We start from the raw sequence: 112,915 nt of genomic DNA on the forward strand, positions 1-112,915 counted from the left end.
TGGTCGCCGCGCCGGGGGCCTTTCTCCGGACCTTTCCCCGGCGGCGGGTGGTTCTCAGTGCCTCGTCCAGATCCAGGCCGTACCGTTCTCGTCGAACGCGGGTTCGCCGCCGACTCCGATCACCCGGTCGGTGCCCGGAACCAGCGCGAGGTCGAAGACGGAGGGGGCGTTCTGGGTGTCGGGCACCGTCTCGTACGTCCAGCTCCGGCCGTCGTAGTGAAGCAGGATCCGCTTGTCCGACTGATCCCCGTAGTCCGCGGCGACCCAGGCTCCGCCGTGCCCGTCGGAGGTCACCGCGGAGAAGTGGACGAATCTCGCCGGGCCGTCGATCACGTTCCATCGCCGTCCGTCCCAGCGGATCACGACCGCCGCCCTGCCGCCCCCCGCCGCCCCCACCGCCCACGCCTCACGCGCCGAGACCGCCGCGATGTCGTTCAGGCCGGTCTTTTCGCCCTGCGGGGACGGTGGCATCGGCACGGTTTTCCAGCGGTCACCGTCCCAGCGCATGATCACCTCGCTGTCGTCCGGTCCTCGTCCCAGCGCCCACACGTCGCGCGGTCCCACAGCGCCGAACGCGTGGATTCCGACACCGGACGGCAGGGGGAACTCCGACCAGCCGGTCCCCGACCACCGCCTGAGGAAGGGACGCCAGGACTCGGGGGTCGTGGAGCCGTCCTCGCCGGTCGTCCCGGCGATCCAGACGTCGCGGGGCCCGGCGACGACGGCCGCCTCCAGCCGATGCGGGCCGGGACCGCTCATCCCGCCCCGCTTCGACCACCCGCCACCGTTCCGGCGCCACGCGCCGGTGTCGCCGAAGACCCAGACGTCGTCTCCGGACGAGGCGGACACCGCCCTCGCGGGGTACAGCCCGTCGGGAGGGGTGACGGGGCGCCAGGCGCGGCCGTTCCAGTGCACGAGGTGCGTGATCAGGTCACCTTCGCCGACGTTGCCCACCGCCCAGGCGTCATCGGGTGAGATCGCGACCACGCTGTTCATCTCGGCGCCCAGTCCGGGCAGTGTGGTCTCCGTCCACGTGGCCATGGCCGGGGCGGGGGTCGGATCGTTCACCCCGGGCAGCCACGGTGACGGGCGCGTGCCGGAAGGTGTCGCCGCCGTGGCGGACGGGCGGGCGGACGTACCTGCCGGATCACACGCCGTCACGGAGAGCACCAGCAACACCGGCGCCAGCAATCGCCTCATGGCAAGAAGATCTCACGGCTGACGACCCTTCCCGGGCGGTCCGGCCGGTGGATCGCGGTCGCCGACGTGCGCGACCCGAGGTCCGTGATCTCCCGGTTCCAGATCACGTCGGCAGGACGGTGGGTTCCGTTCTTCCGAAGAGGGACGGCAGGTCCACGAGGAGAACGTCACCACGACGGCGTGCGATCGCCACGAGGTCGGGGTGGAAGCCCTCCAGGGAGAAGAGCGCCAGCCGGGTTGAGGTGACGTCGTGTCCCTGGGTGCGAAGGATCTCCTTCAGCCGGTCGAGCCGTTCCAGGTCGGCGGGGCCTCGCCGTACGAGAGTGGCCTTCGCCTCCCCGATGAGCCCCACCGTGGCGCGGCCGGACCTCCGGTCCAGGGCGATGACGTCGATCTCGTGTTTGGCCCGTCCCCCCTGGTCGTTGATCACTGTCGAGGCGATCGTGCTCGTTCCCGCGCGGAGGGAGGGGTCGGTGTGGCGGCGGAGCCAGTCGCGCGAGCACTCCTCGAAATGGGGACCCAGGATGCGGGAGACGAAGGTGGGCTGAGATTCGCGCCACGCCTGAGTGGAGCCACCCGTCTCGATCAGGTCCCGTTTCGGAACGGTGATCAGGTTGTGGAAGCGGATGATGGGATCCGCGACGGTGATCACCGGGCGGCGCTCCCAGAGGGGGTCGGCCGAGTGGTCGAGGTAGCCCGAACTCGTCAGCGTCTCAAGGGGACGGGTCAGGGATGTGCGATCGCGTTCGACCAGACCGCCGATCTTCGTCGGACTGGTGGCGCCGGTGGCGACCGCGTTGATGATCGCGTAATGGAGCGAACTTCCGGTGAACCGCGGGTCCTCCCGCAGGAGGTACTCCGCCTCGCTACGAGAGAAGAGCGCCTGGCCGGGATTGAGAACCGTCGCCGGGATCCAGGTGTCGAACTCCCGCGGGGTCCGCGGCGAAGGTGACGAGGTCAGGTTGCGGTATCCGGGAGATCCGCCGAGCGTGGCGTGCAGTCGCAGGGCGGTCGCCGGGTCGTCGACGCCCCAGTGTCGCGCGGTGGTGCTCAGATCGAACGGCTGCAGGCGCATGTCGACGGCCGCCCGCCCGCGCAGTGCCTTCGTGCCGGACAGGAGGTCGTTCATCACGGACATGGCCGATCCGCAGACGATCACTCGTCCGCCCTCGTGGCCGTGCCCTGTCTGTGAACGGTCGTAGAGCAGCTGGAGCAGGCCGGGCAGCTCCGGAGAGTGCGTCATCCAGTAGGGCAACTCGTCGATGACCAGCAGTCCGGAAGCACCGCGTCGCCGGGTGGTCAGGCTGATCGCCGAATCGAGGAGAGACTCCCAACCGGCGTCGTCGCGGAAGAGGCCGGAGCTGACTCCCGCGTATCGCGCGAGGTCGTCGGCGAATCGGCGCCGCGCGGCCACCGTGCCCTCCTCGGCGACGGCGGAGACGTAGAGGCCGTCCATCGCGTCGGCCAGCGCGCGAAGGAGATAGCTCTTGCCGACACGCCGCCGTCCCGACAGGACTCCCAGCCGTAGATGAGGATCGGGATGCGTGACGAACTCGGTGAGCATGGCCCACTCGGAGTCGCGAGCAAGCAGCCGGGACGGTTTGGGCACGAATGTCTCCTAAACTGTAGGCTTTCAAGCATACAGTTCAGGTGGCGGTCGCGCCTGGATTCGCTGAGTCGGTCTTGGTCGTGAGCGCCGTTCCGTTCGGTGTCGGTTTTGTCGCGCATGCCCTGATCAAGGGCGGGGCCTGGACGGCCGTGGGCTGTTCGTCGGCTCGATCGAGCCGACGAACAGCCGCCGTGACGGCCGGGTTCGTGCTCAGTGCCCCCTGGGGCCGCCGGGGATCAGTCCGGCGCGGTACGCCTTGAGGACGGCGTCCGATTCGGCCTGGGTGAGCGTGCCGTCGGTGACGGCCGTCTTCAGCCGTTCGGCCAGGGCCGTCTCGGCCTCGGCACCGCGTTGCTGGCGGAGTGTCTCCAGCGCGGCGGTGACCTTGTCCGCGGTGACGCCGAGCTTGGCGGCCAGGGCCTCGGCCTGTTCCTGGAGGGCGGCCTTCCTGGCCTCGTCCGTCGGGGCGGCCGGACCGTCGGGGCCCTTGAGCCGGGCGGGTCCGCCCTGCCCTCTGAGCTCCTCCAGGGCCGCGGTGACCTTGGCCTCGTCGAGACCGAGGATCTCGGCGAGCTTGGCGGCCATCTCCCCGTGGTCGCCGCGACCGCCGTGGCCACCGCGCGGGCCGCGCTCCGGGCCGTCGAAGGCGGTGCCGGGGGTCGTCGCCGAGGACGACGGCGTGGGGGTGGGGTTGGTCGCCCAGGCCGCCACGGGGACGGCCAGCCCACCGGCCAGAGCGGCACCGACCCCGGCGATGATGATCATGCGCTTGGTGCGGTTCATGTAACTCCTTGTCCGATGTGGAGCACTTACCGGACCGATGCTCGGTGGACCACATGAGACCGCCCTCATCTCAACCTGAGAATCCCGTGAGATCCGGCCGGTGCCCGCCACGCGAAGACCCGCGCGGTCCCACGCTCTCCGGCGCCGTTTCTGTCGGCCCCTGTCCCTACGGTTCTCTACGGGCGATCACGTGACGAGAGCGGACCCGCGTCCCCCACGGGGGGCGCGAGACCACGAGGGAGATAAAATGGCCGACAGGGAACCGGTGACGGAGCTGGACGCTCGGTTCAGTTCCGAAGGAGCGACCCCCACGACGTGGGAAGAGGGGCGCGAGCGGCTGGAGAGCGCCGAGGTCTACTGGTTGACGACCGTGCGTCCCGACGGGCGCCCGCACGTCACTCCGGTGATCTCGGTCTGGCTGGACGGCTCGCCGCACTTCTGCACCGGCCCGGCGGAGCGCAAGGCCAAGAACCTCGCGGGCAACCCGCGCTGCGTCCTCACCACCGGGCGCGACGTCCTCGGCGAGGGGCTCGACGTCGTGCTGGAGGGCGACGCCGTGAGGGTGACCGACGACGCCGTGCTCCGGAGCCTCGCCGACGCGTACGAGGCGAAGTACGGCCCCGACTGGCGTTTCGAGGTGCGCGACGGCGGCTTCGAGGGCGACGGCGGCGAGGCCCTGGTGTACGAGGTCGTCCCCTCGAAGGCTTTCGGCTTTCGCAAGGGGGAGTACAGCCAGACCCGCTGGCGCTTCTAGCGGGCTCCTCCTCGCCCCGGGTTTCCGGGCCGGTCGAGGTCACCGGGCCCGGAAACCCGGGGTTGGCGTTCCCCTGTCCGTCTGGCACGCTGTACGGCCCGCGCCGAGAAGGAAACCCGCTGGAGGGAATCACGTGTATTCGTATATAGTTAGCAAAGGTAATGACCTACGCTAATGAATCACCCCAGGAAGGACCCCGTCGCGAGCCTGCGAAGCGACGCCGGTCTGGCTTCGGCTCTGCGCGTGTCACTGGCACGACTGAACAGACGCCTGCGCAGGCAGGCCGCGGTGCACTCGCTGACGCCCACCCAGCTCGCGACCCTCGCCGCAGTAGAACGGCATTCCGGGATAACCCCCGGCGAATTGGCCGAGCTGGAGAAGGTGCAACCGCCCTCGATGACACGCGTGATCGCCGTGCTGGCCGAGCGGGAGCTGGTGTCACGTACACCGCACCCGACCGATCGGCGCCAGGTGACCGTGGGCGTGACCGAGCAGGGCTCAACGCTGCTGAGGGAGGAGCGGCGCCTCAAGGAGGCGTGGCTGACGCAGCGGCTGAAGGAGCTGACACCCGAGGAGAGGGCGACGCTCCGGCAGGCGGCTCCAATACTGGAGAAGCTCAGCCGGATCTAGCCGACCCCGAGGAACCCGGGGCCCCGGCGGCCCCGTACGACGCCGGGGCATCCGCCGCGCCGGACGGAGAGCCGGACGCGCGGGGCCAAGAGGAGACAGACGGAGAGCCGGGCGCGCGGTCGCGGGAGGAGTCGGACGGTGAGCCGGGCGGGAGCCCGAGCCGGAAGTCCGGCGGGACGACCGGGAGAACCGGAAAGACCGGGAAGACCGGGCTGAGGGCGAGGGTCCGTCGGCGGCGGGCCGCGAGGGCCGCCGCCACCGCGCGCGAGCTCCAGGCCACCGAGAGCGGGACCGCCCAGCCCGTGCCCGAGACGCGGGGCGGGATGTTCCGGTCCCTGCGCGTCTACAACTACCGGCTGTTCGCGGCCGGAGGCGTGGTCTCCAACGTCGGCTCGTGGATGCAGCGCACCGCGCAGGACCTGCTGGTGCTCGACCTGACGAACGGCAGCGCCTTCGCGCTGGGCGTGACCGTCATGCTGCAGTTCCTGCCGTTGCTGCTCTTCGGCCTCTGGGGCGGCATGCTCGCCGACCGCTATCCCAAGCGGCTGCTGCTGATCGTCGCCCAGTCGCTCATGGGCCTGCTGGCGCTCACCATGGGCGTGCTCGTCGTGACCGGCTCGGCCCAGGTCTGGCAGGTGTTCGTGATGGCGTTCATGCTCGGCCTCATCGCCTGTGTCGAGGTGCCGACCCGGCAGTCGTTCGTCGTGGAGATGGTCGGCCGCAAGGACCTGTCCAACGCGATCGCGCTGAACGCGTCGAGCTTCAACCTGGCCCGCGTGGTCGGCCCGGCCGTCGCGGGTGTCCTGATCTACGCGCTCGGCGGCACCGGCCCGATCTTCCTGATCAACGCGCTCTCCTTCGCGGGCGTGCTCGCCGGTCTGATACTCATGCGTACGTCCGAGCTGACCACCCCCGAACCGGTGCCGAGGGCCAAGGGGCAGCTCCGCGAGGGCCTGCGCTACGTGATGGTGCGGCCCGAGCTGCTCATGCCGATACTGCTGATCGCCTTCGTCTCGCTGTTCTCGCAGTCGTTCTCGATGTCGATCGCGCTCATGGCGCGCCAGGTCTTCGGGGCGGGCGCGGCCTCGTTCGGGCTGGCCTCCAGCATGTTCGCGGTCGGCGCCCTGACGGGCGCGCTCATGGCGGCCCGGAGGGTGCGGCCCAGCCGGAGGCTGCTGGTCGGTGGCGCGGTCGCGTTCGGCGTGTTCCAGATCGTCAGCGGCCTGGCCCCGTGGTACCCCCTCTACCTGGTCTCTCTCGTGCCCGTGGGCATCGCGTTGATCTCGGTGAGCACCGCCGCCAACGCCAGCGTGCAGCTCGCCACCTCGCCGGAGATGCGCGGCCGGGTGATGGGGATCTACGTGCTCGTGTTCACCGGGGGAGCCCCCCTCGGCGCGCCGCTGCTCGGCTGGATCTCCGAGGTGGGCGGACCACGCGCGGGGGTCATGGTGGGCGGGGTGCTCACCCTGGTCGGCTCCGGGGTGGCCATAATGCTGACAAAGGTGATCGGCAGGAGGTCGCGTGCGGCTGTTCGTGGGATTGCTGCCGCCGCCACCGGTGCGCGATGAGCTCGTCCTCGCCCTCGAAGCCCACCGGCCGCGATGGCCGGGGCTTCGGTGGCTGGACCCGGCGACCTGGCATGTGACGCTGGCGTTCCTCGGGGAGGTGCCCGACCGGGTGCTGCCCGAGCTGCGGACGCGGCTCGCCGACCTCGCCGGGCGCCACGCGCCGATGACGCTGTCGCTCACCGGTGCCGGGGCGTTTCCCTCGGCCGGTGCGGCGCGGGTCTTCCTGACCGGCCTGGGGGGTGACCGTCCAGGGCTCGCCTGTCTGGCCGACCGGGTGGGCGCCGAGGCGCTGGCGGCCGGAGCCGGGCGGACGGACCGCCGGGAGTTCACGCCGCACCTGAGCCTGGCCAGGTGCCGCGCCGACACGGACGTGAGCCCTCTGGTCGAGACGTTCGGGGCGTTCTCCGGCACCGCGTGGGAGGCGAGGACGGTGCACCTGATGCGGAGTGACTTCGGGAGCGATTCCAGGGGTGACCTCGGGAGCGGGTCCCGTGGCGGGGCCGGGGTCCGCTACGAGACGGTCGGGGAATGGCACCTGACGGCGCGGGCACCCCGTGGGCAGAGCTAGGCTCCTGGGCGTGGATCGTCCCCGTCGCTGGCTGCTGCCCACGGTGCTCGCACTGCTCGTGCTCCTCGTGGTGATCGGCGCCCTGGTGTCCTAGCCGCCCGGCGGCCGTGTCCCGGCCGCCCCGCGTCGGCGTTCCCGAATCCCGTGGCGACGTTCCCGGGTTCGGCGGAGAGTCACCGGCTCACCGGCTACCAGGCGTAGTGCTCGGGTGCCGTCTTGAATCCGGGGAAGATCTCGTCCAGGCGGCCCAGGGCCTTCTCGTCCAGAACGATCTCCAGTGCCCTGGTGGTGCCGTCGAGCTGGTCGAGCGTGCGCGGCCCGATGATCGGCGCGGTGACGACCTTCTGGTGGAGCAGCCACGCCAGGCCGACGTTCGCCGGGTCCTCGCCCAGCTCGTCGCAGAACTCCTCGTAGCGCTCGATCTTGTCGCGGTGCTTCTCCAGCTGGGCGGTGATCTGCTCCGAGGCCGAACGCCCCTTGTCGATCTTCCGCAGGATGCCGCCGAGCAGGCCGCCCGCGAGCGGGCTCCACGGGATGAGGCCCACGCCGTAGTCCTCGGCCGCCGGGATCACCTCAAGCTCCGGCGCGCGGACGACCAGGTTGTAGTGGGACTGCTCGGAGACCAAACCGAGGCTGTTGCGCCGCCGCGCGCTCTCCTGGGCCTTGGCGATGTGCCAGCCCGCGAAGTTGGACGACCCCACGTACAGGATCTTGCCCTGCTGCTTGAGGATGTCCATGGCCTCCCAGAACTCGTCGAACGGGGTGTTCCGGTCGACGTGGTGCGCCTGGTAGAGGTCGATGTGATCGGTCTGCATCCGCTTCAGCGACGCGTCGGCGGCACGGCGGATGTTGAGCGCGGACAGCTGGCCCTCGTTGGGCCAGTCTCCCATCGAGCCGTAGAGCTTCGTGGCGACGACCGTCTTCTCGCGGCGCCCGCCTCCCTTGGCGAACCAACGGCCGATGATCTGCTCGGTGACGCCCTCACCCTTCTTCCAGCCGTAGACATTGGCCGTGTCGAAGAAGTTGATCCCCAGCTCGTGGGCGTGGTCCATGATCGCGAAGGAGTCTTCCTCCGTGGTCACGGGGCCGAAGTTCATCGTGCCCAGGCAGAGGCGGCTGACCTTCAGGCCGGTACGGCCAAGCTGCGTATAGTCCATACGCCCACACTAGGTACCTGGAGTGCACTCCAGGCGAGCTGGTTCACCGGGAAATCCGCGACGGCCGGACCCGCCGCGTCTGTGACGCCCGCGCGCGCCGCCGGGGCATGATGGCTGAATGCTGAGTAAGCCGGGGGAAGTCTTGGTTCGCGCGTTCGCGGTGGTCGGCCTGACCGCGACCGCGGTCCTCGCGGGCCAGGGCGCGTGGGCGGGTGAGGGGCACGGCGTCCGGGGAGACGCGGGGCACGGCGTACGGGCGGGCACGGCGCGTGAGGTGGAGCGCGGTGTGCGGGCGGATGCCGGTCGCGAGGCGGAGCGTGGCGTACGGGGAGGTGCCGGGCGTGAGGCGGAGCGCGGCGTACGGACGGGCGGCGTGCCGGAAGGTGCCGGTCGGGAGGCGGGGGACGGCGTACGAGTGGGCGGGGCGCGGGAGACGGGGGCGGACGGCGAGGGGCGGATCCTCTTCCGCTTCAAGGACAGCCGGATCACCGAGTCGAGCGGGCTGGCGGTCTCACCGACCGGCAAGGACGTCTACTACACCCACAACGACAGCTCCGCGGGACCGGTGTTCTTCGCGGTCGGCCCCGACGGGCGGACCCGCGCGACCTTCACCCTGCGCGGGGCGGCGTCCCGTGACTGGGAGGGCATGGCGGCTTCCACCGACCCGGCGACCGGCCGGGGGGTGCTCTGGTTCGCCGACATCGGCGACAACCTGGAAGGGGCATGGCCTGATATTTCCGTATACAAGGTGGCGGAGCCCACCACGCTGAGCGACGCCGTCGTCCCCGCCGTGCGCTACCGGTTCCGCTACGAGGACGGCGGGCACAACGCCGAGGGCATCATGGTGCACCCCCGCACCGGCCGCCTCTACATCGTGACCAAGCAGTTCGCCGGTTCCGTCTACCAGGCCCCGAAGCGGTTGCGCACCGACAGGGTGAACGTGCTCCGCAAAGTCGGCTCCGCGCCCATCATGGCCACCGACGCCGCCTACGCCCCCGACGGGTCGAGCTTCGTGATCCGCACCTACTTCTCCGCCACGGTCTACCGCGCCCCGGGAGAGCAGATCGCCAGGGTGACGATGCCGGAGCTGCAGCAGGCCGAGTCGATCACCTACACGCGCGACGGCAGATACCTGCTGACCGGCAGCGAGGGCAGCCGCAGCCCGGTCTACCGGGTGCCGTTGCCCGAGGAGGTCCTCGGCGCGGCGGCTCCCGAACCCACCTCCGCCCGGCGCCAGGCGGCCCCCACACCGACGTCCGGGGCGCCCACGCCGGTCGCCGCGGTGAGGGCCGATGAGGACGGTGGCGGTACGGACGCGGGGATGCCGATCACGGCCGTGCTCCTCTGGGTGGCCATCGCCGCGGGCGCCACCGGCGTCATCGTCCTGATCGCCCGCAACACCCGCTGAGAGAACTCCATCCGAGTCCCCGAAGACGCCGACGGTTCAGGAGGTTGCCCGGGGTTCAGCCGGGGGAGGTGTCGCGGCGGGCGGCGTGGTCGAGGGAGGTCGCCACGTCGGGGTCGACGGGAAACCAGGTGTAGAGACCGGTCATCTGCAGGAGGCGCCTGAGCACGTCCGACATCCCGGCGAGGCGTAGCCACCCGCCCGCCGCCGAGGTCATCCGCGCGCCACTCAGGAGTATCCGCAGCCCGGTGGAGTCGCAGAAGGTGATGCCCTCGGCGTCGATGACGATCCGCGGGCGGTAGTCGGAGACCAGTTGCTCGATGGTCTCCCTGAGCGACTCGCTGGAATTGCGGTCGATGTCACCCGCGACAGTGATCACCGTGCAGTCCGCGTGTCCGTGGTGGGCGACGCCGATGGAGAGTTCTCTGCTCATCGCCTCGTATCTCCACCCGGTGACGCGGTCGGTTTCGGCCGCCATCCGGCCTGATCAAGGTATACCCCTCCGCGCCACCAGGGTGGGCGACGGACGGGAGACATGTGCGTAACGGCTGTGCAGACCCACCGGCCGCTCCCGCCCCCGGAGCCGGTGCGAGGCGGGGTCTCATACCGAAAATGAATGACCGCATCGCGCTTTATTGCCCCGACATATTCGCGTATTCCTCGACCGGCCTGGACGTGTTTCCCGCATTGGCAATGACGGTTAAGAACCAGGCCGGTTATCCCTTCTCTTGCGGTGAGGATTGCCGCTAACTTTCGAGCATGCGCGTTTTGGTAACCGGAGCATCAGGTTTCGTTGGCTCGCATGCGGTCGCCGCGCTCCTCGCCGACGGGCACGAGCCGCTCCTTCTCATCCGCGATCCAGAGAAAACGCGCGAGGTGCTGGCCGCCGTCGGGGTGACGGAGGAGGTTCCCCTGCACCGGGCCGATATCCGTGACGCGGCGGCCGTGCGGGATGGGCTCGAACGGTGTGACGCGGTCATTCACGCCGCCGCGGAAATCGGGGTCATCGGCCGGGCCGGAGACCTGGACGGCACGAATGTGACCGGGGCGAAGAACGTCCTCGGGCAGGCCGTCGAACTCGGTCTCGACCCGATCGTGCATATTTCCACCGTTAGTGTCTTCGTGCCCCCAGCCGGGCCGGTGATCACTACGGAGAGCCCGCTCTCCACGCCGAGGAACGAGTACGGCAGGACCAAGATCTCCGCAGAACGCTACGCCAGGAGCCTCCAGGACCAGGGAATGCCGATCACGATCGTCTACCCGGCCGGGGTCACCGGGCCGTGCCAGCCCTCGCTGGACGCGATGGTGGAGGGCCTGCGCGCCGGGCTGGAACAGGGCTGGCCGATCACCGCGGGCGGTGCCAACATCGTCGACGTACGGGATCTGGCCGTCGTGCTCGCCCGCTGCCTCGAACCTGGGCGGGGGCCGCGCCGGTTCATGCTGGGCGGGCACTACCTCACCTGGGCGCAGCTCGCCGACGTCTGCGACGAGGTGACGGGAAACCGCTGCCGGAGGTTCAGGATCCACCGTTCGGTGCTGCGCGGCGCGGCGGCCGTGGGCGACGCGATGAAGCTGGTCAAGGAGATCGACTACCCGCTGACCAGGGACGCCGTCGAGATGATGGTCACGATGGTCCGCACGTACGACACCCCCACCCTGGAGGCGCTCGGCGTGGGGCTGCGGCCGGTCCAGGAGACCGTCGCCGACGCGCTGCGCTGGCTGGCACAGGAAGGACATCTCACGGCCGACAGGGTCGGGAGGCTGGCGGGTAGTGTCACGCGGTGACACGCCTTCCACCTTGACGGTGGCGACCATCTCAGATCACAGGGAACCACAGGGAACACAGGGAGGAGCCCGGCGATGAGGGTCGGGATCGTCGGCGCGGGAATCGTCGGGCTGGCCGTGGCCAGGGAGACGGCGCTGACCTACGGGGCCACCGTGACCGTCCTCGACAAGGAGGACCACGTCGGAGCCCACCAGACCGGGCACAACAGCGGCGTCGTCCACGCCGGGATCTACTACCGCCCCGGCTCGCTCAAGGCCAGGCTCTGCAGGGAGGGCGTGGCCCTGCTCAGGCAGTACTGCGCCGAGCACCGCATCCCGTACGACGAGGTCGGCAAGCTCGTCGTCGCCTCCACCGGGCCCGAGCGGCCCGAACTGCGGAGGATCGCCGAGCGGGCCCGCGCGAACGGGGTCCCCGGCATCGCCGAGCTCGACGCGCTGGCCCTGCGCGAGATCGAGCCCCACGCCGTCGGCGTGGGCGCCGTGCACTCCCCGCACACCGCGATCGCCGACTTCCCCGCCGTCGCCCGGCGCCTGGCCCTGGACGTGGAGGAGAACGGCGGCTCGGTGCTGCTCTCCCACCCGGTGCGCTCCGTACGGGAGACCGCGAACGGGGTGACCGTCCGGGCGGGGGAGCGGACGCTGGAGTTCGATCGGGTGATCGTCTGCGCCGGGCTGGGCACCGACACCGTCGCGCGGATGGCCGGGATCCCCGGCGACGTGCGGATCGTCCCCTTCCGTGGCGAATACTACGCGCTGGCCGGGGAGGCGAAGAGCCTGGTCCGCGGGCTGATCTACCCGGTTCCCGACCCGCGCTACCCGTTCCTGGGCGTGCACCTGACCCGCAGGATCGACGGCGAGGTGCTGGTCGGTCCGAACGCGGTCATGGCGCTGGCGCTGGAGGGCTACTCCTGGCGGGACGTCGACCTCGCCGACCTGGGCCGGATCCTGGCCTGGCGGGGCACCCGGCGGCTCGCGGCCAGACACTGGCGGACCGGGATCAGGGAGGTGGCCGGTTCGATGGGTAAAGGATCGTTCCTGCGGGCCGCGCGCCGCTACGTCCCGGCCCTGACCGGCGCCGACCTGGTCAGGACCACCGGGGGCGTCCGCGCCCAGGCTGTGGACGGGCAGGGCGGCATGCTGGACGACTTCGCGATCGACGTGCACGGCCGCGTCGCCCTCGTACGCAACGCCCCCTCACCGGCCGCCACATCGAGTTTGGCCATTGCCAGGCATATTGTGGGGTTAGCCTCTGTGTTGACCAGTTAACTGCTTTCTCATGTGGGCCGGTGAAAATAGACCAGTGACCGACTCACCCGAAGCCCGTCTGCTGATCGTCGAGGACGAGCCCAACATTCTCGAACTTCTGGCCGCGAGCCTGAGGTTCGCCGGGTTCGGCGTCAACACGGCGGGCAACGGCACGGACGCCGTCGCCGCCGTCCAACGGCACCGGCCCGACCTCATCGTGCTCGACGTGATGCTGCCCGACATGGATGGCTTCGACGTCGTACGGCGTCTGCGCGGCGGCGGCAGCGACACGCCGGTGGTCTTCCTCACCGCGCGTGACGCCACCGAGGACAAGATCCGGGGGCTGACCGCGGGCGGGGACGACTACGTGACCAAGCCGTTCAGCCTGGAGGAGGTCGTGGCCCGCATCCGGGCCGTGCTGCGCCGTACCGGCTCCGGCGACCTCGTCCCCAGGCCGCCCCGGCTGACCTTCGCCGACGTCGAGCTCGACGAGGAGAGCCACGAGGTGTGGCGCAGGGGCAAGGCGGTGTCGCTGTCGCCGACGGAGTTCAAGCTGCTGCGCTACTTCATGGCGAACGCGGGACGGGTGCTGTCCAAGGCCCAGATCCTCGACCACGTGTGGGACTACGACTTCAGGGGCGACGTCGGGATCGTGGAGTCCTACGTCTCCGTGCTCCGCCGCAAGATCGACAATGTCGAGCCGAGGCTGATCCAGACCCTGCGCGGTGTCGGGTACGTGCTGCGCTTACCACCGGCCTCGTGATGCTCAGCGCGACCCCCCTGCGGGTGAAGCTGATCGGCGTCATCCTGGTCCTGTTGACGATCGCGCTCGCCCTCATCGGCATCGGCAGCGTCTCGATCATGCGCGGTTACCTGATCGACCGCGTCGACAGCCAGATCGACCTGACCGTCGACTCCGCGCTGCGCCGCATGAACAACCGGGGCTCCGTCGCGCTGATGGGCAAGTCGATGCCGTCCGACGCCAGGCTGGAACTCCGTGGCAGGAACGGCAAGACCCTCGTCCTGCTCAGCGGCATCGACGTGGAGGGCAAGCCGGGGCCGAACGTGTCCTCCGGCCAGGTCGGCCACTCGTTCGAGAGCGGCGACTGGCGGGCCCGGGTGACCTCGCTGGACACCGGTGGAAGCCTCATCGTGGCCGTGGACATGGGCGAGGTACGGCAGATCGTCGGCCAGCTCGCGCTGGTGGAGCTGCTCGGCGGGAGCGGCCTGGTGCTGATGCTCGCCGGGGCCGGTGTGGTGATCATCCGCAGGAGCCTGCGCCCGCTGGAGGAGATCGAGCGCACCGCCGAGGCCATCGCCGCCGGAGACCTGGGCCGTCGTGTCCCCGACGCCGACCCGCGCACCGAGGTGGGCCGCCTCGGCCGGTCGCTGAACGGCATGCTCACCCAGATCGAGACGGCCTTCCGGGCCCGTTCCGAGTCGGAGTCCTCGGCCCGCAGCTCGGAGGAGCGCATGCGCAGGTTCGTCGCGGACGCCTCGCACGAGCTGCGCACGCCGCTCACCTCCATCCGGGGCTTCGCCGAGTTCTACCGGCAGGCGCCCGGCATCGACGCCGCGCCGCTGATGCGCCGGGTCGAGTCCGAGGCGGTCAGGATGGGCCTGCTCGTCGACGACCTGCTGATGCTGGCCAGGCTCGACCAGCAGCGGCCGATGGTCATGCGCCCGGTCGACCTGCTCGCCATCGCCGCCGACGCCGTCCACGACGCCCGCATCCTCGCCCCCGACCGCGATGTCAAGCTCTCGGTGGACGGCTCCGCGCTCATCGTCTCCGGCGACGAGGTACGGCTCCGCCAGGTCGTGGGCAACCTCATGACCAACGCGCTCACCCACACCCCGGAGGGCACTCCCGTACGGGTGGCCCTCTCCGGCGAGGACGGCATGGCCGTCATCGAGGTCGCCGACGAGGGGCCCGGCCTCACCCCCGAGCAGCGCGAACGCGTCTTCGAGCGGTTCTACCGCGCCGACTCCGCCCGGGGGCGGCGCGCTCCCGAGGACGGCGGGAGCGGGCTCGGCCTGGCCATCGTGGCCGCGATGGTCGAGGCCCACGGGGGTCGCGTCGACGTGGAGTCGGATCCGGGCAAGGGGGCGACGTTCCGGGTGATCCTTCCCCTCGCTCCTGAATCCGACTGAATCCCGTCTCTTTCACCCGACGGTCTCGCCTCTGAGCCCGACCTGATCTCATCTTGGATCGCCCGGTTTGCGCCTTCCGTTCCTGCTGTCCCCGCTTTCGGATCTTCTGGATCCCGTCTCCTCCACCTGGCGGTTTCGCCTCCGAGTGCGACCCGATCTTGTTTGGGATCCGCCCGGGGTACGCCTTCCGGTCCCGCTGTCCCGCCTCCTGAGCCGACTGTCTCGCCCTGGATTCGACTGCCTTGCCACCGGATCCCCCAGGATCCGGTGGTCCGGCCGGTCGCCGACGGGTTCAGGGGGTTCCGGTCCCGGGGTCAGGCCAGCTGCTGTCGGGGAACTCCCCCTCGGCCGCGCCGGGCAGTACCACCCGGTCGTTCTCGGACAGCCCGGAGGTGATCTCGACGTACCGGTCGCCGCGGACCCCCGTCTCCACGACCCGCTCGGCGCCGCCCCGCACGGTGACCTTGGAGACCCCACCCCCGGTCCGTACGGCCTGCGCCGGGACGTAGAGCGTCTCCGCGGACTCGGCGACGGTCACGGTGACCGAGGCGGTCTGGCCCACCAGGAGGTCCGCCGGGGGCTCGTCGAACGCGATCGTGACGCCGTACCTCACCAGCCGGTCGCTCGTGGTCGCGGTGGGCGCGATCCCCGTCACGGTGCCCGTGTACTTCTTCCCCTCCCGCGTGGCGAGGGTGATCGCCGCCTGCTGGCCCGGCTTCAGGCTGCCGACGTCCGACTCGGTGAACAGCGCCTCCACCTGGAGTTCGTCCAGGTCCCCGAGGGTGAGGAAGGTGCCGGTGCCCGCGCTGTCGCCGACCGCTCCGGCCACGGACATGACGGTGCCGTCGGCGGGGGCGACGATCCGCACGCCCGCGAGCTCCTCCGTGGCGTCGGTCAGTTCCGCCCGCGCCTGCTTCACGCGGGCCTCGGCCTGTTCCACGGTGAGCGTCCCCCGCCCGGCCCCGCCGTTCTGCTGGGGACCCTGCTGAGGACTCTGCGGGGTGTTCTGTCCGGTGTTCCTGTTCGGGGACGTGCCTCGGTCCGTTCCCGTTCCTGTTCCCGTGCTCGCGCTCGGCTTCGGGGTGGGGCAGCCGGTGGCGGTGGGCCTGGGGGTGGCGGTCGGTACGGCCGTGCCGGTGGGACGGGTGGGGCTCGCCGTCGGCCCGGGGTGCTCGCCGGGGCCGGTCGACGGGCCGGTGGTCGCGGGCGGCGGCCCGTTCCCGTCCGGCCTCGCGGTCACGGTGACCGTGGCGATGGCCGTCACGGTCACCGTCGGGGCGGCCGTCACGGTGACGGTGACCGTCGGCGCGGGCCGGGGAGAGCCCCCGCCCGGCCGCGCCGTCGCGGTCGGCGCCGGTGTCGCGGCCGGTGTGGCCGTGGGCGCCGAGGTCGGGGTCCTGGCGGACGCGGAAGAGGAATCCCGTACGGGAACGGAGGCGGGGTCCCGTACGGGAACGGGAGTGGGGGTGAGGGAAGGCGCCGTTGTGGGGTGGTACCCGGCGGGGACGATCCCGCCCGCGGGGACGACCCGCACCGCCCGCGCCGACCCGGTCGGCGTGGATGCCGGGGGCGGCGAGAGCGTGCGCGCGGGTGCCGAGGGGGGTGAGAGGAGCGTGCGCGCGGGTCCCGGCGTCCCGGTGGGGGCACCCGTTCCGGTCGGAGAGGTCGGAGAGGCCGGGGAGGGCGTGGAGGTGGCGCCCGCGCCCGGAGGCCGCGTCGCCGTGGGCTCGCAGCCCGTCTGCCGGGCGGGACCCGACCGGTCGGCCCCCGTCGGATCTCCTGTCCGCTCGGACCCCGTCTGGCCCCCCGTCTGGTCCGCCGTCTGATTCCCGCCCTGGTCCCCGGTCTGCCGCTTGGCCCCGGTCGTGCCCGTACTCTCCGGCGTGGTTCCCGCCGTGTCCAGCTCCTCCTCGGCCGCCGCGAGCTGTGCCTTCGCCGCGTCGTAGCGCTCGCGGGCGGGGGCGGAGCCGATCCTGGCGAGCACGTCCCCCCTGTCGACCCTGTCCCCGGCCTTGACGTAGACCTTGGTGACCGTCCCCGATCCGCCGAAGGCCAGGTCGCGGGTGCCGTCGTCCACGGTGCTGCCCGCGGCGGACACCGCGGCGGTCACCGTCCCGCGCCTGGCGGACGCCAGCTGCACCTGGGGTGCCTGGTCGGAGCCGCCGTCGAGCGCGACGATCGCCCCCGCGCCCACCAGGACGAGGGCGGCCAGGGCGAGCCCTCCCGTGCGCAGGTTCTTCGGGAGATGGGTCGGTCTCATGGCGGATATCCTGGACCGCCTGATTCACAGCATGCTCACAGGTCCCTGAAGGTTTGCTGTGCATCGTGGGCGGTACGACACGGTCTGCAGGAAACCTTCAGCCTTCGCCGGGGTGGGCCCAAGCCTGGTGCGCAAGGGTCAGGCGCTGTGAAGCTGTCGACCAAGCGCGGAGCGCTGATCGTGAACGGGACCCTGGGGGTCCTGTTGCTGGGCGGAGTGGTGATCGCCTACTCCTCCCTCGGCGGCGAGGCCTCGTCCGCCAACGCCGCGGTGCGGACCGTGCCGGTGACCCGGGCCACGGTCTCCGCCTCCGTCTCCGCCTCGGGGACCGTGGCCAGCGCCCGCGCGCGGGCGCTGGCCTTCGGATCGAACGGCACCGTCGAGAAGATCTACGTCAAGGTCGGGGAGAAGGTCACCGCGGGGCAGATCCTCGCCCGGCTGGACGACGACTCGGCGCAGGAGAGCCTGGACGCGGCCGCCGCCGCCCTCGACACCGCGGACGACGACACCTCGACCGCCGCGACCTACGCCCAGTACGTCACGGCGAGGAACACCTACCGGGCCGCGAGGCGCGCGGTGGACGGCACCGTCATCAAGGCGCCGTTCGCCGGTACGGTCACCGCCGTCAACGGCACGGTCGGCGGCTCCTCGGGCACCGCCTCCAAGGCCGCGACGAACGCGAACAACTCGGCCGGGGCCAACGCCAACGGCGCCAACGCCAACGCGAACGCCTCGGGCGGGTTCATCGACCTCGCCGACACCCGCAAACTCGAACTCGTCGGCTCCTTCACCGAGACCGACGTCACCAGGCTCAAGGTCGGCCAGGCGGCCTCCGTCGGATTCGACGCGCTCACCGGCGTCACCGCCTCCGGGAAGGTCACCCAGATCCAGCCGACCGCCACCACCAGCAACAACGTGGTCCAGTACCCGGTGACGATCTCCTTCACCAAGGTGCCGAAGGAGGTCAGGCTCGGCCAGACGGCCACGGTCGGGGTCGTCGTCCAGCGCGCGGAGGACGTGCTCGCCGTCTCCTCCACGGTGATCTCCACGGCGGGCGGGCGGAGCACGGTGACCGTACTGCGGGACGGCCGCCAGACGCCAGTCCAGGTGGAGACCGGGATCAAGGGCGACGCGCTCACCGAGATCAGGTCCGGGCTCGCCGAGGGCGACCAGGTGGTCCGCCCGGTGGTCACCGAGACCCCCCAGCAGGGCGGCTTCCCCGGCCTCGGCGGCGGTGGCGGTGGCGGTGGCGGCGGTCGCAACGGCGGGGGCGGCATGCGTCCCGTCGGGGGAGGGAACGGCCGATGACCGTCCCCGTCCTGTCCCTCACGGACATCACCAAGGTGTACGGCAGGGGAGACGCCGAGGTCCGGGCGCTGCGCGGGGTGTCCCTCAGCGTCGACCGGGGCGACTACGTCGCGATCATGGGCGCCTCGGGCTCCGGCAAGTCCACGCTCATGAACATCCTGGGCTGCCTGGACGTGCCCACCTCCGGTGACTACCGCATCGACGGCACCGACGTCGGCTCGCTGGACGAGCGCAGGCTCGCCGTACTCCGCAACCGGAAGATCGGGTTCGTCTTCCAGTCGTTCAACCTCATCCCCCGGATGAGCGCGCTCGCCAACGTCGAGCTGCCCATGGCGTACGGCGGGGTCGGCGCCGCCGACCGGCGGGCCCGCGCCCTGGCGGCCCTGGAGCAGGTCGGCCTGTCCGACCGGGTCCGCCACGAGCCGAACGAGCTCTCCGGCGGCCAGCAGCAGCGGGTGGCCGTGGCCAGGGCCCTGGTCACCGCGCCCGCCCTCCTGCTCGCCGACGAGCCGACCGGCAACCTCGACACCGCCTCCACCGGGGACGTGCTGGGCATCCTCGACGGGCTGAGCGTCGCGGGCAGGACGATCGTGATCATCACCCACGAGGACGACGTGGCCGCCCATGCCAAGCGGGTCATCCGCCTGGTGGACGGCCGGATTGTCGAGGACCGCCGCCAGGCCCCCGTCGACGGCCTCCCGCCGCGCATGCGGGAGACCCCGGTGCCCCGTACACCTGAGGCCCCGGCCGATGGTCTCCCGCCGCGCACGGACGCCCCGGTCGACGGCTTTTCGCCCCGTACGCCGGAGGTCACCGCGTGAGCCGCCTCGAAATCCTGAGGTTCGCGCTGCGCGGGCTGGCCGCCAACAAGCTGCGCAGCTTCCTGACCACCCTCGGCATCCTCATCGGGGTGGCGGCCGTGATCCTGCTGGTCGCCTTCGGCGAGGGGGCCTCGCAGAGCATCCAGCAGTCCATCCAGCGGCTCGGCGCCAACACCCTCACCGTCTCGGCGTCCTTCGCCGGAGGCGGAGGCGGTGGTGGCGGCGGTTTCGGAGGAGGCGGCGGTGGCGGCGGCAGGGCGGCCGGGGGCCAGAACGAGGGTCCGCGTACCCAGGCCAGGCAGCTCACCCTGGAGGACGCCAGGGCGCTGACCGACCGCGAACAGGTCCCCTCGGTGCGGAGCGTGTCGCCCGTGGTGACCGCGAACGCGGCCACCGCCGTCCACGAGGGCGCCAGCCACACGATCGCGCAGCTCGTGGGCACCTACCCCAGTTACTTCGAGGCCACGAACAAGCCCGTCGGGAGCGGCACCTACTTCGTCAACGACGACGTGCTCGCCGCCAGGAAGGTCATGGTCGTCGGACAGACCGTGGCCGACGAGCTGTTCGGCACGGCCGATCCGGTCGGCGGGCAGGTCAGCGTCTCCGGGGTGCCGTTCACGGTGATCGGGGTGCTCAAGGAGTCGGGCTCGGCGGGCATGCAGGACGCCGACGACGTGGCCATCGTGCCGCTGCCCGCCGTGCAGCAGAGCCTGACCGGGTTCGGCGCGCTCGGCTCGATCATCGTGCAGGCGACCGGCGCCGACACGACCGACTCCGCGCAGGCCGAGGTGACCGCCGTACTCAACCAGCGGCACGGCATCACCCCGACGGGCGTCGCGGACTACCGGATCCTGAACCAGGCCACCCTTCAGGAGACCGTCAGCTCGACCGTCGGGATCTTCACCGCCCTGCTCGGCGCGGTCGCCGCGATCTCCCTGCTGGTCGGCGGCATCGGCATCACCAACATCATGCTCGTCACCGTCACCGAACGGACCAGGGAGATCGGCATCAGGAAGGCCATCGGCGCCCCCAGGAGCGCGATCCTCGGCCAGTTCCTGCTGGAGGCGACGGTGCTGAGCCTGGTGGGCGGCCTGTCGGGCGTCGCGATCGCGTTCGCCGGTACCCGCTTCACGATCGCCGGGATCTCACCGGTGCTCGTACCGTCCTCGATCGCGCTCGCCCTCGGTGTCTCCGTAGGCATCGGGCTGTTCTTCGGCGGCTACCCGGCCAACCGGGCGGCCAGGCTCCGGCCCATCGAGGCCCTGCGTCACGAGTGACCCGTACGGCATACGCGGCATATGCGGCTTAGGTAAGGAGAGAAACATGGGCGGCAACGCCGACGAGACGGTCCCGGCGGGGAGGTCCCTGGAGGGTTCCCCGTTCCGGGGGGACCTGGACAGCGAGCTGGCGGCCCGGCCGCCGCGCCGCCTGTCGAAGCTCACCCTCGTGCTGGGCGCCGGGGTGATGCTCGTGGCGGGGGTGATCGTGGGCATCCAGGCGCAGAAGGCGATGGGCGGCCCGTCCGGCGTCCCCGCGGGCGTGATGCGCCAGGCCGGGACGGGCCCCGGCGGGTTCGGCGGCGGCCAGGGCGGCCAGGGCCGTCAGGGAGGTCAGGGAGGTCAAGGGGGCCAGGGAGCGGGTCAGGGCGGTGGCGGCCGGGGTGGGATGACCGTCGGCACGGTGCAGCGGGTCGAGGACGGCAAGGTCTACGTCCAGACGGTGGACGGCTCGGTCGTGACCGTGAACACCACGGACGAGACGTCCGTACGCGTCACGAAGGAGGGCAAGGTCGGCGATCTCAAGCCCGGAGGCGCGGTCGTCGTGCGCGGCGCCACGGCCGACGACGGCTCGGTGACCGCGACCGCCATCAACGAGGGCGCCGGGCGCCGCTGAACCGGTACGCGGCGGCCGGTGCGGGCCCGTCCCCGGAAGGATCCCCGCGAGCGGTCAGCAGATCGTGCCCGGCCCGGCCGCCGTGGCCCGCAGCAGATCCCGGAGGAGCACGAAGTCGATCTTCTCCGGCCCGCGGAAGCGCAGGCAGCCCTTGCCCATGTCCTGGCCCGCCAGCCGTTCCGCGAAGGCTTCGCGGACGTCGCCGCGCAGCAGATAGAAGGAGATGTACTGCTTCTGGCTCGCGAAGCCGATCTCCCCGACGTCGTCCCGCTCGTAGGTGGGCATCCCGTACGCCATCACCTCGGTGAATCCCCGCAGCTCCGTACGGCACAGCTCACGCAGCCGGACCAGAGCCTCCTGGCGTTCCGCGGGCACCTCGGCGAGGTAGCCGTCCACATCTTTCGCCTGGCTTCGCACCATGGCCCGAGCGTACGGGAGATGTCCCGGGCACGTCCTGAGAGGGTTCTCAGGAAACGTTCAGCCCTGGCTGAGCTGCGTTCCAGCGAGGTGAGCGAGCCTCGGGGTGTGCTGGACAGAGTGGAAGCCCGATTGCTGGTCGTGGACGACGAACCGAATATCAGGGAGTTGCTCTCGGCCAGCCTGCGCCTGTCCGGGTTCGAGGTGGTGACCGCGGTGGACGGCCGGGAGGCCGTGCACTTCGCCGAACGCATCCGTCCCGACCTGGTCGTGCTGGACGTGATGCTGCCCGACATGGATGGTTTCGCCGTGGCGGGACGGCTGCGGGAGATGAGCGGGCAGATGCCCGTGCTCTTCCTGACCGCGCGGGACGGCACCGACGACAAGGTGGCCGGGCTGCGGCTGGCCGACGACTACGTGACCAAGCCGTTCAGCCTGGAGGAGGTCCTCGCCCGCATCCGGGCCGTGCTCCGCCGTACCAGGGGAGACCTCGACCTGCCCGTACGCCTCCAGGTCGGTGACCTGGAGCTGGACGAGGAGGCGCACCAGGTATGGCGGTCCGGCGTCCCGGTGCGGCTGTCGCCGACCGAGTTCAAGCTCCTGCACTACTTCATGGTCAACACCGGCAGGGTGCTGTCCAAGGCGCAGATCCTCGACCACGTCTGGAACTACGATTTCGGCGGCGACGCCGGGGTCGTCGAGTCCTACGTCTCCTACCTGCGCCGGAAGGTCGACACGGCCGAGCCCCGGCTCATCCACACCCTTCGCGGGGTGGGTTACGTTCTGCGACCGCCCCACAGTGATTGAACTTTCAGCCGATATTCAGCTTCAGCTGACCCGTTTTTGAGCTTTGTGTGTTCAAATAGACAATGCACGACCCCCGATCACCTCGGAAGCATCCGATGGGCTCGGGCTCGCCTCCAGCTGCGGGGGAGACGAGCCTGACGTAGCCCGCGGATGAGGTCCGAGGGCTGGGCCCCACCGCTTTACCGAGTTCGCCCCCGTAACCCGGTCGAGCGGTGGGGCCAAACGCGTCTAGAGGGGCTCTCGCAGGGCAGGATCGACCGTATGGGTGACAACGACGGTCTTCTGGAGACGCTGCGGGAGCTGCGGCGGCACCTCGACCGCGAGCTGTTCCCCCTCACGATCGGCGACGTGGCGGCCGACCGCCGGGCGCTGCGCGAGCTGACCGGCCAGCTCGACGACTACCTGATCCCACGGCTGAGCGCGATCGACGCCCCGCTGCTCGCCGTCGTCGGCGGCTCCACCGGGGCCGGGAAGTCCACGCTGGTGAACTCCCTGGTCGCCGAGGACGTCTCCGAGCCGGGCGTGCTGCGGCCCACGACGATGGCGCCCACCCTGGTCACCAGTCCCGTCGACCGCGAGTGGTTCACCGCCCAGAACGTCCTGCCCGGCCTGCCGCGCGTCACCGGGAGCGGCAGGGGTGAGCCAGGCACGCTCCGGATCGTCACCGCCGCGGCCGTCCCGCCGGGCCTGGCCCTGCTCGACGCGCCCGACATCGACTCGATCGTCGCCGCCAACCGCGAGCTGGCCGCCCAGTTGCTCGCCGCCGCCGACCTGTGGCTGTTCACCACCACCGCCGCCCGGTACGCCGACGAGGTCCCCTGGGGCTTCCTGCGCTCGGCCAGGGAGCGGAGCACGGCCCTGGCCGTCGTCCTGTCCCGGGTCCCTCCCGAGGCCATGGGCGTGGTGCGCAAGGACCTGAACCGGCTGCTGGAGGCGAACGGCCTGGGCGGGACGCACCTTTTCGAAGTGCCCGAGCTGGTGCTGCCCGACGAGAACGCCCGCCTGCCGCGCCAGGCGGTCCAGCCGATCGCCGACTGGCTCATCGCCATCGCCGCCGACTCCCGTTCCCGCGCCGAGGTGGTGCGGCAGACCCTGTCCGGCGCGCTGGAAAGTCTCTCCACCCGCGTGCCCGCGCTCGCCTCGGCGGTCGACCGCCAGCACACCGGGGCCGAGGAGCTCCGCTCGATGGCGGACGCCGCCTACGCCGTGGGCCTCGCCTCCTTCGACGAGGGCATGCGGGACGGGTCGCTGCTGCGCGGCGAGGTTTTGGCCCGCTGGCAGGACTTCATCGGGACCGGCGACCTGATGCGCTCCCTGGAGAGCCGGGTCGGCAGGTTCAGGGACCGGGTCGTGGCCTTCGTCACCGGGCGGCCCGCGCCCGAGAACGAGCTGCGGACCGCGCTGGAGAGCGGGGTGGAGGCGCTGATCAGGGCCTCGGCCGACGGCGCCGCCGAACGCCTCCTGGAGTCGTGGTCGTCGCACCCCTCGGGACGTGCCCTGCTGGAGCGCGAGGGCGTCGCCGTCGCCGGACGTCTCGGCCGGGCCTCCACCGACCTGCCCGTCAGGGCGGAGGAGGCCGTCAGGGGCTGGCAGTCGTACGTGCTCGACCTGGTCCGCGAGGAGGGGGCGGACCGGCGCACCACCGCCCGCGTCACCTCGTTCGGCCTCAACGGGGCCGGGCTGCTGCTGATGATCGCGGTGTTCGCCTCGACCGGCGGCCTGACCGGCATCGAGGTCGGTATCGCCGGAGGCACCAGCGTGCTCAGCCAGAAGGTCCTGGAGGCCGTCTTCGGCGACCAGGCCGTCCGCGACCTCACCGTCAAGGCCCGTTCCGACCTGCGCGCCCGCGTGGCGATCCTCCTCGGCCAGGACGCCGACCGCTTCACCGACCTGCTGGACGCCGTCCAGCCCCCCGAGGGCACCGCCCCCGCCCTCCGCGCCACCGCCGACGCCGTACGCGAGCACCTGCGCGAGCTCCCCGTCGCGGACCGCCGGGCCGCCCTCCCCGCGGGTTCCGTCCCGATGGCCGTGGGAGAGTCCCGGAGACCACCCGACGGCCTTCCGCGCATGACCGGCACGGGTACGGGAGAGGCGGGCCAGGCGTGAAGCTGCTGCGACGAGAGAAGACGGTCTCGCTGGACGACCGGCTGACGGCGCTGGCACGCGCCGCCGACCTGGCCGACGGGCGGCTGGACGCCGAGGCGGTCGCCGCCGCACGCTCGGTGATCTCCCGCGCCGGGGTACGGGCGAGCCTGTCGGTCGACCACACCGCGGTCGCGCTGGCGGGAGCCACGGGCAGCGGCAAGTCCTCGCTGTTCAACCTCCTGTCGGGCACCTCGCTCGCCACGGTCGGCGTCACCCGCCCGACCACCTCGGCCGCCCAGGCCGCCCTCTGGGAGGGCGCCGGTGCGGGGCCGCTGCTCGACTGGCTGGAGATCCCCCGCCGCCACGAGCTTCTCGACCCCTCCGGCCAGTCCGCCCGGAGCCCATGGCACGAAAACGGCGAGACGCCCCGGCCCGGCATCGGGCGACCGGCTGGAACGGATGTCTCCGAACGGATACCCGGCATGGATGGGCAGGCGCCGGGCATGGACGGGGAGGCCGCAGGGCTGATCCTGCTCGACCTGCCCGACCACGACTCGATCGAGCCGTCGCACCGGCTGGAGGTCGACAGGCTCGTCGAGCTGGTCGACCTGCTGGTGTGGGTGCTCGACCCGCAGAAGTACGCCGACGCGGCCGTCCACGACCGCTACCTCAGGCCGCTGGCCCGGCACCGGGACGTCATGGTCGTCGTTCTCAACCAGATCGACCGGCTCTCCCCGGCCGCCGCCGAGCGGTGCCTGAAGGACCTCCGGCGGCTCCTCGACGAGGACGGCCTGACCGGCGTTCCGGTGGTCGGGGTGTCCACCCGCACCGGCGCGGGCGTCCCCGAGCTGCGCTCGCTGCTCACCTCCCGGGTCGCCGACCGGCGCTCCTGGTCCGCCCGTCTCGCCGCCGACGCGGGCATGGCCGCCGACGCGCTCCGCCAGGCGTCCGGCGTCTCCTCAGGGGAGGACCTTCCCGGCGTCGCGAAGAGGCCGGACGGCCTGGCGAGGTCGCTGAGGGACGCGCTGTCGCAGGCCGCGGGGGTGCCGGTCGTCGTCGAGGCCGTGGCCAAGTCCCACCGGCACCGCTCGGTCGCCGCCACCGGGTGGCCGCCCACCCGGTGGATCCGCCGTTTCAGGCCCGACCCGCTCCGCCGTCTCCGCCTGGACGCCACGAGCCGGTCCGCCGGAGAACCGGTGATACCGGGGAAGCCGGGAGAGCCGGGGAACGTCGTCGGAAGGACGTCCATCCCCGTCGCGACCGTCGTCCAGCGTTCCCGGATGGACACCGCCATCCGCGAGACCGCAGGGGCCGCCGCCGAGGGGCTTCCCGCGCCGTGGGCCACCGCCGTACGGCAGGCGGCGAGGTCACGCGGGGACGAGCTGGAGGACGGCCTGGACCGGGCGGTGGCCACCACCTCGCTCGGGGTCTCCCGGCGGCCCCTGTGGTGGCGGGTGGCCGGGCTGGCGCAGTGGCTGGTGCTCGCGACGATGCTCGCCGGGGGGATCTGGCTGCTCGCCCTGGTCGCCCTCGACTATCTCCGGCTTCCGCAGCTCTACATGCCGACCGTGGGAGAGCTGCCCTGGCCCACCACACTGCTGGCCGGGGGCGTCCTGCTCGGCCTGCTGATCGCGTTGCTCTCGCGCGTGGCCGCCTGGCTCGGCGGACGGCGCCGGGCCCGCAAGGCGGCGAAGGCGCTGCGGGCGAGCGTCGACAGCGTCGGCCGCGAGCTGGTGCTGGATCCCGTGGGGGAGGAGCTGACCCGGTACCAGCACTTCACCGAGGCGGTCACGGTGGCCGGAGACGGGGCTCGCGGGTAGTCGGACGGCACAGCCGTGTGGCCGTGCGTACCAGCCCGGCGAGGGCGAGGGAGCGGCTGTGCGCGGGCCAGGCGATGTGGGTGACGACGGGAGGCGCGTCGGTCAGGGGGACGGCGGTGTGCTCGGCCCACAGCCAGGCGCAGGCGGAGTCGGGGAAGATGGCCACGGTGCGTCCGAGGGCGATCAGCTGGGCCAGCTGCGTCTGGTCGCGGATCTCGGGGCCGGGGCCGGGCGGGTATATGCCGTGGCGGGGCCAGCGGGCGAGCGGAAGGCCGGGGACGTCGCCGATGTCGGCCAGGGACAGGCTCTCGCGGGCGGCGAGGGGGTGCGCGGCGGGCAGGACGGCGACCTGCCCCTCGCTCAGCAGTACCTCGCTGTCGAACCCGGCGAGGGAGTTGAACGGCGCGTGCATGAGCGCCACGTCGGCGCGGCCGTCGCGCAACAGCTCCTCCTGCTCGCAGATGCCGCACGGCAGCACCTCGATCTCGGCGGCGTCGGGCTCGGCCGCGTAGGCGTCGAGAAGCCTCTGCAGCAGCTCGTGAGAACCGGCGGCCTTCACCGCCAGCACCAGGTGACCGCGGGGGCCGCCAGGATCGTCGGCGCCACCGGCGCGACGGGTGCGGCGGGCGGCGGCGGTGGTCGCGTCGAGGGCCGCGCGGCCCTCGTGCAGCAGCACCTCTCCGGCGCCGGTCAGGGAGACACCTCGGCGGTCGCGTTCCAGCAGGGAGACGCCGAGGCGCCGTTCGAGCTGCTGGATCGCCCGGGACAGCGGTGGCTGGGCCATACCGAGGCGCTCGGCGGCGCGGCCGAAGTGCAGCTCCTCGGCGACGGCCACGAAGTATCTCAACTCGCGGGTCTCCAGGGTGTCCACGGCCACAGCGTAATCCAGTGATACCTGCCGGGTATCACAGGGCACCGGATCGGTGTTGGATGCGCCACTCGTCCGAGGGCGACCATCGACGGCATGAGCGAAACGAGGATCGCGCTGGTGACCGGCGCGAACAAGGGAATCGGGTACGAGATCGCGGCCGGGCTGGGCGCTCTCGGGTACCGCGTGGGCGTGGGGGCCCGCGACGAGGCCCGGCGCGAGTCCGCCGTCGGGAAGCTGCGCGCCGCCGGGGTGGACGCGTTCGGGGTGCCGCTGGACGTGACCGGCGACCGGAGCGTCACCGACGCCGCGGAACTCGTCGAACGGCGGGCCGGGCGGCTGGACGTCCTGGTCAACAACGCCGGGATCTCCGGAGAGATGGGGCCGGGGTGGGTGCAGGACCCGACCGCGCTCAACCTCGACGTGGTACGCGCGGTCGTGGAGACCAACGTCATCGGTGTCATCCGGGTGACCAACGCGATGCTGCCGCTGCTGCGGCGCTCGACGTCGCCACGCGTCGTCAACGTCTCCAGTGCCGTCGCCTCCCTGACCCGGCAGGCGGACCCGGACATCGAGGTCGGCCCCGTCATGGCGGCCTACTCGCCGTCGAAGTCGTTCCTCAACGCCGTCACCGTGCAGTACGCCCGGTGGTTCGCCGACACGAACATCCTGGTCAACGCCGCCTGTCCGGGCCTGGTCGCGACCGACTTCACCGGCTTCTTCGGACCCCGTACTCCCGAACAGGGCGCGGCCACGGCGATCCGGCTCGCCACGCTGCCCGACGGCGGCCCGTCCGGTTCGTTCTTCGAGGACGACGGCGTCATTCCCTGGTGACCCCGGACCTGTCGTGACCATGCTGTGAGGCCGCCCTCGCGTCAGGGCAAGTCAGGGCAAGTCACAGGCAGGCCAGTTTGATTTTCCGTGCCTGCCGCCAAACCCCCTTGAAGGGGGCGCTAGGGGGTGAACAAGGGCTGACGGGGTCAAGGGGCGCACGCCACAGTTGCGGTGACGGGGGGCTGGGGGGCGCCGGTGACGGCGTCGTGATGATCCTGTGCGGGTGGTCGATCGGGCGGCGGGGACGTGCGTCCGCGCCCGGCGCGCAGCCCCGGTGAGCCCCATACCGCCGGTATGCCGTGTGCTGCCGGCCAACGGGAGGAGCGACATGCGACGACTATGGAGGAGGGCGGCCTTAGGGCTGGCCGTCTGCGGTGCCATCGGTACCGGCCTGATACCGCAGGCGGCGGGCGCGGACAGGACGGCCGCCGCGGGGGCGGCGGCCTCGGTCATCCCGGTCGCGGGGCTGGAGCGACCGGTGCGGATGGTGGTGGACCGGTGGGGTGTGCCGCACATCTACGCGGAGAACACCGCCGACCTGTACCTCGCGCAGGGATTCAACGTCGCCCGCGACCGGCTGTTCCAGATCGACCTGTGGCGCCGCCGCGGCCTCGGACTCCTGTCCGACGTGCTCGGCCCCGCCTATCTCAAGCAGGACCAGGCGGCCAGGCTGTTCCTCTACCGGGGGGACATGGCGAAGGAGTGGGAGAGCTACGGCCCCGACGCGAAGAAGGCGGCCACCCAGTTCACCGAGGGGATCAACGCCTACGTCGACTGGCTGAAGCGCAACCCGGAGGCGGTGCCGCCGGAGTTCCGTGAGGTGGGGTACGCTCCCGCGCGCTGGTCTCCCGAGGACGTCGTCCGGATCCGCACCCACAGCCTGGTGGTGAACCTGACCTCCGAGGTCGACCGCGCCCGCGCCGTCTGCGCGGGTGGCATCGGCGTCGACCCGCTCGTGCGCAAGCTCCAGCCCGAGTGGAAGACCGTCGTGCCCGACGGGTTCGACCCGTGCGCGCTGCCCGCGGACGTGCTCGGCACCTACCAGCTCGCCACCCAGAGCGTCGTCTTCCAGAACGGTCAGGTCCGTACGGTGCCCGACCCGCCGGGTCCCGCCCTCTCCGAGGGCAGCAACGCCTGGGCCGTCGCACCGTCGCGCAGCACGACGGGCCGCCCGATCTTGGCCAGCGACCCGCACCGGGTGATGAAGGCCCCCGCGCTGCGCTACATCACCCACCTGTCGGCACCCGGCCTCGACGTGATCGGGGCGGGGGAGCCCGCGCTGCCCGGCATCTCCATCGGGCACAACGGGACCGTGGCGTTCGGGCTGACCATCTTCGGCGTCGACCAGGAGGACCTCTACGTCTACAAGCTCGACCCCAACGACCAGGGACGCTACCGGTACGGCCAGGGATGGGAGCGCTTCAGGACCGTCACGGAGAACGTGCCGGTCGCCGGTCAGGCGGCACAGCCCACCGAGCTGTCGTTCACCCGCCACGGCCCGGTCATCAAGGTCGACCGGGAGCGGAACCTCGCCTACGCCCTGCGGTCGACCTGGCTGCAGCCGGGCACGACGCCCTACTTCGGCAGCATGAAGTACATGCGCGCGCGTAACTGGAACGAGTTCACCTCGACGATGCGCACCTGGGGCGGGCCGCCGGAGAACCAGATCTACGCCGACACCGCGGGCAACGTCGGCTGGGTCCCCGGTGGTATGGCTCCCAAGAGGATCGGCTACGACGGCCTGATGCCCGTCCCGGGAGACGGCCGCTACGAGTGGGACGGCTTCCACGACGGCGCCCGCCTGCCCCGTTCCTACAACCCGGCCAACGGGATCGTCGCCTCCGCGAACGAGTTCAACATGCCCGAGAACCACCCGCTGAAGGTCGGGTTCGACTCGTGGGCCTTCCCGTACCGGCACGAGCGCATCGTCGAGGCGCTCTCCTCCAAGCCGCGCACCTCGCTCAAGGACTCGACGGCGCTGCAGAGCGACAAGGTCTCCATCCCGGCCCGCAGGCTGGTGAAGCTGCTCGCCGGAATCAAGAGCGACGAGCCGTCGACGGCACGGGCGCTCGAACTGCTCCGCACCTACGACGCGGTCACGAGCGCGGACTCGGCGCGGGCCGCCCTGTTCGAGACGTGGTTCACCAGCCACCTGCAACCGGCGTTCGCCCGTGAGGTGCTGCCGGAGAACGTGGCGAAGCAGATCTTCATCCATGACCCGCTGCTGCTCTTCGAGGCCATGGACAACCCGGACCAGTGGTTCGGCAGCGGGGGAGCGGCGGTGCGGGATCGCATCCTCCGGACCTCGCTCGCCGCGGCCTACAACGAGCTGACCGTCAAGCTCGGCCCCGACCCGGCCGCCTGGAAGTGGGGCGACATCCAGAAGCTCACGTTCGGGCACCCGACCGGCAAGGACGTGGGCCCCTTCCCGCGCGGTGGTTCCTGGAACACCGTGGACGCGTCGAACTACCTGCCGTTCACCTACGCCCCCCTGTCGGGCGCCACGTTCAAGATGGTGCTCGACGTCGGAGCCTGGGACAAGTCTCAGGCGATCAACGCGCCCGGCCAGTCGGGTGACCCGCGGAGCCCGCACTACAGCGACCTGGCGGGGCAGTGGCAGCGAGGGGAGTATTTCCCGCTGCTCTACAGCCGCGCCGCCGTGGAACTCAACGCGAAGGACCGGTTCCTGCTCACCCCGGGTCGCTAGATGATCCTCTGATCTGGACGACCCTTTGAGATCGAGCGCCTCCTGGGCGAAGGGAGACGGACCCTGAGAAGGGATTCCGGTATCCGTCTCGCAGGAGGCGCTCATCCGCGTCCGCTCTCACTGCCGCGCGGCACCGCTCCGAGCCGGTCGCGCGTCATGTGGGGGAAGCGCGTCAGGGGGTGAGATTCACGTAGTAGCTCGAATAGCCGTTCAGGTCGATCAGCCGGGTGCCGACGAGCCTGGCGGAGGTGCTGCCGATGTTGACGCAGGAGTCGAAGGCGTTCTGGTAGACGTACATCGGGCCGTAGGCGCCGGTCCAGACGGCGCCGTTGGCCGCTTCCGCGTAGTAGGAGGCGTAGCGGTTGCCGGTGTTGAGGACGAACGCCTCACCGCCGGGATCGATGGGCCACCAGCCCCGGGTGCCCCACTGGCCGTAGTCGCGGCAGCCGTCGGGGCTGTAGAACATGATCGCGACCCACACCTTGGAGGTGTAGCGGTTACGGAAGTGCAGCTGCATCCCTACTCCTCCGGCTCGGTGAATCGCAGGGCGAGGGGCCTGTCGTCGATCGGCTCTTCGGCCAGGGGAGGCAGGTGGTCGTCGGTCTTCGCGACCACGGCGGCCCGGTCGGCCGCTCCCGGTCGCTCGTTCGTCTCGCCCGTGTTGGCCGACGCCGCGTCCGCGAACGCCACCCGGGGATCGGGAGGACGCTCAGTGCCGTTGTCAGGCATGTGGCTCACCTACATTCGTCGAGTTCGTAGAGTGATCGCCTGACAACATACAGTCACCTCCAAGGGCATGTAAAGAATCGTTTTCACTTCCGGTCGCACAAAAGGGCAGGTAGAGCTGTCCCCGAGAGGGTGGCGGGCCAAGGGGCGTCGCGCGGCCATGGGCGAACCGTGCCGGACCCTCGCGGGAACGTCGTCAGCGAGCTCCGGGAGCCCGGCCGGGGAAGAGGTCGTCGTTCCTCAGGGTGGTGAGGAAGGCGTTCCACTGGTGGGGGGTGAGGATGAGGGCGGGGCCGTTTCGGTCCTTGCTGTCGCGGACGCCTCGGTGTCCGCCGGACAGCTTCGCGACCTCTACGCAGTCGCTCCCGTCATGACCGGACAGGCTGGATTTGCGCCACTGGAGCATGTCGTCTTCTCCTGGATGACGTCGTGGGGTCAGATGAGCTCGCCGTTCTTCAGGGTGGTGAGGAAGGCGTTCCACTGGTGGGGGGTGAGGATGAGGGCGGGGCCGTTTCGGTCTTTACTGTCGCGGACGCCTCGGTGTCCGCCGGACAGCTTCGCGACCTCTACGCAGTTGCTTCCGTCACCACCGGACAGGGTGGACTTGCGCCACTGGGTGTTGTGGAGTTCCTGGGTGAGGTCGTCCATCTCCGCATCGCCTCCTTGATCATGCTGAGTGACTCGCGTCGGGGCAGGGCATCCGACCGGATCACGCTGTGCCTGAATGCTAGCCCTTTCACCTCCTCAGGCCGATCGCTTACTCGATCCCCGGTGCTTTGGGAGTCGATGTAAGCCACTGGAGGCGCTCCTCCGGGCATGCTCGCGATGACGAAGCCACCGAGCAGGCCGACAGTACTGTAAGCCGCGTAGGGAAGCACCTGAAGTGATATGTATGGGCTTTCCCCAAGCTCCAGAAGATGTTGGAGCTGACGCCTCATTGTTTCCGCGTCTCCTACCGGCCGATGTAAGACACTCTCGTCCAGCACCACCCACATCATGGGTGGTCTGAGCCTTTTAAGGATGTTCTGCCGGTCCAATCGAGCCCCCAAGCGTTCTTCCGCCTGCTCCTCGGTGGTGTCCGGCTCATTACGGATCAGGGCCAGGGCGTAGCTCTCCACCTGTAGCAAGCCAGGGATCATGGATAGCTCCCAGGTGTGCAGGGCCTCCGCCTCGCGTTCGAACTCCAGCCAGGGGCGGAACCAGAGGGGAAGCTGGGTCGCGGCGCGGTTCAGGCGGTCGAGCAGGTTCGTGAGCTCCGATCCCGTGTTGAGGAGGTGGTCCGCTCCGCGTGCCAGCTCCAGGGTCGGCGCTCGGTGGCCATTCTCGATCATGCTCAGCTGGCTGACCGACATGTGGAGCGAGAAGCAGAGTCTTTGCTGGGTGAATCCCGCCAAAAGTCGGAATTTGCGTAGCTCTGCACCGAACTGAATGCGCGGGGACGCGTATGGATCCTGTTCCGAGGGGGCGTTCATTTCCGGGCTCCTCTCGTGGGGTGCGGCCCATTGTCCTGGGAATTCGCCTGGCCGCGCGAGGGGGTTCCCACGATTGTGAACACATCGCGAACACGATTCCCCGCCCCGGTTTCCCAGCTGTTCGCGACCGTCTGAGAGCCACACCGCTATCTCGGCCAACGGCCCGGACAAAACGGAGAACCAGCCAAATTCAACCGGAAGAGGCGGCCCAATGCCCCCAAAGATCTTTGACAAGATAAACCTGCCCGGCAGTCCCGAATTCGCCTCGCGGGCGCGTGGCGACGAATGACATCGCGAGGTCGCGGCTGGCGGCGGCACCGTCGAGCCCGGGCCGGGCGGGAGCTTCGTCGCTTCTGCTATAGTGCATAACGCAATATAGAGGAAGGCATCACTGTGGCGCGACGTCCTGATCTGGTTGGCCTGACCGTGCTGGCCATGCTCTCGGTGCGCGCCAGTCACCCCTACGAGCTGCACCGCTTCATCGTCGACACGCACAAGGACTACGTGACGGGGCTGCCCAGGAGCCTCTACCACGCGGTCGAGAAGCTCGCCGGTGAGGATCTGATCGTCCCGGTCGAGACCAGCAGGGACGGCCGCCGACCGGAGCGTACGGTCTACGAGATCACCGACGAGGGGCGCGGAGAGCTGTCGACCAGGCTCCGGGTGCTCCTTGAGAGCCCCGGCCCCGACCGCCGTACGTTCACCGCGGCCGTCTCCCTCGTCGGCGCCCTGCCGGTGCCCGACGCGCTGCGCGCCCTGCGTGCCAGGGCCGCGACGATCGAAGGGCTGGTGGCCGGGATGGACGCTCACCTGCGCGCCATGAAGGACGGCGGCCTGCCCGACATCCTGATGATCGAGGTCGACTACGAGCGCACGCTGAACGAGGCCGAGCTGACCTGGGTGCGGCGCTTCGTCGCCCGCCTGGAATCCGGGGAGCTCGACTGGTCGGGCATCGTCAGGCAGGGCCCGCTGTCGCGAATGTTCGACGAACCACTCGACCAACCATGAGAAAGCGGCTGCCGGGGTGCGTCAACACCCCGGCAGCCGGATCCCAACAAGGCGCCTGCCCTGTCCGGACTCACAACCTCCAGGATAGGCGCCGCGACCATGAGGAACCGCGCCATGTCCGTGAACACGGAGATCACCGGCCTGCTCACCCGCCTCGCCGAGGCGTGGAACGCGGGCGACGCCACCGCCTACGCCGCCCTCTTCACCGAGGACGCCGACTACATCGCCTTCAACGGCACGCACAGTGAGGGGCGGGCGGCCATCGAGTCCTCGCATCGCTGGCTCTTCGACGGCCCGCTCAAGGGCTCCACCATGTCCGCCCCGGACGGCCGGGTCAAGGTCAAACCGCTGGCCGACGCGGCGGTCCTGGTGATCTCGGGAGGCGGCACCGACCTGGCGGGCGAGCTTCGCGCGTCGATCGTCTCCTTCACCGCCGTCAGCACGCCCGAAGGGTGGCGGTTCGCCTCCTTCCAGAACACCAGGGTGGCGCGGTGACGGGGCGGAAGCTGCTCGTCGAGGTCGTCGAGGCGCCGGTCGCCGTGGTCTTCGACGACCTGGCCCAGGTGTTGTTGCCCGGCGATCGGCGCACCGGCCGTTTCACCGTCGAGGACCTGCCCGGTCACACCTCCGCCGTGGAGGTCGCCGGTCACACCATCTCCCTTCAGGGCGGCTGGTGGTACCGGGGCGAGTGGAGCGTCGAACCGCACCCCCGGGGCGCGCTGCTCGTGCACCGGGTCTTCAACGTCGCGCAGTGGATGCGGTGGGGCGTGCCGCTGGCCAACCGCCTCTTCATCGGCTTCGCCGACAGGACGAGGCAGGGGTTCGCCGAGGGTCTCGTCCAGACAGGACGGCGCCTGGGCTGTTCCACCCATCTGGCCTGATCGATCCGGCGACTCCGCGCGACCTCACAGGACGCCATCAGGGCGCGGCCGGGCCGTAGCCGCGCCCTGGCGGCATGGGCGGGAGGCTCGCCCGTCACCGACAATTTTTTTTGTATTGACGGTTGAAGTCGTCGGCCGCTATCGTCGAAGTATGTTCGAAGTCGTCGGGGTGGTCGAAGAGGCCGGTGCCGCCGAGGTGGCGCCTGAGCCGATTCGGGCGCGGCTGCCAGTGCCGCCGGTGGAGTCGGTGGAGCTGGCGAAGCCGCACTCGGCGACCGGCCCGGCGGCGATCACCGGCTCATCGTCGCCATCCACCCGAGTCTGAGCTCGGACACCGTGCCGCGGATCGACGCGGGCGGCAATGACACCAAGGAGTCCTGCATGTCGCACGAGTTCCGTCTCACCCATGACCTCGACCTCCAGGCCACCCCCGAGCAGGTCTGGGAGGCGATCGCGACCGGCCCCGGCGTCGACTCGTGGTTCATGGGCAAGAACGAGATCGAGCCCCGCGAGGGCGGTACGGCGTCCATGGAGATGCCCGGCTTCACCGGTGAGTCCACGATCACCGCCTGGGAGCCCCCGCACCGGTTCGCCTACCGCGGGACGCCCGGCGAGGACGGCGCGTTCATGGCGTTCGAATATCTCGTCGAGGGCCGTGACGGTGGCGGCACCGTGCTGAGGTTCGTGCACAGCGGCGTCCTGACCGGCGACTGGGAGGCGGAGTACGACGCGCTCCGCAAGGGCAACCCGCTCTACCTGCGGACCCTCGCCCGGTATCTGGAGCACTTCCCGGGCCGCACCGCCGTTCCGGTCGCCGCGTTCGGCCCGCAGCAGCCCGACCAGGACGTGGTCTGGGCCGGGCTCACCCGCGCGGTCGGCCTGTCCGAGCAGGTCAGCGAGGGTGACAAGGTGCACTTCACGGTCGCGGGCCAGACCGTCGACGGCGTGGTCGACACGGTGCTCGCCCCCGGTTTCCTGGGGGTGCGGACCGACGACGCGCTGTTGCGGTTCGTCGGAGGCGGTGGCGTCATCATGACCGGCCACCACATCTTCGCCGACGTCGACCCGGCCGACGCCGAGCGGACCTGGGGCGCGTGGCTCGCGTCCGTCTACGCCTGAGCCGCTCGCTCCGCCGCCGTCCAGGCACGGGTCCTCGAAGGGGCGTCCGCCCGAGCCGCCGCCCGCCGCCCTTTCACCGAGGGGCGGCGGGCGGCGGACGTACGGCGTGGTCGGCGACTTCGGCCCGCCGCGCCGGGGCGGCGCCTCGTGCCGGTCACCGGCGGACGGCATCGAGGGGGCGGGTCGAGGGGGGACGGCGGCCGGGGCCGTGGCCTCCCCGGCCACAGCACGGCGACGGTGGCGATCGCGGAGATCGTCAGCAGGACGCCCAGCAGGAATTCGGGAAGCGCGGTGATCGACATCGAGTCCTCCTCCGACCTCGCGGTGATCACGTGACGACGAGGACGAAGGTCTTCCCACACCCCCGGGTCCCCCGGGGGCCACCCCGCCGGGTCCCCCCGCGTGCGGGGACCGTGCTGACGATCGGGGTGTCGGACGGTGGGTACTCCCCTCCGTGCTGATTCCACTATTCGCGCGGTTCGGGCCCCAGTCAAATATCCCCGGGGTAGAAGACCGCACGTGGGCCGGTCTAACCTGGGACCACGAGGGGAGTACTTCCCAAGAGCCGATCCGGTCAGTACGGACGTTTCGCAACGTCCCCGGACGGCCGCCCGTGGGTGCGGGCGAAGGAGACCTCGAACAGCCGAGCGCGTTCGAGGAGGGTTCATGCCCGCTGAGACTGTCCTGCCAGCAGTAGATCTTGAAACGATCGGTTCACCGCAACTGTGGACGATCACCGTGGCCGCCCTGATGTTGCTGCTGGCCGTGGACTTCGCGGTGACCCGGCGCCCGCACGAGGTGCGGATGCGCGAGGCGGTGGGCTGGTCGATCTTCTACCTGGCACTGCCGCTGATCTTCGGCGTCTACGTGTGGGGGGCCTTCGGGTCCGACGTGGCGACGGAGTTCTTCACCGGCTACGTGGTGGAGAAGTCACTGTCGGTCGACAACCTGTTCGTGTTCATGCTGCTGCTGTCGGCCTTCGCGGTCCCGGCCGCGCTGGCCCAGCGCGTCCTGCTGTACGGCATCGTCGGAGCCCTGGTGCTGCGCGCGATCTTCATCGCGCTGGGGGCGGCCGTCCTGCAGAGCGGCACCTGGGCGTTCCTGCTGTTCGGCGGGATACTGATCGTCACCGCCTGGAAGATCCTCAAGGACGCGCTGGGCGGGCAGGAGCACAAGGTCGACATCTCCGCCATGCGCTCGGTCCGGCTGCTGCGGCGCTTCATGCCGGTCACCGAGGACTACCACGGCTCCCGCCTGGTCGTCCGCCAGGACGGCCGCCGCGCCCTGACCCCGCTGGCGCTGGCCATCGTGGCCGTCTTCGCCACCGACATCGTCTTCGCCGTCGACTCGGTGCCCGCGGTGTACGGCGTCACCGAGGACCCCTTCATCGTCTTCGCCACCAACGCCTTCGCCCTGCTGGGCCTGCGGGCGCTCTACTTCGTGCTCATGGGCGTCCTGACGAAGCTGCGCCACCTGAACCACGGGCTCAGCGTCATCCTGGCCTTCATCGGGATCAAGCTCGTCCTGCACTGGGCGCACGGCATCTGGGCGTGGGTCCCGGAGATCCCCACCCTGGCCTCGCTGGGGGTCATCATCGCCGTCCTGGTCACCGTCACGATCACGAGCGTGCTCGCCAACCGCCGCGACGCGAAGCCCGCCTCCTCACCCGCCGACCGCGAGCTCTCACCCGCGGAACGCGAAACCCGCTCGCGGTCGACGCCCTGACACCACAGGCCGGGACCTTCCCGGAAGGCGCGGTGGCGGCGCACCCTCGTGCGGGCACCGACCTGTGGCGGGTGAAGCCGAGGTCGCCTCTTCACCGGTGGCGGAAACCGGTGAAGAGGTGACCGTCAGGCCGCCGTCATCGGTAGCGGAAGCCGTCGAAGAAGCGGCGGAAGACGCCGCCGACGCGGGGCAGGGGCTCGGCCGGTGGTGGCGCCTGCGCGCGCTGCCTGGCGATGGGCTGGTCGTAGTCGGTCCGCGCGATGGCGTCGAGGACCTGCTGCTCGTCGAAGTCCTCGGACCCCTCGATCACGGGGACGAAACCGACCAGCATCCCGTTGCGCATCACCTGGGCTTCGAGGCCCGCGGTGCCGTCGGTGTCCCACTCGGCCTCGCGCCCGTCGGGCAGTGACACGCGTATCCCGAACTGATACACGCCGACCCTCGCCAGGTGCCCGTCTATGCCACGATCGCGCAGCGCGTCAACGATGCGTCGTGCCCGGTTCTCTTCCACCCCTCCCAGGATAGGTCGGCCGGATCCCGTCCGGCGGAGTCCGACGGCGGCCGGTGAACCGGAGGATCCCTCACTCCGAGTCCGTGGCGGACAGTAACCCATCCAAAATGGCGTGATAACACATATATCGCATGCTTTGCGGGTGATTACGTGCGCCCAGCCGGGCGACAGGCAGCCGCAGACCCGCGCGCCCTGATTCCCCGGCTCACGACCGGTCCCGCCTCGCGTCCGCCACCTCCGGGTGGGCGCGGGGCGGGCCGCTGTATGCGCAAGAAGATCGGCCTGGCCACCGCCCTGCTGCACGCGCCGAGGCTGCTCGTGCTCGACGAGCACCCGGTATCCACCGGATCCTGCGCGGTTTCGTGGCCGGTTATCTCAAGGTGCCGGAGAGCCCGACGCGCGTGGTTCCTGGCCCTCTACCTGCCGTCGTGGCTGCAGTGGCCCACGATCGTGTTCATGGTCCTGCTGGGGGTGGCCGTCTACACGACGGGCGCGGTCCTCTCCTACCGCAGAGGGAAGGCTCCGACGGTCAGCGGTGAACTCGGTGGCGAACTCAGCGCTGAACTCAGTGGTGAACGATGAGCCACGTCGCGACGGCGGTGACGGTCTCCGAGCGGTTGCCGATGATGTGGGGGCGGCTGCACGGGAAGGTGATGGAGTCGCCCTCGGCGAGGGTGACGACCTCCGACTCGAAGTCGATGGTCAGCTCACCCCGGGTCACGGTCCCGACCTCGTACCCCTCGTGCTTGAGGAAGTGGCCGTGGGCGTTGGAGATCGAGCCCGGCGGATAGGTCGACTCGAAGAACTCGACGTCGGGTGAGGGCGTGGGCGAGAGCCTGCGGAAGGTGATGCCGCCGCTCAGCCGGATGGGGGCGACCTCCCACGAGCGCCGGATGGCGAACCGTCCGGCGGGTGTGTCCTGCCCCGCCGGGTCGGCTCCGGCCACCTCCGTGGTGTCGAACACGGCCGCGAGCGGCACGCCGATCGCGGACACGAAGGCGATGAGCCTGCTGACGGACGGCCGCATCGTGCCGAGCTCGATCTGGGAGACCGCGCTGGCCGAGATGCCGAGCTCGCGCGCCAGGGCGCGCAGCGACATTCCCGACCGGAGCCGCAGCTCGCGGAGCCTCCGGCCGAGGTGCTCGTTCGTGATCGCCTCGATCTCCACGCCGGGTTCCGGGGTCATGGCTGTCACGGCCTCCACACCAATTGTCACGAGGGGGTACGGGGAGACGCTCCGGCCGTCACGGCCTTCACATCAATTGTCACAAGGCCTTTACGCGGGCGAAATTAGGGCTCGGGTGTCAAGGCATACATTGACGGCAGCTGTTAAGTGACCACTTAACAGCCCACGCCACAGCCTCAGCCACAGCTCCCGCGGCGACCTCAGCCAAGCCCGCGCCGCGGCCCGTCACGTGACTCCGACCGGTCGCCACGGCCCCGCCGACACGCCATTCTCGCCGATCCTCCGAAGCCGATCCCCGAGCTGATCTCCGACCCGATCACCGGGCCGGTTCTCCGAGCTGATCTCCGACCCGATCACCGGGCCGGTTCTCCGAGCCGAGCCCCGCGTCGATCCCCGAGCCGACTCCTGGGCCGAGCCCCGAGTCGAGTCCCGAGCATCTTCCGCTTTGGCACACCCGCGCGCGGGACACACCGGTTCCCGCACCGTACCCCCCACGGAAGCCGACAATGACCGAACACAGCGCACCGTCCCAGCCGAAACTACACGACGTCGTCGAGGCGGCAGGCATGCCCGTCGGCGCCGGTCTCGTCAAGCCCGGCTACGACCCCCGGCTCGCGAACGAGGACCTGGCCCCGCTCCGCGAGCAGACGTGGTCCTCGTACAACATCTTCGCCTTCTGGATGTCCGACGTGCACAGCGTCGGCGGCTACGTCACCGCGGGCAGCCTGTTCGCCCTCGGGCTGGCGAGCTGGCAGGTCCTGTTCGCCCTGCTCGTGGGCATCGTCATCGTGAACGTGTTCTGCAACCTGGTCGCCAAGCCGAGCCAGGTCACCGGCGTGCCGTACCCGGTCATCAACCGGGCGATCTTCGGGGTGCGCGGCGCGAACATCCCCGCCGTCATCCGCGGGCTCATCGCGATCGCCTGGTACGGGGTGCAGACCTACCTCGCCTCCCAGTCGCTCATCATCATCTTCCTCAAGTTCTGGCCCGCGTCGGCGTCGCTGAACGAGGGCGGCTTCCTCGGCCTGTCCCCGCTCGGCTACATCTGCTACGCGATCCTCTGGGTGGCCCAGGCGGCCGTGTTCTGGAAGGGCATGGAGGCGATCAGGCGGTTCATCGACTGGGCCGGGCCCGCCGTGTACGTCGTCATGGTCGTGCTCGCCGTCTATCTGGTCAGCCAGGCGGGCTGGGAGAACATCAGCCTGGATCTCTCCGGGGGCGAGAGCCTCGACTTCGGCGCGTCCATCCCGGTCATGCTCGGCGCGATCGCCCTCGTCGTCTCGTACTTCTCCGGACCGATGCTGAACTTCGGTGACTTCTCCCGGTACGGGAGGTCGTTCGCGTCGGTGAAGAAGGGCAACCTCCTCGGGCTGCCGGTCAACTTCCTGTTCTTCTCGCTGCTCACGGTGGTCACCGCGTCGGCGACCGTGCCCGTGTTCGGCGAGCTCATCACCGACCCCATCCACACGGTCGAGCGCATCGGCACGCCGTTCGCGATCCTGCTGGGCGGGCTCACCTTCGTCATCGCGACCATCGGCATCAACATCGTCGCGAACTTCATCTCCCCGGCGTTCGACTTCTCCAACGTGAACCCGCAGAAGATCAGCTGGCGGACCGGCGGCATGATCGCGGCGGTCGGCTCCGTGCTGCTCACGCCGTGGAACTGGTACAGCAACCCGGACGCCATCCACTACACGCTCGGCATCCTCGGCGCCCTGATCGGGCCGCTGTTCGGGATCCTGATCTCCGGCTACTACATCGTGAGCCGCCAGCGGGTGTGGGTGGACGACATGTTCACCCTCGAACCGACGGGCCGCTACTTCTTCCGGGGCGGCTACAACCCCAACGCGGTCTGGGCGACGGTGCTCAGCGGGGTCCCCGCGATCGCGTCGGTGCTGGTGCCGAAGATGCTGCTCGACCTGGGGCTCACCACGTCCGACGCGACGTGGATCGGCGACTACAGCTGGTTCGTCGGCTGCGGGCTCGGGTTCGTGGCGTTCACCGTACTGGAACGGATGTCGCCGAGGATCGGCGGTCTCGACCGGGACACCGAGCGGGTGTCGGACGGCACGGCCCTGGCCGGTTGATGACCCCCATCGGGATCCGGGTGATCAATCCCAACACCGCCCGGGCCATGACCGAGAGCATCGGCCGGTGCGCCCGGGCGGTCGCGGCGCCGTCCACCGTCGTCACGGCCGTCAACCCGGCCATGGGCCCCGAGTCGATCGAGAGCCACTACGACGAGGCCCTGGCCGTGCCGGGCCTGCTGGCGGAGATCGCGGCGGGCGAGGCGGCCGGGGCGGACGGGTACGTCATCGCCTGCTTCGGTGACCCCGGCCTCGACGCCGCCCGCGAGCTGGCCTCGGGGCCGGTGGTCGGGATCGCCGAGGCGGCCATGCACGCCGCCGTCCTGGTCGGCCGGAGCTTCAGCGTCGTGACGACCCTCGCCAGGACCACGGGCCGGGCGTGGGACCTCGCCACCCGGTACGGTTTCGCGGGCGCGTGCCGGGGGGTGCACGCCTGCGACATTCCCGTACTGGAGCTGGACGACCCGGCCTCGGACGCGCGGAAGGTGGTGACCGCCCTCTGCGCCGAGACCGTGGAGCGGGACGGATGCGACTCGATCGTGCTCGGCTGCGCGGGCATGGCCTCGTTCTGCGCGGACGTCTCCCGCGCGGTCGGCGTCCCCGTGATCGACGGCGTGGCCGTGGCGACCAAGCTCGTCGAGTCGCTGGTCTCCCTCGGCCTGCGGACGAGCACCCGGGGCGAGTTCGCCCCTCCCGGCCCCAAGAGGTACACGGGCCTGCTGCGCGACTTCTCCGTCTGACGCTCCCCGCGATCGCCCGGCGCCCCGGCCGAGCGGGCCCCAGAAGTGAGGGCTACGGGGGCGGGCGCAGTGTCGTCGCGGTGTCCTGGAGGGCGTTCAGCAGGGGGACGAGCAGGGGGTGCCGTTCCGCGCCCCGGCGTACGGCGGTGAAGACGCGGCGCTCGGGGCCGGGCACCGGGCGGATCACCACGCCGGACGGATCGGTGCCCCGCAGGGCCAGGCGCGGCACCATCGCCACCCCGGCCCCGGCGGCGGCCAGCGCGACCACCGCGCTGAAGTCGTCGGAGGAGTGGGCGAACTCGGGGGTGAAGCCCGCGTGCTCGCAGGCCAGGGCGATCACGTCGTGGCAGGGATTGCCCGGGTAGGGGCCGATCCAGGTCTCGCCCGACAGGTCCGCGACCGTCACCTCGCTCCCCGAGAGGCGATGGCCCCGGGGAAGCACCAGGTCGAACGGCTCGGAGTAGAGCGGGATGCGCGACAGCCGCCGGTCGTCCTCGGCCGGGGCGCCCCGGTACTCCACGGCCACGGCCGCGTCCACCGTGCCGTCCAGGACCATGGTCAGGCTCTGGTCGCCCTCGGCGTCCAGGACGCGCACCCGGATGCCGGGCTCCTTCTCCCGCAGGGCGCCGACGGCGGGAGCCACGACCAGGCCGATCGCGGTGGCGAAGGAGGCCAGCTTCACCTCGCCCGCCGTACCGGCCGTGTAGGCGGCGATGTCGGCCCCGGCCCGCTCCAACTGGGCGAGGATCTCGTTGGCGTGGTCGAGAAGGATGCGCCCGACGGCGGTGAGCCGCACGCCCCGGCCGTCGCGGTCGAGCAGCCGGTGGCCCACCTCGTGTTCCAGGGCGACGAGCTGCTGGGAGACCGCCGAGGGGGTGAGGTGCAGCGCGGCGGCGGCCGCGGTGACCGTGCGGTGGTCGGCCACCGCACGCAGGGTTCTGAGCCGCCGCGTGTCTATCACCTCTGTATTCTCGCCGAGGTTGCCGATGAACTGCGACAAATGCCCTTTTGTCGGTCATTGGCGAGTGCTTGATCACGGGCCGTTGTCACGGGTACCCCGCCCGCGGGCCGGTGGTCAGCCTCGGGCGGCGGCGAAGGCCGCCAGGGCGCGGTCGACGTCCTCGGTGGTGTGGGCCGCGGACAGCTGGACCCGGATGCGGGCCTGGCCGTTCGGGACCACGGGGTAGGAGAAGCCGATCACGTAGACGCCCAGTTCGAGCAGGCGTTCGGCCATCGCGGCGGCCTCGGCGGCGTCGCCGATCATCACCGGGACGATGGGGTGGTCACCGGGCAGGATGTCGAACCCGGCCTCGGTCATGCCGGTGCGGAACCGCTCGGTGTTGGCGCGCAGCCGCGTCCGCGCCTCGTCCGAGCCGCTGATCAGGTCGAGGACGCGCAGCGAGGCGGCGGCGATCACCGGGGCGAGGGAGTTGGAGAACAGGTAGGGGCGCGAGCGCTGGCGGAGCAGCTCGCAGATCTCCTTGCGCGCCGCCACGTAGCCGCCGCTGGCCCCGCCGAGCGCTTTGCCGAGCGTGCCGGTGAGGATGTCGACCCGGTCCCGTACGCCGTGCAGCTCGGGGGTGCCCCCGCCGTGCTCGCCGACGAAACCGACGGCGTGCGAGTCGTCGACCATCACCATGGCCCCGTACCGCTCCGCGAGGTCGCAGATCTCGCCCAGCGGCGCGACGTAGCCGTCCATGGAGAAGACGCCGTCGGTGACGATCAGCCTGCGCCGGGCGTCGGCGGACTCCTTGAGCCGCGCTTCCAGCTCGGCCATGTCGCGGTTGGCGTAGCGCAGGCGCCGCGCCTTGGACAGGCGGATGCCGTCGATGACGCTCGCGTGGTTGAGCGCGTCGGAGATCACCGCGTCGCGGTCGTCGAGCAGCGTCTCGAACACGCCGCCGTTGGCGTCGAAGCACGAGCTGTACAGGACGGTGTCCTCCTGGCCGAGGAACTCCGACAGCCGCGCCTCCAGCTCCTTGTGCACCTCCTGGGTGCCGCAGATGAAGCGGACCGACGCCATGCCGAAGCCCCAGCGGTCGAGGGCATCCTGCGCGGCGGCGACCACCTCGGGATGGTCGGCCAGGCCGAGGTAGTTGTTGGCGCAGAAGTTGAGAACCTCGCCGCCGCCCGCGACCGCGATCCCGGCGCGCTGCGGGGTGGTGATGACCCGCTCGGGCTTGAGCAGCCCGGCCTCGGCGATCTCGTTCAGGGTCGTACGGAAGTCGTCGCGGAGATTGTCGAACATCAGGCGGTCCAATCCGAGGTGGTCGTGCCGGTTCCGCTGTGGACGGTGCCGGACATCAGGCCGTCCAATCCAGGATGATCTTGCCGGTCCTGCCCCCGGCAGCGGTGTCGAAGGCCGCGTCGAAGTCGCGGTAGGAGAAGCGGTCGGTGATCACGGGGGAGAGGTCGAGGCCCTTCTCCAGGAGCACGGACATGGCGTACCACGTCTCGTACATCTCCCGGCCGTAGATGCCCTTGAGGGTGATCATCGAGGTCACGACCGTCGCGAAGTCGACGGCGAACTCCTCGGCGGGCAGGCCGAGCATCGCGATCTTCCCGCCGTGCGACATGGAGGCGATCATGTCGCGGAGCGCCTTCGGGTTGCCGGACATCTCCAGGCCCACGTCGAAGCCCTCGCGCATGCCCAGGCCGTCCATGCCCTCCTGGACGGACGTCTCGGCGACGTTCAGGGCCAGGGTGACCCCGAGCTTGCGGGCCAGCTCCAGCCGCTCCGGGCTGACGTCGGTGACGACCACGTTGCGGGCGCCCACGTGGGTGGCCACCGCGGCGGCCATCAGGCCGATCGGCCCGGCGCCGGAGATCAGCACGTCCTCGCCGACCATCGGGAACGTCAGGGCGGTGTGCACCGCGTTGCCGAACGGGTCGAAGATCGCGGCCACGTCGAGGTCGACCGGGACCCGGTGCACCCAGACGTTGGAGGCCGGGAGCGTCACGTACTCGGCGAAGGCGCCGTCGCGGTTCACCCCCAGCCCGATCGTGCTGCGGCACAGGTGCCGCCGTCCGGCCATGCAGTTGCGGCACTTGCCGCAGACCAGGTGTCCCTCGCCGCTGACCAGGTCGCCGGGGGCGATGTCCTCCACGCCCGGCGCCACCTCGACGACCTCGCCGCAGAACTCGTGGCCGATGACGAGCGGTGTGCGCAGCGTCTGCCGGGCCCACGCGTCGAAACTCCGGATGTGCAGGTCCGTGCCGCAGATTCCGGTGCGCAGCACCCTGATCAGCACCTCACCGGGGCCGACGGACGGTTCCGGCACGTCCGCCAGCCACAGGCCGGGTTCGGCCCTCTCCTTGACCAGCGCCTTCATAGCGGATCCCCCCTCAGTTCCGACCATACGCACTGTGCCCGGTCGCCTTCGGGGGTGTCCATCGCGGTTTTCTTAACCCCACCCACAGCGTTGCTTCACGCCAGGCTTCCGAGACCTGTCGATGTACCCGGGCCTTTGCCATCAAATCGGACAGGTGTCATCGGGCTCGGCGACGACCGGTTCCGGGTCGGTTCCGGATCAGGGCCGGGAATCCGGCGCCCCTTTCCGGGCGGCGACTTTCACTGATTGCAGTTGGAATATATCGCTCGGTAATCGGCCGTACATCGCTCGTGCGGATGCTTGTGCAAATCACAAGGACTTGTGCAAATCACAGGGAAAGGTATGCCATGACCGATCAGCCGCACTTCGCTCCGCCCACGGTGGGCGACCAGGTTCCCGTCACGGGCCTCAAGGACTGGGCGTTCGGCGCCCGGACGCTGCTGGACGGGTTCCACAGGAGGATGACGATCCTGGACAGGGAGAAGGACGGTGTCGAGCTCCTGATGAGGAGGCTGGTGAGCCTGGAGTCCTCGATCATCGGCGGCACGGGCGAGGGGAGCGCGCGGAGGGCGTTCATCACGTGGGTGGAGGAGAACGACGGGGGTGGCTGGGCCTACTACCTGACGAGGAAGGCCGAGGCGGAACGCCAGAAGTCCGAGGAGCAGGCGAAGAGACGACATGAGCTGATCACCGCCAGTGCCTCGGCGGAGGCCGTCAAGCTGCGCAACAAGTACCCCCTGGGGAAGGGGGCCACGGTCGGCACGGTGATCGTGGGCCTCGCCGACACGATCACGGGCAAGACCTACACCGGCACCAGCGGCGCCTACGTCCTCGCGGACAAGCGGCACGCGGTCATGGAGGCGCTGCTGTCCGGCGTGCCCCAGGTGGAGGACTGGCCGGTGAACGCGTGCGCGGAGGTCGAGGCCATGAACAAGTTCCTCATCGCCAATAAGATCACGAAAAAGTCCGAGATCCAGGCAGGAACCCTCTACTTCCACGCTGAGACCTGGAACGACACGGGCCAGAAATGGCAGGCTCGCAGCGCCTGCAAGAACTGTGACGTGTGGCTGAAGAAGATCGACGCCTGCCGCATCTGAGGGTCCGCCCGTCCCTGTCGCGACGGGGACGGGGACGGGGACGGGCGGGCGCGAGGCTCAGGGGGCTCAGGGGGTGGTGCGGTGGTGCTCCTCCCGCGTCCCGGTTTCCGTTCCGAGGAGACCGTTGCCGGGAAGGTGCGCGGGGGGCGCGTTGAGCTGGCGGGGGCCCAGGTCGGCCTCGGCGGCCTCGGCGACCGCCTCGGCGGCGGCCTGCTCGGCCCGCTTCCGCTCCTCGGCCGCCGCCTCGTTGACCCTGGGGGCCTCGCGGACGGCCGCCGACTGCGGCAGCGCCTCGGTGAACGCCCTGGAGACGCCCTGGATCGCGGAGGTGACCTCGCTGGGGATCACCCAGAACGTGTTGTTCGGGCCCTTGGCCAGCTCGGGGAGCACCTGGAGGTACTGGTACGCCAGCAGCTTGGGGTCGGGGTCGTTGCGGTGCACGGCCTGGAAGACCTCGTCGATGGCCTGTGACTGGCCCTCGGCCTTGAGGATCGCGGCGCTCCGGTCACCCTCGGCCCGCAGGATCGCGCTCTGCTTGTCGCCCTCGGCGGTCAGGATCTGCGACTGCCGCTGGCCCTCGGCGTTGAGGATCGCGGCGCGCTTGTCCCGCTCGGCGCGCATCTGCTTCTCCATCGCCTCCTTGATGCTCTTGGGCGGGTCGATGGCCTTGATCTCCACCCGGTTGACCCGGATGCCCCACTTGCCGGTCGCCTCGTCGAGCACCCCGCGCAGCTGGCTGTTGATCGTGTCGCGGGAGGTCAGCGTCATCTCCAGGTCGAGCGAGCCGACGACGTTACGCAGCGTGGTGACCGTGAGCTGCTCCACGGCCTGGATGTAGTTGGCGATCTCGTACGCCGCCGCCCGGGGGTCGGTGACCTGGAAGTACAGAACCGTGTCGATCTCGACGACGAGGTTGTCCTCGGTGATCACCGGCTGGGGCTTGAAGGAGACGACCTGCTCGCGCAGGTCGATCATCGGATAGACCCGGTCGATGTACGGGATCACGAAGTTCAGGCCGGGCTTCAGCGTGCTGTGGTAGCGGCCGAGCCGCTCCACGTTGCGGGCCCGCGCCTGGGGGACGATGCGCACCGAACGGATCACGGTGAACACCGCCAGCAGGACGATGAGCAGTCCGGCTATGAGCAGAGCGTCCATGGTGTCACTCCCGTGGATACACGAGCGCGGTCGCGCCCTCGATCTCGATGACGTCGACGGTCGCCCCGGCCGGTATCACCAGGGTCTCGTCGTAGGCCCTGGCGGACCACTCCTCGCCGCCGATCCGGACCCGGCCGTCCCGGCCGGTGACCTCGCGCAGGACGTAGGCGGGCTTGCCCACGAGCGCCTGGATCCCGAACCGCTGGCCGCGGGGCTGCCGCATGGTGAGCTGGCGCCTGGCGATGGGCCGGACCACGACCACCCCGGTGACCAGGGAGGCGATGAACACCACGAGCTGGAGCGGGACCGGCAGCCCGAGCCCGGCGGCGACGGAGGTGATGAGGGCGGCACCCCCGAGCAGGCCGAGGGCAGTGGTCAGGGTGAGTATCTCGGCGATTCCCAGCGCCACCGCCAAGATCAACCAGATAACCCAATACTCCATGCTCCGGCCTCCTAGCTATACAACGCGCCGGACGTCCGGGAGGTTCCTTCTTCCACCGTATGTCCTTCGCCGGACCGCTGACAGGCCCGGCCTTTCTACCGCGCGGGCTCGATTCTTCCCGACACCTCGCCCAGGGTGATCACGGTTCCGCCGGGTCCCGGAGCGGTCGCGGTGATCGTGACGGTGTCCCCGTCCTCCAGGAAGGTCCTGGCCGAGCCGTCGGGCAGCTTCAGCGGCTCGGTCCCGTTCCAGGTCAGCTCGATCAGCGAACCGCGCTCGCCGGGCCCGGAGCCGGAGACCGTACCGCTGGCGTAGAGGTCGCCGGTACGCAGGGCGGCGCCGTTGACGGTCATGTGGGCGAGCATCTGGTCAGGCGTCCAGTACATGTCCCGGTACGGGGGACGGGAGACGACCTCACCGTTCACCGCGACCTCCAGGCGCAGGTCGAGCCCCCACGGCCCCTCGCGGCGCAGGTAGCCGAGCGGCTCGGGATCCTGCGGCCCGCCCTCGACGCGCGCCTCCGACAGGGCCGCGAGCGGGGTGATCCACGGCGATATCGAGGTGGCGAAGGACTTGCCGAGGAACGGGCCCAGCGGGACGTACTCCCATGCCTGGATGTCGCGGGCGCTCCAGTCGTTGACCAGGGTCACGCCGAACACGTGGTCCTCGAACCGCCCGGCCCGCTCGCCGAGGGCCGTCGGCGTGCCGACGACGAATCCCAGCTCCGCCTCGATGTCCAGTTTGGCGGACGGGCCGAAGATCCCCGCGCCGCGCTGCCCGGAGGGCCGGGTGACCGGGGTGCCGGACGCGACGACCGTCCCGGCCCTGCCGTGGTAGCCGACCGGCAGGTGCCGCCAGTTGGGCTTGAGCGGCTCCTCGTCGGGGCGGAACATCCGGCCCAGGTTGGAGGCGTGCTCCAGCGAGCAGTAGAAGTCGACGTAGTCGGCCACCTCGATCGGCAGGTGCAGTGTGACCCGGTCGAGCGGGACGAGGTGCGGCTCCACCACCGCCCGGTCGGTGCTCAGCTTGTTCTGGATCAGGGCCCGGGTGTCCCGCCACGCGGCCGGGCCCCTGGCCATGAAGGCGTTGAGCGAGCCGGTGGCGAACACCTCGTCGTGCAGGGCCCCGGCCAGGTCGACCACGTGGTCCCCGTACCGGACGCCGACGCGAGGGGTCTCCCCCTCGTGGCGGGAGAAGACTCCGTAGGGCAGGTTCTCCAGGCCCCAAGACATCACACGCTCTCCTCTTCCGTATCGGGGGTCGTCGTATCGGGGGCGGGCGGGCGGCGCGCGATCAGGCCCAGGGCCACCAGGTCCTCGATCGGGGTGTGCGTGTCGCACGATCCGTACGACACCAGCAGCTCCCTGGCGCGCGCCGCGACGTCGCCGGGCACGGCCTGCGCCAGCCGTACCAGCTCGCCGACGTCGGTCAGCTTCAGCACCGGCACCGGATCGCGGCCCTCCACGGCCGCGCAGACCGCGAGGACCAGGTTGAGGAAGCCGTGCCGGTCGACGCCCAGCGCGGGATCGAAGTGGCGGACCGCGTTGTGCAGCCCCGCGGTCGCCTTGAACGGTACGCCGTGCTCCGCGCAGTGCGCGATGAGGGCGCCCAGGTCGGCGGCGCCGGGAAAGGCTCCCGCGGTCAGCCCGCCGCAGCGGAACTTCAGGCCGGGGCCCGTACCGTCGCGGGGCAGGGAGGCGCGGTCGCCGGGGGACACCTCGACGAACAGCCGGGCACCACCGGGCAGCCGTCCGGCCAGCCGCTCCGACACGGCCCCGGGGGTCTCGCCCGGCCCCTGCCGTACCTCGACCAGCTCGACGGCGACGTCCCCGAGCGGCGGGACGTCGGGGGTGTCCAGGATCAGGCCGAGCCGGATCGGGAAGGTCAGGTGGTCACGAAGCTCCGCCAGGCGTGCGGCCGGGCAGAGGAACCGGTGGGTGAGCACCGGGTCGTTGCCCGCCAGGTCGTTCCTGTGCCGCTCCAGGGCCTCGGCCATCGGCAGCCCGGTCGGCGGGAACAGCCCGGCGTCGTCGACGAGTGCCCGGAAGAGCACCGACGTGCCCATGCCCACGTCGTTCACAGTCGCGCCCGTCCCCGTGCTCGTATGTGCGCTCATGGCCCTGTCCCTACCCCGTGCCGGGCCGGGGACCGTGTCGTGCCGCGTCTTTCGACGTGCCCACGCTCCCTTTCGACGTGACTACATCCACTTTCAACGTGCCCACGTCCACGCGTACGCCGGGTCCTCCACCGACAGCCCGGCCGGGCCCAGGTCGAGGGGGCGGAAGGTGTCGACCATCACGGCCAGCTCGCTCGTCCGGGTGTGGCCCTGCCTCACCGCCTCGATGACGGCCTCGACGGCACCCGGCTGCGGGCCGTGCGTGAAGCCCGCCGGGTGCAGCGAGACCGAGCCGACGTCGATGCCCGAGCCCCTGCGCGCGGTGTAGTCGCCGCCCGCGTAGAACATCAGCTCGTCGGAGTCGACGTTGTGGTGGTTGTACGGGATCGGGATCGCGTCCGGGTGGAAGTCGAGCGGCCGGGGGCAGAACGAGCAGATCACGAAGTTGGGACCCTCGAAGGTCTGGTGCACCGGCGGCGGGGCGTGGGTGCGCTTCACGATCGGCTCGAAGTCGTTGATGTTGAACGCGTACGGGTAGAGGCAGCCGTCCCAGCCGACCACGTCGAACGGGTGGTCGCGGTAGACCAGCCGGGTCAGCCCGCCGCGCGTGCGGACCAGCACCGGCACCTCCTCACCCTCGGCGATCAGAGGCTCCTGCGGGGTGCGCAGGTCACGCTCGGAGTAGGGGGCGTGCTCCAGGAACTGGCCGTACTTGGACAGGTAGCGCTTGGGCGGCCGGATGTGGCCCGCCGCCTCGATGGTGAACGCCGTGACGCGCCCGCGCGGCACCCAGCGGTGGATCGTCCCGGTGGGGACGACGACGTAGTCGCCCTCCCCGGCCTCGATCGCCCCGTACGTCGACTCGAACCTGACCTGTCCGCTCGCGATGTAGACGCACTCGTCGCCCATGGAGTTGCGGTAGAGGCCGCTGGGCTCCTCGCTCGCGGCGTACGACATGCGGACGTCGGCGTTCCCGGCGATCAGCCCGCGCCCGGAGACCAGGTCGCCCTCGGTCCGCAGGTCCTGGGTGCGCAGGTGGCGGGGGGAGAGGGGCACGTTGGGGCTGAGGTCTCTCGACGTGCCGGGCTCGACGGCCTCGGCCTTGATGATCGCCGTGGGGAGGTGGCGGTGGTAGAGCAGCGACGAGTCGCTGGAGAACCCCTCCTCGCCCATCAGCTCCTCGGCGTACAGCCCGCCGTCGGGCCGCCGGAACTGCACGTGCCGCTTGCGGGGTATCTCCCCCACGACCCGGTAGTACGGCATCCGCTTCTCCCAGCTCTGTCCGCTTATAGGACACCTACGTCCTTTATACGAACAACCATCTGCCAGGGGGGCGGAGATGTCAAACGTCGTCTCCGGGGGGGGTTGCGGTGATCGACGAAGGAAAAGTATCTTCACGTCAAGATATATGTGAGGGGTCGCGATGCTGCACCACGTCCTGCTGGCCTGCCCTCCCGGGAGCGAGCCGGTCCTGCGTGACTTCTACGAGGGCGTGCTCGGCCTGGCCGAGATCCCCAAGCCTCCCGCCCTCGCCACCCGGGGCGGGTGCTGGTTCCGTGGTCACGGCATCGAGCTGCACCTCGGCGTCGAGGACGACTTCCGTCCCGCTCGCAAGGCCCACCCGGGGCTCCTGGTCCGCGACCTCGACGAGTGGGCCAGGCGTCTGGGCGAGGCCGGTTACCCGGTCGACTTCGACGACGACTTCCCGGGGATGCGCCGCTTCCACAGCGAGGACCCCCACGGCAACCGTCTGGAGTTCCTCGAACCGCTCTCCTGAGCGCGCTCAGGGACGCTCCTGGTAGGCGTCGGGGATGCCGTCGCCGTCGCGGTCGGCGGTCTCGGCCTCGTGGATGCGCCGGTAGGCCCGATTGCGCAGGCGGAGGACCAGCGTCGCCATCAGGGCCGCGACCAGGGAGCCCGTCAGGACCGCCACCTTGACGTGGGCGTCGCGCTCGCTTCCGGCCCCGAAGGCGAGTTCCCCGATGAGCAGGGAGACGGTGAACCCGATACCGGCCAGGACCGACAGCCCGCCCACGTCCACCCAGGCCAGGTTCTCGTCCAGGTCGGCGCGGGTGAAGCGGGCCACCAGCCAGGTCGCGGTCATGATCCCGATGGGCTTGCCGACCACGAGCCCGATGACGACGCCCACCGCGACCGGGTCGGCCAGGGCGGTGGCCAGGCCGCTCAGGCCGCCGATGCCCACCCCCGCCGACAGGAACGCGAACACCGGTACGGCCACCCCGGCCGAGAGCGGCCGAAGGCGGTGCTCGAAGTGCTCGGCCAGCCCGATCCCGGCGTCCGGGCCACCGGCCCGCTCACCGCGGACGACCGGAACCGTGAAGGCCAGCAGCACCCCGGCGACGGTGGCGTGCACGCCCGAGGCGTGCATCAGCGCCCAGGTCGCGGCGGCCAGCGGGAGCAGCAGCCACCAGGCGCGCACCCGGCGCCTCACGAGTACGGCGAAGATCGCCAGTGGCAGCAGCGTGCTCAGCAGCGGCAGTGGCGACAGGCGCTCGGTGTAGAAGATCGCGATGATGACGATGGCGAGCAGGTCGTCGACCACGGCCAGGGTGAGCAGGAAGGTACGCAGCGCCGCGGGCAGGAACCGGCCGATGACCGCGAGCACGGCCAGCGCGAACGCGATGTCGGTGGCCGTCGGGATCGCCCAGCCCCTCGCCACGTCGCCCCCGGCGCCGCTGGAGAGGGTGACGAGCAGGTACAGCACGGCCGGGACGATCACACCGCCGAACGCGGCCGCGACCGGCACCGCGGCCCGCCGCGCCTGGCGCAGGTCACCGGCGACGAACTCGCGTTTGAGCTCCAGCCCGGCCACGAAGAAGAAGATCGCGAGCAGCCCGTCGGAGGCCCAGACCGCCAGGCTCAGGTCCAGGTGCAGGGCCGCGGGCCCGACCTTGACGGCACGTAACGTCTCGTATTCTTTTGACCACGGGGAGTTGGCCCAGATCATCGCCGCCACCGCACCGGCCAGCAGCAGCGCCCCGCCGACGGTCTCTCCGCGCAGGATGTCCGCGACGCGGCGGGCCTCGTCCCACGAACCCCGGCTGAACAGGCGAGGTGTGCCGGGTGAGGTGCCGCTCATGAGTGCTCCACTTCAGGGATCGGGCCAGCCACTGCCGACCAGACTTCCCGGCGCACCGGCATCCACCCTATCCGGCGGGTCCACCGGAATCCGAGAGTGCCGCGATGGGAGAGCCGTCAGGTCGGCATCGGACGGGTCCACCGGAACCCGGGGCCGTGATGAGGGCATCGGGGTTTTACCGGACTCCGGGGTGCCGCGATGGGGGAGCTGTCAGGTCGGCATCGGGGTTTTACCGGGGGCCGCGATGAGGAGCCGTCAGGTCAGCGAGCCGGACAGTTCCGTGGCGGCGGCGGCGACCCGGGGACCCACGATGTCCGGGTCGAGCGGGGTGAAGGCGACCACGCCCACCGACGCCTCCAGCCAGGGGAGGCCGGACACGGGGGCGGCCACGCCTCTGGCCCCCTCCTGGAGCTGGCCCTCGGAGACCAGATAGCCGGTTCGGCCCTCACGCAGGGCGAGGATGGCCAGCCCCGCGGCACCCCGGCTCAGCGGGTGTCGGGAGCCCTCACGGTAGGCGACGTGCATGTTCGTCCAGGAGGGTTCGACCACCGCCACGGCCAGGCCGTCGTCGCCCTCGGCCACCGTCAGGTGCGCGGTCGCCCCGACCTCCTCCGCCAGCCTGCGCAGGGTGGGAAGGGCGCCCTCCCGCAGCAGCGGCTGTACGGCACGGGCCAGGACGAGGACCCCGAAGCCCAGGTGGACCCGCCCGCCGTCGTCCCGGCGGACGAAGCCCTCGCTCTGGAGGGTGGTGAGCAGCCGGTACACCGCCGGGCGGCTCAGCTCCAGCTCCGCCGCCAGCTCCGTGGGGGTACGGCCCCGCCGCCCGTCGGCGAGCAGGCGCAGCAGCCGCAGGCCGCGTTCCAGGGTCTGCGAGGATTCGGCCGGCATCTAGGAGGCCCGCTGGGCTGGAAGCATGCCCCGATTATCGCCCGGTATCCGGGACGCCCATCGTTTGGGCGTGGCCCGGTGTCCAGGACACCCGTCGCCTGTCACTCAGGGCGTCCGTCGGAGGTCCCGGCACGGGCGAGCGGCCCCGGCTTTCCCGCTAGCTGCAATGTCCGGGAGCCGTTTTCCTGAAATCCTCGATACGTGGCCATACGTTGCCTCATCGTCGACGACAACGACCGCTTCCGCAGCGCCGCCCGCGCGTTGCTCGAAGGGGAGGGGATCACCGTGGTCGGCATGGCCTGCGCGGGGGCCGAGGCTCTCCGGCAGGTCGACGACGTCCGTCCGGACGTCGCGCTCGTCGACATCGATCTCGGTGAGGAGAACGGCTTCGAGGTGGCCCGGCGGCTCGTGGCCGCGCGGCTCCGCCCTCCGCGCGTCATCCTGATCTCGACGTACGGGGAGAAGGACGTCGCGGAGATGATCGCGGCCAGCCCCGCCATCGCGTTCCTCTCGAAATCAGCCCTTTCCGGGGCGGCCATCCGCGAGATTCTCCGGGAAGCCGACGAGGAAGGGGGGCTCGACGGCCCCCCGCGCGGCCCGTGACGGTCCCCCGGCGGGCCCCTCAGTGGGCGTCGAGGAAGGTCAGCACGGCGAGTACGCGGCGATGGTCGTCCTCCGTCCCCGAGATCCGCATCCTGGACAGGATGCTGTGCACGTGCTTCTCGACCGTCCCCTCGGTGATCCAGAGCTTGTGCGCTATGCCGGAGTTGGAGCGTCCCTCGGCCATCAGGGACAGGACCTCCTGCTCACGCGCCGTGAGGAGCTCCAGCGGGTCGTCCCTGCGGTGGGTCCTGATGAGCTCCCGTACGAGACTCGGATCGACGACCGAGCCGCCCTGGTCGATGCGTTCGAGCGTCTCCACGAAGTCGTCCACACCGGTCACCCGGCTCTTGAGCAGGTAGCCGACCCGGTGCCCCGTGGCGAGAAGCTCCATCGCCTCCTCCACCTCGATGTGCGCCGACAGCAGGAGGATCCCCGTCTCCGGGAACTCCTCGCGGATCACCCGCGCCGCGTCAAGACCCTCGTTGGAGTGGGCCGGGGGCATCCGGATGTCGAGAATGACAAGATCGGGCCGGTGCCGCCGGACGAGGACGAGGATCTCCTCGGCATCTCCGGCCTGGCCGACGACCTCGAAGCCCGACCGTGACATGAGGCTCGCCAGCCCCTCGCGGAAAAGCACGTCGTCGTCCGCCAGCGCTATTCGTGTCCGGTGCTCGCCCACCGCTTCCCCCTTCGCCACGTGTTTCCCGCCGGGCTTTTATTACAGGAATGGTCACGCGAGGTTAAAAGAATTGCGCCTCGGCTGTCTTCGAAGGCCGTCCGTCGGCTGCCGGGACGGAATACGATCGGATAAAGCCGTAAATCCCTCCCACGGCATGCGAGTATCTTAGTCTCTATGCGCGAACGACTTCTGTCGTTGTTGCTGCGCACCAAGCGCCCGCCCCTTGTGGTGGGGATCATCTGTGGCGCCCTGTGTATCGCGGCGGAAGTTTTGCTGTCCCTTTTCCTGGAACGCGTGACGTCGGGCGATTTCCTGGAAGGGATCTATCTGCTCGGTGTCCTGCTGGTCTCGCTCGGCTGGGGGATGGGGCTGGGGGTGGTGACCCTGGCGGCCAGCGCCGTCGCCTTCAACTACTTCAACCTTCCGCCCGTGTGGAGTTTCGCGTACGGGACGCGCTGGCTCTGGACCCCGCTCCCGGTCTTCCTCATCGTCGGGCTGGTGACCAGCTCGATCGCGGCGCTGGCCCGTTCACTGGGCATCCAGGCGGACAAGCGCCGTCGCGAGGCGGATCTCGCCGCGCAACTGGCCCACATCCTGTTGCGTACGGAGGATCTGGAGGCGGCGCTGCCACCGGCCTCACGTCTCCTGGCACAGGCGCTGGGGGCGCCGGGCCTGGAGATCCGGCTTGAGGACGTCCCCGCGCAGGAGCGCGGGGAGGCGCTGCCGCTCATGGAGAACGACGTCAGGATCGGCACGCTCGTCCTGCCCTCCGGCGTTCCCGGGGCCGTACGAAGGCGTCTGCGCGAGCGGATGCTGCCCTCCCTGGAGGCGCTGCTGCGGGCGGCCCGTGATCGCGAGAACATCGAGATCGTCCTGGCGTCGAGCCGCGACGAGATCCGCCGGATCGCGCGGGAGCAGGCGGCGCTGCGCCGCGTCGCGACACTCGTGGCGCGGGGCATCTCCTCGACGGAGCTGTTCAACGCGGTCGCCTTCGAGATGGGCTCCCTCATGAGGGCGGATCACGTGGCGATCAGCCGCTACGACCCCGCCCACGTGACGGTGCTGGGCTCGTGGAGCCTGCGGGACGGGGTGGAGAAGGTGCTGCCCATCGGCTCGCAGTGGCCGCTCAACGAGGCGAGCGTCTCGGCCACCGTACTGAGGACGGGGCGTCCGACGCGAAGGGCGAGCTACGCCCAGAGCGTCGGGAAGATCGCGACCTGGGCGAGGAAGGTGGGGGTCACCTCCGCCGTCGGTTCTCCCGTCGTCGTCGACGGATCCCTGTGGGGTGTGATGCTCGTCTTCTCCAGCGCCCCGGAACCGAGGTTCGAGGGCGTGGAGGAGCGCATGATGGACTTCACCGAGCTGGTCGCGACCGCCATCTCGAACGCCCAGGCCCGCGCCGAGCTCGCCGCCTCCCGCGCCCGGGTCGTCGCCGCGTCCGACGAGACCCGCCGGCGCATCGAACGCGACCTGCACGACGGCGCCCAGCAGCGCCTGGTCTCGCTCGGGCTCGAACTCCGTGCCGCGGAGGCCGGGGTGCCGCCGCCGATGACCGAGCTCAGGGGACGGCTGTCCCAGGCGGTCCAGGGACTGACCGGGGTCGTGAGCGATCTGCAGGAGCTCTCGCGGGGCATCCACCCGGCGATTCTCTCGAAGGGCGGGCTCGTACCCGCGCTGAAGACGCTCGCGCGCCGCTCCGCCGTTCCCGTCGACCTCGAACTGGACTCCGTCCCGCGCCTGCCGGAGCGCGTCGAGGTGGCCATCTACTACACGGCGGCGGAGGCGCTGACCAACGTGGTGAAGCACGCGAACGCCTCCGTGGTGTACGTCACCCTGGGCGTGTCCGGAACGGCCGTCCGGCTCTCGGTCCGCGACGACGGGGGCGGAGGGGCCGACTACGGCGGGGGGTCGGGGCTCATCGGGCTCAGGGACCGCGTCGAGACGCTGGGCGGCAGGCTGACGGTAGTGAGCACCGAGGAGGAGGGGACGTCGCTCTCCGCGACGGTGCCGATCGCGGCGGTGCCGGTCTTGTAAAGCGCCTGATCGTGACGGTGCCGGTCTTGTAATGCGCCGATCATGGACGTTGTCGATCTTGTGATGCGTTGATCGTGGCGGTGCCGCTCTTGTGACGCGCCGATCGCGGCGGTGCCGGTTTTGTGACGGGGTCAGGGGTGTTCGGACATCTGGTGACCGGCGAGCGGGAGGCGGAGGATGAACCGCGCGCCGCCCATGGCGGAGTCCTCCACGTCGATGGTCCCCCGGTGGGCCTCGGCGATGTCGCGGGCGATCGTGAGGCCGAGACCGGTTCCTCCCCGGTTGCGGCAGCGGGCCGTGTCCAGCCGGGTGAACCGTTCGAAGATCCTTTCCCTGTCGGCGGCGGCGATGCCGTCGCCGTCGTCGGTGACGGCCAGCTCGCCGTACCGGCCCTTCCGGCACACCTCGACCAGTACCGCGTGCCTGGCGTGGCGCTGGGCGTTGTCCAGGAGATTGGCGAGGAGGCGGGCGATCTCCGCGTCGACGACGTTCGCCCTCACCCCGGGGGAGAGCCGCAGCCGTACGGGAACGCCGTCTCCGCGCCGTGAGACCGCCGCGCGGACCATTTCCCCCAGGTCCACGTTGACGAACGCGTCGGGAGTGTTCGCCCCCACCTTCGCCAGCACCAGCAGGTCGGTGACGATCGTCTGGAGCCTGCCGACCCCCTCCAGCGCGTCGTCCAGGAGCTTGTCCAGATCCGTCTCGCCGGGGTGCAGCCGCGCCTCCTCCAGGAGCGTCCTGAGCCCGGCGATCGGCGTGAACAGCTCGTGCGAGGCGTCGGACACGAACCGCCGCTGCTGGGTCAGCGACTGGTCGATCCGGCTCCTGGCGCTCTCCAGCCGGTTCAGCAGGTTGCCGGTGGCCAGGGCGAGATGCATGATCTCATCTGCCCTTGGAAGGCCGTGGAACCCGTTGCTCAGATCCTTGGCACGCGGCGACATGAGGGTCCGTTTCGGTATACGTCGACGAGTGCGCTTTCGTCGACGGCGGTGGAGTCTCTCACCTGCGGCTTGACGGCCCGGAAGGAGGTGCTCCCGCTCCGGGAAGTTGCCCGTCGCATCATGATGTCGCTCCGGCCGCCCGCCGTCTGCGCTGGCAGCCTCCGTTTGGCACCTCATGCCAGCCGGGTCCCCGGTATTCCCGCTAGCCGCAATGCCCCGCCGCCCTCTCCCCGGGTAGGATCCGCCGCCCACAGCCGGGGTGGCCGGTACGGGTTCGACAGGAGATACCGGAGATATCGGAATGCTGATGATTTCTTGACCGGGCTGTCGACTACATCGTGATCTGGGTAAAGTGCGGATCGATCGTTTTGTCTAGCTTTCTGGGGAGTTCAGGACATGCGACTTACACTGCGCCGGGCTCTCGCCGTGGGTGCCACGCTCGCGCTCGTCGGTGTCATGACACCCGGGGCCGCGTACTCGCAGGACGATCCCCGCAGCTGTAACGACCTGATGGGCCCCGACACTCCGGCCTACGTCGTCTGCACCTGGCTGGCCAAGCCGGACGAGGCCCTCGGGGTCGCGCTCTTCTGGGGGGCCGACGACAACGCCAACCTCAAGGAGGCCACCCCGAGCGACGGCAAGTTCATCGACTGCTCGGCTCCCGGGTCGTTCTGCCCCGAGGCGCCCGACGGCGGTTCCGAGGGCGACGAGAACTCGCCCTTCCCCGAGGGGGCCGACGACGGTGGCCTGCCCGAGTGCGAGGCGGGCCAGCCGTGCTCGGTCGACGGGCACGGCGAGGGCGGCGACGGCACGGTCTCCGGCCCTGAGCAGACCGGCACCTCCACCCCGGCGCCGACCTCCGGCACCACGAACGTCCAGCTCCCCGACGCCGCCGCCGCGGCCAGGACTCCCGCCGGTCAGGCGATCACCGCCGCGAAGGCCGTACAGCTGAGGGTCTGGATCGACACCGAGCTGGCCGACGACTGGAAGGCCGGAACCGAGACCTTCAACGCCGCCGTCAAGCGCATCGGCGCGCTGGCCGCGCGCCCCGAGGTCGCGGGCATCCGGTTCACCTCCCAGCTGGGCTACAACACCACGTTCAAGACGGACGCGGAGATCACCGCCTTCGTCGCCGCGGCCTCCGGCGCCCTCCGCCAGGCCGCGCCCGGCAAGCGGCTGGGCATCCACACGGTGGTGCCCGAGCTGGCCTGCGGCGCGAGCGACGCCTGCAAGGCCGAGATGCGCAAGCGGTACCCGCTGCTCGCTCCCGAGAAGATCGAGTCTCCCCTGATCGCGGGCCACGTCGACCAGCTCTCCCTGGACACCGGCCTGCTGTACGGCGGCTACGACACCTGGAAGATCAACGCCGAGCAGGCCCACCTCAACCAGTGGATCCAGGTCCGCGCCCGGTCGTGGGACGTCCTGGCCCAGATCGCCGCCGAGGAGACCGGGCTCGTCGGCGAGGTGACCGCCACCAAGATCGCCTCCCGGCTGTCGGTGCCCGTCAAGGACGGCGCCGCCCAGCAGGTGAACGTGTGGACCAGCGTCCAGAACGCCCAGGGCGCCGTGAACCGGCTGACCGCCTGGGACCAGTTGAAGAAGCTCACCCCGATCCAGCGCCGCCTGGCCGCCGTCTACAACCCGGCCAACCCCGAGACGGACACGGCCACCGACCTCAAGAAGCTCTCCGAGGTCTTCGGCCAGATCTATCTCACGACCGCCTGACACGCCGAGGCCACCTCGGGAGTCACGCGCTCCCGAGGTCGGTGAGGTGCTCCATGGCCGTGAGGTCGATCTCCATGGCGCTCGTCCCCGGGGGCAGGCCCAGCGCCTGAACCGTACCGGCGCGCAGCTCGCCCGCGTGGCCCAGCACGGCCTCGCCGACGAGGAGCTCCAGGCAGCGTCCCGGCAGCCAGGGCGCGTACTCGGTGGGCCGCGTGACCAGCCCGGCCCCCATGACGTGCGCCGCCGTACGCGCGGCGTCGACCGCGCGGGCCCACGACGACTCACCGGTCAGGGCGGCGGCGAGGTGGCGGGGCTGGGCGGGGATGGCGGCGTTCAGCGCGTCGAGCTGGTCGTCGGTGGGGCGGCGGTCCGCCCGGGGGCGCGGCGGGAGGCCGCCGCTCGCGAGGGGGGTGAAGACCGCCCCCTGTTCGAAGATCGCCGGGGCGCGGTTTCCCCGGTCGAGGTTGAGCCCCAGCGCCCTCAGCAGCCCGGGGAGAAGCGTGGTGCGCAGCGACGGCTCGCGCGGGCTGATCGGGTTCGTGAGCGTCAGCGCGGCCCGGCGCGGGTCGTCGGGCGCCAGGCCGAAGGCGTCCCACGCGGTGTCGCAGACGAAGGGGAAGCCCGGCGTCTCGACGTACCCCGCTCCCGCCAGCGCGTGCCCGATCCGCCGCCGCAGGTTCTGCGACCGGGTCAGTCCTCCACCGGCCTCCCGTCTTCGCACGCTCCCGGCACCGTGGCCGCGCGCCAGCGGGATGGTCTCCATGTCGGGTACGGCCCGCGCGGCGGGTACGGCCCGCGTCGTGGCCGTGGCCCGGGGAAGGGGCCTGGGCCGCGACCTGCCGGTGGCGAACTCGTCCATTCCGAGGGGGAAGCGGATGTCGCCGTCGACGACGTCACGCATGTCCTTCAGCCCGTGCCGGAGCATCAGCGTGCGCTCGACGCCCATGCCGAAGGCGAAGGCGCCGTACCTGTGCGGATCGACGCCGCAGGCGGCCAGCACCCGGGGATGGACCATGCCGCACCTGCCCCACTCGATCCACCCCTCGCCGCCGCAGGTCCCGCACGGACCCGCCTTCTCCGGGGTGTCACGGCAGACCGCGCACTCCACGTCCACCTCCGCCGACGGGTCGGTGTGGGCGAACCTGCGGGTACGGAGCCGGGTCGCCGTACCCCTGCCGAACATGGAGACGGCGAAGTGGTCGAGGGTCTTCTTCAGGTCGACCATGGTGAGGCCCAGGTCGATGGCGAGGCCCTCCACCTGGTTGAACACGGGGCTGTGGGTGGCGTCGGCCACGTCGGGCCTGAAGGCGCGGCCCGTACAGATCATGCGAAGGGGAGGGGGCGTGCCGAGCATCGTCCTCACCTGCACGGGTGAGGTGTGTGTACGCAGCACGAGGCCCGACCTCCGGCCGGGGTCCGAGGGGGTCTCGACGTAGAAGGTGTGCTCGGGGGCGCGGGCGGGGTGGTGGTCGTCCATGTTGAGGGCGTCGAAGGCGAACCACTCGGCATCGACCTCGGGTCCCTCGGCGACGCGGTAACCGAGGTCGAGGAAGACGTCGGTTATCTGCTCGGCCATGACGGTCACCGGATGCCGGGCCCCACGCGAGTCATGCGGCGCACTCCCGGCGCGACCGCTGGATGCGCTCCTCATCAACTGCTTCTGCCTTCTTCCTCTGTGGGGATGTATGGGGCTTTACGGGGTGCTTCTCGCGTTTCCCCGAGGAGGCCCGGCTCCTGAGGCGGTCAGGCGAAGGCCGCCGGATCGCCTTCCGGCCGGGACGTGACGGGAAGCGAGCGGAAGCGCGGATCGTGGCGACCGGACGGCCTCACGCGCGAGACGCGAGATCACCTTCTGGAAAGGGATCGGCGTGCGACGCCCGTTCGGGAACATCGGCGCTCACGCGTCATTCCGAGCCTTCGCCACTCTGTGCGCTCGTGTGACTACCCAAAGTTATTGCTCGGTCAATGGTGAGTCAACACGCCACCAGGCCGGTGACGGGGCGGGGCCGGTTCGGGGGCTGGCGGGGCGCGGCCGATTCGGGGCGCGGTCGATCCGAGAGGGGAGTGGCGGGGGCGGGGGCGGCCGGGGGCGCGGACACTGGTCGGCCGGTGCCGGTGCCGGTGCCGGTGCCGGTTTCGGCTCCGGGCGAGGTCGGCGGGAGTGGCGGTCGGCCGGTGCCGGTTCCGGATGGGGTCGGTGGGAACGGGGGTTGGCGGGACCGGACCCGATCGGGGTGCCCGGCCCGGGTGTGGGCGGGGTGCCTCGATCGGGTCCGGTTAGTCGGCCGTTCCGGAGTCCGGAGCCAGAGCCCAGAGCCCTGGCCAGGTGGCCGGAGTCCGGAACCCAGAGCCCGAGCCGGGTGGCCGGAGTCCGGAGCCAGGTGGCCGGGTCGGGGCCGGAAGGTCAGCCCGCCCGGGTCTGGGCGAGATATCCGGCGAACTCCTCCAGGGAGATGAGGCCGTCACCGTCCTGGTCGATCCTGGCGACGGCCACCGCGGCCGCCTCCGGGGTGATCGGCTGGCCGAGCACCTCCATGAGCCTCGTCAGCTCGGGGACCGAGATGAGGCCGTCACCGTCAACATCAACGATCTTGAAAGTCGTCGCGTAGTCGTCCGCCACGATTGCATCCGCCTTCGGCAGCAGGGAAATCAGACGCCAAGCACACTAGCGGGATTCGAGGCGCACCCTCCGACGGAAAGCGGAGGATTCCAGTCACTCCGGACGCCGCCGGAGTGCACGGCCGTTCCGCGTCCCGCCGGGCTCTTGATCGTCCCGGACCTCGCCGAGTGTTCTCGCGCTTCCGAAGCCCGCCAAGGTTCCTGCGCGACCCCCGATCCCGCCGAGGCTCCCGGTCGCACCGGATCCTGCCGAGGCTCCCGGTCGCACCGGATCCTGCCGGGTTTCCGGTTGTGGCGGATCCAGCCGAGGGTCACGGTCGCGCTGGACCTTGCTGGACTGCTCGCCGTCTGGATTTTGCTGAGCTGCTCGCCGTTCCGAAGCCTGCCACGCTTCCTGGCCCCCGGATCCCGCCGAAGCTTCCGGCCGCACCGGATCCTGCCGAGGCTCCCGGTTGCGCTGGACCTTGCTGGACTGCTCGTCGTTTCGAAGCCCGTCAAGCTTCCCGGCCCCCCCGGACCTCGCCGAGGGGCTTCCGGTCGTGGCGAGGGCGCCGCCGATTCGATCGGCGGCGCCCCTTTTGGTCGCGCTCGGTCCCGCTTGGTCCCGCAGCCCTTCACGTCGTTCAGCGTTCCGTGTTCAGCGTTCCGCGTTCAGGTGCCGCGTCGTTTCGCGTTCCGTCACGTCATCCCTCTGCCGACGTGGACGGAGCGGCGAGGACCGGCCGGACGGTTCAGGCGCGCGCACCGGCCATGGCCTGGCACGCCTCGGCGCACATCCGGCACGCGTTGGCGCACTCCTTCATCATCGTGTCGCTGCCCATGGCCATGCACGCCTCGGCGCACTTGCTCGCCACCTTCGCGCACATCGCGGCCATCTCCATCGCCATCGGCGACTGACGCATCATCATGTCCGCGCAGATGCGGGTTATGTCGGCACAGTCCATGAGCGGAGCCATCATCGCCATGTCGGCATACTGGCCCCCCTGCATGAGGCAGTAGGTCATGGTCTGCTCGCAACGGCTGTGGCTCTCCATGCACGCATCGATGCACTTCTGCATCCGAGGGCTCATCTTTACCGCGTGGCTCATGCTTTCTCCCCGTTTTCGTGACCGCTCTGCTTCAACGGCCGAAGATCTCGCAACAGGGTTCTGCCCCTGTCAAGCACCTCTGCCTGCCGAGAAGTTCTGGCTTTAGCCGCAGATGAGAATAGTTTTGTGTATAAATTCACCCATCATTTGTAGGGTTAGTAGGGAAAGGTGGGGGCGGTCCGACCACCGTGGCCGGACCGCAGCCACCGAACCGTCATCGCTGGATCACCGATGCCAGGCCGTCATCGGGCCGCCGGTACCAGGCCGCCCCCGGACCACCGGTGTCAGACCACCGCGCCCGACCCCTCGCGGGCCGGTGACGGTCCCCTCCGCTTGGGCCGTGGCGGCGCGCCGGGACTGCGCCTCTCCAGCTCGATGGCGAGCGGCCCCGCGACCAGCGCGGAGGAGAGCGTGCCGACGACGATCCCGATCAGCAGCGCCACCGCGAAGTCGGTCAGCGAGTCGCCGCCGAGCACCGCCAGCGCGGCCAGGATGAACAGCGCGCCCAGGCCGGTGTTGACCGTACGGGGAACGGTCTGCAGGATCGCGGTGTTCGTCACCTCGGCGAACGAGGCTTTCGGCCGTGCTCCCCACAGTTCGCGGACCCGGTCGAAGACCACGACCTTGTCGTTGACCGAGTAGCCGATCACGGTGAGCATCGCGGCCAGGAACACCCCGTCCACCGGCTTGCCCAGCCACGCGAACGCGCCGATCACGATCGCCGCGTCGGCGACCAGGGCCAGTACCGCCGCCAGCCCGAACGTCCAGCGGAACCGGAAGGCGAGATAGGCGAGCTGCGCGGCGAGCGCGAGACCCAGTGCGATCAGCGCGTTGCGGCGCAGCTCGTCCCCGAGGCTCGGCCCGACGAGCTCGTCGCGCTCCTTGGTGACCTGCCCGCCCCCGCTCTCCAGCGCGCTCTCGATCCGGACCACGTCGGCGGGACTGATCTGACCGGCCCGTACGGAGATGTCCTCGCCGGAGGACTGCACCACCGCGTTGGGGAACCCGGCCCCGCTGACGAGCTCGCGGGCGGCGTCGGCGGTCATCGGGGTGCTCGTGGAGTACTCCACGAGTCGGCCCCCAGTGAACTCCACGCCGAAGTCGAGCCCCCGTACCGCGACTCCCGCCACGGACGCGGCCACCAGCACGCAGGTGACCAGGAAGTACACCGCGCGGCGGCTCATCAGGTCCGGCCTGCGCGCGTTCAGCCAGGTGCGGACGCGGCCGATGTCGGACAGACCGGTCAGCCGGGGCCGCGAGGACACGGCCTGGAGGCTCACCGCCCACTGGGCCAGGACGCGCGTGATGACCATCGCGGTGATCAGCGAGGCGATCACACCGATGCTCAGCGTGACGCCGAACCCGCGTACCGGCCCGGACGCCAGGAAGAACAGCAGCCCGGCGGCGAGCAGCGTGGTGATGTTGGAGTCGGCCACCGCGCTCCACGCGTTGCGGAAGCCCTTCTCCAGCGCGCCCCTGAACCCCGGCTCGGCCGCGTACTCCTCCCGTGCCCGTTCGAAGACCAGCACGTTGGCGTCGACCGCCATGCCGATCGCCAGGACGAAGCCCGCCAGTCCCGGCAGGGTGAGCGTGGCGCCGAGTCCCACCAGCGCCGCGTACGAGATCAGCGCGTAGCAGGCCAGGGCGAAGGCGGCGATGAGGCCCACCAGCCGGTAGGTCACGACGATGAACAGCGCGGTGAGCGCGATGCCGATGACCGCGGCCTGGGCGCTGGCGGTGATCGCGGCGGCGCCGAGCGTCGGGCCGACGGTCCGCTGCTCGACGATCTCGACGGGTACCGGCAGCGAGCCGCCCTTGATCAGCAGGGCCAGGTTCGCGGCCTCCTCCGAGGTGAAGGTGCCGGTGATCTGGGTGGAGCCGCCGGGCAGGCCGACGTCGCAGGCCACGCCCTCGTTCACCTGGGGTGAGACGATCACCTTGGAGTCGAGCACGATGGCGATCCTGCGTTTGGGGTCGCCCGCCTCGTTGCAGGCGGCCTGGCCGGTCAGCTTGGCCCAGTCCGCGCGTCCCCCGTCGCGGAAGTCGACGGTGACGAACCAGCCGCTGCCCTGCTGGGCGTCGATCCCCGCCGCGGCGCCGCTGACGCCGTCGCCGGTGAGGGCGGCCGGTCCGACGTGCAGCGGGCCACCGCTCTCGTCGGGCAGGATCTGCTCGCCCTTCTTCGGCTGGGTCCCGGCCGAGGGGTCGGGGACACCGAGGACGGGGTGGAAGGTGAGCTGCGCGGTCTTGCCGATGACCTCGGCGGCCTTGGTCGGGTCCTGCACGCCGGGCAGTTCCACGATGATGCGCCGCTCGCCGGAGCGGGCCAGCGGCGCGTCCGCCACACCCAGGCCGTCGGCCCGGCGGCGGAGTACCTCAAGGGTGCGGTCGGTGGCCGCGGCGTCGGCCTTGACGGTCGGTGAGTCTCTGGTCTCCAGTACGAGCTGGGTGCCGCCGCGCAGGTCGAGACCGAGGCGCGGCGACATGGTCAGGGCGATGAACAGCGAGGTGGCGATGACGGCGAGCGCCGCCACCGCGCGTACCACCGGGGCACGCGACATGGAAGCCTCCACAGGCTGGGGAATTGTCCTCGGGGGATACCGGAGGGACCTTTCTGGGACACCGGCATGCTTCGCGTACGGAGCGAACGCCTTCCTGACACGAGCGGCCTTCAGGCTCGGTGACCTTCAGAAGGCGGCCTTCAGGCTCGGTGGCCGTCGGGCGCGGGAAAGACGTTCTCCGGGTACGGCGAAAGGCCCGGAGGGGCTCCGGGGTGGTTCAGCCGGTTGTGGAGGCGGGTGGTGCGCGCCCCGGCCTGACGAGCAGGGCCGCGAGCGGGCGGGTGTCGTCGTCGCGGGCCGGGCGCGAGTCGCGGCCGGTGGCGAGGGACAGGTGCCGGAGGTTCGCCGGTGGGGTCGCGAGCGGATGGCCGCCCCCGCCCCCCAGGCCGATCCCGGCGGCGGAGAGGCCGGTGACGAGGGCGTTCCCGTGCCCGCCGTCGGAGACCGGGCGGGACAGCCGCTGGTGCTCGCCGGAGGTCTGGGCGACGGTGGTGTGCCGCAGGAGGACGGCGGCGCCGCCCCCGCTCAACCCTCCGGAGACGAGCAGCGGCAGCAGCAGGGCGAGCAGCCAGCCGAAGGGCGCGCCGCGCCTCAGCTGTCGCATGATCTCCTCCTGGCCGTCCCGTCCACCGTAACGTGCCGGAGGCTTCTTGATCTCGCCACCACCGGCCCAATGTCAGCGTTGTCTCATAAACCTGCCAAGGGAGGGTAGTGCGGACGCATGCGACTCACCTACACAGCTGATCTGTGGTGGAAGAACGCCGTCGTCTACTGCCTGGACGTGGAGACCTACAAGGACGGGAACGGTGACGGCATCGGTGATTTCCGGGGCCTGACCCAGCAGATCGACCACCTGGACCGGCTCGGGGTGACCTGCATCTGGCTGATGCCGTTCTTTCCCAGTCCCAGCCGCGACGACGGCTACGACATCAGCGACTTCTACTCGGTCGACCCCCGCCTGGGCACCCTCGGCGACTTCGTGGAGTTCATGCGTACCGCCAGGGACCGGGGCATGCGGGTGATCGCCGACCTGGTGGTCAACCACACCTCCGACGAGCACCCCTGGTTCAAGGAGGCCCGCTCCAGCCGCGACTCTCCCAAGCGGGACTGGTACATCTGGCAGGACGAGCCCGGCCCCGTCGATCCCAAGGCGATCGTCTTCCCCGACAAGGAGGACAGCCTCTGGGAGCTGGACAAGAAGACCGGCCAGTACTACTACCACAGCTTCTACAGGTTCCAGCCCGACCTGAACACGGCGAACCCGCAGGTCCGCGACGAGATCGCGCGCATCCTCGGCTTCTGGATGGAACTCGGCCTGTCCGGCTTCCGGGTGGACGCGGTGCCGTTCCTGATCGAGGGCATCGGCGGCGACCCGCACGAGTTCCTCGCCGACCTGCGCGCCTTCATGAACCGCAGGGACGGCACCTCGATCCTGCTGGGCGAGGTCAACCTGCCCTACCCGGACCTGATGAAGTTCTTCGGTGACGCCGGGAACGGCGACGAGGTCACCATGTGCTTCGACTTCATCGCGATGCAGCGCTTCCACCTGTCGATGGCCCGCCAGAACCCGGAGGCCCTCGCCGAGGCCCTGCGCGACCGGCCGGAACCGCCCGACGACTCCCAGTGGGCGATGTTCGTCCGCAACCACGACGAGCTGACCCTGGACAAGCTCACCGAGGCGCAGAAGCACGAGGTCTTCGACGCCTTCGGTCCCGACAAGAACATGCAGGTGTACGACCGGGGCCTGCGCCGCCGCCTTCCCCCGATGCTCGGCGGCGACCTGCGGCGGCTCAAGCTGGCCTACAGCGTGCTGTTCTCCCTGCCGGGCACACCCGTGCTCTTCTACGGCGAGGAGATCGGCCTCGGCGAGAACCTGAAGGCCGAGGGCCGGATGGCGGTCCGGGTCCCGATGCAGTGGTCGGCCAAGGGCGGCTTCTCACCCGACCCGAAGACCAGTGTCCCCTCGCCCACCGGCAAGTACGGCCCGCGCAACGTCAACGTCGCGGACCAGCGCCGCGACCCCGACTCGCTGCTCCGCTGGATCACGCTCCTGGTCGAGCGCTACCGGGAGTCGCCCGAGCTAGCCTGGGGCGCGTACGAGATCCTGGACGCCGGTGACGTGGCCGTGCTGGCCCACCGGGCCGACGCCGAGGGCGGCACCGTGGTCGCCGTCCACAACTTCGCCGACCGCGAGGCGAAGGTGGACCTCGTCCTCGAAAAGCTCGACACCTGCGAGGTGCTGGTCGACCTGCTGGTGGACGGCACCCTCGATCTGCCCGCCGACGGCCGGGTGAAGTTCACGCTGGAGCCGTACGGCACCCGCTGGCTCCGCGCCTCCATCCCCGACGCGGCCCCGGAGGAGACCTCGGCCAAGAGCGGGTGACCTGGCCTGAAGCCGCCGGGCTCAAGGGGTGTCCTGCGGCTCGGTGGCCTCTCCCAGCTCGGTGAAGAGTGTGAGCTGGAGCCCGGCCGGGCCCTCAAGGCGGGAGTTGAGCGAGTTCCACGGCGTCCGGACGGGTTCGGCGATCACCGTGGCCCCGGCCCCGGACAGCTCGGCGGTGACGGCGGCCGAGTCGTCCACCTCGAACGCCACCCGGATGTGCCCGGCCACCCTCCGCCCCACCTCGACCCGGTCGATGAACTCCGCCTGCGGCGGGTCGGCGATCTCCAGGGTGGCCCGGCCCGCCTCCAGGATCGTCACCCGCCCGTCGGGCGAGGAGTACGCGGCCCGCTCGGGCAGGCCGAGCACGTCGCGGTAGAAGCGCAGCGCCTCGTCATAGTCGGCGGCGGTGACGACCAGGCGCAACTCTCGAACGGTCATCTGAATCCTCTCAACGCGGGAGACCCCTGCCCTCAGGCGTGGGGGAAGCCAGGACGGCTCCCATGGTGATCGCGGACATCCCGACCACGACAGCACGACCACCCCCACCCGGCATTCCCGACTCGTCTTTCCGACCACCGCGCCTCCGGCTCCCGAAGACCGTCCCCCGGCCACCGCGCCCTCGACTTTTCCCCAACATGGCCCCGTATCGATGAACCGTCAGGGCGAAGCGTGTTGGATATTCACCGCACCGATTAGATCCTGGACGAGGAGGTGGCCGAGGTCACGCCCGCGTACCGGCTGATTGCCGAGACCCGCTTCCCGCTCGCCTGACATCACGTACCGCCACGATCGGAGAGAACGCAGTGACAGCCACAGTCGCGGCGCAGCCGCAGACCTCGGAGTCGTTTCTGGCCGGGCCGTTGCCCGCATACGTCTACGACCTGGTCGAGCTCGACGCACACGTCAAGGACATCCGTGCCGCGCTGGGAGACGTCGAGCTGTACTACGCGGTGAAGGCCAACCCCGATCCGAGGCTGATGCGGACGCTCGCCCCGTACGTCGACGGCTTCGAGGTCGCCTCGGGGGGCGAGCTCGCGCACGTGCGGGAACACTTCCCGGACACGCCGGTCGCGCTGGGCGGGCCGGGCAAGACGGACGCCGAGCTGTTCGGCGACGTGACCCGCCTGCACGTCGAGAGTCCCGGCGAGCTGCGCCGCCTGCTCGCCTCGGGCCGCCAGGCGGACGTGCTGCTGCGGGTCAACCTGGACATCCCGATCGAGGGGGCCTCGCTGGCGATGGGCGGCGGCGCCACGCCGTTCGGGATGGACCCGGCCGGGATCGCCGAATGCGTCGCCCTGCTGGAGCCCCAGAGTGCCGTACGGCTGCGCGGGATCCACGCCCATCTGGCCAGCGGGCTCGACGCGCCCCGGATGCTGGAGCTGGCGGCGGCCGTCCTGGACTACGCGCGGACGCTGGGGGTGACCGAGATCAACCTCGGCGGGGGCATGGCCGTCTCCTACACCGACCCCGCCGACCGGTTCGACTGGACGGCCTACGGCAAGGGCCTGGCCGGGCTCCGTCGTCCCGGTGAGACGCTCAGGATCGAGCCGGGTCGCTCGCTGACCGTCTACTGCGGGAAGTACGTGACGCGCGTCATCGACGTCAAGCGCGTCCACGGCGAGCTGTTCGCGGTGGTGGCGGGCGGGACCCACCACATCCGTACCCCCGCCACCAAGGGCCACGACCAGCCGCTGGTCATGACGGAGGCCGGTGAGCCGATCACGATCGTCGGCCAGCTCTGCACTCCCAAGGACACCCTGGCCCGCCGGGTCCCCATCGCCCTCAAGCCCGGTGACCTGGTGGAGTTCACGATGGCGGGCGCCTACGCCTGGAACATCTCCCACCATGACTTCCTGATGCACCCGAAACCGAGCTTCCACTATCTGAGCCGATAGCTATCTGAGCCGGTAGGGCCGAAGAGGACGCCCGCGGGCGCCGACCCGGGTACGGGAACACCTTCCGGTACGCATATGCTGCGCATCGTCGTTTTCATGTGTCAGGCAGTGTTCAACGTGCTCAAGAGGGAGAAGCTCACCGTGTACAAGGAGTTCGCGATCGAGGCCGTGGTCTGGCTGATCCCCGTCGTAGTGCTGCTCGGGCTCGCTTTCATGATCACTGCCCCTCAGTAGAACCCCGCCCCGGCGGGTCAGCGCTCGGCCAGAACGATCACCGAGTCGCCGGGGCCGAGACGCAGGGACCGCGATTTGTCCGGGTTGAGGACGACGCCGAAATGAGGGGCCTCGTTCACGCGATCCGCCAGACGGTAGCCGATCGCGGTCTCCCCACGGCGCCGGGCCGACTCGATCACCGAGGCGAAGTCGACCGGCGCCCCCGGGCGGACGTACAGCTCCGCGGGGCGCGGGTAGATCTCCGAGCCTCCCGAGTCGAAGAGCTGGCCGAACACGTCGGCCAGGTGCCGATTCTCGGCGAGCTGGGCCAGCAGCAGGCCGATCACCGTGTCGCTGATCACGATGTCGTCGGCCTTGGTGACCTCGGCCAGGCTCCGGTTGTTCTCGTCGTGCATCTCGCTGACGATGGAGTAGCGCTCGCCGAGTGAGGACTGCATGTCGCGCAGCTGGAGCAGGGTCATCAGCGTGCGCGTGTCGGCGTGGCCGGGGCTGTAGCGGTCGTCGGAGAGCACGATCACGTGCTGGTAGAGGCCCAGGCCGAGCGACTCCAGCGCGTAGCGGTCGGAGGTGTCGCAGTCCTTGACGTTGACCGTGAGGTTGGACAGCGCCTCGAAGCCGATCGCCGCGTCGGGGTGGTCGGAGGCGATGTCCAGGACCGAGCCCGGCGCCACGTAGCCGTTGAGGTAGCGGACGACCTGGCGGCCCCGGCCGTTCCAGTTGAGGACCAGGGTGCGCTCGGGGCCCGGCCTGGTGTGCTCGGCCAGGACGATCGACTCCTCGCGGGCCGAGGGCATTCCGGCGGCCAGGTGGATCATCGAGTCGTCGTGGGCGATCACGATGATCTCGTCGGAGGCGGAGATCACGGTGTCCATGAGCGGGTTCAGCATGACCGCGCCGTCCCGGCGCAGCCCGATCACCGTGGCGGTCTGGTACGCCGGGAGCACCTCGCCGTACGTCATGCCGGTGAAGCCGGGGTCGGAGCGCAGGTAGATCTCCCCGTCGCTGAAGTTGAGCAGGTCCATGCAGACCACGGACATGCCCGACTGCCGTGACGACTGCACGATGAGCCGGGAGGCGGTGTCGTCGGAGTCGACGAGGTGGACCTCCGGGCCGCCCGCGAGACGCGCGGCGGCCATGTTGGAGCTCCCGGCGATGGCGGCCACCACCGGCGGGTGGCCACCGGGCCGCTTGGCCAGGGCGAGCAGTGTCTTGATGACGTGCGCGTCGGGGTCCTCGCCCTGCGGGGAGAGGACGACGACCGAGCGGGCCCCGGCCAGGTTCATCAGGTCGAGGTCGGTCGGCTCGGTGGGCCGCCCGGTCCGGCAGACCAGCCGGGTCCTGCCGGTCTCGCCCGCGAACTGCCGGATCTCGTCCTCCATGGCGAGCTTGTCCTTGTCGGCGAGGATCGTGATGACCGACCTGCGGTCGCTCGCGTGCGCCTGGACCAGCTCGCCGACGATCGTGAAGACCTGCTCCGACCAGCCCAGGATCACGATGTGGCCGGTCTCGATGATCCGGGACCTGCCCTTGCGCAGCTCCTCGAACCTGCTCTTGAGGTCGTTGGCCAGGACGCCGACCAGGGCGCTGACGATGAAGAGCCCGCCCAGCGACGCGACGAACATCAGGGCGACGAACGGCGCGCTGCCGGTGTCGCTGGCCACCTTCCCCGGGCTCAGCGCGCGCATCAGCGTCATCCACAGCATGCCGGGAGCGCCGCTGTGCTTCGCGGCCTCGTCCGGGGTCAGCCACAGGCTCAGCGCCGTGACCAGCAGGATCAGGCCGAGAGAGATGACGGCGAGCCACCCGATCAGCGCGGTTGTGCCCCGTGACATGGTGTTGTCGAACCAGTAACGCAGGCGTTCTCGGAGCGTCGCCCTCGGCACAGAATTCCTCCCCCGTCGGTAAAGCAGAGTCAACGATTGTACAAAAATTACCGATCATCGAGGGTGTCGCCAGCCGCCAGCCGCCAGTTGCCAGCCGTCGCCGAGGCCGAGCAGCCGCCAGTTGCCAGCCGTCGGCCGTCGCCGAGGCCGAGCAGCCGGAGAGCCCGCTCCACAGCCGCTCCTCGTTCGTGTGGAACGTCTCGACGACGGAGCCGAGGCGCCGTCGTCGTGCGCTGTTCGAGGCCGGATCACCCCACCGGCCGGACACATCGCGGCAGGGGCGGGTGGCCGGGCGGTGACGAGGCCCGCCGATCCGTCCGGTTCACCCGACCTGGCTCCACGGGATGGCCTCGATGCGCTCGATGTGCTCCTCGCCCCACTCGCCCAGCGGCGCCATCACGGCGTTGAGCGAATGACCAAAATCGGTGAGGGAGTACTCCACTTTCGGCGGGACCTGGCGATACACCTCCCGATGCAGCAGCCCGGTGGTCTCCATCTCTCGCAGTTGCAGGATCAGCACCCGCTCGCTGATGTCGGGAATCGCGCGCCGCAACTCCCCGAATCGCAAGGGGCCATCCTGGAGCGCGAACAGGATCAGCCCCTTCCACTTGCCTCCCATGACGGCGATGGCAGCGTCGAGCCCGCAGGTGAATGTCCGTTTCTTGGCCTTCTCCACCGACCCATACTTACATTTTCATCAGTATCTGACAAAATTGTCGGTACTTGAGAAAATATCAGTACTCCGGCCAGCATGAACCAGGCGCCGCGCCAAGACCACGAGGGTCTCCAAATGGCCCGCTCACCTCCTTATCCCTGTGGCTGGAGTTATGCATATGACCGAGAAGAACGTGACACCGGTGACCGTCATCGGCCTGGGCTCGATGGGCAGGGCACTGGCCGAGGCCTTCATCCGGGCCGGACACCCGGCCACCGTCTGGAACAGGACCTCCGCCAAAGCCGGGCCCCTCGTCGCCATGGGAGCCGGGCACGCGGAGGCCGTCGAGGACGCGGTGGCGGCGAGTCCGCTGGTCATCACCTGCCTGACCACCTTCGATGACATCCGGGCGGTCCTGCGGCCGGCTGCCGCGTCGCTGCGCGGGCGGGCCCTTGTCACCCTGAACAGCGGTTCCCCGGCGGGTGCCCGCGAGATGGCCGCCTGGGCCATCGACCACGGCGCCCGGTTCCTGGCCGGGGCGGTCAAGAACGTGCCCTCGGCCGTGGGGGCACCGGACACCCTGCTGTACTACAGCGGCGACAGGGCCGTTTTCGAGGAGTTCGAGACGACCCTGAAGGTGCTGGGCGGCGACACCGTCCACCTCGGCGCCGAGACCGACCTCGCCGCCCTGTACGAGATGGCGGTGGGCGCCATCCTGCTGCCCGCTCTCGTCGGCTTCTTCCAGGGCGCCGCCGCCGTCCAGGCGCGCGGGCTGGAGGCGGCCTCCATGGTGCGGTTCGCCGGCAGGTGGCTGGACATGATCAGGTCCTTGCTGCCGATCTACGCCAAGGAGATCGACAGTGGTGACTACACCAACGCCGCCTCCTCGGTGAACCTCTTCCTGGCCGGGGCGGCCCACGACGAGGACCTGGCCAAGGAGACGAACGTCGACACGGCCTGGCTCGCCCCACTGAATGACCTGGTGAGGCGGGCGGCCGAGGCGGGCCACGGCGACCACAGCATCTCGGCCCTCACCGAGATGCTCAGAAAACCGGCGCGGCCGAGCCTGTCGCGGACCGGCGTGCGCCAGTCCTCGTAGGCGTCCTCGGCCGCCTGCCGGATCTTCGGGACTCCGCCACCCGCACGGTCAGGCGGAGGCGGAGGCCAACGGCATCTCGGCGGAGGACTTCCCGCCGCACGCGGTGAGGACCATGGACCTCCGCTGCCTACTGGAGTTCTACGCGCCACGTATCGCCGCGGGCGGTCACGTCGGGCCTTCCTTTCAGCGGCAGGCCGGGCGTTATGCCAGCTGGGAGTCTTTTCGGAATCCGCGACCCCTCACGCGCCTGGCGGTGAGATGCGCGGTGACAAACGGCGGAAAGAAGTGCGTCCGGTATGCGAAACGCGGTGCTTGACGTCACTTCCGATTTTTCGGGCTCCGTTTTCGCCTTTGGAAATAAAATGGAGGTTGTTTGAGGAGGACTGTTCGACAGCTTGGGAAAATGACCTAGGGTTCACGGTGATGACGTACGGGAACGGGGCCGGGGTGCCGCCACGCCGCTCCCGTTCCCGGTTCCCGGCTCCCTTCCTCGGGCCGCTCCCGCTCCCGGTCCTGGTCCGCCTCCGGTTCCGTCAGGGAAGTTTGGTCCAGGGGCCCGGGGCGTGGTCGTCCTTCGGGATCCACAGGGCGGGCTGGAGCTCGCGGAGGCGTGGGGCGCAGCGGTCGTTCCACGGGAAGCGGCCCGCGGCGTCCGGCCAGACGACCTCCATGAAGGCCAGCGGGGGCCGCCGGTAGAAGTGCAGCGCCGTGCCGAACAGCGACCGGTACCAGCTCGCGTCCACCGTTTTCGCGACGACCGGGTAGTTCCTGATCACGTCGTCCCGCTCCCGGTCCTCGACCAGATGACGCCCGGCGGCGATCTCGTCGGCCAGGGTGTCGAGGCAGTCGCCCATCACGTCCACGCGGAGACCGAACATGGCCACCTCGGGGGAGCGGAGGGTGTGCCACAGCCCGACGGTGAACGCCCAGCCGGGCCCGTTCTCGTCCTCCGGGACCATGACGACCGCCCACCCGTGATCCCGGACGCTCCGCATCGTCCTGAGGTCGGCCTCGTCGAGAGGCGCCTCCTGCTCGTCCTGCTCGGCGCACAGCAGGCAGTGGCACGCGTTCTGGTGGAACATATGCCTGATCGTAGTGCTTTGTGGTTGTTCATGCCTTCAAGTCCGGTAGCACTCGCCTCGCTCGGACCTCACTCGGTACGGGAGGTATTTGTGCGCGAGGGTTGACAGCCGTTATCGCCGATGTAACTATCGCAAAAATCTTACAAATATCTGAAAATAGATTCGAGTAACTCGAATGAAGAGCGGTAGGAAATCATCAAGCGTCGATAAGGCATTTGAGCTGATCAGCGCGGTGTCCGGGAGCGGTCAGTCGGGAATGACCCTGGGCGAGCTCGCGGCGCACACCGGCGTGGCCGTCAGCACCGCTCACCGCTATGCCATCTCGCTGCTTGAACTGGGCGTCCTGGAGCGGGACGCCGCCGGGGTGTTCCGGCTCGGCGTCACCCTCATCACCCTCGCCGGGCGCTACCTGGAGGAGGACGGGCTCCGCGCCGCGGCGCAGCCGTACCTCGCCGAGCTGGTCGAGATCAGCGGTGAGACCGTCCACCTCGGGGTCCCGGTGGGCCACCACATCGTCTATGTGGACAAGGTGGAGAGCGCCAAGTCGGTGCGCCTGGTCTCCCGGATCGGCAGTCGCGTACCGCTGCACTGCACCGCGATGGGCAAGGCGGTCCTCGCCTTCCTGGACGAGCCGCGCCGCGCCGAGATCCTGGCCCTCCAGGCGGAGCCCCGCACCCCGAGAAGCCTCACCGGCGACGCGCTGCTCGCCGAGCTCGACACCGTACGCGACCAGGGCTTCGCGATCGACGACGAGGAGAACGAGGAGGGGGTGCGCTGCATCGGCCTGCCGATCATGAACGCCTCCGGCCGTCCGGTGGGGGCGTTCAGCGTGTCCGCACCGGCCGGAAGGTTCAGCCTCGGCGACTGCCACCGCTTGGCGCCGGTCGCGCTCGGCATGGCCGCTGACATCGGCCGCCGCATCGGCTACGCCGCTCCCCGGGCGCGCAAACCCGCCTGACCTCGCCCTTTCCAAAGGGTCATGAAGCTTGTACCGCAAGGCTTGTATGGAAGGAAGTGCAACGAATGTCCGCTCTCACCTCGCCGGACGCCTCCGTCATCACCGTCCGCAACCCCGGCACCGGCGAGCAGCTCGGGGAGGTGGAGGCGGCGAGCGCGGAGCGGGTGGCCGCGGTCGTCGAGACCGCCCAGGAGGGCCAGCGGGCGATGGCGGCGATGCCCGCCCACGAGCGCGCGGACCTCCTGCGCCGGGTGGCCGACCTGATCGAGGCCGAGCGGGACGAGCTCGCCACGCTGCTCGCCGCCGAGAACGGCAAGCCCGTCCAGCAGACCCGGGGCGAGGTCGACGCCGCGATCCGCATCTTCCGCGGGTACGCGGGCGAGGCCACCAGGCTCTTCGGCCGCCAGATCCCGCTCGACGCCGTACCCGGCCTGGAGCGGCACCTCGCGGTGACGATGCGCGAGCCCCTCGGCGTCGTCGCGGCGCTGGTCCCGTTCAACTACCCGGTCGAGCTGTACGCGCACAAGGCCGCCGCCGCCCTCGCCGCGGGCAACGCCGTCGTCGTCCAGCCGCCCGCCCGCTGCCCGCTGGCCCTGGTCAGGGTGGCCGAGCTCGTCGAACGGGCCGGTGCGCCCGCCCACGCCCACCAGCTGGTCACCGGGGGCGTCCAGGTGTCCCAGGCGCTGGCGCAGCACCCCGGGATCGCGGCGGTCGGCCTCACCGGCAGCACCGCGGCGGGCCGTGAGATCGCCCGCCTCGGGGCCGCGACCCTGAAGAAGGTCTTCCTGGAACTCGGCGGGAACGACGCGCTCATCGTCTGCGACGACGCCGACGCCGAGGAGGCCGCCCGCGCCGTCGTCCTCGGCCGCCTGGCCAGGGGGAACGGGCAGATCTGCTGCGCGGTCAAACGCGTCTACGTCCAGGACGGCATCCACGACGCCTTTGTGGAGTCGCTGCTCGCCCAGACGGCCAAGCTCTCCGTGGGCGACCAGCTGCTTGAGGAGACCGACGTCGGCCCCCTCATCGCCGAGGAGGCCGCCGAGCGGGTCGAGGCCGCCGTGGGCAGGCTCGTCGGGGAGGGCGCCACGCTCGCCGCCGGAGGCGGCAGGCGCGGCGCGTTCGTCGACCCGGTCGTGCTGGTCGACGTGCCCGCCAGCAGCCCCACCTTCGCCGAGGAGATCTTCGGCCCGGTGGCGCCCGTCGCCCGCTTCTCCGACCCTCTCGACGCGGTGCGGATGGCCAACGAGTCCCCGTACGGCCTGCACGCCGCGGTGTTCACCCGGGACGTCTCGCGGGCGTTCAGCATCGCGCGGCGCCTCGACGTCGGCGGGGTCGTCATCAACGGGTCCACCGCGCTGCGCGCCGAGAACCTGCCCTTCGGCGGTACCAAGGACACCGGCGGCTACCGAGAGGGCCTGCACGAGACCGTCCTCGACTTCACCCGGCAGAAGACGGTCATCGTCATGGAGGCCTTCGAATGAGCCTGGAGCTCCGGGGCGTCCGCAAGGACTACGGCGGCGTCGAGGTGCTGCACGGGGTGGACCTCGTGGGCCACCCCGGCGAGGTCCTCGCCGTGGTCGGCGCGAACGGAGCCGGCAAGTCGACCCTGATCAGGATCCTCGCCGGTGCCCAGCCCATGAGCGCGGGCGAGATGTGGATGGACGGCGAGCGGGTCGAGCTGCGCTCGCCGCACGACGCGCACGCCCGGGGCATCCGCACGGTCTACCAGGAGCTGACCCTGGTACCCCAGCTGTCGGTCACCGAGAACCTGCTGATGGGGCACTTCCCCAGGAAACGCGGCGGGTTCATCGACTGGACGGCGGCGCACGCCCGCGCCGGGGAACTGCTGGAGAGCATCGGCTTCGGCGCGATCGACCCGCGTACCATCGCGGGCCGCCTGACGGTGGCCAGGCAGCAGATGGTGGAGATCGCCAAGGCGCTGGTGGACGAGCCGAAGGTGCTCGTGCTCGACGAGCCCTCCGCCGTGCTGGCCGGAAGCGACCTTGAGTCGCTGTTCGCGCTGATCAGACGGTTGCAGGAGCGCGGGGTGCTGGTCGTCTACGTCTCCCACCGGCTCGCGGAGGTCCTGGAGCTGGCCACCTCGATCGTAGTGATCAAGGACGGCAGGATCGTCGAGACGACCGAACCCGCCCGTACGGGCGAGAACGAGCTGATCCGCCTCATGGCGGGCCGCCGCCTCGAACAGATCTACCCCGACCGGCGCGCGGGCCACGGCGAGGTACGGCTCAGCGTCTCCGGGCTCACGCGCGGCGGCGAGTTCGAGGACGTCTCGTTCTCCGTGCGCTCGGGGGAGATCGTCGGCCTGTTCGGCCTGGTCGGCTCCGGCCGCAGCGAGCTGGCCCGATGCGTCTTCGGCGCCGAGCCCGCGTCCGCGGGCCAGGTGCACGTCGGACCGCGCGCCGAGTCGTCGGATCGGACGCGCGCCGATGTCGGTGACGGTGTCGAGTCGGCAGATCGGACGCGTGACGGTGCCGGGGCGGTGGATCGGACGCGTGACGGTGACGGTGTCGAGTCGGCGGGCCGGACGCGTGACGGTGTCGAGTCGGCGGGCCGGGGGCGCGGACGGTCCGGTGCCGTCGGTTTCCGTACGCCTGCCGAGGCCATCGCGGCCGGGCTCGCGCTCGTCACCGAGGACCGCAAGCGCACCGGCCTGGTACTCGGCATGAGCGTGCTCGACAACATCACGCTCACGACCCTGTACTCGGCCACCAGGGGCCCGCTGATCGACACGGGCCGCAGGCGCAGGAACGTCGCCGAGATGATCGACCGGCTGGGCATCCAGCCCCCGGGGTGCGCCTCGATGCCGGTGGTCAACCTCAGCGGAGGCAACCAGCAGAAGGCCGTGCTCGCCAAGTGGCTGCTGGCCGAACCGCGGGTGCTCATCCTCGACGAGCCGACCCGCGGCGTGGACATGGCGGCCAGGGTCGACATCTACCGCATGATCGACGACCTCGCCCGGCAGGGCCTCGCCGTCCTGCTCATCTCCTCGGACCTGACGGAGGTGCTCGGCGCCACCGACCGGGTGCTCGTGATGAACCAGGGGCGCATCACCGGCGATCTGCGTTCGGACCAGACCACGGAGGACGAGATCCTCGCCCACTCGATCGGGCTGACAGCATGACCCGCTCACCCCGGAGGGACAGCATGACCCGGCCAGCCCGGAGCAACGACACGACCCGGCCGGTCCGGGGCGACGACACGACCCGATCGGTTCAAGGCAGTGACACGGCCCGGCTGGTCCGGGGCGACGACACGGCCCGATCGGTCCGTAGGGACCGGACGACCCGGCGGCTCGCCGAGGCCGGGGGGATCGCGTGACCGGGCAACCGGCCGGGCCCGCGCGGGCCTCCACCGCTCCGAACCCCAAGGACTCTCCCGCCCCGGCGCCCGCCGGTCCGGCGGCCCCGGTGTCCGGGAGGTGGCCCCGGCTGGTCCTGGCCGGGCGGGACGTCACCGCGCAGGTCGCGTTCGTCACGCTCATCGTGGCGCTCGTCGCGGTGGCGGCGCTCACCTCCGACACGTTCCTGACCCCGACCAACCTCACCAACCTGCTCAAGCAGATGGTCACCACCGGCCTGCTGGCGTACGGCATGCTCGTGGTGATCCTCACCGGCGGCATCGACCTGTCGGTCGGGTCGGTGGTGGCCTTCTCCGGCATCATCACCGCCGGTCTCGTCTCCAGCCTCCCCATCCCGATGGCGACGGTCGTGGGCATCGCCTGCGGGATCGGGTTCGGGCTGGTCAACGGCATACTCGTCGCCCGGTTCGGGCTCGCGCCCTTCGTGGTGACCCTGGCGGCGCTGACCACCATCAGGGGTCTGGCGTTCGTCTACTCCGAGGTGCCGATCACCCCCGAGGACCCGGCGTTCTTCACCCTCGGCTCGGCGATGATCGGTCCCGTCCCGCTGAGCACGGTGATCATGCTGGCCGTGTTCCTGGTGGGCGGCCTGTTCCTGACCCGCTTCCCCGCCGGGCGCTCCATCGTCGCGATCGGCGGCAACGCCGAGGCCGTGCGGCTCGCGGGCATCAACGTGCGCAGGCACGTGGTCCTCGCCTACACCATCAGCGGCGCGTGCGCCGGGCTGGCCGGCGTCATCCTGGCCAGCCGGGTGGGCATCGCCCAGCCGAGCGTCGGGGTGGCCTTCGAGCTCGACGCGATCGCCGCGTGCGTGATCGGCGGGGCGAGCCTGGCGGGCGGGCGCGGGTCCGCGAAGGCCACCTTCGGCGGCGTCCTGGTCCTCGTACTGATCAACAACCTCCTCAACCTGTACGGCGTGCAGAGCTTCTGGCAACAGGTGCTCAAGGGATTGATCATCATCGCCGTCATCCTCGTCCAGCGCGCCAACCAGACGCGTACCTGACGTACCGGCTCCACAACTCCCCCCGAGGTATACCGAAATGAACACTAAGAAATTCACCAGCCTGCTGGCCACCGGCCTTCTCGCTCTCAGCCTTGCCTCCTGCTCGTCCAGCGAGGGCGAGCCCACCACCGCCGCCTCCGCCTCCGGTGACGGCTCCTACACGATCGGCGTCGCCAACTTCATGCTGAGCGGCCCCTACTTCAGCGGCATGGACAAGGCGATCGCCGCCCAGGCCAAGAAGAAGGGCAAGATCGAGGTCATCAGCACCGACGCCAACGGCGACGCGGCCAAGCTCGCCTCCAACGTCGAGGACCTGCTGAGCAAGAACGTCGACGCCATCATCATCTCCGGCGGCCCGCTGGAGTCGGCGCCCGCGGCGCTCAACGCGGCCAAGACGGCGAACAAGCCCGTGGTCCTGGTCGACCGTAAGTTCCAGACCGGCGAGTACACCAGCTGGATCGGCCCGGACAACAAGGCGATCGGCGTGCAGAACGGTCAGTTCCTCGCCGAGAAGCTGCCCAAGGGCGGCAAGGTCGCGATCATCAAGGGCGGTCCCGCCGACAACAGCATCGGCCTGGCCCGTACCGAGGGCGTGAAGTCGGTGCTCGGCAGCACCGCGGGCATCACGCTCGTCGAGGCCCCCGACTTCGGCAACTGGGGATCCGACGGCGGCCTGACCGTGATGGAGAGCCTGCTGGCGACCAACCCCGACCTCGTCGCGGTGTTCTGCGAGAACGACGCGATGTGCCTGGGCGCGCAGCGCGCCATCGCGGACGCGGGCAAGGACAAGCAGATCGTCATCGCGGGTGTCGACGGCCAGGCCGAGGCGCTCAAGGCGATCCTCGACGGCACCAACTACCTGGTGACCGGCCTGAACGACGCGGACATCATCGGCGCGATGGGCCTGGACCGCGCGGTCGAGATCCTGAGCGGGGCCAAGGTCGAGAAGGACACCGTGGTGCCCTCCCCGAGGGTCACCAAGGAGAACGCGGCCGAGTACTTCGACCCGAACGGCGGCTTCTAAGCCGTTCCGCTCCGCGACCGTCCGGGGGGACGGCTCGCGGAGCACAGCCGGTGTGAACGGCGGACGGGTGGCGGTCGGCGACGCCACCCGTTGTCGCCCGGTATCGGAACGGAGGTGCGGACACCCGCGAGGACGCGGGTCGCGTTCAGGCACGAGCAATGCCTTACTCGTCGAGTGAAGGGCACGTAACCCATGCGAAGAAACGTCAGAGGGGCCGCGCGCAAGGCGGCCCTCGCCGCGGTCACCACGACCGTCGTGGCACTCACCTCGTTCGGGGTCAGCACCCCCGCGACAGGTGACACCGCCACCCCCAGTCCGGGCGGTTCCAGCACCCCGAGCAGCCCGAGCAGCCCGAGTACGTCGGCCAAGCCGGGCACGCAGGCCAAGGCGGGCGCGGCGAAGAGCGCCGCGGCCTGGACCCTGCTGCACTCCGAGAACTTCTCCGCCCCCATCAACACGGGCAACGCGCCGTGGGTCAGGGAGAACTACACCACCCCGTTCGACACGATCATGGACGACTCCGGCCAGTGGTACCGCAACGACTACGGGCCGGCCTGGACCACCGCGTTCAACTCCTTCGCCACCTACCGCAAGGAGTTCCCGGTCGGCCAGGGCGGCTGGCTGACGGCTTCGCTCTCGGCCCGCGACTGGAACAAGGACGGCGTCATCGAGTCGCCGCCGTCGATCACCACCGCGACGGTGGGCGGCGCGCCCGCGGCGGTGCTGAACGTGCCCGACCACACCGGCGGAGCGATCTTCCGGCCCACCAACAAGCTGCCCGACCAGTACCGCGTCGAGTACAAGCTCAAGACCATCGACTTCGGCGGCAAGCGGAACGGCTCGATCGAGTACAACGGCAAGGTCAACGGTTACAGCACCCAGGGATGCAAGACCCAGCACCCCTGGGGCGAGGGCTCCCGCAGCCCCGGCTGGAGCGGTAACGCCGCCGCGCCCTACTGCGAGTGGCAGGACGTGCGATCAGGCCCGTACGGCTACAACGGCTTCCACTTCATGTCGATCGTGGACTTCGCCAACCCCGCCCCGAGGAACAACCACTTCTGGCACTACCGCCGCAAGGTGCTGATGGACTCCTTCTCCCAGCACCCCGACCGGGTCGGCAGCGGCACCGGCGGGCGGGTCTGCAACTCCAACACCAACCAGTACTACAACTACCGCGACGGCAACTTCAACACGGTCAACATGTGGATCAGCGGCCTGCCCAACTGGACCCCCGGTCAGGGCGGCCTCGCGGGCAACTCCCAGTGGTTCATGACGAACTGCTCCGGTGGCGTGGCCGAGCAGCAGCTGTCGTCGGCCGCCGAGATCCAGCCCGAGCTGATGCCCAACCAGTCGTACACCTTCGCCATCGAGCGCGACGCCACCGGCTACGTCCTTGAGGCCAGCGGCAACTTCGCGAGGGTCGGGCAGAAGACGATCCGCTTCCACCGCCCCTTCATCGTCAACAACGCGCCGATCTGGCACTACAACGTCAAGCCCGGCGAGTACGACGGCCGCTACAACGCCACCCTCGTCCAGAACGACGTGAACGGCAGCGCGTCCTGGCCGAACCAGTGGCCGGCCGGTTCCCAGTATCCCGACTACTTCGTGATCGGCGACCTCTACACCAACGTCTACGAGGGCAGCGCGAGCCTGACGGACATCCGTCTCTACGTGCCCGAGACGACGCAGCCGGTCACCAACCTCGCGCTGAACAAGCCCGCCACCGCCAGCAACCAGTGCGCGGCCAACGAGGCTCCCGCCAAGGCCGTCAACGGCAGCTGGACGGGCGGCAACTCCGACAAGTGGTGCGGGCTGGGCGCCAACAAGTGGCTCCAGGTCGACCTGCAGTCGAACACGCAGGTGGGACGGTTCGTGGTGCGCCACTCCGGCGCGGGCGGTGAGAAGCCGAGCTGGAACACCCGAGACTTCGACATCCAGGTCAGTACCAACGGCACCACCTGGACGAACGTCGTGAGCGCCCGGGGTAACACCGCCGACGTCACCACCCACACCGTCACACCCGTCAGCGCACGGTACGTCCGGCTCAACGTGCTTACCCCGACCAGCGACAGCGATACCGCGGCCCGCGTCTTCGAACTGGAGGCCTATTCCAGCTAGCCGAACCGGCACGCGCCGCGGCGGGCACCCCCGCCGCGGCGCTCCGCCCGCCGGATCGCTCGCGCCGGACGCTGGAGCACACCGGACTCCCGGACTCCCGGATCGCTCGCGCCGGACGGTCGGAGCGGACACACCGGACGCCCGGAGTGCTCACACCAGCTAGTCGAAGTGCTCACACCGGACGGTTGAAGTGCTCACACCGGCCAGTGGAGTGCTCACGCCGGACTCCCGGAATGCTCACACCGGACGCCCGCCGGATCGTTCGCGCCGGATCGTTCGTGCCGGATGGGAGGTCCGAATCCGGCGGGGATTACCGGTCCGAATCCAGCGTGAGTTGCCGGTCCGAAACCCGCCAGCCCGATGTCGCACGCCCGCCATAGCTTTGCTCGCGTGCAGGGCCCCTCCCGCCGTACGGGGCCCGATGACGAAAGGGCAATTCATGGAACTGCAGCTTTCCGGCCGCGTCGCGGTCGTCACCGGAGCCTCCAAGGGCATCGGCCTGGCCGTCACCCGTACCCTGCTCGGCGAGGGGGTCCGCGTCGTGGCCGCCTCGCGCAAGAGCACCCCGGAGCTGGAGGCGCTCGGTGGCGCCGACCTGCTCCACGTACCGGCCGACCTGACCGACCCCGAGGCGCCGGGCCAGATCGTGGCGCGGGCCGTGGAGGTGTTCGGCGGGCTGGACATCCTGGTGAACAACGCCGGTGGCCCGCCGCCCGGTACGGCCCTGCCGCGCTTCTCGTTCATGGCCCCCACCGACGACGACTGGCGGGCGATGTTCGAGTTCAACCTGTTCTCGATCGTACGGGCCGTCCGTGCCGCCGTCCCGGTGATGCTCCAGCGGGGCGGAGGCTCGATCGTCAACGTGTCCTCGGGCGGTGCCCGGCAGCCTGCCCCGATGAACGTCGACTACAACGCCGCCAAGGCCGGTCTGAACAACCTCACCAAGGCGCTGTCCGAGGAGTTCGCGCCGCAGGGCATCCGGGTGAACACCGTGTCCCCGGGACCCGTGCGGACGGCGTGGTGGACCGAGGAGGGCGGTGCGGCCGACATCATCGCCGCGCAGGCGGGAACCGACCGTGACAGCGTGCTGAACAGTGTCGCGGTGGAGATGATGAAGCTGACCACCGGCCGCCTCGTCGAGCCGCAGGAGATCGCCGACGTGATCGCCCTGCTCGTCTCGCCGCGCTCGGCGAGCACCACCGGCGCCGACTTCGCCGTCGACGCCGGGTTCCTCAAGGAGATCTGACGCACCCGGCCGAGGTGGGGATCGGCTCGCCCGTGGTCACCTGATGCCCGTGGCCTTCATGCGCACGTGGTCATCCGGTGCTCATGATCTCCACCCGGTCGTGGTCACCTGATGCCCGTGGCCTCCATGTGCCCATGGCCGTCCGGTGTCCGTGATCTCCACCCGGCCGTGGTGACCCGGTCTCCACGGGCCTGACGTTCTGTCGTAGGGGAATGCCAGACTTGCGGCACCGCACCGCGGTGTTCCTGTGACGTGGTGTTCCCCGTGACGCCGGGCGACCGGCCGTCTGTTCCGCGAGGAGGCATCATGACGACCCTGGGCCAGGACGACATACCCCCCAACATCGGACGTCCCGCGCGCGGGGCCCTGGCCGAGGCCGGTTACACGACGCTCGCCCAGCTGGCCTCCGTGACCGAGCGGGAGCTCCTGCGGCTGCACGGCGTGGGTCCCAAGGCCGTCCGCCTCCTGCGCGAGGCCCTCGCCGAACGCGGCCTCGCCTTCGCCGACCGGGAAGCGTGAGTTTTCCGTGACCAACTGTTGAGCAACATAGAGTTATGCCCACGATGACCCTGCTTATCTTGACCTAACTTCCCGAGAAGGTCCGTGGAGACTCCACCGCCATGAGGGCGTCAGTTGCGAATGCCCTTCCTGAGCGAGTCAGTGTGGATGACAACTCCTCGACATCCCCTGAAAAGAAACTTAAAACTCCGGGGGATTTTCGGTTTCACCGTACAGGCAATATCTACTCTATCCTAATTGGGTAATAGAATATTTGGTTGATGTTCCGCCTGCGTCTAATTGGAATATTTAAGATGTTTGAGTTGTCTCAATAGGATTAGCAAATGGATGCCGTGGGTGAAAAGATGCGAGCCATCCGGGGTAACCGGCGTGATTAGCATCATTATTTTGGAGCGCTCAACGAGGGGATGGGGTTCTAGTCGCTTTACGAGGCGAGCCGGATTCCTGGTCGCTCCCTCAGTCGCGGTGGGATCGTTGAAGTCCAAAATGCTGACGCCCGCAATCCACCGATATGCCGGGGCGAGTCCGCTGCAGGTGAGCGCTACTGGGGGTATCGCGCTTACGAAGCGTTGTCGCCGGTATTCGTGTTTGGCCACATAGTGAAATGAATCGCGCCGGAACACACTGAGCAAGATGTCCGAGGCAACCAGCATGCCTATCGGCTGAAATAAGAGCATCTGCTAGATGTTGTGGCGCCATGGAGCCCCTGGGAGATTTTCTTGCGATCCAGAAGCCCGTCGTAGAACAATCGATCGATCTTCTGTTGCATAGCCGATCTGGTAAAAGCTTAGTCCGGCAGATAAAAATAGATCTTTTAGATCCTTGATTTCAGTGGAACCCACTGTGAAGACCAATTGAAAGTCAACCGAGTCGCCAAAGATCAGATCATCGAGGATGGGAGTGTTTGATAAAGAACTAATCTCTGCGACCATGTCGGATACAGGGATTGCTGATTCGTCGACAACGAATCCCACCTTACTTGATCGGGCGATTGATTCGATGGTTGCTTTTAAGCCGTCCGAGCTATCCTGGCAACTGGTCACGCAACCGCTTAAAGCCAGGCATCGTCCTTCACGAACACGAGCAAGAGGGCGGCGCCATGCAGATATCAGTTCCTCTTCTCTGTGCTTACTGATTTTTGCCCCATTGGGCTTGAGAGTGCCGAAGTATTTCTGAGCAGCCGCCGCGACCCCCGTAAAGCCCGTCATACAGAGAAGGTCACCAGGCCGTGCACCAGATCGTAGTAGTGTGCTCCCTGGGTCCGCCGTTCCGACAGCGGTTGCCGAAAGGATGAGCCTTTCGGCGGTCCCTATGTCACCTCCGACATTAGGCGCTCCTATGTGATCGCAGGCATCACTGATTCCTTGGACAACTGCGCGGAATGCTTCGTCAGGCATGCTCCGTGGATAGCGAATAACCGACAGGAGAGCTATTGGTTGTGCTCCCATAGCTGCTATGTCGCTGAAATTTGCCATGGCCAGGTAGTAGCCGACGTCATACTCGTCCAGGAGGCCCAACTCGTAAAGCATGAATTTTGACCCACGTACATAGTCGGATCCTAGGACGATCTCTTGGTGGCCGTCGAGTCGGAAAACAGCACAATCGTCCTGGCCGTCCGCACCTACCAACAGCTTGGCTCCCCCACCTTGGGACAGGCGTGTGGACCAGTCTTTGCTTTGACCAGAAAAAATGGAGGAGATGACCTCGGTCAGACGGGTTGGTTCATCTGACGGAGAGAGGGAATCAACCAAGTTGATCACCTTTCTGTATTGATGGTAACGGAAGCGCAGGTGGCCGTGCCGTCTCTCAGGTAGATTCGATATCTTCGAATCGCCAATCTCTGGTTTTGTCGAGAGTCTTGCGAAGCAGCTCCTTCCGAATGATAGCTGCCCAGTCCCACTCTGGATCGGGAATACCAAGAACTTCGGCGGCCACCGACCGTAGGTATTGTCGACGCATGCTCCTTCCGAGTCCGTACACGATGTGGCCTCGACCGATGGAGTGGTAATAAAAGTAGGGTGATTTTAGTGACGCTAGAGTGGCCAGACTCATCGGACTGTCCAGAGAGATTCCTGTTAGTCCATCGCGTATCATTATATGATCAACCGCTCCTGCGTCAATCGGCAAAAAATGCCAATGTGCATGCGTGATACAAGCAGACCGATCCATGTCCACGGTGGATCCATGTTCCAGAACAAGGAGGGGGCCAAAGGTGACCTCATATTGGATGCTGACGGCATTTCGTAAATTTTCTACTTCTTGCCCGTGATCCCTGATAACTTCGGCAAAACTATAATAGTGACGATTTGAGACTAAGAGAAGATGGCCTACCGTGAGAGGTGACAAGTCTGCGATAAGGCTCAAGTTTTCTGTACGCGTGATGAGACGACTCGGGGGGTCTCCGTTATACGTGCGCGAAAAATCGACATACGGATCGCCCGAAATCTCCTGGCATAGGTCGGAACCAACGCATGTAGCGTCGTATCCTTCCAACAAAACTGCCTCCTGGAACTGCTTGAGCGGGAGGAGTCGCAGACCTCGCGTTCGGGGCATCTGTCTCACATGGATGCACTGCTGTACAGGAAGCAAAAGTCCGTAGACGGTTATCATAGCTGGAGTTTCCGTTTAGGTCATCCTCTAAAACACCCGAAACCCCCCAAAGGTGTACACGTTCATGCGCCTCTCAACTGCTCGCGTCCTCGATAAGGGCACCGTGTTGGTGGCGACCCTCGCCCTGGCCGGTCGCCAGTATCACATCCCGTCGAAACCTTTCTGGGACTCTGTTGTCGCGCAGGCAAGCTACGTGATGATCGGATTGATCGCTGTGGTTGGGGTGTTCGGCGCGCTCACTCCATGGGAAGCGCTCTCAGACCGCTCACGGTTAAAGCGCAGAGTGACCATGCAGCGCCAGATACTGAGCGCTTTCGGTCAGTTACTGGGTATGGGTAAACGGGCACGACCCTCTATCGGTATAAGCGATCTTAGCTTGCATATCTGGCGCCAGAAGCGTACCTGGAGACATCCTCGGAGTGGAGAACTTCTGCGCATCGCGACCTATCGCCTAGGATCTACACCTGTAACAAGAAGCTTTCACCCCACAAAAGGCATTGGTGTGATCGGCCTATGCTGGAAATACGACAAGGAGGTCGGCAAAAACGTTGCCGAGCTTTCTCGGATATTGACCGATGAGGCGAGTTTTGCCATTTACCGGGACGAGCACGGATCTGATGGAGTGATGGGACTCAACTGGGAGGAGTTCTGCCGGATCAACCACCGAGGAGCTGTTTTCGCGACCCCCATTAGAAATGGCAGATCAAAGTTCATCGGTTGCATCAGCTTGGACGCTACGGATGGCTATCCACAGCTAGATTGTCCTCAATTGTGGCATGAGCTAAACTCTTTGAGCATCTTAATCGGGCAGGAAGGGTTTCAAGATGTCTAGCAGTTTTCCGGAGGCGGTTGGTTCTATGATTTCTTTGGGGTTGACTATAAAAAATACGCGTTCTGCTTATGAGCAGAACGCGGCTGAATACGCTGAATCAACAAGGGGCTATGAAGGATTTCCGGGGTTGAAGAATGAGGTCATCTCGTTCGTGGACCTCGTGCCGCAGACGACGGTAATCCTGGACTTGGGGTCCGGCGGAGGGCGGGACGTCGAACTTATATCAGCACGTGGGCGAAAGGTCGTCGCCGCAGACATCGCCTTAAACATGCTTACTCAATCCAGGACGAGATCAGCTACCGACTCGATAGGTCGGATTGGCTTTACTCAGCTCAACATGCTGGAGCTTCCTTTCGGGGACGCTACTTTTGGTGGCGTCTGGGTGTGTGGCAGTTTGCTTCACATCCCATCCTGGGCAGCGCCAAAGGTGCTGGCGGAGATTTTTCGAGTGCTGCTTCCCGGAGGAGTCACTGCTATAAGCATGCAAGAAGGCGAAGGTGAAGGTTGGCGAGTTGGGAAAAGCCTGCCGACGCCTAGATGGTTCACCTTTATCGACCCACAGGATTTCCTCGTTGGTGTGTCGGCCGCGGGCTTTAAATTTCCAAAATTTCATTATAATGGCAGGCCGGGATGGTTCGTTGCTACGGCGACAAAATGACTTCTAGCTCTCCGCCAACGGATTTGTCCATGCTTCTGGGTTGCAGTTCGGGACTATCTGTCGTATGCCCCCGCGGGGATCGGGGACATCACCCTCATATCGAGGGATTATGTGGATATGTAAGTGATCAACACTTCTGCCGGCGGCAATGCCCTCATTGATCCCTATGGTGTAGCCGTCGGGGGAATAAATTGCATTGAGCTCCTCCTGAGTATCCCGGATCAGAGAGTATGCTGCCCGGATCTCACTGGAAGTCAGACTAAAAAATGAAACGACATGTCGCTTCGGTACTATTTCGACGTGCCCCTTCGTTGCCGGATAGTTGTCATAACGAGTGTAGAAGCTTCTATTTTCTCGCATCACCCTGTTCAACTCAGGATTGTCCTGGTGGCAAAACAGACATGCGTCGGCTGTCGAGTTGTGGGCCGCCCCTTGCAGCAATCCGATACTTGAGCAAATAAGTCTGAAAATACTGGAAAACAACTTATGGCAGCGGCCGGGCTTGCTGGAGGGTGAGGATCCTCGCTTTTCATGGGTTTTACGATTGTTGGGCGTGGTTATTGCGGTCATGTGAATTCCCCCGTCGATTGAAATTAAGGAGAGTGGTTTGTGGTTCCCTGTGCCTCGTTGTACTATTTTTGGTATTTCGGGCGACTCGGCTCTGGAAGATTATTGTGACGCAAGGTAGGGGAGTTGCGCAGCAGGCTCGCGATTTAACCCAAATCTTTCGTAGTCTCCGCCATCTTTGATTCAGGCATGGCGATGCCACCCTCTACGTTCACCCTCACGCTGGTTCAGCAGGAGAACCAGAGGTCCGGTATTCAATCCTTAAGGCCTCGTTGAGATGTTTGGCGGCTTCTTCAAAACCTCTCTCGAGGCGTCAGCTGTTGTGCCGCATCTCGGGCCAGAGCTGTGGCCACGGGCGCAGCGGGTCGCGGCAGACGAGGATGGGCAGATGCTGTTCCTCGTTGGACAGGCCGACGCCGTTGTCGATCCTGCCGCGTTCCTCGCAGGCGGTGAACGCGCGGGCGTAGCCGTCGGGGAAGTCGGTCACGACCACGGCGATCCGGGCGGACGCGGGGGGCGGGCCGCGCCAGTAGAGCTCGTTGTGCCCGCTGTGGACCTCGGGCAGCCCGTACTCCCCGGCGTAGCGGTCCAGCGCCCCGGCCTCGCCGTAGTTGTCGGTGAGGAGTACGGCTCCCGCGCGCTCCTGGGGTGTCAGCCCGCCGACCACCGCCGCGACCCGCGCGGCGAACTCCGGCCAGCCGATCGACTCGCGCGCCACCTCGTTGATCCCGGCGACCGGGGTGCCCTCCAGCGCCGGGGGAGGGATCACCGGCAGTGCGATGACGACGGAGACGACCGCGTTGACCGCCAGGGCGCCGACGACCAGCACCCGCCGTCCCGTACCCGACATCCACCGGACGACCGGGCCGCACCCCGCCGCGAAGAGCAGCACGAGCAGGCCCGCCACGTAGTCGGGGCGCCCGCCGGAGTAGAGCGTCAGCGCGCAGGCCAGCGGGTAGGCCAGGGCGAGGCAGCGCAGGCGGGGTTCCCGCCACAGCCGTACGGCACCGGCCACCTGGACGACCGCCTGGGGCGGGCCGAGCAGCAGGATCTGCAGCGGTACGAAGGCGAGGCGGTTGTCGGCGCCCTCGTCCGCCTCCAGTGCCCCGGCCATCACCAGCTGCGGCCAGCCGTGGGTCGCCTGGTAGACCAGGTTGGGCGCGGCGATCACGAGGGCGAGCAGCGCGCCGAGCCAGAGCCTGCGGTCCCGCAGCACGTCGCGCGGCCCCGCCGCCAGCACGCCCACGCCCAGGCTGACCAGGAACAGCACGATCAACTGCCGGTTGTACGTCGCCACCCCCGCGACGGCGCCCAGCGCGAGCCACCAGCGCCCGTCGCCCCGCAGTGCCCGTACGGCGAACAGCGCCGCCGCGACCCAGAGCGGAAGATCGACCCCCAGGGTCAGCAGGGAGTGCCCGCCGAGCAGGAGGAGGGTCGTGGTGGCGATTCCCGCCGCGGCGACGATCTGCGCCCTCCGATCGCCGCCGAGTTCCCGGGCCAGGAGGGCGACCAGGACGACGACGAGCGACGCGATCAGGGCGGGGACGACGCGCAGGGCGACCACGGTGTCGCCGAACACGGCGACCGAGGCCCGCGCGATCAGCGGGGTCAGCGGCGGGGTGTCGAAGTATCCGAGGGCGGGCCGCTCGCCCAGCATCCGGAAGTACAGCTCGTCCCGGTGGTAGCCGTAGCGCGGGCTCGCGACGAGCAGCACGGTGAGCGTGGCCAGCGCGACCGCGCCGACGGGCCGCCCGGCGAAGGGGACCGGGGCGGCCGTTCCGGCATCGGGCGGGACGGAGGGGGAGGGGGCGGACATTTGTTCATCATCGGCTTTCGGCGTCGGCGGCGCGAGTGGCTCGGGGAAGCGCTTGCACAGCGGTGTACGCCGGTTCGATTCCGGTCACGGCCTTCCGCGCCCGTCATGATCGTCACAGAGGTACGGGCACTCGCGCGGACCGTGGGCGCCGGGGGAAAAATCCCTCGACGCCCTCCACGTCGTGCTGAGACACTGACCGCTGCCGGATGCCCAGGGCACCTCGGCCCGACCGAGTCCCGGCCGGGTCCTGGTCGGGTCCTGGTCGGGTCCTGGTCGGGTCCGACCAGGCTGTGACCTGGCCTAACCTGGCCTGGTCCAACCCGGCCTGGTCCAACCCGGCCCCGCCGCACCCGGCCGCACTCGGCCGGACCGCTCGCCGGTCGGCGGAGGCGCCGGTCGCGGTGGCCGGAACCGAGGTTCCGGACGACTTTCCAATGATCGTTATGACAGCAGGTGGAGCATGAACCCGGTTGGCGAGAAAGAAATACGCGGATCCTTCGTCAACTGCTCCAAGGGAGAGGCGAACAGGATCAACCTGCCCAGGAACCTCCCCGAGCTCTCCTGGGCCGACCTCGACTTCCTGGGCTGGCGCGACCCCGGCGCTCCCGACCGGGGCTACCTGGTCGTCGAGCGGCGGGGCGAGCTCGTCGGCGTCACCTTGCGCGTCGCGCAGGATGTCCGCAGGAGCTTCACCAAGAGCACCGTCTGCTCGATCTGCGTGACGCCCCACTCCGGCACCGGGGTCGCCCTGTTCGTCGCGCCCAGGGTCGGGGCCGCGGGCCGCCAGGGCAACACGGTCGGCACCTACGTCTGCGCCGACCTGGCCTGTTCCCTCTACGTGCGGGGCACGAAGCGAACGGATTCCGGCGTACGGTTCGAGGAGACGCTCACCACGGAGGAGCGGATCGTCAGGGCCGTCGTCAACCTGGAGGGTTTTCTGGACAGGGTCCTCGACGGCGACCTGCGTTCGGCGTGACCATGAACGTGACCGCGACCTAGTCCGCGACCGCTTCCTCCGCCTCCTCCAGCGTCCGTTTCATGTCGGCCGCCCCCCGCTCGACACGCGCGCGGATATCCGCCGCGAGCGCGTCCGGCAGCACGTCGGTGATCCAGACGAGACGGCTGTGACCGGACTCCTCGCGGAAAACCTGGAACGAGGCGTGGTGGTGGGTGATGGCCTGTTGCGCGCCTTCGACCACCGCGTAGGCGAACCGGCGGGTCGTGTCGTCGACATCGACGATCAGCTCACGGATGACCTTCCCGTTGGGGAAGACGAGAATTCTGACGTCGCCCTCGATGCGGGTGTCGGCGACCCGGTCCGGCAGGAGGCGCCGGTGTACCGCGCCCACGTCGCGGATCGCCGCCCACACCCGCTCCGGGCTGGAATTGATCACTACTTCTGTACGGATGGAAGCCATTTCCCGATCTCCTGTCTGGGGGGTTCCTCGGTCGGCGGATGCGTTGTCCGTGCTGTCGTCCCGGTCACGGCTGGACGTGGTCCGTGCCGCCGTCCTGGCCCAGGTGCCGGGAGAGCCGGTGCTGGTTCTCGGCGAGGCGCAGGCACAGGTGCCGCAGCTGGGTCAGCTCGTCGGGCGTGAAGTCGCGGAAGATCGCCGCCATCGCGGCCTGGGTCGGCCGGCGGAAGGATTCGATCCAGGACTCTCCCTCGGGGGTGATCTGGGCCAGGACGGAGCGCCGGTCATGACGATCGGGGACCCGCCGCGCCAGCCCGTCGCGTTCGAGGGTGTCGACCAGTCCGGTGACGTTGCGGGAACTCACCCCCGCCGACTGGGCCAGGTCGCCGATGCTGACCCCGTCGCCGGTCGAGGCGCTCAGCCGCATCAGGATGTCGAGTGCCCCCGAGCTCAGCCCGCGGCCCTGAGCGCCGTGGGCGCGGATGCGCTCGACGGCGTGGAAGGCGGTGCGGACGGCGGTCGCGGCTTCGAGGGCGAGGGTGTCGTCTCCGGCGGTGAACCGGGCCATGGCCGCCCTCGCCCCGGGATCGAAGAGGGAACCGCCGGGGTCGTGGGCGAACTCTGCCGATGATTTATGTACGTCCTTCATGATGAAGCCATACTTTAATACCTCCTTCGATAAATTGTCGATACGGGGACTCGCACCACGAGGCCCGGCTCCGGGCTCCGTGGGCTTCGGGCTCCGTGGGCCCCGGCTCCGGAGGAGCGGGCCCGTCTGTCCGCGTACGGGCCCTGAAACCCGCAGGTCACCGCAGTCCCGGACGCTCGTAAGACGGTCGCGGTCGTCGGGGGATGACATCCCCCGGGCTGACGCGCCGTCTCCGAAATCAGACCGGGATCCGATGTGGCCGGGGCGGTCGTTCGGAGATCGTGTCCGTCATGTTGACGTCAATCGCCATCGCCCTGACCCTCCTGACCTCGGGCGCGCAGGTATCGCGGGCCGCCCCCCTCGACTGGAGCGCCTGCCCGGGCGACAAGGTCGGTATGGAGTGCGCCGACCTGCGGGTCCCCGTCGACTGGCAGCGGGCCGACGGCCGCGAGATCACGCTGAAGCTGGGCCGCCTGAAGGCCACCGGCACCTCAGAGGGCTCCGTCCTGATCGCTTACGGCGGGCCCGGCGGCCCGGGGATCGCCCTCACCCAGTCGGGGAACTGGTGGGCCAAGCTCCGCGAGCGCATGGACATCGTCACGTGGGACACGCGGGGCTACGGCGAGCAGTTCGGCGGCCTGAGCACGGGCCTGCCGTGCACCTGGACACGCGTCCCGCTGCCCGAGTTCCCCGAGGACGACGCCGACTTCGGGCGGCTCTCCGACACCAACCGGGGCTACGCCGAGGCCTGCCGCAACAAGGACCCCGAGTTCTTCGCCGCCATGAGCTCGGCCGACAACGCCAGGGACATGGAGGCGATCAGGAAGGCGCTCGGCGGCGCCGAACTCAACTTCTACGGCGCCTCCTACGCCGGGTTCTACGGGCAGGCGTACGCCAGGCTCTTCCCCGGCCAGGTGCGCACGATGGTGCTCGACGGCACGTGGAACCACAGCACCGCCGACTGGGCCGGTGAGATGGAGAAGATGGCCAGGAGCAACGAGGAGGCCATCGGCCGCTTCTTCGGCTGGTGCGCCTCGGGGAAGTGCCGGGACGTCGTACCCGCGAAGTGGCGCGCGCTGGTCGCCAGGGCCGATCGCACGCCGGTCCCCGCCGGGAAGACCGGCATCGCGTACGACGGACGCGACCTGCAGGCCTTCGCGGTGGGTTCCGCCAGGCAGGGCGCCGAGGCGTGGCCGAAGCTGGCGCGGGACATCCGCGCGGCCATCGGCGGTGACGCCTCCGGCTTCGTGCCCGAGCGCGGCGCCCGCTACCCCGACCAGTCGACCGGCGTCACCGAGTGCGTCGACTGGCCCCGTCCCGCCGACCGCGCCGAGCTGGAGGCGACGATCGCCCGGCTGCGTAAGGCCGCGCCCAACGCGGGTACCGCCAACACGCTGGCGACCGGGACCCTGGGCTGCGTCGGCTGGCCGGTACGGGTGACCAACCCGCCCGCGCCGCTGCCGAAGGGCCTGCCGCCCATGCTCGGCGCGGGCGCCTGGGGCGAGTCCGACGCCGTACAGCGGGTGCTCAGGCAGGTGCCGGGCAGCGTCACCGTCCGGCACGAGGGACCCGGCCACACGCTCTACGGTTTCAACACCTGCGCCCGCGACCACATCGACCGCTACTTCACCGACCGCGTACTGCCCTCGGCGGGAACGAGGTGCTGACGGGATCCCCTCCGCGACGGCGAACAGGATCCTCTCTGCGACGGCGAGCGGAGTCCTCTCCGCGACGGTGAACGGAGTCCTCTCCGTAGCGGCGAGCGGAGTCTTCTTCGCGACGGTGAACGGAGTCCCGGCGGGCACGCCGTCCCCGCCGGGAGGGGCCGTGATCCGGTAAAGCGCGCTCAACGATCTCCTCGCGCGGGTCCCTCGGTTCCGGCTCGCCGCCGGGTCCGCTGTGACAGCGACGGCGAGGGTTGCCTATCATCGCGTTCCGGTACCAAACGCCGTCGCCGCCCGGGTGAGGCGTACGAGGGCCTCGCTCGTGAGAGCGAGGCCTACGAGGGCCGGGGGAGTCCGATCGTGTCCGTCGAACTGAACCACACCATCGTCATGGCCCGCGACAAGCGGGTCTCCGCCGAGTTCATGGCCGAGATGCTCGGCCTGCGGGTCGGGGCGCCCTTCGGCCCGTTCCTGCCCGTCGTGACCGCCAACGGCGTCACCCTGGACTTCGCGGACAGCGACCAGGGCGAGATCACCTCCCAGCACTACGCGTTCCTGGTGTCCGAGGACGACTTCGACGCCATCTTCCAGCGGATCCAGCGGGCCGGGAACACCTACTACGCCGACCCGTCCCGCGAGCGGCCAGGGGAGATCAACCGCCGCGACGGCGGTCGCGGCGTCTACTTCCTGGATCCCGACGGGCACTTCCTGGAGATCCTCACCCGCCCGTACGGCAGCGGAGGCTAGGCGTCGGGGCGTGCCGCCCCGGTCTCGTAGGCTCGGCGCATGCTTCTGTGGATCAACGGCCCCTTCGGCGGAGGCAAGACGCAGACCGCGTACGAGCTCCGGCGACGGCTTCCGGAAAGCGTCGTCTGCGACCCCGAACACGTCGGCTTCGGCCTGCACCGGATGACACCGCCCCCGCTGCGCGGGGACTTCCAGGACCTTCCGGCGTGGCGGCAGGGCGTGTACGAGGTGCTCGACCTGGCTCTCACCAAGCACGGCGGCACGGTGATCGCACCGATGACGGTCGTGGAGCCCGCGTACTTCCGGGAGACCGTCGGCCGGCTCAGGGAACGCGGCCACGACGTCAGGCACTTCGCGCTGCTGGCCGGGCGGGAGACGGTCCTGCGCCGCCTGCGCGAGCGCGGCTTCGGGCACGTCGCGCAGTTCGTGGCCGGTAAGGGCGCCGCCCTGCGCTGGGAGAGCTTCGCCGTGTCCAAGCTCGACCTGTGCCTGGAGCGGCTGCGCGACGCGGAGTTCGCCGAGCACGTGTGGACCGACCGCCTCACGATCCCGCAGGTCGCCGACCACATCGCCGCCTCGTCCGGCCTGACGCTCGTCCCGAACACGGACAGCGCGCTACGAGGACGCCTGCGCCGCGCGTGGACGGGGGCCAAACACATCCGTTTCAACTGACACCCGGCCCGTATCGCGGTGACGTTTTCCGGCCTCGCCCATCCGTACGCTTTGTGATGAATAATGCCAGCAATCATGCTTTGACGATCCCGGCCGGAAAATGCCGGAAGGCAGGAGGCTGGTGAACACCGAGGGATGGGCGGTCAGTGTTCCCCGTGGGTATCGCGTCGGTGGCTGGCAGGTCGGCAGGCCCATCGCCACGGGAAGCTGGGCGAGCGTCTATCTGGGGGTTCGAGACGGTGAGGGAGCGACGCGCTCGGCGTTGAAGTTTCTGCCCACGGGCACGGTCACCCGGCGGCAGTTGAAATACCTCAGGGACATGACACAGCGGGAAATACGCCTGCACAGCAGGCTCCAGCATTCCCGGCTGATCCGGCTCCGCGAAACGCTTGTCGTCGACGACGCGGAAAATCCCGAACTCGACGGCGCGTGTGTCCTGGTCATGGAGCTGGCGGAACGGTCACTGGCCGATCTGATTCGAGCGGGAGTTCCCGTTCCCGACGCGCCACGGCTGATTACCGAGATCTGCGAGGGAATAGCGTACATGCACGCCGAAAGGTGGGTGCATGGAGATCTCAAGCCCAACAACGTGCTCATGATGGCCGACGGCTCGATACGTCTCGCCGACTTCGGCCTGACCACCGAGATGGACGGGACCCACGGTTATCTTCCCCCGATGGGCTCCGCCGACCACGTGCCCCCCGAGCGCTGGGGCGAATCCGTGAGCGAGCGGGGGCACGCCGTGCGCGTCTCGGCCGACGTCTGGGCGCTGGGCGTGACGGCCTGCCAGCTGCTCACCGGGCACCTCCCCTTCAGCGCGCCGACCGCTCGCGCGCGTTACGTCGCCGCCGCCGAGTACGCGGCCGGTGAGCGCCCCCTGACGCTTCCCGCCTCGCTTCCCGAGGTCTGGCGTTCCTGGGTGAGTGACTGCCTGACCCCCAACGCGAGGATCCGGCCCACCGCGGCCTACCAGCTCTACCGGGCACGGGCGCTGGCCGGTACCGTCGGGGCCTCGCCCCGGCGGACGGGCATCCGGATGGCGGGGGCGACGGCCGCGGCCTTTCTGATGCTGGCCGGTGTCTCGGGGGCCGGGATGGTCGGCCCGTCCGTGGCCGATCCGTTCGGGCGCTGGCTGCGCTCCGACTCCGACATCCCCCGGGAGTACCGCGCGCTGATCGTCGAAGCGGGCACGATGTGCGGCGAGCCGGGTCTGAGCCCGGCACTGGTCGCCGGGCTGCTGAAGGCGGAGAGCAACTTCGACGCGGAGTTGTCCGACGTGGCCAAGAACGAGTACGGCCTCGCGCGCTGGACGCCGTCGGTACTGCAGTACTACCTGCCCGCCGACCGCCGGGGCGTCGTCCCCACCCCGCCGCTGTCCCCCGAGGACAGCATCCCCGCCGTCGGCCGCTATCTGTGCGTACGGCTCCCCCTGCTGTCCGGGGTGCCCGGAGACCCCGGCCTGCTGGGAGCCGCGGCGTTCCGCTCCTCCGACGAGGTGATCCGCCGGGAGAACGGGGTTCCCGAACGGTTCCGGTCGTTCGTCGAACGGGTGCGGAAGCACCGGGCCGAATACGAACCGTGATCATGGAGAAAGCCGGACCGAATACGAGCCGTGACCACGCGGGAGGTCGAGTCGAACACCAGTCGTGATCACGGGGGAAGCCGGGCCGAATACGAGCCGTGACCACGTGGGAGGTCGAGTCGAACACCAGCCGTGATCACGGGGGAAGCCGGGCCGAATGCCAGCCGTGACCACGCGGGAGGCCGGGCCGCGCGTCAACCGCGATCACACGCTCAGTCGTTTCAGGTGCTCCTCCCGCACCAGGTCGAAGCGCAGCGCGACGGAGACCAGCGCGGCGCGCTGCCAGTCGGCCTTGCGTGAACCGGACGACGGCTTGACGCGCAGTTTCGTACGCGCCAGATAGTCGATGTGGAAGTTGACCGCGGCCCGGGTCAGTCCCGCGCAGCCGGGGACCTCGCCCAGCCGTTCCAGCACCTCCGGCACCGTCGGGATGACCGAGGACGTGCAGTCACGGAGGCGCGGCTCGCAGAGCGCGACCAGCACGAGGAAGTACTTCGCCGTCTCGTCGAGAGGAAAGCCGGAGACCGTCGGCTCGCCGACCGCCGAGGTCTCGGGCGCGTCGGGGTCGATGAAACTGTGCTGCGAGGCGAACACCAGGAACGAACAGGCCCCGCCCGCCACCGGGAGCACCACGCGGGCGAACTCGAACGGCACGGGCGCCGCCGCCCGCCGAGGAGCCACCTTGAGAAACTCCCCTCCGCCCTCGGGATTCTCCACGACCAGGGTGGAGTCGTGGCTGAGATTGGTGAGCAGCCAGTAGTCCTGCACGGCCTGGATGATCCCGGCCCGCCGGGAGATTCCCGGATGGTCCAACGGAAAGTCGACCGGGGCGCTCGCCGTTCCGCGACCAAAAGTGATCTCGTGGCCCGGAGAAAGTTCGACGACGACCGGTCCGGCGCCAGAGCCCTCGGCTTGCAAGAGGATTGTCCGCATCCACCCCGCCCTTAAAGCACCCTGGAACCTTCGAGGTTCCCAGGCCCCCAGCCTATGCCGAACGATGTTCTCGTCAGCGCTGAATTCAGGGGCCAGCGTGCAGACAACCGCCGTTCGGCGAGGACCGAAACGGCGTGCTCGAAAAACAATTCCACGGGAGGAAAAGCATGTTCGCAGCACGTACGCGGGCGGGAGCCGCCGCACTGGGGGCCACGACGTTGCTTCTGCTGTTCACGGGTGCGCCGAGCGCCCACGCCGACCCGGTGCCGCCGAAGGACGCGCTGGTGATGACCGACGAACCCCGCGACGGAGAGGTCGGCACGTTGGGCACCTCGTGCGGCGGCGTCACCAACCCCTGCGGGATCGCCTACAACCGCACGGGCTCCACACTGCAGCTCAGCCGGGACGCCAGCAGCCATTTCTACTGCGGCGCGAAGGGCCCCTACCGCGACCTGCCCAGCGGGCAGAACTCCAACGCCTACGGCTCCCCGCACTGGCCCGACGTCGACTGTGTGCGGTCCAACACCCGCTGGATCGTCACCAACGGCCGCGTCTACCCGCCGGGCGAGTGGATCAGGATCTGGACGTCGAAGTGGTTCTACGGCGCCTGACGCCTCACTCGTTCTGAGCGGGGAGAATCTCTTCCCGTACTAGGCGGCGGCCGGTCCAGCACGATGGACCGGCCGCTGTCTTTCTTTCTTTTCCGGACCCGGAACCGGGCGGCTCCTCTGACGCACGCGACGGGAACTTCCGGGCTCCGGACCCGGAACGGACGGCTCCTCTGACCCACGCGGCGAGAACTTCCGGGACCCGGCCCCGGGCGGTGGGGCCGCTCCTCCGACCTACGCGGCGGGGAGGCCGAGCTCGGTCAGGCCGAAGCCGAGCTGGCTGTACAGCTCCAGTTGGTCGAAGTACTCCCGGTGCGTAACGATCATGCTGTTGGCGACGTAGGCCACGCACGAACCCCGGACGGTGATGCGCCGTCCGGTTCCTTCCACCTCGCGCCCGTCAGGCAGGAGGAAGGGCCCCATGTGGGTGCCGGTGAGCGTCCATTCCGCGATCACGGGATCGTCGCAGGGGACCTCCAGCCAGACCGTCTGATGAAGGTCCGGGAACCCCTTGAAGAACTGCTCGTAGAGCCAGGCGATCTGCTCGTGTCCTTCCATCATGCCTGTCGGTGAGACGACGACGGCATCCGGGCTGTAGAGCTCAAGCACCCGGTGCAGATCATGGGTGTTGACCGCCTCGGACAGCCGGCGTTTGATCTCCCAGGCGTTCGACATGACGATGGCCCTCCCGGTGCGAGACGAGGCAATGGGCGCTGTTGGGCTCTGTTTGGGCTCTTTTGGGCCCCGAGGCTCCCGAGGTGATCGGGATGCCGTACGTCGCGGCGCTCGGGTGACATCGGGTCGGGCCGGAGCGCTCGACGGCGCTCCTTCGAGGCTACCCAGTGGGGAGTCAGCCGCCGGTCCCGGTGGCGTCGTATTCGCATCACGGAAGGTGACGCGGTCCTACGACCACCCCATAGCGGTGCAAGCAAGACAAAGGAGCTATAAACACCAGCTGCCTCCGGGGAGAGCGCGACGCGTTTGCTAAGCGGAGGGTCCTCCGTTAACGTCGATTACACCGAAACGGAGAGCTCTCCGTTCCGAGGAGCATCGGAGGAGAACCCGTGCGTCACACCAAGCTCGGCCGTACCGGCCTCGACGTCCCGGAGGCGATCGCGTGACCACACCCACACCGCAGACCCCGCTCGGCACCGGATACGGCCCCGCGACGACCGCGAGCGAGATCATCACCGGCGTCGACCTCACCGGCAGGACCGCGATCGTCACGGGCGGCTACTCCGGCCTCGGCGTCGAGACGGTCCGCGCGCTGCGTACGGCCGGAGCGTCGGTCGTCGTTCCCGTACGGAACCGTGAGAAGGCGGCCGAGACCCTCGCCGGCGTCGACGGCGTCCGGCTCGAACCGATGGACCTCCAGGACCCCGCGTCGATCGACGCGTTCGCCGACCGCTTCCTCGACGCCGACCGGCCGCTGCACATGCTGGTCAACAGCGCCGGAATCATGGCCGTCCCGCTCTCGCACGACGCACGCGGCCACGAGTCCCACTTCGCGACCAACCACCTCGGCCACTTCCAGCTGACGCTCCGGCTCTGGCCCGCGCTGCTGCGGGCCGGAGGCGCCGGTGGCGCCAGGGTCGTCGCGGTCTCGTCGTGGGGACACCGCCAGTCCGACATCGTCTGGGACGACGTGCACTTCGAGCGCCGCCCGTACGACCCGATGAGCGCGTACGGGCAGTCGAAGACGGCGAACAACCTCTTCGCCGTCGAGCTCGACCGGCGCGGACGCGACCACGGCGTCCGGGCGTTCTCCCTGCACCCGGGCAGGATCCTCACCCCGCTCGTACGTCACACCAGCCCGGACGTCCTCCGCCGGATGGGCATGATCGACGAGAACGGCGAACCGCTCATCGACCCGTCACGGAACATGAAGAGCCCCCAGCAGGGCGCCGCGACGAGCGTGTGGTGCGCCACCAGCCCGCGCCTCGACGGGTACGGCGGCGTCTACTGCGAGAACTCCGACATCGCCCCGCTCGTCCCGCTCGTCCCCGAGGGCGACGACCCGGTGGCCGCGGCCGAGGAACGGGTGAGAACACAGGAGTCCTTCGCCTTCGGCGTCATGCCCTACTCGATCGACCCGCACTCCGCGACCCGCCTGTGGGACCTCAGCGAGAAACTCACCGGGGTCTTCCTCTGAAAGAGGTGGTGCCGTCGTACCTGAGAGGCACGGCGTGTATGGCACCTTCCGTATCCGAAAGGCGCGGCACCGACGTCGTACGCCCTCCGGCTGCGACCGATCGTTCTGACCGGCCCGACGCGGTCCGGCCCGGCCCGGTCTGACCTGGCCCGGCCTGGCGCGGCGCTTCCTCCCGATCGTCCGATATCAGCCCCGCGTTCCCCGGTCGCGCTATCGGCCCGGTTCCTCCTCCGGCCGGTCCTGCCAGGTGGCCTCCGAGCACAGGACGCGGGCCGCCTCGTGGGGTTCGGCGTCCCTGACCACGTAGTGGTCGGCGCGTCCGTTGTAGCGCTCCGGGCGGAGCACAGTCACGATGCCGGAGACGAATACCTGGCGCCTGTGCGGATAGCGGACGTGCACCTGCCGATCGACGGTGAGGCTGCCGTCGAACGGCTCTCCACCGATGACGTCGTCCTCCCACCGCCAGAGGCGGCAGCTGAGACCCGGCGACAGGAATCCCCTGCCCTCGTAGGGCATGGTGAAAGTCCGCGAGCTCCCCGGATTCAACTCCTCGGCGATGCGTTCCTCGTCGGACACCTCGCGCAGCCGCTCCTCCTGCTCGTGCGGTTCCCAGGTGTTGAACTGGTGCGGCAGGAATCCCATGGCCTCCTGCTGCGCGTAGTAACGATCGACGAGGGGGTCGGCGAACCGGCCGGGGCGGTCCTCGGGACGGGCGATGCTCTCCCGGGTGACCTCGGCCCCGTCCTCGATCTCGACGCCCTGTGCCCGCAGCCACTCGTGGATCGTCATGCCCTTCCCGCGCAGCCCCTTTTCCACCCGGCTCAGCCACTCCTCGAAGCCCGACCGGGAAGGATCGACCCGCATCGAGACCCAGTCCTGGGCGACCGAAAGGGGCACGGGCACCGACCGGGGCTTGGCAGGCGGAGGCAGCAGCTCAGGCGGGAGCGGCGGTGGGACGTACTCCTTCGGCATCGGCACGATGTACGACGCGCCCGGCTGGTGCACCAGCGGATCGAACGCGTCACGGATCGGCCAGAAACGCAGCAACCACCGCTCCTCCGGACCATCCGCGTCTTCGTCCGGCTCCTCGTCCTTGGTGAGCGGCTCGAAGTACATCGCCATCCCGTACTCGAAACACGGCGGCCCGATGAGGAAGTCGTGGCCACGCCGGTCCATCATCAGGCACAGGTAGACGACACCGCTGTCCGCCACGAAGGTCACCTGGTCGACGGGTGCCCAGGAACCTCCGGGGCTCGGCGGCTCACCGTCCCACGCCTCCATCCGGACATCCGCCACGAAGTGGTACCCCTCCGGGCTGCTCCACTCCCCAAGGTCGGTGCCCGACAGGGAGAACACCCCGTACTCCACGTAGACCTCATCGTCGATGCTGCGGAGCATGCGTGCCATGTGCGTCCCTCAATGAATCCAACTCCGGCCGGTCGCGGGTAGCCTGCCGCAAGCGTCCGACAAAACCACGCGGACGGCCTTTCATCCTGGCCACGACGGATATGTGTGGGCGAGGATACGGGTTTCGCTCGGCCATGGTCGATCACCCAGAAGCGTGGCGCCACCACGTCGGCCCGTCAGGTGAGCTCGAACCAGATGACGGTTCCGCTGGAGTCGCGATGGAAGCCCCAACGGGTGGCGAGGCCGTTGACGAGCACGAGCCCTCGTCCGCCGGTGGCCTCCAGGCCGGAGTTCCTGGCGCAGGGGATCCGTGTGGAGCCGGTGTCCTGGACGGTGATGATGACACCGTTGGGGAGGAAGGCCACCGTGACGACGAACTCCCTGGGTCGGTCGCTCGGTTCGGCGCCGCTCGGTTCGGGGTTGGGCGGCCGGTCTTCGAGTGATGTGCTGGAGTGTTCGACGGCGTTGGTGGCGAGTTCACTGGTGAGGAGTATGGCATCGTCGCGGAGCGGATGGTCGTCACCGAGGATCTCGGCGACGAAGTTCCGCGCGAGCCTGACCTGGTCGCGTGTGGCCGGGAAGCGCTGGGAGATCACGGGCGTGGGCTCCGGAGAGGTCGACCAGCCGTGTGTCCGGTCAAGGTGTGACGACCACGGCGTGGTCGGTTGAGCCGTTTCCCTAAGGCTGCCGGTCGGGGGCCGGAACCGGTCAGCGAACACGCCGACGAGCACGGACAGGAGTCGCGCGGTCATTCCGGTCACCTCCCCTGCTCGTGATCTCGGCGCCCTGGTTGTCTCCGCTGCTCCTGATGTCCCTGCCAGGGCCTTCGGGCTGCTGCCCAGGAACGGGGATCGGGTGGTCTGCCCTGGGGAGGGGACGCCGCAGCCGCTCGTGCCGGTCGGGGACGAGGTGGGGACGGAAGTCCTCGATGTGCCGCATCCGCGCGACGAGTTCGGCGGAGGTGTCGGCCTCGATCAGGCCGACACGCTCCCGGCACCACGCGGGGGAGAGTGCCCACCAACGTTCGGTGGCCTCGCCGTACCAGAGACACCAGCCGGTGAACCGAAGCGTGTCGTCTCTCTTGTACGAGAGCGGTGTGGGGAGGTTTTCCGCTGTCCCGGTGGCCGCTTCGACGGGTGGCGGACTCATGCCGTCACCCCTTTCCGGTACGCCTCACGCCTGCCCGGCAAGGGTCGTACACCCGGCGACTCCCGTCCGTACGAGGGCTGCCCGTACGGCGGCGCGGCCATCGCGGCCGGTCGCGCGTGGCGTCCCCTGCCTGCGGGAGAACCCGCGAAAGGACGGCTCATCGGGCGCGCGGTCACGGCGGTGAACGGGTTCGGCGCGGTGGTCGCGGGTGGCACGGCCGAGGGCAGCCGACCGCAGAGCCCGAGGCGGCGCCGGACCGTCATGCGGGTGCGGACCTGGGCCGGGGTGGGCTGCTCCCACAGATGACCGGGCCGATGCGGCAGGCTGACGGCATCGTGCGCGTACGGCGGATGGCCACACCAGCGACAGCCGAGAGGCGAGGGCGGCTGCTCGGCATGCCAGCGGACTCTGATGATCTTGGGTGTTCTACTAGGGTTGGACACAGGTCGCACCTCCAGTGTGCGGTCCAGGCTCTGCCGGGTGACGTCATTCGCCCTGGCAGAGCCGTTTTTATGGTGATGTCATCGGCCACGTCCGTGCCTTGGCCGGTGGATTGACTTCCGTTTCGGGAAGCCGCGATCTCTGTGTGAGGGTCACGTACACGTCAGGCGGGGCCACCGCGTACTCCCGTCGCTCCCGCATTCATGACTCCTCACAGAGAGTGAAGTTATTGATGCGGAGAGGCAGCGACATCAGCGCCGTTGATACTTTGACGAGGAGAGGGGCCAAGCGCGTCAGAGCGGGTTACCTTGAGGCCATGGCCTACTCGGACCCGGCGGCGGAGAGTGTGGGAACGCGCGTACGACGTGCTCGTAAGCGTGTGGGCATAACCCAGAACGAGCTGGCGCGGCGCATCGGCCGCGCGCAGTCCTGGGTGTCCGGAGTGGAGAACGACAGCATTCCCCTGGACTCCATCGCGCTGGTCAACACCCTCTCTCGTGTGCTGCGTGTACACCCCAACGAGCTCACCGCGCGCCCCTATCGCGGCGACACCCCGGCCGAGGATCGCGGCCACTCGGCGATCCCTGAGATCCGCCGCCACCTGGAGCGCTACGACCTCGACCCCGAGTGGGTCGGCGAGGTGCGAGCGCTGTCCGACCTCCGTGCCGCGACCGATCACGCCCGCTGGCTACGGGGAGAGGCCCGCTACGCGGAACTGGCCGACGCATTGCCGGCCCTGCTCTCCGAGCTCCAGGCGGCGACTCACCTGTACCCCGAACCCGACCGGAGCTCGGCATTCAGGTTGCTCGCACTGACCTATCTGGCAGCCGACTCGGTGGCCTACACCCTGGGCTACGCCGACCTTTCGCTGATCACTGCCAGCAGGGTCCGCTGGGCGTGGGAACGCGCGGGGGATCCGTACAACGGAGCCGTGTTCGCCTATCTGCGGATCCGGAGCCTGTGGGCCAGTACCTCGTGGAACGACGCGCTCACCCTGCTCGATGCCGCATGCGCCGACATTGAGGGCGAGTACACCGCAGGACATCCTGAAGCGCTGGCCGTCTGGGGCGGCCTCCAACTACGAGCAGCGATCACCGCCGCCCGCAAGAACGACGCCGATGAGGCGTGGTCACGTCACCGGCTCGCGGCCGAGGCGGTAACCCGGCTCGGATCACGCCAGCGCACCGACTACTACGACCTGTCCACCACTCAGACGAACGTCGACATCCACGGCGTTGCCGTTGCCGTCGAACTGGGAGACGGCCCCCAGGCCGTACAGCGCGGGGAGGCCATCCAGCTCCCGAAAAGCCTGAAGGCCAGTCGTGCGGGGCATCACCATCTCGACCACGCCCGTGGGCTGCTGTGGTGCGGCAAACGGGAGGCCGCCCTGGCCGAGCTGGAGCGCGCTGAGAAGGTGGCTCCTCTACTCGTCCGGAACCATCCGATGGCGCAGCAGGCTGTGCGGACCTTGCTGGATCTTGAAAGGTACAGCTACCGGGAGCGAATCCGTCGGCTTGGCGTACGGATGCATATCCTCTAACGTCCACCGACTCCTAGAAGTTGATCAACGGAGGCTGGACTATGGGCACTGGCAAAGTGTTTGAGAGGCGATCACGGGCTCGGTGCGCCTGTTCGAGATCATGGCCTCGCTGGTCGGGGTGAGGCTCATAGTCGCGAGCGAGCCGCCAATAAGCAGCACCCGCCCCATCACTCGCCACTAGGCATGCGCCTAAAACCATGCTGGTTAAGCGGCTTACCAACGGATGTGCACGATGATGCCCAGCACATGTTGTGCCCAGAGCATCAGCTGCCCGCGGCGCCCCTTGATCGGCGAATCCGCCTGCTGTCTGCTGTTCAGTACAACCCCGCACCCGTGGCTGAGGGCTCGGCGGCTCAACTGGAGCTCTTGTCGGCTCCGCCAGCCCAGCACACCCATGATCTGCTAGGTCGCCCCTTGGTCTTCACAGCGGACGAAGTGCCGGTAGACGGTCCGCCAGGGCGGGAAATGGCAGAGTTGCTGCTAGAGGCAACTGGTGCGCGTCACGCACATGATCGTGTCCATCGCTTCACGTCGTGGATGCTTGGTCGGGCAGCCACCCGAGTGTAGGGCGGGAAGTAGCGGTTCAACCATGACGCCCACCACTCATTGGCCAGATCAGAGGAGTAAAACCGTTGTCGTGTCATGCCTCCATACCCATCTGGCAGGACGGTCCCAAGATCGCCTCCCAAGCACACTGAGATCAGTTACCCAGTAGTCGTCAACCTAGGTAATACTAAGGGAATGACGGAACCCTCCAGTGAGTACTCCCGGTTCGCATCCGACGGTAGAGAATGGTGGAAGCTTAAAACCGTGATTGGCGGCAAGCGCGCTTTCGGTGGGGAAAGGCGAATAGCTGCTTGGCTTTGGTTTAATGCAGAAGTTGGTGATACTTTCACTATGCGACAGCTGCGTCAATCCTTAGGTGACGTTGACGGAGAAGCTGAAAACGCCGAACAATTGAATCGCCGCCTGCGGGCTTTGCGTCCAGATGGCTGGATCATCGTCTCGTATAAAGATGACCGAACTCTTCCGCCCGACACGTATCGTCTCGATAAAAAAGGAACTCCCATATGGCTAGACAAGCGTGCTGCAAAATCCGCAGTTTCCCAACGGACGCGCCGCCTCATTATGGAGCGTGACGGTTTCCGTTGTACCTTGTGCGGTGTGGGAGGTGGCGAGTCATATCCTGGCGAGCCTGCAACAAAGGCAAAGCTTACGATTGGCCATAGGATACCCGAAGCCCGTGGAGGATCTCGTGACGAAGGAAACCTCCGAACGGAATGCGCACGCTGTAATGAACCTGTCCGGCATGAGGCTGCCGATCCTGAGACTTATGACGAGGTTTTCGCTGAGGTGCGTACACTCAAAGGTCAGGACCTACGCTCACTTCTCACATGGTTGCAGTCTGGAGAAAGGACGCGTTCTAAGCTTGATAAGTCTTACGATCGAGCCAGAAATCTATCACTTCATGAGCGCGATCGAATGATCATAGAACTTCAGCGAATGCTTGGAAGTTAAATCGCCAAAAAATGGTAAACAGAGCCCTGTTTTACTTCACTTAAATTTCCCAAAAAGCCTGTCTGGCCATGCCGTCACCTCTTAGAAAAGTTTTTTCTGATGCATTTTCCAAGAAGCGTAGAGGGTGAGGTTCTGGATTTGCTTAACGGAATTTAAGTGGTTTGCTGAATCGGGATTAATGTTGCCATGTACAATCTCGTTTCGGGTATCAAGGGAATGTTCGGCGAGGTTTGTGTCGATGTGCACCCTATGATTGCGATCTGTGTTCGCGGCATCATCGATGTTCTTCGCGGCCATATGCGGCTGTGCAAACTTGGCTTGATGGTTGTTTCCTGGCACCTTTGGCTGGACGACTTGTATGGTTTTTTCCCAAAAAAATCATACTGTGCACCAAGATACTGGCTTCGCATCGCCAGAGTCACTTCAGTTTCGTCAGTCACTTGCGTTAATATCGCTCACATGTTCGGGCCTGGGGTGCAGTGCGGCAACTACCGTCTCAACGGCGATAGGCAGCAACTCGTGCTCCCAGAGACGGACAACCTGCCAGCCTGCGGTCTCAAGAGCTGTGTTGACTGTCTGGTCTCGTTCCATATTCCGGCGCAGCTTTGGCGTCCAGTACCACTCATTGGTGGTGGGCTGACGTCCATGTTCTGGACATACATGCCAGAAGCAACCATCCACGAAAACTGCGATCTTGCGGGCGGTGAAGACGATGTCCGGTCGAACCTTCACGCTTTCAAGATCAAGCCGGAAGTTTTTCCTGTAGCGATAGCCAAGCCGATGCAGGGCGCTACGCAGCGCGACTTCCGGTTTGGTGTTTGTTCCACGGTTGGCCTGCATGTTACGCGATCGACCCTCGTTGAGAGGGGCAGGGTAGAGCCCACGTTCATGGGCCTGCTTGCGGGCTTGAACTCTCTTGTGACTAGACACATCCGTCCTGGTGGGCGCACGGTACGGCTTCCTGTCATCTGCGAAGATACAGCTGTCAACTCGTTCGTGTCGCGTCCAGGCAATGAAAGGGGTCATCGTGACCGAGCAAACACTCCGTGTCATCGAGATTTGTGCTGGCGCCGGCGGCCAGGCCCTTGGACTCGAAAAGGCGGGCTTCGAGCACGAGCTTGCCATTGAACTGGATGAAAACGCTGTTAACACACTCCGGTATAATCGTCCCGGATGGAAGGTGTCTCAAGGAGATGTAGCGGACCTTAATGTCTGGAATCCTGCGGATTATGCTCCAGGTCCAGATCGCCGCCCTGTCGATCTCCTTGCTGGTGGAGTACCCTGTCCGCCATTCACTGTCGCAGGTAAGCAATTGGGAGCGACTGACGAGCGCGACCTTTTTGCTTGGGCAGTCGAGCAAGTCGAAGTTGTCCGACCCCGCGCTTTACTGTTGGAGAATGTGCGTGGATTGAGCATGCCGCGTTTTGTTGGCTATCGTCAACACGTCCTTGATCGGCTCAGGGAATTCGGCTACGCTGCAGAATGGCGTCTTCTGCAGGCTTCGCATTACGGTGTTCCGCAGCTACGTCCCAGATTTGTGCTTATTGCTATGGCGCCCGACGATTTTGCGTACTTTCACTGGCCCCAACCCATCGGGGAACCTCCGACAGTGGGAGAGACTCTCTTTCCCCTAATCTCTGCTAATGGCTGGAAAGGGGCAGATGAATGGGCGGAGAAGGCAAACGATATTGCCCCCACCATCGTCGGGGGCTCTAAGAAGCATGGTGGCGCTGATCTCGGCCCCACCAGGGCTAAGCGTGCATGGGCAGAGATGGGGGTGGATGCCCTTGGTGTGGCTAACCATGCTCCTAGCCCAGACGATGAGTTCCGTGTAGGCCCCAAGCTCACCTGTGAGATGGTTGCTCGGATCCAGGGGTGGGACGACGGTGAGTTCCAATGGACTTTCACTGGTAAGAAGACATCAAACTATCGCCAGATTGGAAATGCCTTCCCTCCTCCAGTTGCCAAGGTGCTGGGGGTTGCAATCGCTGCTGCACTCAATCGTACGGCTGAACAGCGCGAGCTTGATCTCTCTCCAAAGGATGATCTAATCTATCGGGCGCTTCGCGATAAGGGCGATTTTATGACTTCAGCCCAAATTGCCCGGGCTACTAAGCTAAATTTAGAGCCACATGAGTTGGAGCGTCGGATTAGTCTGCTCGGGCGTGACTTCTATATCGAGATCAGGAGTGAAAGCGCCCCGGCGGCTTACAAGCTTGGCCAGTTCAAGGCTTTTCTTGGCCAGGAAGATCATATTCGTCATGACCAGTTCGAGCAGCATAGGGCAAAGATTAGCTAGTTATGCCATCTAGGTGCACAGAAAGTATAATAATATGCTCCCGTTCTTCTTGGGAGTTAATTATTTTCCGCGCCCATTTGTGAGATTCAAACGTAAGGGCCGCTTTGGTTTGTTTTCAAAAGGCGACAGCGTATTTTTCGCAGAATGTGCCAGCTCTTCAGGCCGGTAGCCACTCGTTCGCCAGGGGCGCAGGGCTTGGCGCAGACGGAGTTGGCGCTCCCCTGTGGTGATGGCTTGCTCTGATGCGCATTAGTTCGCGCTGACCTGCACGGACGTACCCCTTGTCGGTCAACGCGATCTCAGGGGCGTGGTAGTTCGATTGCTTGTAGCTCCCTATCTAGCTGCTGGTAGACCGGTGTTCTATCGTAAGAGGGGGCTCACGGTTGGCGTCGTTCTTGCAGCTCGAAAAATAGGGACAGCGGCGGCATGGCTTGATTGGTCTGTTGATGGTGCCCGGGTCCGCGACCTCAGGATTCGGGCGGATGATGATCTGATCGTCGAGGCGATCAAGAGCGCGGACAAGGCCGGGATCGACTGCCCGCTTGGTTGGCCGGATAAGTTCGTTGATTTCATTGCGGCTCACCGCGCTGGGCATGTCGAGGTGCCCGGTGGCATCGCAGGTATTGAATGGCGCAGAGACCTTGCCCTCCGTGTCACTGATCAGGTGACCTCGAAGCTGGCACTCAGACCCCTGAGTGTCTCTGCTGATCTCATCGGCCATACCGCTATGCGCTGCGCAGCCCTCCTTGCTGACCTTGCTCGGCAGGGGCAGTCGGTCGACCGCAGTGGCACCGGTGTTGTGGTGGAAGTTTATCCCGCAGCATCTCTCAAATGCTGGGGTCTACCCCACAACGGCTACAAACGTTCCGCGAATCGTGGCGGACTGGCGAAGCTAGTCGACGAACTCCAAAAAACGGCGCCATGGCTAGATTTGGGGATCCACGAACAGATCTGCCGGACGTCCGATGACGCGATAGACGCCGTTATCGCCGCACTCATCGCTCGCGCTGCATCTCAGGGTCTGGTGACCGCTCCGGCGCCGGACCAAGTTCGTTCGGCATGCTCCGAAGGATGGATCGCGCTCCCCACCGGACCTCTGAGCGAGCTTCGCCCGACTGGATGAGGTCGAGGACCCTGCGCCACTACGACGAGATCGGGCTGCTCACACCCGCCTGGGTCGGCGGGAACGGCTACCGCCACTACGAGGAGGACCAGCTGCTGCGACTGCAGCAGATCCTGGTGCTGCGGGAGCTCGGCCTCGGTCTCGCCGAGATCAAGGAGATCGTCGACCGGCACACCGACCCGGTGGCGGCACTGCGTGAGCACCACCGGCGGCTGCTGGGGGAGCGCGACCGGCTGGACGCGGTGGCCCGCGTGGTCGCCCGTACCATCACCGAACTTCAGGAGAACGAAGGGAAGGGTGACATGTCCAAAATCAGCAGGCCGGAGAACCTGTTCGAGGGGTTCGACGGGGCGGGGTACGGCGCGGAGGCCCGCGAGCGGTGGCCGGGGCAGTGGGAGCGGTCCGGGCAGCAGGAGCTCCTGGACACCGTGGCTCCGCAGGAGATCGAGAGCATGGGGCGGGAGGCGACGGCGGGAATGATCCGGATGGCCGAGCTCATGGCCGCCGGAACCCTCGCCGACGACCCCGTGGTTCTCGTCGAGCTT

General features: G+C 68.8%; 105 protein-coding genes (1 of these 105 running past the window's edge). 58 read left to right on the forward strand and 47 right to left on the reverse strand.

Going from position 1 to position 112,915, the window contains the following annotated elements:
• Positions 1-54 precede the first annotated feature (54 nt).
• The 3 genes from ACW9TB_RS19090 to ACW9TB_RS19100 all read right to left on the reverse strand — a co-directional run bounded on the left by ACW9TB_RS19090 (position 55) and on the right by ACW9TB_RS19100 (position 3,592).
• Positions 55-1,200 carry a beta propeller repeat protein gene (locus ACW9TB_RS19090; protein WP_472749353.1) on the reverse strand — a complete coding sequence of 382 codons (1,146 nt, stop codon included), beginning with the start codon at positions 1,198-1,200 and terminating at the stop codon, positions 55-57.
• Positions 1,201-1,303: 103 nt separating this feature from the next.
• Entirely contained in the window at positions 1,304-2,809 is a 1,506-nt protein-coding gene (locus ACW9TB_RS19095) for an ATP-binding protein (protein ID WP_472749354.1), read from the reverse strand.
• A gap of 210 nt (positions 2,810-3,019) precedes the next feature.
• Complete coding sequence (locus ACW9TB_RS19100; protein WP_472749355.1) at positions 3,020-3,592, reverse strand: hypothetical protein; 573 nt, start codon at positions 3,590-3,592, stop codon at positions 3,020-3,022.
• A gap of 247 nt (positions 3,593-3,839) precedes the next feature.
• Here ACW9TB_RS19100 and ACW9TB_RS19105 point away from each other — a divergent pair, with 247 nt between their 5' ends.
• The 4 genes from ACW9TB_RS19105 (at position 3,840) to thpR (ending at position 7,112) form a co-directional block, all read left to right on the forward strand.
• A complete protein-coding gene (locus tag ACW9TB_RS19105; RefSeq protein ID WP_472749356.1) occupies positions 3,840-4,346 on the forward strand; it encodes a pyridoxamine 5'-phosphate oxidase family protein in 507 nt (168 codons plus the stop codon).
• 237 nt (positions 4,347-4,583) lie between these two features.
• On the forward strand, positions 4,584-4,976 hold the full coding sequence (locus ACW9TB_RS19110; protein ID WP_472749480.1) for a MarR family winged helix-turn-helix transcriptional regulator: 393 nt from the start codon (positions 4,584-4,586) through the stop codon (positions 4,974-4,976).
• 302 nt (positions 4,977-5,278) lie between these two features.
• The gene (locus tag ACW9TB_RS19115; RefSeq protein ID WP_472749357.1) at positions 5,279-6,544 is read left to right on the forward strand and encodes an MFS transporter; all 1,266 of its coding nucleotides are present in this window, start codon (positions 5,279-5,281) and stop codon (positions 6,542-6,544) included.
• Complete coding sequence (gene thpR / locus ACW9TB_RS19120; protein ID WP_472749358.1) at positions 6,498-7,112, forward strand: RNA 2',3'-cyclic phosphodiesterase; 615 nt, start codon at positions 6,498-6,500, stop codon at positions 7,110-7,112. The genes ACW9TB_RS19115 and thpR overlap by 47 nt, the downstream gene beginning before the upstream one ends.
• A gap of 188 nt (positions 7,113-7,300) precedes the next feature.
• On the opposite strand, the gene ACW9TB_RS19125 is transcribed toward thpR, so the two are convergent.
• Positions 7,301-8,269, reverse strand: a complete 969-nt coding sequence (locus ACW9TB_RS19125; protein ID WP_472749359.1) for an aldo/keto reductase — start codon at positions 8,267-8,269, stop codon at positions 7,301-7,303.
• 118 nt (positions 8,270-8,387) lie between these two features.
• Between ACW9TB_RS19125 and ACW9TB_RS19130 the strand changes: the two genes are divergently transcribed.
• A complete protein-coding gene (locus ACW9TB_RS19130) occupies positions 8,388-9,677 on the forward strand; it encodes a hypothetical protein (protein WP_472749360.1) in 1,290 nt (429 codons plus the stop codon).
• 55 nt (positions 9,678-9,732) lie between these two features.
• Here the strand turns inward: ACW9TB_RS19130 and ACW9TB_RS19135 are convergent, their stop codons facing one another.
• Positions 9,733-10,107, reverse strand: a complete 375-nt coding sequence (locus tag ACW9TB_RS19135) for an STAS domain-containing protein (RefSeq protein ID WP_472749361.1) — start codon at positions 10,105-10,107, stop codon at positions 9,733-9,735.
• A gap of 326 nt (positions 10,108-10,433) precedes the next feature.
• On the opposite strand from ACW9TB_RS19135, the gene ACW9TB_RS19140 reads away from it, so the two are divergent.
• From ACW9TB_RS19140 to ACW9TB_RS19155, 4 genes are all read left to right on the forward strand, one after another.
• Positions 10,434-11,459 carry an NAD-dependent epimerase/dehydratase family protein gene (locus tag ACW9TB_RS19140; protein WP_472749362.1) on the forward strand — a complete coding sequence of 342 codons (1,026 nt, stop codon included), beginning with the start codon at positions 10,434-10,436 and terminating at the stop codon, positions 11,457-11,459.
• 75 nt (positions 11,460-11,534) lie between these two features.
• Positions 11,535-12,725: an L-2-hydroxyglutarate oxidase gene (gene lhgO / locus ACW9TB_RS19145; RefSeq protein WP_472749363.1), complete on the forward strand. Its 1,191-nt coding sequence runs from the start codon at positions 11,535-11,537 to the stop codon at positions 12,723-12,725.
• A 34-nt stretch (positions 12,726-12,759) separates the two neighbouring features.
• Positions 12,760-13,467 carry a response regulator transcription factor gene (locus tag ACW9TB_RS19150; RefSeq protein WP_472749364.1) on the forward strand — a complete coding sequence of 236 codons (708 nt, stop codon included), beginning with the start codon at positions 12,760-12,762 and terminating at the stop codon, positions 13,465-13,467.
• On the forward strand, positions 13,467-14,855 hold the full coding sequence (locus ACW9TB_RS19155) for an ATP-binding protein (RefSeq protein WP_472749481.1): 1,389 nt from the start codon (positions 13,467-13,469) through the stop codon (positions 14,853-14,855). The genes ACW9TB_RS19150 and ACW9TB_RS19155 overlap by 1 nt, the downstream gene beginning before the upstream one ends.
• A 292-nt stretch (positions 14,856-15,147) precedes the next feature.
• Here the strand turns inward: ACW9TB_RS19155 and ACW9TB_RS19160 are convergent, their stop codons facing one another.
• Positions 15,148-17,115, reverse strand: a complete 1,968-nt coding sequence (locus ACW9TB_RS19160; protein WP_472749365.1) for an efflux RND transporter periplasmic adaptor subunit — start codon at positions 17,113-17,115, stop codon at positions 15,148-15,150.
• Between the two features lie 147 nt (positions 17,116-17,262).
• Between ACW9TB_RS19160 and ACW9TB_RS19165 the strand changes: the two genes are divergently transcribed.
• Genes ACW9TB_RS19165 through ACW9TB_RS19180 form a run of 4 tightly spaced genes read left to right on the forward strand, consistent with a single transcriptional unit; the run spans position 17,263 to position 21,137 of the window.
• Entirely contained in the window at positions 17,263-18,423 is a 1,161-nt protein-coding gene (locus tag ACW9TB_RS19165; RefSeq protein ID WP_472749366.1) for an efflux RND transporter periplasmic adaptor subunit, read from the forward strand.
• Complete coding sequence (locus ACW9TB_RS19170; protein WP_472749367.1) at positions 18,420-19,244, forward strand: ABC transporter ATP-binding protein; 825 nt, start codon at positions 18,420-18,422, stop codon at positions 19,242-19,244. Before ACW9TB_RS19165 ends, ACW9TB_RS19170 begins: the two co-directional genes overlap by 4 nt.
• Complete coding sequence (locus ACW9TB_RS19175; protein WP_472749368.1) at positions 19,241-20,521, forward strand: ABC transporter permease; 1,281 nt, start codon at positions 19,241-19,243, stop codon at positions 20,519-20,521. The genes ACW9TB_RS19170 and ACW9TB_RS19175 overlap by 4 nt, the downstream gene beginning before the upstream one ends.
• A gap of 46 nt (positions 20,522-20,567) precedes the next feature.
• Positions 20,568-21,137 (forward strand): hypothetical protein, encoded by a 570-nt coding sequence (locus ACW9TB_RS19180; RefSeq protein ID WP_472749369.1) that lies wholly within the window; start codon positions 20,568-20,570, stop codon positions 21,135-21,137.
• A 54-nt stretch (positions 21,138-21,191) separates the two neighbouring features.
• On the opposite strand, the gene ACW9TB_RS19185 is transcribed toward ACW9TB_RS19180, so the two are convergent.
• Entirely contained in the window at positions 21,192-21,557 is a 366-nt protein-coding gene (locus ACW9TB_RS19185) for an iron chaperone (RefSeq protein WP_472749370.1), read from the reverse strand.
• Positions 21,558-21,662: 105 nt separating this feature from the next.
• Here ACW9TB_RS19185 and ACW9TB_RS19190 point away from each other — a divergent pair, with 105 nt between their 5' ends.
• The 3 genes from ACW9TB_RS19190 (at position 21,663) to ACW9TB_RS19200 (ending at position 26,266) form a co-directional block, all read left to right on the forward strand.
• The gene (locus tag ACW9TB_RS19190; protein WP_329086815.1) at positions 21,663-22,361 is read left to right on the forward strand and encodes a response regulator transcription factor; all 699 of its coding nucleotides are present in this window, start codon (positions 21,663-21,665) and stop codon (positions 22,359-22,361) included.
• Positions 22,362-22,622: 261 nt separating this feature from the next.
• Positions 22,623-24,467 carry an ABC transporter gene (locus ACW9TB_RS19195; protein ID WP_472749371.1) on the forward strand — a complete coding sequence of 615 codons (1,845 nt, stop codon included), beginning with the start codon at positions 22,623-22,625 and terminating at the stop codon, positions 24,465-24,467.
• Positions 24,464-26,266 carry a GTPase gene (locus ACW9TB_RS19200; protein ID WP_472749372.1) on the forward strand — a complete coding sequence of 601 codons (1,803 nt, stop codon included), beginning with the start codon at positions 24,464-24,466 and terminating at the stop codon, positions 26,264-26,266. The genes ACW9TB_RS19195 and ACW9TB_RS19200 overlap by 4 nt, the downstream gene beginning before the upstream one ends.
• Here ACW9TB_RS19200 and ACW9TB_RS19205 read toward each other — a convergent pair.
• Positions 26,235-27,137 (reverse strand): LysR family transcriptional regulator, encoded by a 903-nt coding sequence (locus tag ACW9TB_RS19205; RefSeq protein ID WP_472749373.1) that lies wholly within the window; start codon positions 27,135-27,137, stop codon positions 26,235-26,237. The two genes, ACW9TB_RS19200 and ACW9TB_RS19205, sit on opposite strands and share 32 nt — an antisense overlap.
• A gap of 93 nt (positions 27,138-27,230) precedes the next feature.
• Between ACW9TB_RS19205 and ACW9TB_RS19210 the strand changes: the two genes are divergently transcribed.
• Both ACW9TB_RS19210 and ACW9TB_RS19215 read left to right on the forward strand, forming a co-directional pair.
• Entirely contained in the window at positions 27,231-27,968 is a 738-nt protein-coding gene (locus ACW9TB_RS19210) for an SDR family oxidoreductase (protein ID WP_472749374.1), read from the forward strand.
• Positions 27,969-28,296: 328 nt separating this feature from the next.
• A complete protein-coding gene (locus ACW9TB_RS19215; protein ID WP_472749375.1) occupies positions 28,297-30,675 on the forward strand; it encodes a penicillin acylase family protein in 2,379 nt (792 codons plus the stop codon).
• 172 nt (positions 30,676-30,847) lie between these two features.
• On the opposite strand, the gene ACW9TB_RS19220 is transcribed toward ACW9TB_RS19215, so the two are convergent.
• The 5 genes from ACW9TB_RS19220 to ACW9TB_RS19240 form a co-directional block, all read right to left on the reverse strand.
• On the reverse strand, positions 30,848-31,192 hold the full coding sequence (locus ACW9TB_RS19220; RefSeq protein ID WP_472749376.1) for a DUF1036 domain-containing protein: 345 nt from the start codon (positions 31,190-31,192) through the stop codon (positions 30,848-30,850).
• A gap of 2 nt (positions 31,193-31,194) precedes the next feature.
• A complete protein-coding gene (locus ACW9TB_RS19225; protein ID WP_472749377.1) occupies positions 31,195-31,404 on the reverse strand; it encodes a hypothetical protein in 210 nt (69 codons plus the stop codon).
• A 193-nt stretch (positions 31,405-31,597) separates the two neighbouring features.
• Positions 31,598-31,807, reverse strand: coding sequence for a DUF397 domain-containing protein (locus ACW9TB_RS19230; RefSeq protein WP_472749378.1), 210 nt, complete (start codon positions 31,805-31,807; stop codon positions 31,598-31,600).
• 29 nt (positions 31,808-31,836) lie between these two features.
• Positions 31,837-32,049 carry a DUF397 domain-containing protein gene (locus tag ACW9TB_RS19235; protein ID WP_472749379.1) on the reverse strand — a complete coding sequence of 71 codons (213 nt, stop codon included), beginning with the start codon at positions 32,047-32,049 and terminating at the stop codon, positions 31,837-31,839.
• Positions 31,968-32,873 (reverse strand): helix-turn-helix domain-containing protein, encoded by a 906-nt coding sequence (locus ACW9TB_RS19240; RefSeq protein ID WP_472749380.1) that lies wholly within the window; start codon positions 32,871-32,873, stop codon positions 31,968-31,970. The genes ACW9TB_RS19235 and ACW9TB_RS19240 overlap by 82 nt, the downstream gene beginning before the upstream one ends.
• A gap of 393 nt (positions 32,874-33,266) precedes the next feature.
• Here ACW9TB_RS19240 and ACW9TB_RS19245 point away from each other — a divergent pair, with 393 nt between their 5' ends.
• The 6 genes from ACW9TB_RS19245 to ACW9TB_RS19270 all read left to right on the forward strand — a co-directional run bounded on the left by ACW9TB_RS19245 (position 33,267) and on the right by ACW9TB_RS19270 (position 37,606).
• Positions 33,267-33,881, forward strand: a complete 615-nt coding sequence (locus tag ACW9TB_RS19245) for a PadR family transcriptional regulator (RefSeq protein WP_472749381.1) — start codon at positions 33,267-33,269, stop codon at positions 33,879-33,881.
• A gap of 114 nt (positions 33,882-33,995) precedes the next feature.
• The gene (locus ACW9TB_RS19250; protein ID WP_472749382.1) at positions 33,996-34,376 is read left to right on the forward strand and encodes an SgcJ/EcaC family oxidoreductase; all 381 of its coding nucleotides are present in this window, start codon (positions 33,996-33,998) and stop codon (positions 34,374-34,376) included.
• On the forward strand, positions 34,373-34,762 hold the full coding sequence (locus ACW9TB_RS19255; protein ID WP_472749383.1) for a hypothetical protein: 390 nt from the start codon (positions 34,373-34,375) through the stop codon (positions 34,760-34,762). Before ACW9TB_RS19250 ends, ACW9TB_RS19255 begins: the two co-directional genes overlap by 4 nt.
• A gap of 151 nt (positions 34,763-34,913) precedes the next feature.
• A complete protein-coding gene (locus ACW9TB_RS19260; protein ID WP_472749384.1) occupies positions 34,914-35,087 on the forward strand; it encodes a hypothetical protein in 174 nt (57 codons plus the stop codon).
• Between the two features lie 56 nt (positions 35,088-35,143).
• Positions 35,144-35,881 carry an SRPBCC family protein gene (locus ACW9TB_RS19265; protein WP_472749385.1) on the forward strand — a complete coding sequence of 246 codons (738 nt, stop codon included), beginning with the start codon at positions 35,144-35,146 and terminating at the stop codon, positions 35,879-35,881.
• A gap of 666 nt (positions 35,882-36,547) precedes the next feature.
• A complete protein-coding gene (locus tag ACW9TB_RS19270) occupies positions 36,548-37,606 on the forward strand; it encodes a TerC family protein (protein ID WP_472749386.1) in 1,059 nt (352 codons plus the stop codon).
• Positions 37,607-37,742: 136 nt separating this feature from the next.
• Here the strand turns inward: ACW9TB_RS19270 and ACW9TB_RS19275 are convergent, their stop codons facing one another.
• Entirely contained in the window at positions 37,743-38,117 is a 375-nt protein-coding gene (locus ACW9TB_RS19275) for a hypothetical protein (protein ID WP_350969710.1), read from the reverse strand.
• A gap of 264 nt (positions 38,118-38,381) precedes the next feature.
• Between ACW9TB_RS19275 and ACW9TB_RS19280 the strand changes: the two genes are divergently transcribed.
• Positions 38,382-38,699 carry a hypothetical protein gene (locus ACW9TB_RS19280; RefSeq protein ID WP_472749483.1) on the forward strand — a complete coding sequence of 106 codons (318 nt, stop codon included), beginning with the start codon at positions 38,382-38,384 and terminating at the stop codon, positions 38,697-38,699.
• Here ACW9TB_RS19280 and ACW9TB_RS19285 read toward each other — a convergent pair.
• Entirely contained in the window at positions 38,683-39,303 is a 621-nt protein-coding gene (locus ACW9TB_RS19285; protein ID WP_472749387.1) for a helix-turn-helix domain-containing protein, read from the reverse strand. The two genes, ACW9TB_RS19280 and ACW9TB_RS19285, sit on opposite strands and share 17 nt — an antisense overlap.
• Before the next feature lie 506 nt (positions 39,304-39,809).
• On the opposite strand from ACW9TB_RS19285, the gene ACW9TB_RS19290 reads away from it, so the two are divergent.
• Both ACW9TB_RS19290 and ACW9TB_RS19295 read left to right on the forward strand, forming a co-directional pair.
• Positions 39,810-41,390, forward strand: coding sequence for an NCS1 family nucleobase:cation symporter-1 (locus tag ACW9TB_RS19290; RefSeq protein WP_472749388.1), 1,581 nt, complete (start codon positions 39,810-39,812; stop codon positions 41,388-41,390).
• Positions 41,390-42,130 carry an aspartate/glutamate racemase family protein gene (locus ACW9TB_RS19295; protein ID WP_472749389.1) on the forward strand — a complete coding sequence of 247 codons (741 nt, stop codon included), beginning with the start codon at positions 41,390-41,392 and terminating at the stop codon, positions 42,128-42,130. Before ACW9TB_RS19290 ends, ACW9TB_RS19295 begins: the two co-directional genes overlap by 1 nt.
• Before the next feature lie 52 nt (positions 42,131-42,182).
• Here the strand turns inward: ACW9TB_RS19295 and ACW9TB_RS19300 are convergent, their stop codons facing one another.
• The 3 genes from ACW9TB_RS19300 to tdh form a co-directional block, all read right to left on the reverse strand.
• Complete coding sequence (locus ACW9TB_RS19300; RefSeq protein ID WP_472749390.1) at positions 42,183-43,091, reverse strand: LysR family transcriptional regulator; 909 nt, start codon at positions 43,089-43,091, stop codon at positions 42,183-42,185.
• Positions 43,092-43,205: 114 nt separating this feature from the next.
• The gene (locus ACW9TB_RS19305; RefSeq protein ID WP_472749391.1) at positions 43,206-44,378 is read right to left on the reverse strand and encodes a glycine C-acetyltransferase; all 1,173 of its coding nucleotides are present in this window, start codon (positions 44,376-44,378) and stop codon (positions 43,206-43,208) included.
• Positions 44,379-44,433: 55 nt separating this feature from the next.
• Positions 44,434-45,462, reverse strand: a complete 1,029-nt coding sequence (gene tdh, locus ACW9TB_RS19310; protein WP_472749392.1) for an L-threonine 3-dehydrogenase — start codon at positions 45,460-45,462, stop codon at positions 44,434-44,436.
• Between the two features lie 347 nt (positions 45,463-45,809).
• Here tdh and ACW9TB_RS19315 point away from each other — a divergent pair, with 347 nt between their 5' ends.
• Positions 45,810-46,559: a hypothetical protein gene (locus tag ACW9TB_RS19315; protein ID WP_472749393.1), complete on the forward strand. Its 750-nt coding sequence runs from the start codon at positions 45,810-45,812 to the stop codon at positions 46,557-46,559.
• Positions 46,560-46,625: 66 nt separating this feature from the next.
• On the opposite strand, the gene ACW9TB_RS19320 is transcribed toward ACW9TB_RS19315, so the two are convergent.
• The 5 genes from ACW9TB_RS19320 to ACW9TB_RS19340 form a co-directional block, all read right to left on the reverse strand.
• Complete coding sequence (locus ACW9TB_RS19320; RefSeq protein ID WP_472749394.1) at positions 46,626-47,714, reverse strand: SPFH domain-containing protein; 1,089 nt, start codon at positions 47,712-47,714, stop codon at positions 46,626-46,628.
• 4 nt (positions 47,715-47,718) lie between these two features.
• Positions 47,719-48,156: an NfeD family protein gene (locus ACW9TB_RS19325; RefSeq protein WP_472749395.1), complete on the reverse strand. Its 438-nt coding sequence runs from the start codon at positions 48,154-48,156 to the stop codon at positions 47,719-47,721.
• 95 nt (positions 48,157-48,251) lie between these two features.
• A complete protein-coding gene (gene fahA / locus ACW9TB_RS19330; RefSeq protein ID WP_472749396.1) occupies positions 48,252-49,388 on the reverse strand; it encodes a fumarylacetoacetase in 1,137 nt (378 codons plus the stop codon).
• Positions 49,388-50,272: a hypothetical protein gene (locus ACW9TB_RS19335; protein WP_472749397.1), complete on the reverse strand. Its 885-nt coding sequence runs from the start codon at positions 50,270-50,272 to the stop codon at positions 49,388-49,390. Before ACW9TB_RS19335 ends, fahA begins: the two co-directional genes overlap by 1 nt.
• A gap of 93 nt (positions 50,273-50,365) precedes the next feature.
• Entirely contained in the window at positions 50,366-51,535 is a 1,170-nt protein-coding gene (locus ACW9TB_RS19340; RefSeq protein WP_472749398.1) for a homogentisate 1,2-dioxygenase domain-containing protein, read from the reverse strand.
• A 160-nt stretch (positions 51,536-51,695) separates the two neighbouring features.
• Between ACW9TB_RS19340 and ACW9TB_RS19345 the strand changes: the two genes are divergently transcribed.
• Positions 51,696-52,049, forward strand: coding sequence for a VOC family protein (locus ACW9TB_RS19345; RefSeq protein ID WP_472749399.1), 354 nt, complete (start codon positions 51,696-51,698; stop codon positions 52,047-52,049).
• A 6-nt stretch (positions 52,050-52,055) separates the two neighbouring features.
• On the opposite strand, the gene nhaA is transcribed toward ACW9TB_RS19345, so the two are convergent.
• Positions 52,056-53,372: a Na+/H+ antiporter NhaA gene (gene nhaA / locus ACW9TB_RS19350; RefSeq protein ID WP_472749400.1), complete on the reverse strand. Its 1,317-nt coding sequence runs from the start codon at positions 53,370-53,372 to the stop codon at positions 52,056-52,058.
• A gap of 255 nt (positions 53,373-53,627) precedes the next feature.
• Complete coding sequence (locus ACW9TB_RS19355) at positions 53,628-54,260, reverse strand: IclR family transcriptional regulator (protein ID WP_472749401.1); 633 nt, start codon at positions 54,258-54,260, stop codon at positions 53,628-53,630.
• Positions 54,261-54,461: 201 nt separating this feature from the next.
• Here ACW9TB_RS19355 and ACW9TB_RS19360 point away from each other — a divergent pair, with 201 nt between their 5' ends.
• Positions 54,462-54,863: a response regulator gene (locus ACW9TB_RS19360; protein ID WP_472749402.1), complete on the forward strand. Its 402-nt coding sequence runs from the start codon at positions 54,462-54,464 to the stop codon at positions 54,861-54,863.
• Positions 54,864-54,882: 19 nt separating this feature from the next.
• Here ACW9TB_RS19360 and ACW9TB_RS19365 read toward each other — a convergent pair whose 3' ends face one another.
• Positions 54,883-55,560, reverse strand: coding sequence for a response regulator (locus ACW9TB_RS19365; protein WP_472749403.1), 678 nt, complete (start codon positions 55,558-55,560; stop codon positions 54,883-54,885).
• A gap of 156 nt (positions 55,561-55,716) precedes the next feature.
• On the opposite strand from ACW9TB_RS19365, the gene ACW9TB_RS19370 reads away from it, so the two are divergent.
• Positions 55,717-57,576 carry a sensor histidine kinase gene (locus ACW9TB_RS19370; RefSeq protein ID WP_472749404.1) on the forward strand — a complete coding sequence of 620 codons (1,860 nt, stop codon included), beginning with the start codon at positions 55,717-55,719 and terminating at the stop codon, positions 57,574-57,576.
• Between the two features lie 131 nt (positions 57,577-57,707).
• Here the strand turns inward: ACW9TB_RS19370 and ACW9TB_RS19375 are convergent, their stop codons facing one another.
• A complete protein-coding gene (locus ACW9TB_RS19375; protein WP_472749405.1) occupies positions 57,708-58,454 on the reverse strand; it encodes a sensor histidine kinase in 747 nt (248 codons plus the stop codon).
• A 459-nt stretch (positions 58,455-58,913) separates the two neighbouring features.
• Between ACW9TB_RS19375 and ACW9TB_RS19380 the strand changes: the two genes are divergently transcribed.
• Positions 58,914-60,242 (forward strand): hypothetical protein, encoded by a 1,329-nt coding sequence (locus ACW9TB_RS19380; protein WP_472749406.1) that lies wholly within the window; start codon positions 58,914-58,916, stop codon positions 60,240-60,242.
• Between the two features lie 22 nt (positions 60,243-60,264).
• On the opposite strand, the gene ACW9TB_RS19385 is transcribed toward ACW9TB_RS19380, so the two are convergent.
• The 5 genes from ACW9TB_RS19385 to ACW9TB_RS19405 form a co-directional block, all read right to left on the reverse strand.
• Positions 60,265-61,893 (reverse strand): tRNA ligase subunit PheS family protein, encoded by a 1,629-nt coding sequence (locus ACW9TB_RS19385; RefSeq protein WP_472749407.1) that lies wholly within the window; start codon positions 61,891-61,893, stop codon positions 60,265-60,267.
• 753 nt (positions 61,894-62,646) lie between these two features.
• The gene (locus ACW9TB_RS19390) at positions 62,647-62,862 is read right to left on the reverse strand and encodes an EF-hand domain-containing protein (RefSeq protein WP_472749408.1); all 216 of its coding nucleotides are present in this window, start codon (positions 62,860-62,862) and stop codon (positions 62,647-62,649) included.
• Positions 62,863-63,592: 730 nt separating this feature from the next.
• A complete protein-coding gene (locus tag ACW9TB_RS19395) occupies positions 63,593-63,949 on the reverse strand; it encodes a four-helix bundle copper-binding protein (RefSeq protein ID WP_472749409.1) in 357 nt (118 codons plus the stop codon).
• A gap of 284 nt (positions 63,950-64,233) precedes the next feature.
• The gene (gene secD / locus ACW9TB_RS19400) at positions 64,234-66,510 is read right to left on the reverse strand and encodes a protein translocase subunit SecD (protein ID WP_472749410.1); all 2,277 of its coding nucleotides are present in this window, start codon (positions 66,508-66,510) and stop codon (positions 64,234-64,236) included.
• Between the two features lie 217 nt (positions 66,511-66,727).
• Positions 66,728-67,114, reverse strand: coding sequence for a hypothetical protein (locus ACW9TB_RS19405; protein WP_472749411.1), 387 nt, complete (start codon positions 67,112-67,114; stop codon positions 66,728-66,730).
• A 117-nt stretch (positions 67,115-67,231) separates the two neighbouring features.
• Here ACW9TB_RS19405 and ACW9TB_RS19410 point away from each other — a divergent pair, with 117 nt between their 5' ends.
• Complete coding sequence (locus ACW9TB_RS19410) at positions 67,232-68,893, forward strand: alpha-amylase family protein (RefSeq protein ID WP_472749412.1); 1,662 nt, start codon at positions 67,232-67,234, stop codon at positions 68,891-68,893.
• Positions 68,894-68,914: 21 nt separating this feature from the next.
• Here the strand turns inward: ACW9TB_RS19410 and ACW9TB_RS19415 are convergent, their stop codons facing one another.
• Positions 68,915-69,331: a VOC family protein gene (locus ACW9TB_RS19415; protein WP_472749413.1), complete on the reverse strand. Its 417-nt coding sequence runs from the start codon at positions 69,329-69,331 to the stop codon at positions 68,915-68,917.
• 365 nt (positions 69,332-69,696) lie between these two features.
• Here ACW9TB_RS19415 and ACW9TB_RS19420 point away from each other — a divergent pair, with 365 nt between their 5' ends.
• Both ACW9TB_RS19420 and ACW9TB_RS19425 read left to right on the forward strand, forming a co-directional pair.
• Positions 69,697-70,788 carry an alanine racemase gene (locus ACW9TB_RS19420; RefSeq protein WP_472749414.1) on the forward strand — a complete coding sequence of 364 codons (1,092 nt, stop codon included), beginning with the start codon at positions 69,697-69,699 and terminating at the stop codon, positions 70,786-70,788.
• A 96-nt stretch (positions 70,789-70,884) separates the two neighbouring features.
• The gene (locus tag ACW9TB_RS19425) at positions 70,885-71,022 is read left to right on the forward strand and encodes a hypothetical protein (RefSeq protein WP_472749415.1); all 138 of its coding nucleotides are present in this window, start codon (positions 70,885-70,887) and stop codon (positions 71,020-71,022) included.
• 17 nt (positions 71,023-71,039) lie between these two features.
• Here ACW9TB_RS19425 and ACW9TB_RS19430 read toward each other — a convergent pair whose 3' ends face one another.
• Positions 71,040-72,905, reverse strand: a complete 1,866-nt coding sequence (locus tag ACW9TB_RS19430; protein WP_472749416.1) for a CASTOR/POLLUX-related putative ion channel — start codon at positions 72,903-72,905, stop codon at positions 71,040-71,042.
• Between the two features lie 322 nt (positions 72,906-73,227).
• Positions 73,228-73,581: a winged helix-turn-helix transcriptional regulator gene (locus ACW9TB_RS19435; RefSeq protein WP_472749417.1), complete on the reverse strand. Its 354-nt coding sequence runs from the start codon at positions 73,579-73,581 to the stop codon at positions 73,228-73,230.
• 157 nt (positions 73,582-73,738) lie between these two features.
• On the opposite strand from ACW9TB_RS19435, the gene ACW9TB_RS19440 reads away from it, so the two are divergent.
• Entirely contained in the window at positions 73,739-74,659 is a 921-nt protein-coding gene (locus ACW9TB_RS19440; protein ID WP_472749418.1) for an NAD(P)-dependent oxidoreductase, read from the forward strand.
• 533 nt (positions 74,660-75,192) lie between these two features.
• On the opposite strand, the gene ACW9TB_RS19445 is transcribed toward ACW9TB_RS19440, so the two are convergent.
• Complete coding sequence (locus ACW9TB_RS19445; RefSeq protein WP_472749419.1) at positions 75,193-75,741, reverse strand: DUF4262 domain-containing protein; 549 nt, start codon at positions 75,739-75,741, stop codon at positions 75,193-75,195.
• Between the two features lie 175 nt (positions 75,742-75,916).
• On the opposite strand from ACW9TB_RS19445, the gene ACW9TB_RS19450 reads away from it, so the two are divergent.
• The 8 genes from ACW9TB_RS19450 (at position 75,917) to ACW9TB_RS19485 (ending at position 85,988) form a co-directional block, all read left to right on the forward strand.
• Positions 75,917-76,699 (forward strand): IclR family transcriptional regulator, encoded by a 783-nt coding sequence (locus ACW9TB_RS19450; protein ID WP_472749420.1) that lies wholly within the window; start codon positions 75,917-75,919, stop codon positions 76,697-76,699.
• A 65-nt stretch (positions 76,700-76,764) separates the two neighbouring features.
• On the forward strand, positions 76,765-78,180 hold the full coding sequence (locus ACW9TB_RS19455) for an aldehyde dehydrogenase family protein (RefSeq protein WP_472749421.1): 1,416 nt from the start codon (positions 76,765-76,767) through the stop codon (positions 78,178-78,180).
• Complete coding sequence (locus ACW9TB_RS19460; protein WP_472749422.1) at positions 78,177-79,841, forward strand: sugar ABC transporter ATP-binding protein; 1,665 nt, start codon at positions 78,177-78,179, stop codon at positions 79,839-79,841. Before ACW9TB_RS19455 ends, ACW9TB_RS19460 begins: the two co-directional genes overlap by 4 nt.
• Before the next feature lie 193 nt (positions 79,842-80,034).
• A complete protein-coding gene (locus ACW9TB_RS19465; RefSeq protein ID WP_472749423.1) occupies positions 80,035-81,081 on the forward strand; it encodes an ABC transporter permease in 1,047 nt (348 codons plus the stop codon).
• Between the two features lie 37 nt (positions 81,082-81,118).
• Complete coding sequence (locus ACW9TB_RS19470; protein WP_472749424.1) at positions 81,119-82,105, forward strand: substrate-binding domain-containing protein; 987 nt, start codon at positions 81,119-81,121, stop codon at positions 82,103-82,105.
• Positions 82,106-82,297: 192 nt separating this feature from the next.
• A complete protein-coding gene (locus tag ACW9TB_RS19475) occupies positions 82,298-84,223 on the forward strand; it encodes a discoidin domain-containing protein (RefSeq protein WP_472749425.1) in 1,926 nt (641 codons plus the stop codon).
• Positions 84,224-84,662: 439 nt separating this feature from the next.
• Positions 84,663-85,469, forward strand: coding sequence for an SDR family NAD(P)-dependent oxidoreductase (locus ACW9TB_RS19480; protein WP_472749426.1), 807 nt, complete (start codon positions 84,663-84,665; stop codon positions 85,467-85,469).
• Positions 85,470-85,775: 306 nt separating this feature from the next.
• A complete protein-coding gene (locus ACW9TB_RS19485) occupies positions 85,776-85,988 on the forward strand; it encodes a helix-hairpin-helix domain-containing protein (protein WP_472749427.1) in 213 nt (70 codons plus the stop codon).
• A gap of 680 nt (positions 85,989-86,668) precedes the next feature.
• Here the strand turns inward: ACW9TB_RS19485 and thiL are convergent.
• A complete protein-coding gene (gene thiL / locus ACW9TB_RS19490; protein ID WP_472749428.1) occupies positions 86,669-87,748 on the reverse strand; it encodes a thiamine-phosphate kinase in 1,080 nt (359 codons plus the stop codon).
• A gap of 914 nt (positions 87,749-88,662) precedes the next feature.
• Between thiL and ACW9TB_RS19495 the strand changes: the two genes are divergently transcribed.
• Complete coding sequence (locus tag ACW9TB_RS19495) at positions 88,663-89,430, forward strand: hypothetical protein (RefSeq protein WP_472749429.1); 768 nt, start codon at positions 88,663-88,665, stop codon at positions 89,428-89,430.
• Entirely contained in the window at positions 89,423-90,088 is a 666-nt protein-coding gene (locus ACW9TB_RS19500) for a class I SAM-dependent methyltransferase (protein WP_472749430.1), read from the forward strand. Before ACW9TB_RS19495 ends, ACW9TB_RS19500 begins: the two co-directional genes overlap by 8 nt.
• 3 nt (positions 90,089-90,091) lie before the next feature.
• Here ACW9TB_RS19500 and ACW9TB_RS19505 read toward each other — a convergent pair whose 3' ends face one another.
• Positions 90,092-90,658 carry an HIT family protein gene (locus ACW9TB_RS19505; RefSeq protein ID WP_472749431.1) on the reverse strand — a complete coding sequence of 189 codons (567 nt, stop codon included), beginning with the start codon at positions 90,656-90,658 and terminating at the stop codon, positions 90,092-90,094.
• A 310-nt stretch (positions 90,659-90,968) separates the two neighbouring features.
• Positions 90,969-92,471, reverse strand: coding sequence for a glycosyltransferase family 39 protein (locus ACW9TB_RS19510; protein WP_472749432.1), 1,503 nt, complete (start codon positions 92,469-92,471; stop codon positions 90,969-90,971).
• A gap of 460 nt (positions 92,472-92,931) precedes the next feature.
• On the opposite strand from ACW9TB_RS19510, the gene ACW9TB_RS19515 reads away from it, so the two are divergent.
• A complete protein-coding gene (locus tag ACW9TB_RS19515) occupies positions 92,932-93,447 on the forward strand; it encodes an FBP domain-containing protein (protein ID WP_472749433.1) in 516 nt (171 codons plus the stop codon).
• 19 nt (positions 93,448-93,466) lie between these two features.
• On the opposite strand, the gene ACW9TB_RS19520 is transcribed toward ACW9TB_RS19515, so the two are convergent.
• Together ACW9TB_RS19520 and ACW9TB_RS19525 are read right to left on the reverse strand one after the other, a co-directional pair.
• Entirely contained in the window at positions 93,467-93,889 is a 423-nt protein-coding gene (locus ACW9TB_RS19520; protein WP_472749434.1) for an SRPBCC family protein, read from the reverse strand.
• Positions 93,890-93,953: 64 nt separating this feature from the next.
• On the reverse strand, positions 93,954-94,535 hold the full coding sequence (locus ACW9TB_RS19525; RefSeq protein WP_472749435.1) for a MarR family winged helix-turn-helix transcriptional regulator: 582 nt from the start codon (positions 94,533-94,535) through the stop codon (positions 93,954-93,956).
• Between the two features lie 290 nt (positions 94,536-94,825).
• Between ACW9TB_RS19525 and ACW9TB_RS19530 the strand changes: the two genes are divergently transcribed.
• From ACW9TB_RS19530 to ACW9TB_RS19545, 4 genes are all read left to right on the forward strand, one after another.
• Complete coding sequence (locus tag ACW9TB_RS19530; RefSeq protein ID WP_472749436.1) at positions 94,826-96,202, forward strand: alpha/beta fold hydrolase; 1,377 nt, start codon at positions 94,826-94,828, stop codon at positions 96,200-96,202.
• Positions 96,203-96,559: 357 nt separating this feature from the next.
• A complete protein-coding gene (locus tag ACW9TB_RS19535; RefSeq protein ID WP_472749437.1) occupies positions 96,560-96,946 on the forward strand; it encodes a VOC family protein in 387 nt (128 codons plus the stop codon).
• Between the two features lie 39 nt (positions 96,947-96,985).
• Positions 96,986-97,618, forward strand: a complete 633-nt coding sequence (locus tag ACW9TB_RS19540) for an AAA family ATPase (protein ID WP_472749438.1) — start codon at positions 96,986-96,988, stop codon at positions 97,616-97,618.
• A gap of 121 nt (positions 97,619-97,739) precedes the next feature.
• Complete coding sequence (locus ACW9TB_RS19545) at positions 97,740-99,200, forward strand: serine/threonine-protein kinase (RefSeq protein ID WP_472749439.1); 1,461 nt, start codon at positions 97,740-97,742, stop codon at positions 99,198-99,200.
• Positions 99,201-99,404: 204 nt separating this feature from the next.
• Here the strand turns inward: ACW9TB_RS19545 and ACW9TB_RS19550 are convergent, their stop codons facing one another.
• Entirely contained in the window at positions 99,405-99,968 is a 564-nt protein-coding gene (locus ACW9TB_RS19550; protein ID WP_472749440.1) for a hypothetical protein, read from the reverse strand.
• 332 nt (positions 99,969-100,300) lie between these two features.
• Here ACW9TB_RS19550 and ACW9TB_RS19555 point away from each other — a divergent pair, with 332 nt between their 5' ends.
• Positions 100,301-100,744, forward strand: a complete 444-nt coding sequence (locus ACW9TB_RS19555) for a hypothetical protein (protein WP_472749441.1) — start codon at positions 100,301-100,303, stop codon at positions 100,742-100,744.
• 231 nt (positions 100,745-100,975) lie between these two features.
• On the opposite strand, the gene ACW9TB_RS19560 is transcribed toward ACW9TB_RS19555, so the two are convergent.
• Entirely contained in the window at positions 100,976-101,416 is a 441-nt protein-coding gene (locus ACW9TB_RS19560; RefSeq protein ID WP_472749442.1) for an ester cyclase, read from the reverse strand.
• Positions 101,417-101,858: 442 nt separating this feature from the next.
• On the opposite strand from ACW9TB_RS19560, the gene ACW9TB_RS19565 reads away from it, so the two are divergent.
• Positions 101,859-102,893 carry an oxidoreductase gene (locus ACW9TB_RS19565; RefSeq protein ID WP_472749443.1) on the forward strand — a complete coding sequence of 345 codons (1,035 nt, stop codon included), beginning with the start codon at positions 101,859-101,861 and terminating at the stop codon, positions 102,891-102,893.
• Between the two features lie 210 nt (positions 102,894-103,103).
• Here the strand turns inward: ACW9TB_RS19565 and ACW9TB_RS19570 are convergent, their stop codons facing one another.
• The 3 genes from ACW9TB_RS19570 to ACW9TB_RS19580 all read right to left on the reverse strand — a co-directional run bounded on the left by ACW9TB_RS19570 (position 103,104) and on the right by ACW9TB_RS19580 (position 105,449).
• Positions 103,104-104,300 carry a hypothetical protein gene (locus tag ACW9TB_RS19570; protein ID WP_472749444.1) on the reverse strand — a complete coding sequence of 399 codons (1,197 nt, stop codon included), beginning with the start codon at positions 104,298-104,300 and terminating at the stop codon, positions 103,104-103,106.
• A 176-nt stretch (positions 104,301-104,476) separates the two neighbouring features.
• Positions 104,477-104,896, reverse strand: coding sequence for an ATP-binding protein (locus ACW9TB_RS19575; protein ID WP_472749445.1), 420 nt, complete (start codon positions 104,894-104,896; stop codon positions 104,477-104,479).
• A gap of 112 nt (positions 104,897-105,008) precedes the next feature.
• Positions 105,009-105,449 carry a hypothetical protein gene (locus ACW9TB_RS19580; protein WP_472749446.1) on the reverse strand — a complete coding sequence of 147 codons (441 nt, stop codon included), beginning with the start codon at positions 105,447-105,449 and terminating at the stop codon, positions 105,009-105,011.
• 757 nt (positions 105,450-106,206) lie between these two features.
• On the opposite strand from ACW9TB_RS19580, the gene ACW9TB_RS19585 reads away from it, so the two are divergent.
• Together ACW9TB_RS19585 and ACW9TB_RS19590 are read left to right on the forward strand one after the other, a co-directional pair.
• Complete coding sequence (locus ACW9TB_RS19585) at positions 106,207-107,430, forward strand: helix-turn-helix domain-containing protein (RefSeq protein ID WP_472749447.1); 1,224 nt, start codon at positions 106,207-106,209, stop codon at positions 107,428-107,430.
• Between the two features lie 1,128 nt (positions 107,431-108,558).
• Positions 108,559-108,948, forward strand: coding sequence for an HNH endonuclease (locus tag ACW9TB_RS19590; RefSeq protein ID WP_472749482.1), 390 nt, complete (start codon positions 108,559-108,561; stop codon positions 108,946-108,948).
• Positions 108,949-109,380: 432 nt separating this feature from the next.
• Here the strand turns inward: ACW9TB_RS19590 and ACW9TB_RS19595 are convergent, their stop codons facing one another.
• Positions 109,381-109,878 carry a very short patch repair endonuclease gene (locus ACW9TB_RS19595; protein ID WP_472749448.1) on the reverse strand — a complete coding sequence of 166 codons (498 nt, stop codon included), beginning with the start codon at positions 109,876-109,878 and terminating at the stop codon, positions 109,381-109,383.
• 97 nt (positions 109,879-109,975) lie between these two features.
• Here ACW9TB_RS19595 and ACW9TB_RS19600 point away from each other — a divergent pair, with 97 nt between their 5' ends.
• The 3 genes from ACW9TB_RS19600 to ACW9TB_RS19610 all read left to right on the forward strand — a co-directional run.
• Positions 109,976-111,247 (forward strand): DNA cytosine methyltransferase, encoded by a 1,272-nt coding sequence (locus ACW9TB_RS19600; RefSeq protein WP_472749449.1) that lies wholly within the window; start codon positions 109,976-109,978, stop codon positions 111,245-111,247.
• Positions 111,248-111,602: 355 nt separating this feature from the next.
• Entirely contained in the window at positions 111,603-112,370 is a 768-nt protein-coding gene (locus ACW9TB_RS19605; protein WP_472749450.1) for a DUF429 domain-containing protein, read from the forward strand.
• Positions 112,367-112,915, forward strand: partial view of a MerR family transcriptional regulator gene (locus tag ACW9TB_RS19610; RefSeq protein ID WP_472749451.1) — the 5' portion only. Its footprint extends 180 nt past the window's final position; the window shows 549 of its 729 coding nt (coding positions 1-549); the start codon lies at positions 112,367-112,369; the stop codon falls past the right edge of the window. The genes ACW9TB_RS19605 and ACW9TB_RS19610 overlap by 4 nt, the downstream gene beginning before the upstream one ends.

The sequence above is a fragment of the Streptosporangium sp. H13245 genome, assembly GCF_055690525.1.

Bases quoted from the DNA above. Each gene is read 5' to 3' on its own strand.
- ACW9TB_RS19520 (WP_472749434.1), bottom strand. From the start codon at position 93,889: ATGGCTTCCATCCGTACAGAAGTAGTGATCAATTCCAGCCCGGAGCGG.
- ACW9TB_RS19135 (WP_472749361.1), bottom strand. From the start codon at position 10,107: ATGAGCAGAGAACTCTCCATCGGCGTCGCCCACCACGGACACGCGGAC.
- ACW9TB_RS19485 (WP_472749427.1), top strand. From the start codon at position 85,776: ATGACGACCCTGGGCCAGGACGACATACCCCCCAACATCGGACGTCCC.
- ACW9TB_RS19250 (WP_472749382.1), top strand. From the start codon at position 33,996: ATGTCCGTGAACACGGAGATCACCGGCCTGCTCACCCGCCTCGCCGAG.
- ACW9TB_RS19265 (WP_472749385.1), top strand. From the start codon at position 35,144: ATGTCGCACGAGTTCCGTCTCACCCATGACCTCGACCTCCAGGCCACC.
- ACW9TB_RS19210 (WP_472749374.1), top strand. From the start codon at position 27,231: ATGAGCGAAACGAGGATCGCGCTGGTGACCGGCGCGAACAAGGGAATC.
- ACW9TB_RS19295 (WP_472749389.1), top strand. From the start codon at position 41,390: ATGACCCCCATCGGGATCCGGGTGATCAATCCCAACACCGCCCGGGCC.
- ACW9TB_RS19240 (WP_472749380.1), bottom strand. From the start codon at position 32,873: ATGAACGCCCCCTCGGAACAGGATCCATACGCGTCCCCGCGCATTCAG.
- ACW9TB_RS19445 (WP_472749419.1), bottom strand. From the start codon at position 75,741: ATGTTCCACCAGAACGCGTGCCACTGCCTGCTGTGCGCCGAGCAGGAC.
- ACW9TB_RS19290 (WP_472749388.1), top strand. From the start codon at position 39,810: ATGACCGAACACAGCGCACCGTCCCAGCCGAAACTACACGACGTCGTC.
- ACW9TB_RS19220 (WP_472749376.1), bottom strand. From the start codon at position 31,192: ATGCAGCTGCACTTCCGTAACCGCTACACCTCCAAGGTGTGGGTCGCG.
- ACW9TB_RS19555 (WP_472749441.1), top strand. From the start codon at position 100,301: ATGTTCGCAGCACGTACGCGGGCGGGAGCCGCCGCACTGGGGGCCACG.
- ACW9TB_RS19495 (WP_472749429.1), top strand. From the start codon at position 88,663: ATGCGCCTCTCAACTGCTCGCGTCCTCGATAAGGGCACCGTGTTGGTG.
- ACW9TB_RS19530 (WP_472749436.1), top strand. From the start codon at position 94,826: ATGTTGACGTCAATCGCCATCGCCCTGACCCTCCTGACCTCGGGCGCG.
- ACW9TB_RS19475 (WP_472749425.1), top strand. From the start codon at position 82,298: ATGCGAAGAAACGTCAGAGGGGCCGCGCGCAAGGCGGCCCTCGCCGCG.
- ACW9TB_RS19195 (WP_472749371.1), top strand. From the start codon at position 22,623: ATGGGTGACAACGACGGTCTTCTGGAGACGCTGCGGGAGCTGCGGCGG.
- ACW9TB_RS19585 (WP_472749447.1), top strand. From the start codon at position 106,207: ATGGCCTACTCGGACCCGGCGGCGGAGAGTGTGGGAACGCGCGTACGA.
- ACW9TB_RS19345 (WP_472749399.1), top strand. From the start codon at position 51,696: ATGCTGCACCACGTCCTGCTGGCCTGCCCTCCCGGGAGCGAGCCGGTC.
- ACW9TB_RS19580 (WP_472749446.1), bottom strand. From the start codon at position 105,449: ATGAGTCCGCCACCCGTCGAAGCGGCCACCGGGACAGCGGAAAACCTC.
- ACW9TB_RS19180 (WP_472749369.1), top strand. From the start codon at position 20,568: ATGGGCGGCAACGCCGACGAGACGGTCCCGGCGGGGAGGTCCCTGGAG.
- ACW9TB_RS19225 (WP_472749377.1), bottom strand. From the start codon at position 31,404: ATGCCTGACAACGGCACTGAGCGTCCTCCCGATCCCCGGGTGGCGTTC.
- ACW9TB_RS19540 (WP_472749438.1), top strand. From the start codon at position 96,986: ATGCTTCTGTGGATCAACGGCCCCTTCGGCGGAGGCAAGACGCAGACC.
- ACW9TB_RS19460 (WP_472749422.1), top strand. From the start codon at position 78,177: ATGAGCCTGGAGCTCCGGGGCGTCCGCAAGGACTACGGCGGCGTCGAG.
- ACW9TB_RS19470 (WP_472749424.1), top strand. From the start codon at position 81,119: ATGAACACTAAGAAATTCACCAGCCTGCTGGCCACCGGCCTTCTCGCT.
- ACW9TB_RS19125 (WP_472749359.1), bottom strand. From the start codon at position 8,269: ATGGACTATACGCAGCTTGGCCGTACCGGCCTGAAGGTCAGCCGCCTC.
- ACW9TB_RS19525 (WP_472749435.1), bottom strand. From the start codon at position 94,535: ATGAAGGACGTACATAAATCATCGGCAGAGTTCGCCCACGACCCCGGC.
- secD (WP_472749410.1), bottom strand. From the start codon at position 66,510: ATGTCGCGTGCCCCGGTGGTACGCGCGGTGGCGGCGCTCGCCGTCATC.
- ACW9TB_RS19380 (WP_472749406.1), top strand. From the start codon at position 58,914: ATGCGACTTACACTGCGCCGGGCTCTCGCCGTGGGTGCCACGCTCGCG.
- ACW9TB_RS19160 (WP_472749365.1), bottom strand. From the start codon at position 17,115: ATGAGACCGACCCATCTCCCGAAGAACCTGCGCACGGGAGGGCTCGCC.
- ACW9TB_RS19395 (WP_472749409.1), bottom strand. From the start codon at position 63,949: ATGAGCCACGCGGTAAAGATGAGCCCTCGGATGCAGAAGTGCATCGAT.
- ACW9TB_RS19405 (WP_472749411.1), bottom strand. From the start codon at position 67,114: ATGCGACAGCTGAGGCGCGGCGCGCCCTTCGGCTGGCTGCTCGCCCTG.
- ACW9TB_RS19425 (WP_472749415.1), top strand. From the start codon at position 70,885: ATGTGTCAGGCAGTGTTCAACGTGCTCAAGAGGGAGAAGCTCACCGTG.
- ACW9TB_RS19510 (WP_472749432.1), bottom strand. From the start codon at position 92,471: ATGTCCGCCCCCTCCCCCTCCGTCCCGCCCGATGCCGGAACGGCCGCC.
- ACW9TB_RS19105 (WP_472749356.1), top strand. From the start codon at position 3,840: ATGGCCGACAGGGAACCGGTGACGGAGCTGGACGCTCGGTTCAGTTCC.
- ACW9TB_RS19185 (WP_472749370.1), bottom strand. From the start codon at position 21,557: ATGGTGCGAAGCCAGGCGAAAGATGTGGACGGCTACCTCGCCGAGGTG.
- ACW9TB_RS19285 (WP_472749387.1), bottom strand. From the start codon at position 39,303: ATGACCCCGGAACCCGGCGTGGAGATCGAGGCGATCACGAACGAGCAC.
- lhgO (WP_472749363.1), top strand. From the start codon at position 11,535: ATGAGGGTCGGGATCGTCGGCGCGGGAATCGTCGGGCTGGCCGTGGCC.
- ACW9TB_RS19305 (WP_472749391.1), bottom strand. From the start codon at position 44,378: ATGTTCGACAATCTCCGCGACGACTTCCGTACGACCCTGAACGAGATC.
- ACW9TB_RS19450 (WP_472749420.1), top strand. From the start codon at position 75,917: ATGAAGAGCGGTAGGAAATCATCAAGCGTCGATAAGGCATTTGAGCTG.
- ACW9TB_RS19335 (WP_472749397.1), bottom strand. From the start codon at position 50,272: ATGAGCGCACATACGAGCACGGGGACGGGCGCGACTGTGAACGACGTG.
- ACW9TB_RS19440 (WP_472749418.1), top strand. From the start codon at position 73,739: ATGACCGAGAAGAACGTGACACCGGTGACCGTCATCGGCCTGGGCTCG.
- ACW9TB_RS19100 (WP_472749355.1), bottom strand. From the start codon at position 3,592: ATGAACCGCACCAAGCGCATGATCATCATCGCCGGGGTCGGTGCCGCT.
- ACW9TB_RS19480 (WP_472749426.1), top strand. From the start codon at position 84,663: ATGGAACTGCAGCTTTCCGGCCGCGTCGCGGTCGTCACCGGAGCCTCC.
- ACW9TB_RS19260 (WP_472749384.1), top strand. From the start codon at position 34,914: ATGTTCGAAGTCGTCGGGGTGGTCGAAGAGGCCGGTGCCGCCGAGGTG.
- ACW9TB_RS19235 (WP_472749379.1), bottom strand. From the start codon at position 32,049: ATGGACGACCTCACCCAGGAACTCCACAACACCCAGTGGCGCAAGTCC.
- ACW9TB_RS19415 (WP_472749413.1), bottom strand. From the start codon at position 69,331: ATGACCGTTCGAGAGTTGCGCCTGGTCGTCACCGCCGCCGACTATGAC.
- ACW9TB_RS19280 (WP_472749483.1), top strand. From the start codon at position 38,382: ATGCGCAAGAAGATCGGCCTGGCCACCGCCCTGCTGCACGCGCCGAGG.
- ACW9TB_RS19500 (WP_472749430.1), top strand. From the start codon at position 89,423: ATGTCTAGCAGTTTTCCGGAGGCGGTTGGTTCTATGATTTCTTTGGGG.
- ACW9TB_RS19455 (WP_472749421.1), top strand. From the start codon at position 76,765: ATGTCCGCTCTCACCTCGCCGGACGCCTCCGTCATCACCGTCCGCAAC.
- ACW9TB_RS19375 (WP_472749405.1), bottom strand. From the start codon at position 58,454: ATGCATCTCGCCCTGGCCACCGGCAACCTGCTGAACCGGCTGGAGAGC.
- ACW9TB_RS19155 (WP_472749481.1), top strand. From the start codon at position 13,467: ATGCTCAGCGCGACCCCCCTGCGGGTGAAGCTGATCGGCGTCATCCTG.
- ACW9TB_RS19355 (WP_472749401.1), bottom strand. From the start codon at position 54,260: ATGCCGGCCGAATCCTCGCAGACCCTGGAACGCGGCCTGCGGCTGCTG.
- ACW9TB_RS19170 (WP_472749367.1), top strand. From the start codon at position 18,420: ATGACCGTCCCCGTCCTGTCCCTCACGGACATCACCAAGGTGTACGGC.
- nhaA (WP_472749400.1), bottom strand. From the start codon at position 53,372: ATGAGCGGCACCTCACCCGGCACACCTCGCCTGTTCAGCCGGGGTTCG.
- ACW9TB_RS19315 (WP_472749393.1), top strand. From the start codon at position 45,810: ATGACCGATCAGCCGCACTTCGCTCCGCCCACGGTGGGCGACCAGGTT.
- ACW9TB_RS19215 (WP_472749375.1), top strand. From the start codon at position 28,297: ATGCGACGACTATGGAGGAGGGCGGCCTTAGGGCTGGCCGTCTGCGGT.
- ACW9TB_RS19140 (WP_472749362.1), top strand. From the start codon at position 10,434: ATGCGCGTTTTGGTAACCGGAGCATCAGGTTTCGTTGGCTCGCATGCG.
- ACW9TB_RS19230 (WP_472749378.1), bottom strand. From the start codon at position 31,807: ATGCTCCAGTGGCGCAAATCCAGCCTGTCCGGTCATGACGGGAGCGAC.
- ACW9TB_RS19340 (WP_472749398.1), bottom strand. From the start codon at position 51,535: ATGCCGTACTACCGGGTCGTGGGGGAGATACCCCGCAAGCGGCACGTG.
- ACW9TB_RS19320 (WP_472749394.1), bottom strand. From the start codon at position 47,714: ATGGACGCTCTGCTCATAGCCGGACTGCTCATCGTCCTGCTGGCGGTG.
- ACW9TB_RS19270 (WP_472749386.1), top strand. From the start codon at position 36,548: ATGCCCGCTGAGACTGTCCTGCCAGCAGTAGATCTTGAAACGATCGGT.
- ACW9TB_RS19570 (WP_472749444.1), bottom strand. From the start codon at position 104,300: ATGGCACGCATGCTCCGCAGCATCGACGATGAGGTCTACGTGGAGTAC.
- ACW9TB_RS19385 (WP_472749407.1), bottom strand. From the start codon at position 61,893: ATGAGGAGCGCATCCAGCGGTCGCGCCGGGAGTGCGCCGCATGACTCG.
- tdh (WP_472749392.1), bottom strand. From the start codon at position 45,462: ATGAAGGCGCTGGTCAAGGAGAGGGCCGAACCCGGCCTGTGGCTGGCG.
- ACW9TB_RS19325 (WP_472749395.1), bottom strand. From the start codon at position 48,156: ATGGAGTATTGGGTTATCTGGTTGATCTTGGCGGTGGCGCTGGGAATC.
- ACW9TB_RS19130 (WP_472749360.1), top strand. From the start codon at position 8,388: ATGCTGAGTAAGCCGGGGGAAGTCTTGGTTCGCGCGTTCGCGGTGGTC.
- ACW9TB_RS19505 (WP_472749431.1), bottom strand. From the start codon at position 90,658: ATGACCGCAATAACCACGCCCAACAATCGTAAAACCCATGAAAAGCGA.
- ACW9TB_RS19370 (WP_472749404.1), top strand. From the start codon at position 55,717: ATGCGCGAACGACTTCTGTCGTTGTTGCTGCGCACCAAGCGCCCGCCC.
- ACW9TB_RS19590 (WP_472749482.1), top strand. From the start codon at position 108,559: ATGGAGCGTGACGGTTTCCGTTGTACCTTGTGCGGTGTGGGAGGTGGC.
- ACW9TB_RS19410 (WP_472749412.1), top strand. From the start codon at position 67,232: ATGCGACTCACCTACACAGCTGATCTGTGGTGGAAGAACGCCGTCGTC.
- fahA (WP_472749396.1), bottom strand. From the start codon at position 49,388: ATGTCTTGGGGCCTGGAGAACCTGCCCTACGGAGTCTTCTCCCGCCAC.
- ACW9TB_RS19515 (WP_472749433.1), top strand. From the start codon at position 92,932: ATGAACCCGGTTGGCGAGAAAGAAATACGCGGATCCTTCGTCAACTGC.
- ACW9TB_RS19090 (WP_472749353.1), bottom strand. From the start codon at position 1,200: ATGAGGCGATTGCTGGCGCCGGTGTTGCTGGTGCTCTCCGTGACGGCG.
- ACW9TB_RS19560 (WP_472749442.1), bottom strand. From the start codon at position 101,416: ATGTCGAACGCCTGGGAGATCAAACGCCGGCTGTCCGAGGCGGTCAAC.